Source organism: Syntrophobotulus glycolicus DSM 8271 (assembly GCF_000190635.1).
Lineage (GTDB): Bacteria > Bacillota > Desulfitobacteriia > Desulfitobacteriales > Syntrophobotulaceae > Syntrophobotulus > Syntrophobotulus glycolicus.
On the sequence record NC_015172.1, the window covers coordinates 3,047,636 to 3,162,978 of the forward strand.

Annotated in this window: 110 protein-coding genes, 1 other RNA gene, 2 pseudogenes, 1 riboswitch and 1 other annotated feature (2 of these 115 running past the window's edge); of the genes and pseudogenes, 22 read left to right on the top strand and 91 right to left on the bottom strand. The window is 48.4% G+C overall.

Features of this window, described 5'->3' with window-relative positions:
- The 20 genes from SGLY_RS15055 to clpP form a co-directional block, all read right to left on the bottom strand.
- Nucleotides 1-380, bottom strand: partial view of a flippase gene (locus SGLY_RS15055; protein ID WP_013626044.1) — the start only. It extends 1,042 nt beyond the left edge of the window; 380 of the gene's 1,422 nt are visible here — the first part of the coding sequence; its start codon is at nucleotides 378-380; its stop codon lies beyond the left edge, outside the window.
- Nucleotides 381-402: 22 nt separating this feature from the next.
- A complete protein-coding gene (locus SGLY_RS15060; RefSeq protein ID WP_242822958.1) occupies nucleotides 403-1,647 on the bottom strand; it encodes a glycosyltransferase in 1,245 nt (414 codons plus the stop codon).
- 1 nt (nucleotide 1,648) lies between these two features.
- Nucleotides 1,649-2,821: a glycosyltransferase family 4 protein gene (locus SGLY_RS15065; RefSeq protein WP_013626046.1), complete on the bottom strand. Its 1,173-nt coding sequence runs from the start codon at nucleotides 2,819-2,821 to the stop codon at nucleotides 1,649-1,651.
- Nucleotides 2,818-4,176, bottom strand: coding sequence for an O-antigen ligase family protein (locus SGLY_RS15070; RefSeq protein WP_013626047.1), 1,359 nt, complete (start codon nucleotides 4,174-4,176; stop codon nucleotides 2,818-2,820). Before SGLY_RS15070 ends, SGLY_RS15065 begins: the two co-directional genes overlap by 4 nt.
- Nucleotides 4,177-4,223: 47 nt before the next feature.
- Nucleotides 4,224-5,336, bottom strand: a complete 1,113-nt coding sequence (locus SGLY_RS15075; protein WP_013626048.1) for a DegT/DnrJ/EryC1/StrS family aminotransferase — start codon at nucleotides 5,334-5,336, stop codon at nucleotides 4,224-4,226.
- Nucleotides 5,337-5,416: 80 nt separating this feature from the next.
- Nucleotides 5,417-6,283 carry an N-acetyltransferase gene (locus tag SGLY_RS15080; protein WP_013626049.1) on the bottom strand — a complete coding sequence of 289 codons (867 nt, stop codon included), beginning with the start codon at nucleotides 6,281-6,283 and terminating at the stop codon, nucleotides 5,417-5,419.
- 240 nt (nucleotides 6,284-6,523) lie between these two features.
- Nucleotides 6,524-7,573, bottom strand: a complete 1,050-nt coding sequence (locus tag SGLY_RS15085; RefSeq protein ID WP_013626050.1) for a Gfo/Idh/MocA family protein — start codon at nucleotides 7,571-7,573, stop codon at nucleotides 6,524-6,526.
- Nucleotides 7,574-7,588: 15 nt separating this feature from the next.
- Nucleotides 7,589-8,944 carry a nucleotide sugar dehydrogenase gene (locus SGLY_RS15090; protein ID WP_013626051.1) on the bottom strand — a complete coding sequence of 452 codons (1,356 nt, stop codon included), beginning with the start codon at nucleotides 8,942-8,944 and terminating at the stop codon, nucleotides 7,589-7,591.
- 51 nt (nucleotides 8,945-8,995) lie between these two features.
- Nucleotides 8,996-10,804 carry a polysaccharide biosynthesis protein gene (locus tag SGLY_RS15095; protein WP_041444846.1) on the bottom strand — a complete coding sequence of 603 codons (1,809 nt, stop codon included), beginning with the start codon at nucleotides 10,802-10,804 and terminating at the stop codon, nucleotides 8,996-8,998.
- Between the two features lie 248 nt (nucleotides 10,805-11,052).
- Nucleotides 11,053-12,666: a cell wall-binding repeat-containing protein gene (locus SGLY_RS15105; RefSeq protein ID WP_013626053.1), complete on the bottom strand. Its 1,614-nt coding sequence runs from the start codon at nucleotides 12,664-12,666 to the stop codon at nucleotides 11,053-11,055.
- A gap of 232 nt (nucleotides 12,667-12,898) precedes the next feature.
- Entirely contained in the window at nucleotides 12,899-14,536 is a 1,638-nt protein-coding gene (locus SGLY_RS15110; protein ID WP_013626054.1) for a cell wall-binding repeat-containing protein, read from the bottom strand.
- Between the two features lie 149 nt (nucleotides 14,537-14,685).
- A complete protein-coding gene (locus SGLY_RS15115) occupies nucleotides 14,686-15,369 on the bottom strand; it encodes a hypothetical protein (RefSeq protein WP_013626055.1) in 684 nt (227 codons plus the stop codon).
- A 276-nt stretch (nucleotides 15,370-15,645) separates the two neighbouring features.
- Nucleotides 15,646-16,311, bottom strand: a complete 666-nt coding sequence (locus SGLY_RS15120; protein ID WP_013626056.1) for an SdpI family protein — start codon at nucleotides 16,309-16,311, stop codon at nucleotides 15,646-15,648.
- A gap of 9 nt (nucleotides 16,312-16,320) precedes the next feature.
- Nucleotides 16,321-16,602 (bottom strand): autorepressor SdpR family transcription factor, encoded by a 282-nt coding sequence (locus SGLY_RS15125; RefSeq protein ID WP_013626057.1) that lies wholly within the window; start codon nucleotides 16,600-16,602, stop codon nucleotides 16,321-16,323.
- Between the two features lie 1,183 nt (nucleotides 16,603-17,785).
- Nucleotides 17,786-19,762, bottom strand: coding sequence for a metallophosphoesterase (locus SGLY_RS15130; protein ID WP_013626058.1), 1,977 nt, complete (start codon nucleotides 19,760-19,762; stop codon nucleotides 17,786-17,788).
- A 164-nt stretch (nucleotides 19,763-19,926) separates the two neighbouring features.
- On the bottom strand, nucleotides 19,927-21,078 hold the full coding sequence (locus SGLY_RS15135) for a sensor histidine kinase (protein WP_242822959.1): 1,152 nt from the start codon (nucleotides 21,076-21,078) through the stop codon (nucleotides 19,927-19,929).
- 113 nt (nucleotides 21,079-21,191) lie between these two features.
- A complete protein-coding gene (locus tag SGLY_RS15140) occupies nucleotides 21,192-21,926 on the bottom strand; it encodes a LytR/AlgR family response regulator transcription factor (RefSeq protein ID WP_013626060.1) in 735 nt (244 codons plus the stop codon).
- 211 nt (nucleotides 21,927-22,137) lie between these two features.
- Nucleotides 22,138-22,872 carry a hypothetical protein gene (locus SGLY_RS15145; RefSeq protein ID WP_013626061.1) on the bottom strand — a complete coding sequence of 245 codons (735 nt, stop codon included), beginning with the start codon at nucleotides 22,870-22,872 and terminating at the stop codon, nucleotides 22,138-22,140.
- Between the two features lie 194 nt (nucleotides 22,873-23,066).
- Complete coding sequence (gene galU, locus SGLY_RS15150; protein WP_013626062.1) at nucleotides 23,067-23,972, bottom strand: UTP--glucose-1-phosphate uridylyltransferase GalU; 906 nt, start codon at nucleotides 23,970-23,972, stop codon at nucleotides 23,067-23,069.
- A 250-nt stretch (nucleotides 23,973-24,222) separates the two neighbouring features.
- Nucleotides 24,223-24,831, bottom strand: a complete 609-nt coding sequence (clpP, locus tag SGLY_RS15155) for an ATP-dependent Clp endopeptidase proteolytic subunit ClpP (RefSeq protein WP_013626063.1) — start codon at nucleotides 24,829-24,831, stop codon at nucleotides 24,223-24,225.
- 203 nt (nucleotides 24,832-25,034) lie between these two features.
- Between clpP and SGLY_RS18190 the strand changes: the two genes are divergently transcribed.
- From SGLY_RS18190 to SGLY_RS15170, 4 genes are all read left to right on the top strand, one after another.
- On the top strand, nucleotides 25,035-25,196 hold the full coding sequence (locus SGLY_RS18190; protein ID WP_013626064.1) for a hypothetical protein: 162 nt from the start codon (nucleotides 25,035-25,037) through the stop codon (nucleotides 25,194-25,196).
- 356 nt (nucleotides 25,197-25,552) lie between these two features.
- A complete protein-coding gene (locus tag SGLY_RS15160; protein WP_013626065.1) occupies nucleotides 25,553-27,241 on the top strand; it encodes an L-lactate permease in 1,689 nt (562 codons plus the stop codon).
- A 502-nt stretch (nucleotides 27,242-27,743) separates the two neighbouring features.
- Nucleotides 27,744-29,426 (top strand): L-lactate permease, encoded by a 1,683-nt coding sequence (locus SGLY_RS15165; RefSeq protein WP_013626066.1) that lies wholly within the window; start codon nucleotides 27,744-27,746, stop codon nucleotides 29,424-29,426.
- 182 nt (nucleotides 29,427-29,608) lie between these two features.
- Complete coding sequence (locus SGLY_RS15170) at nucleotides 29,609-30,355, top strand: hypothetical protein (RefSeq protein WP_013626067.1); 747 nt, start codon at nucleotides 29,609-29,611, stop codon at nucleotides 30,353-30,355.
- A gap of 315 nt (nucleotides 30,356-30,670) precedes the next feature.
- On the opposite strand, the gene SGLY_RS15175 is transcribed toward SGLY_RS15170, so the two are convergent.
- The 12 genes from SGLY_RS15175 to SGLY_RS15230 all read right to left on the bottom strand — a co-directional run bounded on the left by SGLY_RS15175 (nucleotide 30,671) and on the right by SGLY_RS15230 (nucleotide 40,539).
- Complete coding sequence (locus tag SGLY_RS15175; RefSeq protein WP_013626068.1) at nucleotides 30,671-31,624, bottom strand: acetyl-CoA carboxylase carboxyltransferase subunit alpha; 954 nt, start codon at nucleotides 31,622-31,624, stop codon at nucleotides 30,671-30,673.
- Nucleotides 31,625-31,645: 21 nt separating this feature from the next.
- The gene (gene accD / locus SGLY_RS15180; protein ID WP_013626069.1) at nucleotides 31,646-32,518 is read right to left on the bottom strand and encodes an acetyl-CoA carboxylase, carboxyltransferase subunit beta; all 873 of its coding nucleotides are present in this window, start codon (nucleotides 32,516-32,518) and stop codon (nucleotides 31,646-31,648) included.
- Nucleotides 32,519-32,559: 41 nt separating this feature from the next.
- Nucleotides 32,560-33,903, bottom strand: a complete 1,344-nt coding sequence (locus SGLY_RS15185; RefSeq protein WP_013626070.1) for an acetyl-CoA carboxylase biotin carboxylase subunit — start codon at nucleotides 33,901-33,903, stop codon at nucleotides 32,560-32,562.
- A 70-nt stretch (nucleotides 33,904-33,973) separates the two neighbouring features.
- A complete protein-coding gene (gene fabZ, locus SGLY_RS15190; protein ID WP_013626071.1) occupies nucleotides 33,974-34,399 on the bottom strand; it encodes a 3-hydroxyacyl-ACP dehydratase FabZ in 426 nt (141 codons plus the stop codon).
- A gap of 23 nt (nucleotides 34,400-34,422) precedes the next feature.
- On the bottom strand, nucleotides 34,423-34,884 hold the full coding sequence (gene accB, locus SGLY_RS15195) for an acetyl-CoA carboxylase biotin carboxyl carrier protein (protein WP_013626072.1): 462 nt from the start codon (nucleotides 34,882-34,884) through the stop codon (nucleotides 34,423-34,425).
- Entirely contained in the window at nucleotides 34,885-36,129 is a 1,245-nt protein-coding gene (gene fabF, locus SGLY_RS15200) for a beta-ketoacyl-ACP synthase II (protein WP_013626073.1), read from the bottom strand. It lies immediately after the preceding gene.
- A gap of 12 nt (nucleotides 36,130-36,141) precedes the next feature.
- Nucleotides 36,142-36,882: a 3-oxoacyl-[acyl-carrier-protein] reductase gene (gene fabG, locus SGLY_RS15205; protein WP_013626074.1), complete on the bottom strand. Its 741-nt coding sequence runs from the start codon at nucleotides 36,880-36,882 to the stop codon at nucleotides 36,142-36,144.
- Nucleotides 36,883-36,913: 31 nt separating this feature from the next.
- Complete coding sequence (gene fabD / locus SGLY_RS15210; RefSeq protein WP_013626075.1) at nucleotides 36,914-37,855, bottom strand: ACP S-malonyltransferase; 942 nt, start codon at nucleotides 37,853-37,855, stop codon at nucleotides 36,914-36,916.
- Nucleotides 37,856-37,857: 2 nt separating this feature from the next.
- Complete coding sequence (fabK, locus tag SGLY_RS15215; protein WP_013626076.1) at nucleotides 37,858-38,805, bottom strand: enoyl-[acyl-carrier-protein] reductase FabK; 948 nt, start codon at nucleotides 38,803-38,805, stop codon at nucleotides 37,858-37,860.
- Nucleotides 38,805-39,047, bottom strand: a complete 243-nt coding sequence (gene acpP, locus SGLY_RS15220) for an acyl carrier protein (protein WP_013626077.1) — start codon at nucleotides 39,045-39,047, stop codon at nucleotides 38,805-38,807. Before acpP ends, fabK begins: the two co-directional genes overlap by 1 nt.
- Nucleotides 39,048-39,080: 33 nt before the next feature.
- Nucleotides 39,081-40,058 carry a beta-ketoacyl-ACP synthase III gene (locus SGLY_RS15225; RefSeq protein ID WP_013626078.1) on the bottom strand — a complete coding sequence of 326 codons (978 nt, stop codon included), beginning with the start codon at nucleotides 40,056-40,058 and terminating at the stop codon, nucleotides 39,081-39,083.
- A gap of 37 nt (nucleotides 40,059-40,095) precedes the next feature.
- Nucleotides 40,096-40,539, bottom strand: coding sequence for a MarR family winged helix-turn-helix transcriptional regulator (locus SGLY_RS15230; RefSeq protein WP_013626079.1), 444 nt, complete (start codon nucleotides 40,537-40,539; stop codon nucleotides 40,096-40,098).
- A 363-nt stretch (nucleotides 40,540-40,902) separates the two neighbouring features.
- Here SGLY_RS15230 and SGLY_RS15235 point away from each other — a divergent pair, with 363 nt between their 5' ends.
- Nucleotides 40,903-42,885, top strand: coding sequence for an APC family permease (locus tag SGLY_RS15235; RefSeq protein ID WP_013626080.1), 1,983 nt, complete (start codon nucleotides 40,903-40,905; stop codon nucleotides 42,883-42,885).
- A gap of 33 nt (nucleotides 42,886-42,918) precedes the next feature.
- Here the strand turns inward: SGLY_RS15235 and SGLY_RS15240 are convergent, their stop codons facing one another.
- Entirely contained in the window at nucleotides 42,919-43,503 is a 585-nt protein-coding gene (locus tag SGLY_RS15240; RefSeq protein ID WP_013626081.1) for a hypothetical protein, read from the bottom strand.
- Nucleotides 43,504-43,645: 142 nt separating this feature from the next.
- Here SGLY_RS15240 and SGLY_RS15245 point away from each other — a divergent pair, with 142 nt between their 5' ends.
- Nucleotides 43,646-45,256 carry an L-lactate permease gene (locus SGLY_RS15245; RefSeq protein WP_013626082.1) on the top strand — a complete coding sequence of 537 codons (1,611 nt, stop codon included), beginning with the start codon at nucleotides 43,646-43,648 and terminating at the stop codon, nucleotides 45,254-45,256.
- Here SGLY_RS15245 and SGLY_RS15250 read toward each other — a convergent pair.
- From SGLY_RS15250 to SGLY_RS15280, 7 genes are all read right to left on the bottom strand, one after another.
- Nucleotides 45,253-45,882, bottom strand: a complete 630-nt coding sequence (locus tag SGLY_RS15250) for a cyclase family protein (RefSeq protein WP_013626083.1) — start codon at nucleotides 45,880-45,882, stop codon at nucleotides 45,253-45,255. The two genes, SGLY_RS15245 and SGLY_RS15250, sit on opposite strands and share 4 nt — an antisense overlap.
- A gap of 133 nt (nucleotides 45,883-46,015) precedes the next feature.
- A complete protein-coding gene (rbr, locus tag SGLY_RS15255) occupies nucleotides 46,016-46,552 on the bottom strand; it encodes a rubrerythrin (RefSeq protein WP_013626084.1) in 537 nt (178 codons plus the stop codon).
- Nucleotides 46,553-46,585: 33 nt separating this feature from the next.
- A complete protein-coding gene (locus tag SGLY_RS15260) occupies nucleotides 46,586-46,969 on the bottom strand; it encodes a desulfoferrodoxin (RefSeq protein WP_013626085.1) in 384 nt (127 codons plus the stop codon).
- On the bottom strand, nucleotides 46,944-48,128 hold the full coding sequence (locus tag SGLY_RS15265; RefSeq protein ID WP_013626086.1) for an FprA family A-type flavoprotein: 1,185 nt from the start codon (nucleotides 48,126-48,128) through the stop codon (nucleotides 46,944-46,946). Before SGLY_RS15265 ends, SGLY_RS15260 begins: the two co-directional genes overlap by 26 nt.
- Before the next feature lie 17 nt (nucleotides 48,129-48,145).
- Nucleotides 48,146-48,880 (bottom strand): rubredoxin, encoded by a 735-nt coding sequence (rd, locus tag SGLY_RS15270; protein WP_013626087.1) that lies wholly within the window; start codon nucleotides 48,878-48,880, stop codon nucleotides 48,146-48,148.
- Between the two features lie 171 nt (nucleotides 48,881-49,051).
- Complete coding sequence (locus tag SGLY_RS15275; protein ID WP_013626088.1) at nucleotides 49,052-49,321, bottom strand: CPF_0552 family protein; 270 nt, start codon at nucleotides 49,319-49,321, stop codon at nucleotides 49,052-49,054.
- 138 nt (nucleotides 49,322-49,459) lie between these two features.
- A complete protein-coding gene (locus SGLY_RS15280; RefSeq protein ID WP_013626089.1) occupies nucleotides 49,460-49,780 on the bottom strand; it encodes a carboxymuconolactone decarboxylase family protein in 321 nt (106 codons plus the stop codon).
- A 284-nt stretch (nucleotides 49,781-50,064) separates the two neighbouring features.
- On the opposite strand from SGLY_RS15280, the gene cshA reads away from it, so the two are divergent.
- Nucleotides 50,065-51,621 (top strand): degradosome RNA helicase CshA, encoded by a 1,557-nt coding sequence (gene cshA, locus SGLY_RS15285; protein ID WP_013626090.1) that lies wholly within the window; start codon nucleotides 50,065-50,067, stop codon nucleotides 51,619-51,621.
- Nucleotides 51,622-51,747: 126 nt separating this feature from the next.
- Here cshA and SGLY_RS15290 read toward each other — a convergent pair whose 3' ends face one another.
- Complete coding sequence (locus SGLY_RS15290) at nucleotides 51,748-52,623, bottom strand: LysR family transcriptional regulator (RefSeq protein WP_013626091.1); 876 nt, start codon at nucleotides 52,621-52,623, stop codon at nucleotides 51,748-51,750.
- 131 nt (nucleotides 52,624-52,754) lie between these two features.
- Here SGLY_RS15290 and SGLY_RS15295 point away from each other — a divergent pair, with 131 nt between their 5' ends.
- From SGLY_RS15295 to SGLY_RS15310, 4 genes are all read left to right on the top strand, one after another.
- Complete coding sequence (locus SGLY_RS15295) at nucleotides 52,755-53,957, top strand: CynX/NimT family MFS transporter (protein WP_013626092.1); 1,203 nt, start codon at nucleotides 52,755-52,757, stop codon at nucleotides 53,955-53,957.
- Between the two features lie 31 nt (nucleotides 53,958-53,988).
- Nucleotides 53,989-54,423 carry a universal stress protein gene (locus SGLY_RS15300; protein ID WP_013626093.1) on the top strand — a complete coding sequence of 145 codons (435 nt, stop codon included), beginning with the start codon at nucleotides 53,989-53,991 and terminating at the stop codon, nucleotides 54,421-54,423.
- Between the two features lie 8 nt (nucleotides 54,424-54,431).
- Nucleotides 54,432-54,674, top strand: coding sequence for a GHKL domain-containing protein (locus SGLY_RS15305; protein ID WP_041444852.1), 243 nt, complete (start codon nucleotides 54,432-54,434; stop codon nucleotides 54,672-54,674).
- 154 nt (nucleotides 54,675-54,828) lie between these two features.
- Nucleotides 54,829-55,062, top strand: coding sequence for a hypothetical protein (locus SGLY_RS15310; protein ID WP_013626094.1), 234 nt, complete (start codon nucleotides 54,829-54,831; stop codon nucleotides 55,060-55,062).
- Between the two features lie 170 nt (nucleotides 55,063-55,232).
- Here SGLY_RS15310 and SGLY_RS17965 read toward each other — a convergent pair whose 3' ends face one another.
- Entirely contained in the window at nucleotides 55,233-55,457 is a 225-nt protein-coding gene (locus tag SGLY_RS17965) for a hypothetical protein (protein WP_169312032.1), read from the bottom strand.
- A gap of 39 nt (nucleotides 55,458-55,496) precedes the next feature.
- Between SGLY_RS17965 and SGLY_RS15315 the strand changes: the two genes are divergently transcribed.
- Nucleotides 55,497-60,614, top strand: a complete 5,118-nt coding sequence (locus SGLY_RS15315) for an S-layer homology domain-containing protein (protein WP_148228152.1) — start codon at nucleotides 55,497-55,499, stop codon at nucleotides 60,612-60,614.
- A 16-nt stretch (nucleotides 60,615-60,630) separates the two neighbouring features.
- Nucleotides 60,631-60,722: riboswitch (cyclic di-GMP riboswitch) on the top strand.
- A gap of 117 nt (nucleotides 60,723-60,839) precedes the next feature.
- Here the strand turns inward: SGLY_RS15315 and SGLY_RS15320 are convergent.
- From SGLY_RS15320 to metA, 10 genes are all read right to left on the bottom strand, one after another.
- On the bottom strand, nucleotides 60,840-62,822 hold the full coding sequence (locus SGLY_RS15320) for an ABC transporter ATP-binding protein (RefSeq protein WP_013626096.1): 1,983 nt from the start codon (nucleotides 62,820-62,822) through the stop codon (nucleotides 60,840-60,842).
- Nucleotides 62,819-64,546 (bottom strand): ABC transporter ATP-binding protein, encoded by a 1,728-nt coding sequence (locus tag SGLY_RS15325; RefSeq protein WP_013626097.1) that lies wholly within the window; start codon nucleotides 64,544-64,546, stop codon nucleotides 62,819-62,821. Before SGLY_RS15325 ends, SGLY_RS15320 begins: the two co-directional genes overlap by 4 nt.
- Before the next feature lie 40 nt (nucleotides 64,547-64,586).
- On the bottom strand, nucleotides 64,587-65,042 hold the full coding sequence (locus SGLY_RS15330; protein WP_013626098.1) for a MarR family winged helix-turn-helix transcriptional regulator: 456 nt from the start codon (nucleotides 65,040-65,042) through the stop codon (nucleotides 64,587-64,589).
- 271 nt (nucleotides 65,043-65,313) lie between these two features.
- Nucleotides 65,314-65,718: a type II toxin-antitoxin system HicB family antitoxin gene (locus SGLY_RS15335; RefSeq protein ID WP_013626099.1), complete on the bottom strand. Its 405-nt coding sequence runs from the start codon at nucleotides 65,716-65,718 to the stop codon at nucleotides 65,314-65,316.
- A gap of 44 nt (nucleotides 65,719-65,762) precedes the next feature.
- Nucleotides 65,763-65,945, bottom strand: a complete 183-nt coding sequence (locus SGLY_RS15340; protein ID WP_013626100.1) for a type II toxin-antitoxin system HicA family toxin — start codon at nucleotides 65,943-65,945, stop codon at nucleotides 65,763-65,765.
- Between the two features lie 158 nt (nucleotides 65,946-66,103).
- A complete protein-coding gene (locus SGLY_RS15345) occupies nucleotides 66,104-66,799 on the bottom strand; it encodes an LrgB family protein (protein WP_013626101.1) in 696 nt (231 codons plus the stop codon).
- Complete coding sequence (locus tag SGLY_RS15350; protein WP_013626102.1) at nucleotides 66,799-67,236, bottom strand: CidA/LrgA family holin-like protein; 438 nt, start codon at nucleotides 67,234-67,236, stop codon at nucleotides 66,799-66,801. Before SGLY_RS15350 ends, SGLY_RS15345 begins: the two co-directional genes overlap by 1 nt.
- Nucleotides 67,237-67,658: 422 nt before the next feature.
- Nucleotides 67,659-68,231, bottom strand: a complete 573-nt coding sequence (locus tag SGLY_RS15355; protein WP_013626103.1) for a flavin reductase family protein — start codon at nucleotides 68,229-68,231, stop codon at nucleotides 67,659-67,661.
- A gap of 76 nt (nucleotides 68,232-68,307) precedes the next feature.
- Nucleotides 68,308-69,384, bottom strand: a complete 1,077-nt coding sequence (hydE, locus tag SGLY_RS15360) for a [FeFe] hydrogenase H-cluster radical SAM maturase HydE (protein ID WP_013626104.1) — start codon at nucleotides 69,382-69,384, stop codon at nucleotides 68,308-68,310.
- 18 nt (nucleotides 69,385-69,402) lie between these two features.
- Nucleotides 69,403-70,320, bottom strand: coding sequence for a homoserine O-acetyltransferase MetA (metA, locus tag SGLY_RS15365; protein WP_013626105.1), 918 nt, complete (start codon nucleotides 70,318-70,320; stop codon nucleotides 69,403-69,405).
- Nucleotides 70,321-70,432: 112 nt separating this feature from the next.
- Between metA and SGLY_RS15370 the strand changes: the two genes are divergently transcribed.
- Together SGLY_RS15370 and ssrS are read left to right on the top strand one after the other, a co-directional pair.
- On the top strand, nucleotides 70,433-71,434 hold the full coding sequence (locus tag SGLY_RS15370) for a hypothetical protein (RefSeq protein WP_013626106.1): 1,002 nt from the start codon (nucleotides 70,433-70,435) through the stop codon (nucleotides 71,432-71,434).
- A 27-nt stretch (nucleotides 71,435-71,461) separates the two neighbouring features.
- Nucleotides 71,462-71,642, top strand: a non-coding RNA gene (ssrS, locus tag SGLY_RS17680) — 6S RNA.
- 7 nt (nucleotides 71,643-71,649) lie between these two features.
- Here the strand turns inward: ssrS and SGLY_RS15375 are convergent.
- Nucleotides 71,650-72,201: a PaaI family thioesterase gene (locus tag SGLY_RS15375; protein ID WP_013626107.1), complete on the bottom strand. Its 552-nt coding sequence runs from the start codon at nucleotides 72,199-72,201 to the stop codon at nucleotides 71,650-71,652.
- Nucleotides 72,202-72,457: 256 nt separating this feature from the next.
- On the opposite strand from SGLY_RS15375, the gene SGLY_RS15380 reads away from it, so the two are divergent.
- The 4 genes from SGLY_RS15380 to SGLY_RS15395 all read left to right on the top strand — a co-directional run bounded on the left by SGLY_RS15380 (nucleotide 72,458) and on the right by SGLY_RS15395 (nucleotide 77,638).
- Nucleotides 72,458-73,426, top strand: coding sequence for a phosphodiester glycosidase family protein (locus tag SGLY_RS15380; RefSeq protein WP_013626108.1), 969 nt, complete (start codon nucleotides 72,458-72,460; stop codon nucleotides 73,424-73,426).
- A 9-nt stretch (nucleotides 73,427-73,435) separates the two neighbouring features.
- Nucleotides 73,436-74,419 (top strand): hypothetical protein, encoded by a 984-nt coding sequence (locus SGLY_RS15385; protein ID WP_013626109.1) that lies wholly within the window; start codon nucleotides 73,436-73,438, stop codon nucleotides 74,417-74,419.
- 221 nt (nucleotides 74,420-74,640) lie between these two features.
- Nucleotides 74,641-76,908, top strand: coding sequence for a HelD family protein (locus SGLY_RS15390; RefSeq protein ID WP_013626110.1), 2,268 nt, complete (start codon nucleotides 74,641-74,643; stop codon nucleotides 76,906-76,908).
- 49 nt (nucleotides 76,909-76,957) lie between these two features.
- The gene (locus tag SGLY_RS15395; protein WP_013626111.1) at nucleotides 76,958-77,638 is read left to right on the top strand and encodes a LysM peptidoglycan-binding domain-containing protein; all 681 of its coding nucleotides are present in this window, start codon (nucleotides 76,958-76,960) and stop codon (nucleotides 77,636-77,638) included.
- Here the strand turns inward: SGLY_RS15395 and SGLY_RS15400 are convergent.
- The 23 genes and pseudogenes from SGLY_RS15400 to SGLY_RS15505 form a co-directional block, all read right to left on the bottom strand.
- Nucleotides 77,614-77,859 carry a GIY-YIG nuclease family protein gene (locus tag SGLY_RS15400; RefSeq protein ID WP_013626112.1) on the bottom strand — a complete coding sequence of 82 codons (246 nt, stop codon included), beginning with the start codon at nucleotides 77,857-77,859 and terminating at the stop codon, nucleotides 77,614-77,616. The genes SGLY_RS15395 and SGLY_RS15400 overlap by 25 nt on opposite strands.
- 29 nt (nucleotides 77,860-77,888) lie before the next feature.
- A complete protein-coding gene (locus tag SGLY_RS15405) occupies nucleotides 77,889-79,091 on the bottom strand; it encodes a GGDEF domain-containing protein (protein WP_013626113.1) in 1,203 nt (400 codons plus the stop codon).
- Entirely contained in the window at nucleotides 79,079-79,513 is a 435-nt protein-coding gene (locus tag SGLY_RS15410; RefSeq protein ID WP_013626114.1) for an MOSC domain-containing protein, read from the bottom strand. The genes SGLY_RS15405 and SGLY_RS15410 overlap by 13 nt, the downstream gene beginning before the upstream one ends.
- 13 nt (nucleotides 79,514-79,526) lie before the next feature.
- Complete coding sequence (gene mobB, locus SGLY_RS15415) at nucleotides 79,527-80,024, bottom strand: molybdopterin-guanine dinucleotide biosynthesis protein B (RefSeq protein ID WP_013626115.1); 498 nt, start codon at nucleotides 80,022-80,024, stop codon at nucleotides 79,527-79,529.
- A gap of 28 nt (nucleotides 80,025-80,052) precedes the next feature.
- On the bottom strand, nucleotides 80,053-80,553 hold the full coding sequence (locus tag SGLY_RS15420; protein WP_013626116.1) for a MogA/MoaB family molybdenum cofactor biosynthesis protein: 501 nt from the start codon (nucleotides 80,551-80,553) through the stop codon (nucleotides 80,053-80,055).
- Nucleotides 80,554-80,571: 18 nt separating this feature from the next.
- Nucleotides 80,572-81,048 carry a cyclic pyranopterin monophosphate synthase MoaC gene (gene moaC, locus SGLY_RS15425; protein ID WP_013626117.1) on the bottom strand — a complete coding sequence of 159 codons (477 nt, stop codon included), beginning with the start codon at nucleotides 81,046-81,048 and terminating at the stop codon, nucleotides 80,572-80,574.
- A 6-nt stretch (nucleotides 81,049-81,054) separates the two neighbouring features.
- Entirely contained in the window at nucleotides 81,055-82,011 is a 957-nt protein-coding gene (gene moaA, locus SGLY_RS15430; RefSeq protein ID WP_013626118.1) for a GTP 3',8-cyclase MoaA, read from the bottom strand.
- A 34-nt stretch (nucleotides 82,012-82,045) separates the two neighbouring features.
- On the bottom strand, nucleotides 82,046-83,071 hold the full coding sequence (locus SGLY_RS15435) for a molybdopterin-binding protein (protein ID WP_013626119.1): 1,026 nt from the start codon (nucleotides 83,069-83,071) through the stop codon (nucleotides 82,046-82,048).
- A 69-nt stretch (nucleotides 83,072-83,140) separates the two neighbouring features.
- Nucleotides 83,141-84,358 (bottom strand): molybdopterin molybdotransferase MoeA, encoded by a 1,218-nt coding sequence (locus SGLY_RS15440; RefSeq protein ID WP_041445494.1) that lies wholly within the window; start codon nucleotides 84,356-84,358, stop codon nucleotides 83,141-83,143.
- 156 nt (nucleotides 84,359-84,514) lie between these two features.
- Complete coding sequence (locus tag SGLY_RS15445; RefSeq protein ID WP_013626121.1) at nucleotides 84,515-85,000, bottom strand: bifunctional (p)ppGpp synthetase/guanosine-3',5'-bis(diphosphate) 3'-pyrophosphohydrolase; 486 nt, start codon at nucleotides 84,998-85,000, stop codon at nucleotides 84,515-84,517.
- A gap of 142 nt (nucleotides 85,001-85,142) precedes the next feature.
- Entirely contained in the window at nucleotides 85,143-86,378 is a 1,236-nt protein-coding gene (locus SGLY_RS15450; RefSeq protein WP_013626122.1) for a phenylacetate--CoA ligase family protein, read from the bottom strand.
- A gap of 10 nt (nucleotides 86,379-86,388) precedes the next feature.
- Entirely contained in the window at nucleotides 86,389-87,027 is a 639-nt protein-coding gene (locus SGLY_RS15455) for an indolepyruvate oxidoreductase subunit beta (RefSeq protein WP_013626123.1), read from the bottom strand.
- The gene (gene iorA, locus SGLY_RS15460; RefSeq protein WP_013626124.1) at nucleotides 87,009-88,877 is read right to left on the bottom strand and encodes an indolepyruvate ferredoxin oxidoreductase subunit alpha; all 1,869 of its coding nucleotides are present in this window, start codon (nucleotides 88,875-88,877) and stop codon (nucleotides 87,009-87,011) included. Before iorA ends, SGLY_RS15455 begins: the two co-directional genes overlap by 19 nt.
- An 18-nt stretch (nucleotides 88,878-88,895) precedes the next feature.
- Nucleotides 88,896-89,675 (bottom strand): energy-coupling factor transporter transmembrane component T family protein, encoded by a 780-nt coding sequence (locus tag SGLY_RS15465; RefSeq protein WP_013626125.1) that lies wholly within the window; start codon nucleotides 89,673-89,675, stop codon nucleotides 88,896-88,898.
- Nucleotides 89,672-90,493 carry an energy-coupling factor ABC transporter ATP-binding protein gene (locus SGLY_RS15470; RefSeq protein ID WP_013626126.1) on the bottom strand — a complete coding sequence of 274 codons (822 nt, stop codon included), beginning with the start codon at nucleotides 90,491-90,493 and terminating at the stop codon, nucleotides 89,672-89,674. Before SGLY_RS15470 ends, SGLY_RS15465 begins: the two co-directional genes overlap by 4 nt.
- 3 nt (nucleotides 90,494-90,496) lie before the next feature.
- Complete coding sequence (locus SGLY_RS15475; protein WP_013626127.1) at nucleotides 90,497-91,345, bottom strand: energy-coupling factor ABC transporter ATP-binding protein; 849 nt, start codon at nucleotides 91,343-91,345, stop codon at nucleotides 90,497-90,499.
- 4 nt (nucleotides 91,346-91,349) lie between these two features.
- Nucleotides 91,350-91,919 (bottom strand): tryptophan transporter, encoded by a 570-nt coding sequence (locus SGLY_RS15480; protein ID WP_148228154.1) that lies wholly within the window; start codon nucleotides 91,917-91,919, stop codon nucleotides 91,350-91,352.
- Between the two features lie 72 nt (nucleotides 91,920-91,991).
- Nucleotides 91,992-92,271: a binding site (T-box leader), on the bottom strand.
- A gap of 156 nt (nucleotides 92,272-92,427) precedes the next feature.
- Entirely contained in the window at nucleotides 92,428-93,579 is a 1,152-nt protein-coding gene (locus SGLY_RS15485) for a glycerate kinase family protein (RefSeq protein ID WP_013626129.1), read from the bottom strand.
- A 109-nt stretch (nucleotides 93,580-93,688) separates the two neighbouring features.
- Nucleotides 93,689-94,582 carry a 2-hydroxy-3-oxopropionate reductase gene (gene garR / locus SGLY_RS15490; RefSeq protein ID WP_013626130.1) on the bottom strand — a complete coding sequence of 298 codons (894 nt, stop codon included), beginning with the start codon at nucleotides 94,580-94,582 and terminating at the stop codon, nucleotides 93,689-93,691.
- 86 nt (nucleotides 94,583-94,668) lie between these two features.
- Nucleotides 94,669-95,454, bottom strand: coding sequence for a hydroxypyruvate isomerase family protein (locus SGLY_RS15495; protein WP_013626131.1), 786 nt, complete (start codon nucleotides 95,452-95,454; stop codon nucleotides 94,669-94,671).
- Between the two features lie 192 nt (nucleotides 95,455-95,646).
- Complete coding sequence (locus SGLY_RS15500) at nucleotides 95,647-97,413, bottom strand: thiamine pyrophosphate-binding protein (RefSeq protein ID WP_013626132.1); 1,767 nt, start codon at nucleotides 97,411-97,413, stop codon at nucleotides 95,647-95,649.
- Nucleotides 97,414-97,874: 461 nt separating this feature from the next.
- A pseudogene (locus tag SGLY_RS18685) lies at nucleotides 97,875-97,958 on the bottom strand (HTH domain-containing protein); the annotation flags it as partial.
- Between the two features lie 79 nt (nucleotides 97,959-98,037).
- On the bottom strand, nucleotides 98,038-98,598 hold the full coding sequence (locus SGLY_RS15505) for a histidine phosphatase family protein (RefSeq protein WP_013626133.1): 561 nt from the start codon (nucleotides 98,596-98,598) through the stop codon (nucleotides 98,038-98,040).
- Nucleotides 98,599-98,841: 243 nt separating this feature from the next.
- Between SGLY_RS15505 and SGLY_RS15510 the strand changes: the two genes are divergently transcribed.
- The gene (locus SGLY_RS15510) at nucleotides 98,842-100,299 is read left to right on the top strand and encodes an MFS transporter (RefSeq protein ID WP_013626134.1); all 1,458 of its coding nucleotides are present in this window, start codon (nucleotides 98,842-98,844) and stop codon (nucleotides 100,297-100,299) included.
- Between the two features lie 140 nt (nucleotides 100,300-100,439).
- Here the strand turns inward: SGLY_RS15510 and SGLY_RS15515 are convergent, their stop codons facing one another.
- From SGLY_RS15515 to SGLY_RS17685, 10 genes and pseudogenes are all read right to left on the bottom strand, one after another.
- Entirely contained in the window at nucleotides 100,440-100,784 is a 345-nt protein-coding gene (locus SGLY_RS15515; protein WP_013626135.1) for a hypothetical protein, read from the bottom strand.
- 57 nt (nucleotides 100,785-100,841) lie between these two features.
- Nucleotides 100,842-101,606 carry a peptidoglycan recognition protein family protein gene (locus SGLY_RS15520; protein ID WP_013626136.1) on the bottom strand — a complete coding sequence of 255 codons (765 nt, stop codon included), beginning with the start codon at nucleotides 101,604-101,606 and terminating at the stop codon, nucleotides 100,842-100,844.
- A gap of 250 nt (nucleotides 101,607-101,856) precedes the next feature.
- Nucleotides 101,857-102,465, bottom strand: a complete 609-nt coding sequence (locus tag SGLY_RS15525) for an FmdE family protein (RefSeq protein ID WP_013626137.1) — start codon at nucleotides 102,463-102,465, stop codon at nucleotides 101,857-101,859.
- A gap of 20 nt (nucleotides 102,466-102,485) precedes the next feature.
- Complete coding sequence (locus tag SGLY_RS15530; RefSeq protein WP_013626138.1) at nucleotides 102,486-103,592, bottom strand: iron ABC transporter substrate-binding protein; 1,107 nt, start codon at nucleotides 103,590-103,592, stop codon at nucleotides 102,486-102,488.
- A 66-nt stretch (nucleotides 103,593-103,658) separates the two neighbouring features.
- Entirely contained in the window at nucleotides 103,659-104,411 is a 753-nt protein-coding gene (locus SGLY_RS15535; RefSeq protein WP_013626139.1) for an ABC transporter ATP-binding protein, read from the bottom strand.
- On the bottom strand, nucleotides 104,408-105,454 hold the full coding sequence (locus SGLY_RS15540) for a FecCD family ABC transporter permease (RefSeq protein WP_013626140.1): 1,047 nt from the start codon (nucleotides 105,452-105,454) through the stop codon (nucleotides 104,408-104,410). Before SGLY_RS15540 ends, SGLY_RS15535 begins: the two co-directional genes overlap by 4 nt.
- Before the next feature lie 3 nt (nucleotides 105,455-105,457).
- The gene (gene tsaA / locus SGLY_RS17970) at nucleotides 105,458-105,904 is read right to left on the bottom strand and encodes a tRNA (N6-threonylcarbamoyladenosine(37)-N6)-methyltransferase TrmO (RefSeq protein WP_013626141.1); all 447 of its coding nucleotides are present in this window, start codon (nucleotides 105,902-105,904) and stop codon (nucleotides 105,458-105,460) included.
- An 11-nt stretch (nucleotides 105,905-105,915) separates the two neighbouring features.
- Nucleotides 105,916-106,518: an ABC transporter ATP-binding protein gene (locus SGLY_RS15550; RefSeq protein WP_013626142.1), complete on the bottom strand. Its 603-nt coding sequence runs from the start codon at nucleotides 106,516-106,518 to the stop codon at nucleotides 105,916-105,918.
- Nucleotides 106,508-107,437: an oligopeptide/dipeptide ABC transporter ATP-binding protein gene (locus SGLY_RS15555; protein WP_013626143.1), complete on the bottom strand. Its 930-nt coding sequence runs from the start codon at nucleotides 107,435-107,437 to the stop codon at nucleotides 106,508-106,510. The genes SGLY_RS15550 and SGLY_RS15555 overlap by 11 nt, the downstream gene beginning before the upstream one ends.
- A gap of 26 nt (nucleotides 107,438-107,463) precedes the next feature.
- Nucleotides 107,464-107,721, bottom strand: a pseudogene (locus tag SGLY_RS17685) (ABC transporter permease); the annotation flags it as partial.
- A 285-nt stretch (nucleotides 107,722-108,006) separates the two neighbouring features.
- Here SGLY_RS17685 and SGLY_RS15565 point away from each other — a divergent pair.
- Nucleotides 108,007-109,071 (top strand): FUSC family protein, encoded by a 1,065-nt coding sequence (locus tag SGLY_RS15565; protein WP_013626144.1) that lies wholly within the window; start codon nucleotides 108,007-108,009, stop codon nucleotides 109,069-109,071.
- 102 nt (nucleotides 109,072-109,173) lie between these two features.
- Here the strand turns inward: SGLY_RS15565 and SGLY_RS15570 are convergent, their stop codons facing one another.
- A complete protein-coding gene (locus tag SGLY_RS15570) occupies nucleotides 109,174-109,806 on the bottom strand; it encodes a DedA family protein (protein WP_013626145.1) in 633 nt (210 codons plus the stop codon).
- A gap of 168 nt (nucleotides 109,807-109,974) precedes the next feature.
- Here SGLY_RS15570 and SGLY_RS15575 point away from each other — a divergent pair, with 168 nt between their 5' ends.
- Nucleotides 109,975-111,582: a Na/Pi cotransporter family protein gene (locus tag SGLY_RS15575; protein ID WP_013626146.1), complete on the top strand. Its 1,608-nt coding sequence runs from the start codon at nucleotides 109,975-109,977 to the stop codon at nucleotides 111,580-111,582.
- Nucleotides 111,583-111,632: 50 nt separating this feature from the next.
- Here the strand turns inward: SGLY_RS15575 and SGLY_RS15580 are convergent, their stop codons facing one another.
- Genes SGLY_RS15580 through queC form a run of 3 tightly spaced genes read right to left on the bottom strand, consistent with a single transcriptional unit; the run spans nucleotide 111,633 to nucleotide 113,309 of the window.
- Entirely contained in the window at nucleotides 111,633-112,229 is a 597-nt protein-coding gene (locus tag SGLY_RS15580; protein ID WP_169312033.1) for a 7-carboxy-7-deazaguanine synthase QueE, read from the bottom strand.
- Complete coding sequence (gene queD, locus SGLY_RS15585) at nucleotides 112,222-112,608, bottom strand: 6-carboxytetrahydropterin synthase QueD (RefSeq protein WP_013626148.1); 387 nt, start codon at nucleotides 112,606-112,608, stop codon at nucleotides 112,222-112,224. The genes SGLY_RS15580 and queD overlap by 8 nt, the downstream gene beginning before the upstream one ends.
- A 5-nt stretch (nucleotides 112,609-112,613) precedes the next feature.
- Nucleotides 112,614-113,309, bottom strand: a complete 696-nt coding sequence (gene queC, locus SGLY_RS15590; protein ID WP_013626149.1) for a 7-cyano-7-deazaguanine synthase QueC — start codon at nucleotides 113,307-113,309, stop codon at nucleotides 112,614-112,616.
- Nucleotides 113,310-113,579: 270 nt separating this feature from the next.
- Between queC and SGLY_RS15595 the strand changes: the two genes are divergently transcribed.
- A complete protein-coding gene (locus SGLY_RS15595) occupies nucleotides 113,580-114,359 on the top strand; it encodes a histidinol-phosphatase HisJ family protein (protein WP_013626150.1) in 780 nt (259 codons plus the stop codon).
- A gap of 14 nt (nucleotides 114,360-114,373) precedes the next feature.
- On the opposite strand, the gene cobA is transcribed toward SGLY_RS15595, so the two are convergent.
- Nucleotides 114,374-115,343: the 3' portion of a uroporphyrinogen-III C-methyltransferase gene (gene cobA, locus SGLY_RS15600; protein ID WP_013626151.1), read on the bottom strand. Its footprint extends 542 nt past the window's final position; only the last 970 of its 1,512 coding nucleotides appear in the window; its start codon lies beyond the right edge, outside the window — the gene reads right to left on this strand; the stop codon is at nucleotides 114,374-114,376.

Consider the following 115,343-nt stretch of genomic DNA (forward strand, 5'->3'; position numbering starts at 1 on the left):
TTAAGGGCGTTAAAGCCCACCGCCATCCCCAAAATCACGATCATCCACTTGGTATTGCCGGAATAGCCCGCCGGGATAAAGCCCAGCATCAGCAGATAAACGATGACGGCGATAAACGCCTTAAACAGGAGGGCATTGCCAAAATACTGAGGCAGAACCGCCGGGTCCCGGGAACCCTCCTGAACCATCAGCTGACTGATCCCCATCTCCGCGGCCAGAATAAATGTGGTCACATAGGCATAGGCAATGGAATAATCTCCAAAAGGACCCGGCCCCAAATAGCGGGTAACCCAGATCCCGACAATGGCGGCAATTGCTTTGGCGGCCAGACCGGATATCCCCAGGGCGGCCGCGTTTTTGGCGATCAGGCGGGTGTCCATGCCATGCATCCTTTCCTTTGCCTCAGGCAAAATCACGTTGATCGGAATTCAGAATCTCCTGGTACAGCCCGCAGGTCTGAAGGGCATTTTGTTCCCAGGTAAACTCCCTCCGGACCAGGGCGCGGCCCCGTTCCCCCATTTGCCGGGAGCTTTCCGGATGACTGAGCAGCAAATCAAGCGCTTCAGCCAGGGCCTTCGCATTGCGCGCCGGTACTGTGATTCCGACCTGTTCTCGTTCAATGATGGGGGCTATGCCTTCCCCTTTCGTGCCGATAACAGGCTTGCCGTGGGCCAGAGCCTCCAGATAGACCACGCCAAAGGCCTCATTCCAGCTGGGCATGAGAAAAAGATCGCTCCGGGCAATTTCTTTCATGGCTTCCGCGTGAGACAGGCTCCCCAAAAACAGAACATTCTTTTCCAGACCCAGCTCCCGGGCCTGTTTCTCCAGAACCTGTCTCTCCGCACCGTCTCCGACGATATGATAAAGCAGGCCGGGGTATTTGGGCAGCAGGACGGGCAGCGCTTCCAGAACATAGGCGTGCCCTTTGAACTTGCGCAAAAAGCCGACTGTGACCAGGACGGGGGCCTTTTCTCCCTCCCCCGCTCCGCCTTTTTCCGCCTTGTCCCGCTCTGCCCGGGTATCCTCAGCCAGCTCTTCCAGATTGACCCCATTATAGATCACCCGGTATTTGGTCAGGTCGTCGGCCCAATCATCCAGGCCGTAGTTGTGGCGGAGCTTGTCACTGACCAGAACCACCCGGTCCGCTAAAGCGAGAGTGGTCTTGAGGCTGCGCTCACAGCGGGGGCTCCTGTATAAGGTATGGGCAAAATCCTGGCCATGGATGGTCACAACGACAGGGATGCCGTACTTCTTTCCGAAATAGACTGCCGCCGCCCCGTCAGGATGGGCCACATGGGCGTGAATGATATCCGGTTTTTTCGTTTTGATCAGCCCGGCCAGAGTTCTTTTCATTCCCCGGATATAGGTTTTGGGATACCAGTCGAAAAAGTACCCCCGGGGAAATTCCAGCACCCTTGGATGGCGGACTTCTATCCCGTTGACGGTTTCGCGGCGGGGAATCCGGGCGTAATGGCCCCAACGCGGAAAAAACCGGAAAACCGCAGGCACATAAGGGGTAGGATGAACAACAGTCACCTCTGTCCCCCGGGCCGCAAGCGCTTCCGCCTGTTTCTGGACAAAGATTCCCCCCAGAGGGCTTGCAATTGTCGGATACATATGAGAAATCACCAAAACCCGCATATTCATCCTACTTTACCTTCGTATTCTTCCCAAGTATCCTGCTATACAACGCCAACAGCTTCTTTTCTTCGTTTTCCCAGCAATATTTCCTCCGAAAGGCCTCCCAGCCGTTTTGGGCGCAGGTCAGGGTTTCTTGCGGATGGCTGAGCAAAAAACAAATTTCCGCGGCCAAGGATACCGGATCTCCGGGATCCGCAAGACGGCCGCAGGAATTTTCCCGGAGAATATTTTCGATGTATCCGAAACGGGAGCCGACAACGGCCAAGCCGGAAGCCATATACTCAATCAGCTTGACCGGAATAGCCTTTTGGTAATTCAAGGTCGGGAGCAAAGGCACCAAAGCAATCCCGCCGGCTTGTAAAATCGCGGGCACCTCATTGTACAAAACCTTGCCCCGCAGTGTTATGCCGCCCCTCTCCAGCCAGGGGTCCAGGGGCAGGTAGCCGGGAGCCAGTCCCCCTGTGTCTACCGGCCCAACCATTTCGCAAACAGCCCGCGGGAATTTCTCTCTGACCAGGACCATTGCTTCTAAAATGACTTCAAGTCCCCGTTCCCTGTTGATGCCGCCCAAATAAAAAATACGGGGCAAGCCTCCTTCCGGCTGACCGGCGGGACGGGGAAAAGCAAACTGCTCCTTCAGCGGATAATTATAGAGGATCTCCCCTTCGGGATTATACGTTTTAAACAGCCTGTCCATGTGGCTGTTGACAGTGATGATTCCGGCGAATTTGCGGGCCGCTCTCTTCTCCATCCTGTCAAAAAGCCCCGCTGCCAGCGGTCTCAGCGGTTTGGGTATCCAATACCGGGTACGCAGGCTGTCGGCGAAATACTCATGGACATCATAGATCACAGGCTTTCGGAGATTTCTTTGCAGCTTAAGTCCGGTTTTGATTAAATCGGGATCATGGAAATGGTAAATATCCGCCTGCTCCTCCAGGGCGGCGCGGTAGATCTTTTTCAGGTTGAAAAATCTTTCCGCCCTGCTTTGAAAGGGAGGGACATAACGGACTCTGATCCCTTCCGTCAGCTCAGTACCCGGTCTGGCCGGGTCTTCCCTGCCCGGCGCCCCGGGAGCGATCAGGGTCACATCATAACCAGCCCTGTGCAGGGAGCGGGCCTCTTTATGAAAAATACGCGCATCATAAGGAGGATGCGCGGATGTCAAAATACAAACCTTCACTGTTCTTCCCTCGCCCCGTGATAAGCAAGCCCCATAACCGCCGCCAGAATCGTCATGAGCTGCAGGTTGTAGAAAATCCCGGCCATGAAATTATAAATCAAAACCGCCGGTAAAAGGACGACATAAGAAGCGGCCCATAAGGTTTTCCGGTCAAAGAGAACGGGAGACTTTTGTTTGCCGCTATTTCTGAACAATTGGGCGCTCCGGGAATTCTGCCGCAGCCTTTGCAGGGAAATCAGCAGGGGCTGCAGGAAGAACCACAGATAACAGGCCAGCCCCACAAAACCATAACGTCTGGTATAAAGGGCATATTCATTATCGACCAGAGTGGTCATCGTCGTTTTTTCCGTGCCCCAGCCCAGCACCGGGGACGCCCAAATCGTATGGGCGGCTGTCTCCCAGCGTGCCACATGGCCCTGGAAGGATGTACTGTTGGAAAAATCCATCCCTTCATAAACCCGGTTTAAAAAGGCATCGGAAGTAGAAATGATCAGGACAAGGGTCAGCAGGAGCAAGGCAAGCACTTTGAGCACGGTTTTCCGGTCATAGTGATGATGAAAAAGAGCCCAGCCGCTGGCCAGAGAAAATACCACGGCAATCCCGAACAGCGCCGTCCTGGAGATCGTCAGGTATTCCAGCCTGATCACAACACCAATGAGCGCAAAAAGCAGAACGGGGAACTTGCCGTTATGGTCGGCAAAATAATACCTGACCACAAGAAAGGACAAAATAATCACCGTAAAGGTCCCAAAAACATTGGGGTTGTCAAAGGAGCCCAAAGCCCGGGCCGGATTCCCATAGATCAGGGTATCCCAGTGGGCCTGGTTGAAATAAGGCGAAAGCCAGGTGTTTATCTGCAAAAGGTTGAAATGCTGTCCCCAGGCAAAAACGGTCAGAATCAGCACCCCGAAGACAACAGCCCTGTTGATATAGGCCGATTCCTCGTTTTTGATCTCAAGCGATATGGCCAGGGTGATAATCAGGAAATATTTGAAATACGTGATTAATTCCATCACGTCACGCAGGGCATATGTTCCGTCTTTGAAAAAGACACCGTATAAGTTGGATACCGTATAGGAAGCCACCAGCAGAACAAAGACGACATTTACGGCCCGCCCGGGTCTTCTCAGGCTGAAGGTCTCCTGTGCTCCCTGATTTCCTGTTTTTAATCTCCTCCCGGCGACAGCCAAAAGGTTGAGGGCGAAAGCAGCGAATAAAAACATTTCCTCCAAACGGATATTCGGCAAGGCCGGATGAAGGGATATGGACGGCAAAAGCATGGCCGATAAAATAACCAGGACAAATAACGCCATCCGCAAATCATTTTCTTTTGTTATTCCCGTACTCCAGAACATAGATTCCTCCAGACTGTGCTTAATCACTTTGAGGATCGCTTACTGCCTCAGCGGAGGGCCTCTTTCACCACCGCGGCTATTCTTTCCTGCTCTTCCCCGGTCAGCTCAGGGTAACAAGGGAGCGCCAGGGCCTGGGAACAGGCTTTCTCCGTAACAGGGAGGTCCCCCCGGCTGTAGCCGAGGTAAGCAAATGCTTTCTGCAGGTGCAATGGTACGGGATAGTACACCGCACTGCTGACACCGTTTTCATTCAGGGCCTTCATCAGCTCTTCCCGCCGGTCTGTTCTGATCACAAAAAGATGATAAACAGGCAGACAGTCCGGATCTTTACCGGGCAGGATCAGCTTCTCCTTTTGGACAAGGCCATCCAGAAGCTCCTCATAGTGTTGAGCCTTGGCCCTGCGCCCGGCATTCCACTGATCCAGATATTTCAGCTTTACTCTTAAGACAGCGGCCTGCAATTCATCCAGCCGGCTGTTATAACCGATCTGATCATGATAATATTTGGTCTTGGTGCCATGAAAGCGCAGCGTCCGGATTTTATCGGCAATATTGCCGCTGCCGGTTACCACCATGCCGCCGTCCCCATAACCGCCGAGGTTTTTGGTCGGGAAAAAGCTGAACGTTCCGATATCGCCTATCGTTCCGGCTTTTTGACCTTTATATTCGGCTCCGATCGCCTGAGCGCAATCCTCGATAATGGAAAGCCCGTATTGTTCGGCCAGATTCATGATTGTATCCATTTGGGCCATCTGGCCGAAGATGTGGACAGGGATGATCGCCTTGGTCCTGGTGGTTATTCTTTCTTCCAGTCTTTCGACATCGATATTTAAGGTGACAGGGTCGATTTCAGCAAAAACCGGGGTCGCGCCCACATTGGCTATCGCCTCGGCAGAAGCAAAAAAAGTAAAAGGAGTTGTGATGACCTCATCCCCCGGGCCTATCCGGCAGGCCTTGAGGGCCAAAACCAGAGCATCTGTTCCGTTCGCCACGGCGACAGCATGTTTGACTCCGCAGAAGGCAGCGATTTCATCCTCAAAAGCTTTCATTTGCGGTCCGAGAATATATTTGGCCGAGGACAATACCTCCATGACCGCCTGATCGATTTCTTCTTTAATGGTCAGGTACTGGGCTTTTAAATCAAGAAGCGGAATATGCATGATGTCAGAACTCCCTTTCTCCGTAAATCATGATTTCTGTGCTAAGTCTGAGCTGTATTCATCGTTTTCACGGGGCGAGCCTATTCCTCCAAAAGCTCGTCCGACGGCACTTCCCGGACAGGCCGCGCCGGAAATCCGATATGGATCTTGGCCCGCTCGGTATCTTTTGTCACCAGGGCCCCCGCCGCAATGAAGCTTTCTTCGGCGACCTCAATTCCCGGAAGCAGGATTGAGCCGCCCCCGATCCGGGCCCCTTTCCCAATCGTGGCCCCCTTGATCCTTTGGAAACGCTTTTCCGTTCTCCCCATATAGTTATCATTGGTGGTGGTCACCATCGGGGCAATAAATACCCTCTCGGCAATATCCATGTAGGCGGTGATATAAGAAGCGGTCTGAATCTTTGTATATTGGCCGATCGTAGTGTCATTTTCCACAACACTGCCGCTGCCGACCACGACTTTATTCCCGATCAGGCACTTTTCCCGGATCAGGGCCCTGTCCCCGACAAAAACCCCCTCCCCAAGCACAGTTCCCGCATAAAGGACTGTTGAACAGCCGATGATACAATCGGGGCCGAGCCGGAGCGGCTTCATTCCGGGCTGGTTTTTTACCGTACTGGTCGCGGCGGCTTTGGGCAATCTTCCTATTGTTGAATTTGAGCCCAGAAAACTGTTCCTGCCAATCACTGTTCCAGGTGCGATCACGGTATGGTCCCCGACCGTCACCCCTTGTTCCAGTCTGGCTCCTTCGCCGACCGTGACATAATTCCCCAGAACACACCCGGGACCGATTTGCGAACCCCCGGCGAGCACACAGCCCACTCCGAGTTTGGCGGAATCGCCCAGGCTGGCCTTTTTTTCAATGACGCAATAATGAGCAATCAGAACATGCTCCGCTATTTCCGCGCCGGAAGCCACGACTGCCGAAGCGGCAATATTTTCCGTCAATCAGGATACCCTCTTTCTTCAGCCGGATATGAAACGATCATCATGATGTATGATTCTTCCTTATGTATCGTTTACCGATTATTATATTTTACACCAAAAAGCAGTGAGAGAAAAATGATAAATTTAGCTTTAGCGTAAGTCAGCTAAAGCTAAAAAGATATAATGGTTATATCGGACCTTTTTCCCAATAATCTGCGGGAGAAAATACCAAACAGGAAAGCCTGCCGGGTGTTTCCGGGCTTATTCAACAAGGGGCAGTTTGACAGGCTGTCCTGTCTCCTGGCATTTGTAAATGGCCAAAATGATCTCCAGCGCTTTTCGGCCTTCTTCCCCCGGAACTGCCGGGACCGTGTCCGCGCGGACCGCTTCCATCATGTTCTCAATAATCTCGCGGTGGCCGAAACCATAAACTGACGGCGGATCTGTTTTCTGGGCAGCAAATATCCCGGCTTTCTCGTCCTCACTGCCGGGGAATTCCCAGGCCTCGATCCTGTTTACGGCGATCCCCCCGATAATGACCGAACCGCTTTCCCCAAAAATATTCAGGGTCTCTTCCAGATTTTTGGGGTAAATTGTACTCGCCGCCTCAATTATTCCGATCGACCCGTTGTTAAACTTGATTACCGCTCCGGCTACATCTTCCATTTCAATCGGACGCAAGGCCGTGCGTGTAAACCCAAATACTTCTTCCGCCGGACCCATCATCCACTGCAATAAATCGATGTTGTGGATAGACTGGTTCATCAGAACGCCGCCGTCCTGCAGTCTGGTCCCGCGCCAGGGAGCCTGTTGATAATACTCATCATTGCGGTTCCAGCGAACGGTAGCCTGAGCATGGGTCAGCATCCCGAAGCGCCCGTCTTCCAGGGCCGCCCGCAAGGTTTTGACGGACTGGTTAAAGCGGTTTTGATGGATCACCCCAAGCTTCACTCCCGCTTCCCGGCAGGCCTGGATCAGACGGTCCGCCGATTCCAGGGTCATCGCCATCGGTTTTTCCACCATAACATGTTTTCCGGCCCGGGCCGCGGCGATTCCGATTTCCGCATGCAGGTCACTGGGGGTCGCCACAGTGACAATATCAATATCCTCGCTCCTGAGCATTTCCTGATAATCCAAATATGGCCGGGCCTGATATTTGCGGGCAAACTCCTCCGCTCTCCCGGGAACAATATCACAGACCGCTGCCAGCTCGGCATCGGGAATGGCCAGAATGGACTCCGTATGCTTGGGCGCGATCCGGCCGCAGCCGATCACTCCGAACCTCAGGTTCTGATTTGTTTTATCCGGCATATTTAAAACTCCTTGTCATATCTTCACGATTTTTTCGCGGTGATCCCGCACATTCCTGGTCGCATTGCGGGTATCAACGATCAATTGAGACTGTGCCGCTACCCTGTCGTAATCAATCACGGTATGGTCCGTAGCGATCAGGATACAATCCGCTCCCCGCAGAGCTTCATCGGTCAGTTCTATGGAGTCTAAACGGACGGTACTGCCGCCATGCGCTTCAATATGAGGAATATAAGGGTCATGGTAGGAAATCAGAGCCCCTTCTTTACGCAGAAGCTCCATAATAATCAGGGCCGGTGATTCCCGGACATCCTCAATATCTTTTTTGTAGGCGACACCCAGCAGGAGGACTTTCGCCCCGTTCAGGCATTTCTTCTGCCGGTTGAGGGCCTGGATCACCTTGTCCGCCACATACCTTGACACCTCGACATTCAGCTCTCCGGCCAATTCGATAAAGCGGGTATGGAAACCGTACTCCCGCGCTTTCCAGGTCAGGTAAAACGGATCAATGGGAATACAATGCCCGCCGACTCCGGGACCGGGATAGAAGGTTTGAATGCCGAAAGGCTTGGTTCCGGCCGCCTCAACAATCTCCCAAACATCCAGGCCGATTTTATCGCAAAGCAGCATCATCTCATTGACCAGGGCAATATTGATCGCCCGGTAAGTATTTTCAAAAACCTTGGTCATTTCCGCGGCCGCCGCCGAGCTCACCGGCACGACATTCACGATGGTCTGGGCATAAAGGGCGCAGGCGATTTCCAGACAGTACGGTGTCACACCGCCCACAACCTTTGAGGTATTCTTGGTCGTGAACCGTTTATTGCCCGGATCAACCCGTTCCGGGGAGAACGCCAGAAAGAAATCCCGGCCGACTTTTAATCCTGTTTCTTCTAATATAGGCTGAATCACTTCTTCCGTAGTACCCGGGTAAGTGGTGCTTTCCAAAGTGACAATCTGCCCGGGCCGCAGGTATTTTGCGATCTGAGTGGCCGAGCTTTTCATATAGGAAATATCCGGATCACGGGTAATGGTTAAAGGTGTCGGGACACAAATAATCACGACATCACATTCAGCCAGTCTCGCGTAATCCGTAGTGGCGGAAAGCAAACCTTTTTCCGCAAGCATTTTCAGCTCTTCGTCTTTGACATCGCCGATATAGTTGTGACCGCCGTTCACATTTTTTACCTTTTGCTCGTCAATCTCAAAGCCCAGCACCTGAAAACCGACTTTGCCTTTTTCGACAGCAAGGGGTAACCCCACATAGCCCAAACCGATTACTCCTATTTTGGCCGTATGTTCTTCTATCTTTTTTTTCAGTTCCTTCGCTATGGTGTCTTGTTCTGTGATAACCTTTTTGACTTCCAACATAGAAGTGCCTCCCCTTATTCTTCGCTTTTTTTCTTCTGCCTTGCGTTCATCCTATTTTTCAAGCTCATTCTTACGGAAATCCGGGACTAAATTTCTGATCAGGGCTTCTGTTTCCTCTTTTTGCAGAAGGTTTCCGCGTTCGCTGATTTCTGTGACCACCTCATTGATTTGGCCGCTGGAAATATTATTGGGCCTGGCCACAAAAATCCTTTTGTTTTTGGTCGCCGTCGTCCCTTCCTCATCGGTCAGCAGCTCTTCAAAAAGCTTTTCGCCCGGCCTTGTTCCTGTTGTCACAATTTTGATATCTTTATCTACTTCCAGCCCGGACAATTTTATGAGGTCCCTGGCCAGGTCGATAATTTTCACAGGCTTGCCCATATCCAAAATAAAGATCTCTCCTCCTGAAGCCATGGCCCCTGCCTGAATGACCAGCTGACCGGCTTCCGGAATGGTCATGAAGTAACGGGTCATCCGTTCGTCGGTGACCGTAACCGGACCCCCGGCGAGAATCTGTTTCTTGAAAGTGGGAATGACGCTTCCCCTGCTTCCCAGTACATTGCCGAAACGCACGGCGACAAACTTGGTCTCTGATCTTTTGTCATAATCCTGAATGACCATTTCAGCTATTCTTTTGGAAGCTCCCATGATACTGGTCGGATTAACGGCTTTATCCGTGGAAATCAAAACGAAGGTTTTTACTCCGGTCTCAGCCGCCGCTTGCGCTAGATTATGGGTTCCGTAAATATTGTTTCTCAAAGCCTCTTCCGGATTATTCTCCATCAGGGGCACATGCTTATGAGCCGCGGCATGAAATACGACGGCAGGCTTGTACTTCTGAAATATTCTCCTGACCTTTTCCGCATCCTTGATGTCCAGAATCTCCGCACTGACAGGATATTTTTTCAATTCCTGTTCGATTTCAAAAATTGAGTTCTCACCGCGCCCGGCCAGGATCAATTTTTCCGGACCGAACCGCAGGATCTGCCGGCAAAGCTCTGAACCGATGGAACCGCCCGCTCCTGTGACCAGAATAACCTGGCCCTTAAGATAGCCCGCTACTTCTTCCAGATCAACAGAAACAGGGTCCCTGCCAAGCAGGTCTTCAACCTGAACATTACGGATGGCGCTGACATTCAGTTTGCCGCCGATAATATCATAAACTCCCGGCAAAATTTTGAGCGTTGCTTTCGTTCCCTTGCAGATTTCCACCAGTTCTCTGATTGTTTCCCCTGAAGCGGAGGGGATGGCGATAATAATTTCATCGACCTTGTACTTGCGAACCACCTCAGGAATCTCTTCGCGGGAGCCTAAAACAGGGAAACCCTGAAGCTGAAGGCTGATTTTACGCCGGCTGTCGTCAATGAAGCCGATCGGGTAACCCTCCTGAAATTCTCTGTTCTTCAGCTCTCGGAGCGCCAGCACACCGGCGTCTCCCGCTCCGATGATCAGAATCCGCTTCGGCTGCTCAGGGCCTGAGGAATGTTTGCTGTTCTCCTGGCGCAGGCGCTGGGTAAATCTGGCCCCTCCGACTAAAAAAATCGTCGTCAGCCAAAACAACAAAGACACGGTATAAGGCATCCGCTGCGGGGCTTGAAAAAATACGATCACAAAAGTGATGCCTACCCCGACCGTGACGGCATAGGTTATGGAAAGCAGTTCCCCGACACTGGCGTAACGCCAGATTGTTTTGTAAAGACCAAAAAAGTGAAACGCCGCCAAAATCGCAATTGTCGCAAATACGGCAGCATCAATATATGTAGAGTAATAATCCGTTGAAACGGAACTGTTTTCCTCAATCGCTAAGCGCAGGTAAAAGCTGCCGAAAAGCGCCAGGTTGATCAGAATCGCATCAAAAAACATCAAAAATACTGTTCGTTTAGGATGGGACACTTTTTTTCCGACCCTTCCAGGACAAGATTTATGCATAATATAAACCAGTTTACTACATTTTTTTACTTTTTACAATTCAAGGTTCACTCCCGCTGTCGGCCGTTCCTTCCCGCCGCCGGCCGGATTGCCCCCGGAAAGCACCAAGCCCTGTTTCCCAAAACAATGCTTGGGAAACAGGGCCTTGGCCGTATTGCAGAGAAACTTTTCATAGAAAACGGTTAAATACTCATTATCCCGAGATATTTTTTGGCGCTCAGGAGCGTCTCATTCGTGACAATCTCAAATCCGCCAAATACCTCAAAGGTTGTACTAATGGGCAGGGTTTTTAAAAAGCTCACGGTTTTTGCCGGCTCTTTTCCTTCCGTCAGCAGCAGCAACGGTGAATTCTGGTTGGCGGCTAAAGCCGCCCCGGCCAAAGCATCCGGGAAATTCTGTCCGGTCGCGATGTAAATTTTCGATGCTAACGGATAAAAACTGGCGGCAATCATGCTGGATGTCTCATAGCGGTTCGCTCCGGCAAACCGGATGATCTGATCGTCATTCAAATCCGCGTTCTGCTGTATTTCTTCCAGCACAGCGGAGGATATTGCCGATTCACCCCCGGCCAGATAGACGGTTTTCAGTTTTTTGTTTTGCAGTAAGGTTTTTGTCGCCTCAGGCAGGGAATCCTTAGCGGTCAAAACCAGCGGACAGCCTTGTCCTGCCGCCGCGGAGGCCAGGCTTAAGGCATCCGGGAAATCACTGCCGGTTGCGATGGCGATGCTTTCTGCTTCCGGGAAGCTTTCCGCAATCAGGGCCGCAGTGTCATAACGGTCCTGACCGGCAATTCTCCGGATATCTTCGGTCCAGGAAACCACTTTTTTGATTTCACTTTCCACCCCGCTGCCGAGAGCCCCCTCGCCCCCCAAAATAATGACGGTGAGCGGTTTGAGACGCTTCAGCTCTGCGGTCACTCTGGCGTCAAGCTCATCAGAGGCGGTCAAAAGAATCGGGGCATTTTCCTCTTTGGCTAAGGCGACTCCTGCCAAAGCATCGGGAAACTGATCGGAACGGGCAATAATGACACTTTCGCTTCCATGCGGCCAGCCCTCCTGGGCGATTTTCACGGCAGTCTCGATCCTGTCCGTCCCGGCAATCCTGTTTACTCCATCAATCGCCTCCATGGCCACTACCTTGACGCTTTGCGCATAGTGTACAGGCTGGGGAGTCGTCCAGGCGACCTTGGCTGACGGCACTGTTCCCGCCGGGATCAATGACGCGGGAACCGGGGTGATTGTCACAGGTTTGACCAGCCCATTCAGATAGTCTGAGGCAATGGTCCGGATCACTCTGTCCTGATAGGCAACCCTGCCCGCAGCGGCGGCATTGTTCGGGTTGTTCCTGGTATTCCAGCAATTATAGGCCCAAAGCGCAAAATACCAATTCTCCAGCTTATTGGGGTCTCCATCGCCGATTTGCGGAACTGCTTCATACTTTGATTTGAGAAGATCTGCTCCATATGCAATATTATAATCAATGTCGTTTTTCAGTTTGTTAATTGTGGCTGAGTTTAATCCGGAACTGTTTACCTGCATGATCCCCAGATTGGGTCCCGCTGACACAACATATCCGCTGCTGTTCCATTGTCTCCACTCCGACTCTTCATAAGCAACAGCTTTTAATATCGCGGCGGGAACATTCTTTTCTTTGGCAATACGGTCAAATTTGGCTGAAATCTCCTCCAGTGAAGGATTCCTGTTTGCTGCTTCCGCATTCTGAGTAAAGAACGGCAATATCATCGTGACTGCCAGGACAATAATCAGAGCGTTTAGCCGCAATCTCCGAAAATCCATAACTCACTCTCCCTTTTTAAAATTCATGAAACAAGGATATTACTCGATGCCAATCTTACTTTTTTTTCAAGTTGCCTGTTTGGGCAATGTTAATCCCCCGGCAAAAAGTAAGATCGGGCCAAAAGTAATATGGCCTATTTTATAGCAAAAAGGACCAAAGCACAACTCTTTGGTCCCTAAAACCGTTCGACTATTTTTTCCCAATCCGCTTAAACACCTGAAATTTAAAGGCTTAACCGTCCCTCATTTTTTTTTCGAGAAGGGTGACTAAACTGTCCGTAATGATCTCCTCATTACCAATTACTTTCAAATCGACATTTGGAGACAAGTTTTTCAGATAAGCTTCCAAAGCGGTATTTTCTCCCTTGCCTTCTGTCCGGACAATCAGGAGAGGCGCCTGTTTCGATGCCGCTAACGCTCCGGCCGCCAAAGGCGAACAAAAATCTATGCCGTCCGCAATGTAAAGCTCTTCCGCTTCCGGAAAGAAGCATTGAATGGTTTTCACGGATGTCTCATACCTGTCCTCGCCGCCTAATCTGATGATCTGTTTTTGGCTGATGCCGCTTTCTTCCGTGAGCTGATCGGTCAGGGCGGAAGAAATGACTCCTTCTCCTCCCGCTACATAGATCTTTTGATATGGTGAACTTTTGATCATTTTCAAAGTTTCATCGGGAAGAACATCTTTTTGCGTAAGTAAAATCGGAATATCCTTGGCCGCGGCTGCCGAAGCCATCGTCAGGGCATCCGGGAAGTTCATTCCGGTAGCAATGGCAATCTCGCCCGTACCGGGGATTTCAGCCGCAATCAGAGCCGCTGTTTCATACCTGTTTTTCCCTGCGATTCTCTCAATATCCTTCGTCCAGGAAGCGCCTTTCTTGATCTGCTTTTCGACGTCCGCACTGATCGCTCCCGTCCCGCCGAGAATAATAATCCTTTGGGGCCGCAGCTTATTCAGGACCTTTGAAACGGAATTCTCCAGCTCGGAAGGCGATGTGACCAGAATGGGGGCATTATATTTTTTTGCCAGGGTCACTCCGGCCAGCGCGTCGGGAAAATCGTCCGATCTGGCGATAATTACAGTTTCAGCTCCATCCGGCCAGCCTGTCAGGGCAACCTGGTTGACCGTGCCGATTCTGTCAAGCCCAGCTATCCGCATGGTATTGCCGCCGGACTCCTCACCCTGTGCCGGCTCCGGGGTCTCCCAGATCTCTGTATCAGAAGGCAATGTATCAATCGGGATCAGAGCGGGGTCAACCGGTGTAATGGCGACCGGTGTCACCAGCCCGGGAAAATAGTTCGTGGCGGCTTTTTTGATGATCATATCCTGATAGGAAACCTCCTGCCTGGCCGCCGCGTTATTGGGATTATTGCCTGTGCTCCAGCTGTTATAGGCCCAAATGGCGAAGTACCAGTTTTCCGGCTTGCTGCGGTCTCCATCCCCGATTTGGGGCTGTATCCGGAATTTCTCATTCAGAAGGTCCGCCCCCGCTGTGATATTATAATCAATATCATCCTTCAGTTCTTCGATCCTGTCCTGATCTGCCGATCTGAGACTGACTTGCATGATTCCGTAGCTTGGATTGGTCTCCGAGCCCCCGGTGACAACGTTGCCTTTGTCATCCCATTGCCTCCAGGTCGATTCGGCATAAGCAATCGTTTTTAAAATCACACTGGGAATATCCTTTTCTTCGGCAACTTTTTCCAGTTTGCGGGCAATTTCCGCCCTGGAAGGATTTTCCCGGATGGTGTCTTCTTCCTCTTCTTCTCCGTTATCCTGCGCAAAAGCAAAACTGGGCGTTAAAAGGATAACAACCAGGAAAACTGCCATGATTTGGCGCCATAGCGCTTTTGATCTGCTTTGATGTAACATTTCTACTCTCCTGACAAAAATAAGGCATTCTTTTTCCCATTCAGCTAAATTTTTCTTCCGGCTACAAATTCGCTGTTCTTGGAAAAAATCCTGCCTTGTTTGACATTATTGTCAGAAAAAGTAACAAAATAGACAAAACACTTTGGAAATCAGATAACCGTTTCTCCTGTAATCAGCCATTGAGCGTTGATCTTAACCAGATTTACCCGAAGCTCAATGAAATGGTTCTGTTCCGCTCCTACGGGTTGTTTTTCCGTCAAATGGTAATCTTTTACCGTATAACGGTATGAAGCAGTGAGTGTTGCGGAATTATTGTCCGCCGATTCAATTTTGACATGATCAAAAGATACTTTCGTCACATATAAACCGGTGCCTTTGGCGATATACTGTTCCGCCCTGGCACAATGCTTTTCCAGGATATCCCCTGTGTAGGCAGTGTTGATTTTTGAGCGGAATGTCGCGATATCCGGTGATTTCCAGGCTTCAAAAAGAATCCCCAAAGCCAGTTTATAATCGGAGATGATTTTTTCCTGTTCGGCCTGGGCCACATAGATCCCGGATTCTTGATTACCGGCGGTCTCCTGTTCAGTGCCGGGGGCCTTGTCTGTTTCTGTTTCTGTTTCTGTTTCTGTTTCTTTTTCTTTTTCTTTGTCTGTTTCCGTTCCCGCGGTACTCGGCGCTGTATAGCCGCTGTCAACCTTCATTGCGTTGGTTTTCGTACCGGTATTGTCGCCTGGCGGCTGATACAGTCCCCATATCATATGGCCTCCGGCCCCCAGCATTAATCCGAGCAGGAAACTCCCTGTCATTTTGATCCAATATGCTTTACGCATAAAATCACAATCCTCCCTTATCAAAACGGCATATATTTCCATTATTGCCAGGGAGGAATCATTTATACATTATTAAGGAAGAAATCGTTTATTCTTCATTCAAGGAGCGATCATTTATTTATCATTGACAAATCATTTATCCTCATTCAAGGAGCGATCATTTATTTATCATTGACAAATCATTTATCCTCATTCACGGAGCGATCTTTTATTTATCATTGACAAATCATTTATCCTCATTCACGGAGCGATCTTTTATCCTTCGTTCAGGAAGGATTATTCAGCCGTCTCATTTGATTTTCGATAAAGCAGGTATGAATAGGCCGTAGGGACGACGACAGCGATACTCAAGGCTCCGATCGTCACAATCGTTGACCAGGGGTGGGGCAGGAACCCCCCCGCGGCAACAGCCAAACCCCCGCCAACCCAATATGGGCCTGCCATTCTGTGAGTTTTATTCCAAACGTCTTCACTGGCTAATGTCCAAGGAGTCTTAATGCCGACAAAATAATTGGGTTTGATCTTACCGAAATAATTACCGAGAATGATGAACAAAAGTCCGATTCCGATTGTGACGCTTCCGGGCATATCACCCAGATAGCCGAGAGCGATCCCCAGAGACCCCAAATGGATGAGACAGAAATAAATCACCATGGCCATAGCCAAAAACCAATAGGTTTTATCCATCAGCGAATAGTTTTTTTTCTTCGGATCAATCTTCGGAAGGAAGAAAAACATGATGAACAGGACAATCATGATTGCCGGCATTAAAAATGCCCCCTGAAAAGCACTGCTCCAGCCATCAATCTCCCCTGCCATATTCCAGTGCTGGGGAACTCTGTCCGGGAGATGAGGATAGGCGATTAGGGCCAGGATAATATCCAGAAAAATAATCAGCGCCGAAACGATTTGATAAACTCTTTTTTTGTTCAGTGTTTCCATATTTATTTCTCACCCTTTCTGGTTTGAGGAATCAAAAAAATTGATCAGCATGTTCATCATGTCTTCAAATACTGAGATATTCAAGGAATAGACAATGCTTTGTCCCTGCCGCATATCGGTAATCAGATCGGCCTGCTTGAGAATATTCAGATGATGGGAAATACTGGGCTTGGAGATCCGGAACAGCTCAGCGATCTCTCCGGCTGACATGTCCTTCTCTTTCAGCAATTGAATAATTTTTCTTCTGTTGGGATCGGCCAAAGCTTTGAATGTATCATTCAGAGGTGACAAAACATTTCCCTCCGTCCATCCGGATAAGTTGAAGTGATTTGAATAAAATAGAATGAGATATGGAGATATGGCGATGTGAAGATATGGAGATTTTAGAAATTTAGACATGAAGAGGTTATGTGATTGTGCGATGTGAGATTTTAAGGTTTTAAGATTATAAGATTATAAGGTTTTAAGGTTTTAAGGTTTTAAGGTTTTAAGGTTTTAAGGTTTTAAAGATTTAAAGATTTAAAGATTTAAAGATTTAAAGATTTAAAGATTTAAAGATTTAATGGTTTAATGGTTTAATGGTTTAATGGTTTAATGGTTTAATGGTTAACTGTTCAGATGTTTAGATGTTTATCTAAACATCTAATTCTTATTATACGTTAATTTTTCCCGGTGTCAATTGCAAGAGTTCATAAAAAAGATATCCGAAAGGAGTTGTTCGGATATCTTCCATTCGGTTATCTTAATTCGGTTATCTCCCATTCGGGTGTCTCCCATTCGGATATCTTCAATTCGGGTGTCTCCAAATGGAAGCTTATCTTAATTTTTTATCTTTATTTACCTGACTTGACCGAATTCGTATAACTTTAACAGGGTGATCTCTTCTTGAGCAGCGACAAAGCAGTGTCGAGGATTTCCGGCAGCAACAAAAATGGCACAGATACTCTCCCCTGTGAGGATTCTATTACGTTTTGTGCAAAAATTTGATTAATGTTCAATTATTTTAGGTCAAAACCAGTTTTTTAGCCAATTCTGTGCAAAAATTTAACTTATGTGCGGATAACCGGTAATTATTTACTACATTACTTCGATTTTTGCACACTTTACTGCCAACCCGAAGAGGTTTTGCTTGTGCCGATTAAACTAAAACCAGCTTTTTTACAGACGGTTAGCTGTTTACAGATTTTTAGCGCATACATTTTTGCCTTTGTTCGAAAGAAAAATGTCCGTTTATCAACATTTCGTCAAGGTGTTTTGTCCAATTAGAGCAAAAGAATTGAACTGCGTCGAAATTTGCCCTCAGTCCGATTCATAGTCGGTGATGAATACGGCGGATTCTTAGATTTTATCGCAGAGTGGATTTACACTTAGAAGCGAAAACGGTATATCTTGAAGCTCCTTCAGGAGAAAACGCGGTGATACTTTTCCAGCTATCTCAGATTGCCGGTTGATTTCAAAACGACAGATCCGCGTTTTAATTGCCAAGCTTCTTCAGGGCATCAATAATGGGGAGCAGCCGGTCTGCTGCAACGCCTGCCAAGTCTGTGACAGGAATGTCAAACTCCCAATAATCCCCGGTTGCGTGGTTGTCACCGTCGCACCATACATTCAGCCTGCCTCCATCGCCAAAGTAAAATTGCGCCCCAAATTCGGGTGTATCCATGCTCTCCGCAAGCTTTTTATACGCCGCCGCTTTGAGCTCTTCGGGCAATTCACCGTCAACGACCGCAGGCGCAAAACCGAATTTTCGGTCAAGGATCAGTTGCCTCAGCGTACCCTTATCCTTTATGAAATCCCATAGATTGGCCGCATCCTGCTCGCCCGTAGTCAGGCTGAAGAGCTGTGTCCGTATGGAATTGACAGGATAAGCCGCGCCTGCGGCATAGGCGGTATTGTATGTCCTGATGCTCAGCAAATCCCCGCCTACCACCTCAAAAACAGGCCTAATATCGTAAGTGGTATCTTTTTCGGCAGAAGAAGTCGGCGCAAGGCAGAAGGTTTTTAATCCTTTATTGAGTTTTGCTTGTATCTCATCGTTCCCTAAACCGCCTACCTCCACATAACGGGCCTGTGTGGAAGCATCACCGTAGTTTGCAAGCGCTTTGGTATCGAAGGATGCCTTGGCGAAAGAACTTTCCGCAGCGGTGGGTTCCTCTTTTTCCTTGCCGACATTTGCGGTAATATCGGTCACGGAGCCGTCCTCCTCATACTGATACAGCCCGGCCGTGGTCTTTTCGCCGGTAGTGATGACAGCAAATGTGCGCTCGGCATCCGGATAGAGGGTGTTATGGTCAATCCATGTTCCTTCATTGATATAGTATTTTCCGTTATCCAGGCTGTGATATGCGGGTACATGCGTGTGACCGAACACAACCACATCCACGTTTTCCTCGGGGTTATTTAGATACTGTGCTTTTGCCTGGCTGAAAAAATACTCCCCGTCCAAGGTTCCGGCAACCGCCTCAAGAAAGCTGTTCGGGACCTTGACCTTGTTGATCGCTTGGCGCTCTGCCCATGTGCGCTGAATGTTTTTAAACAGCACCGGTGCGGATATCGTTCCGTCTGCCTGCTGTGCGGGATAGAAATCCAAATAGGTGTAGGCGTCGTTAAAGCCGGCGATGCGCATATCGAATATTTTTTTCTCAAGGCCTTCGTTGGGCGTCAGCCGTTCGGATACGCTTTTGAGGATCTGGTAATACATATATGCGCCGTATTGGTCTACATCAGATTTATCCGGTATATTCGTGATCACCGGCAAATTCCTTTCTACCTGCGGGCGGCCTTCGAGCACCCATGTCGCGCCATAGCGGGCATAGAAATAACCGGGGGGGAGGATGGTATCATCATTGCCGCACAGCTGTGCGTTGGTGACTGTATCCGGCGCGGAAAATACGTCATAGCGGTGGCCGTGCTCGATGGCGATCTCGTTTCTGTCGCCCGTGTAATAAAGGCCGAGACCGTCTGCATCCCAGGCCTGGACAATGTCCGGCACCGCTTCCTGCAAGATGTCAGCCGCCAGCGTCATATCATGGTTGCCGGGTATGTAAACCAGCTTGATCCCGCTTTTGATGATGTTGTTGAGCTCGTCGAAGACGGCTTGATTGGTGGTAATCGCGTCTTTGTAAAATTGTGCTGCATCCGTGTAGGCGGGATAATAGACCGGCAAAAACCAATCGTCCAGAAAATCACCGTTAATTACCAGCTCCCGCACATCTGTAGTGCTTTGCAAACGGCGCAAAAACTCAATAAAAAACGGACGGTTTTTGAGCGTTTCTGTATAGCGGTCATCAATGCCAAGGTGGATATCGCTCAAGATGACGATCTTATTTCGTGTGTTGCCTGCCTCCCACAAAGCCGTTGGACCGGTCTCGGTCGAGCATCCGGTAACGGACAGCGCCAAAGAAAGCACCATACAGGATGCCAGCAGGAAGGAGAGTATTCTTTTTCTCATGTTCATTTCCTCCAATCACTCCATTAATATTTTGTAAAGTTCCACCCTGAGCGTAACATGAGAAAGAGAAAAAAATGAGCCTTTCTACTTAAAAGACTCATTTTTCTACTTAATGTTCAAGGACAAGTGCAAAATTTCCGCTTGACAAAGGAAACCGTCTGTGCTCAGATCAGCAGCCGCACATTAAAAACGCCGTTCTCCACCTGATAGAGCAGCTCGCCGCCGTTTTCCCGCACAAAGGCCCGGATGCTCTCACCGCCCCAGCCATGTCCTTCCTCCCTGACGGTGGGATAGCCGTTTTCATCCAGCGGCACCTCGCCGGAATAAGGATTCTCCACCTCCAAAATGAGCTGGCCGGTGTAGACGGCGCGGACACGGAGCCGGCGCTCTGCTTGGGGATCGAGTTTTTCACAGGCGTGTATGGCATTTTCCATCAGGTTGGAAAGGACCATCGATAGAGCCAGCTCAGAAAAGGGCAGCTTTTCGGGGATATCCAGCCTGAGATCACAACAGATTCTCCGCCCCTCGGCCAAGGCGGCGTAGTAGCTTACGGCGGCGTTTACGGCAATATTCTCACAATAACGCACCGGCTTTTGGGGTAAAGCGGCAGTCTGCCGGCGAAGCAAAGCAGCGGCCTTGTCCACATCGCCATTTTGCATCAGCTCCAAAAGGGTGGCGTTCAGGTGACGCTGATCGTGCTGCACAACGCGCATTTGCCCTACCGCCTCATCCATCAGGGAAAGGCGCTGCTTCATTGTCTCGCCGGACAGCTCCAATAAGGCCTTATCCTGCTTCAGGCGGTATTGTGCGCCTACGCTTTTGAGGCCGATAAATACTGATCCATACCCCGCCAGTGTCACAAGGACGAGCCAAAGCAGCGGCACGGTTTGTATAGTAAGCGTCTGCACGATATCATCGCTGTTGAACATGAACCACGAAAAGGCCAAAAAAGCGCTGCCCGCCACATAGAAAAACACTGCCCAATGTTCCGCCGCCTGACGGTAGAGGGGCCGCAGCACCTTGCGAAACAGCAGAATAGCCGCCGTAAAAAGAATCAGCCGCCATAGGGTGTTCGCATATGCGGGGTGGGGCAGAGACCTTGAAAAAACAAAGCTGAGCACCAGCACGATAAAGCTTACGTTCATCACCGTGATGTAAGAGAACAGCCACTGCATGAAGCTGTCCCGAAAAAAGGGCCGCGCCGCAAAACACAGCAGCACGAACAATACCACATCGATCTTGGCAAGCAGGGTGAGGTTGCCGCTGCTATAGCAATAAACCGCCGTTGACAGATTCAGCGTAAGGATGGCGAGCATGACGAGATTTGTAACCTTTCGGCTGTATTTGGGCTGCAAAAGCGAGATGAAAAGCACCACGTTGGCGATGGCGGATACGATGCCGCGCAAGAAGTGCGCAAAAAACAGTTCCATTATTTTTCCTCCCTGCTCAAGCGGTAGTTCAAATAAGCATTGCGCACGGCGGCATACTGCCTGGCGGAAACAGGCACAAAGCCTCCCTCGCGCAAATAAAAGCCCTCGCGCGCCAGCTTTTCCACACGGCTCATATTGAGCACAAAGGAAACATGGGGCGAAAGAAAGCGCATATCGCGCAGGAGGGGCGCGATATGCCCGGCAAAGCCGCAAGTAAGGGTGGTCGTTTCCACCTGCTCGCCGCCGATCAGCGTATAGCGCGCAGCGCGGTTTTTATATTCGCAGCAGGAAATTTGGCCTGCGGACAAGGTGCGCAGGCCTTCCTTGACTTTCACAGTAACGGTAATTTCCTTGCCGAAATCCACCTTGGAAAGGGCCAGCTCCAGTAAGGAAAACAGAGCCTGCTTTTCTACAGGCTTGATCAGGTAATGCAGCGGGTTAACCGCATAGGCGTCCAGCGCGTAGCCCGGCTCGGTGGTGATGTAAACGATCTGGGCCTCCCGGCTGATCCGGCGGATGCTCTGCCCAAGCTCCAGCCCGCTGACCATAGGCATGACAATATCCAGCAGGTAAAGATGAAAACTCTCGGTTTCAATGGCGGTCAGTAATTGATCAGGATGGGAGAACTCTTTCTTTTCTGCTTCCAAGGTATGAGCGCCAAGGTATTCTGTTATATATTCATTGATAAGTTCCAGCTCTTTCGGCTGATCATCACAAATTGCAATCTTTAACATAAGCTATCCCTCTTTGTCTATTTATTATAGCAAAAGAGAGTATAAATTATCATCATTTTGTCTGTTTGCGTAAAATTGTGCAAACCGATTATTTCAGGTATTATACGTTAATTTTTTCGGTGTCAACCGCAGGAGTTCATAAAAAAGATATCCGAAAGGAGGTTATTCGGATATCTTCAAATGGAAGCTTATATTAATTTTTTCTTTCTTTTTATTCCGTGCGCTTGGTTGCGAAGGGAGTTGCTCCGTACACTTTGGAGCTCAGGTCGTCACGGAAAATATGGGTATCCAGATCATGAATTTCCTGGTGGAACTGCTCGATTCTAATCTTATCATTAGAATCAAAGGCATCGGCTCCACGGTTCAGCAGGTTGCGCATATAGGTATCAAGGGTAGCGGCCTGGGATAGCTTGGTTTCTTTTTCCATTTGTTTTTCCCAAAGGGTTTTATGGAATACGATATACTTTTTAATATCAGAATTATTCATCTGGGGCCCTGCTGTCGCCCCTCCCAGGTATCCGTCCGCGTACTGATGAAGGTTCCAGGCAATTCCGAATGCCAATGTTTTTGCGGCGTCGCTCAAAGCGTTTGGACCAAAATATCCCGCTACTGACGGCGCCGGATTGAGCAAGCTGATATCAGGTTCTGTGTATTTTTTATTCCCTTTCTGATCTGTTGGGGTGGAAGTGGATTTTTCAGGCTGAGCAGACGGAGGATTGTTTGCCTGCCCCTCTGTTGCACTGTCGGATGGTGATGTTGCTTCCTGTCCGCTTGCAGTGCTGTTAACCGGTGGTGTTTGAATAACCACCTCTTCTGATGGAACCATATTTACTTGTCCTCTTAAAACCTTCCACGCCGTCGGACCGTATATACCGCCAACTATAACCACCCCAGCAAGAGCAACAGCTCCAGTTAAGGACAGTATTTTTCTGCGGTCCAGTCTCATCATACTCCCCCCTGTTTAATTATTTCTCAATAAGCTTAGCAATAGCCCAGGGAAAAGCATGTCGTTTTGAAGAAGCCGCAAGGCCTATTTTCTTGTAAAGTCCTGTTTAATCCGTCACGATATCCCGGCCACTGATTAATGTCCTGAAAACTTGTCCTCTTTTCGTTTTAAACACCCATTGTTTGTCCATTTTTTCAGACAAGCCTGAGGCCTTTTTGCTGCTCATCGTACCGGTTGATAAGCTCTCTTAAATAGCCGATGACATTTTCTCCTATCTCATGATGCGCTAAGGCAAATTCGATTGTCGCCCTGACAAAACCAAATTTATCCCCGACATCGTATCGCTTGCCGATAAATTGATAAGCAAAAACCTCCTGAGTTTTGCTTAGCTCCAGCAGGGCATCTGTCAGCTGGATCTCTCCTCCCCTTCCCGGAGGAAGATCAGCCAGGCAGTCAAATATTTCCGGCTCAAGAATATATCTTCCCATGATCGCAAGAGGGGTTTTGGGGGCCTGGGCGGGACTTGGCTTTTCGATCATATTCTCGGCTTTAAACAGCCTCGCCGACACCTTGCTTCCTTCAATTACACCATACTTGGATACTTCCTCCACCGGTATTTCCTGTACACCGATCATATTCCCCTGCCATTTTTCATAATATTTGATCATTTGTTTCAGACAGGGGACTTCCGAAGAAATGACATCATCCCCCAACAGGACGGCAAAAGGTTCATGACCGATAAACTTGCGGGCACTGTAGATCGCATGGCCCAGCCCAAGGGCTTCTTTCTGGCGGACATAGTGAATATCAACCATATCGGCGATATCTTTCACCATATGCAGCAGGTTTTCTTTTTGGCCTTTTTCAAGAAATACTTCCAATTCTACAGACCTGTCAAAATGATCTTCGATCGCGCGCTTATTCCGGCCTGTTACGATAATGACATCCTCGATTCCGGATTGAACGGCTTCTTCAATAATATACTGAATGGTCGGTTTATCCACAATAGGCAGCATTTCTTTGGGCTGAGCCTTGGTGGCGGGAAGAAATCTGGTTCCCAAACCGGCTGCCGGGATTACCGCTTTTTTGATTACAGTCAAGGATTTTCCTCCTTATTCCTTTGATATTTGAGTCCGGATGCTTTGATGTTTGAGTCCGGATGCTTCAGGTTTCATTGATGATTTCGGCTGCTTAAACGTCATTGGTTTCCATCAATTATTATATGTAGGATTTTCTTGTTTATGAAAAAGACACGGAATTCTTTTCCGTGTCTTTTTCCTGCCGTTTTCATTTTCGGTTTATGATTTGGGGCTATTTTCTTGCGCCCTGTCTGTCTTTTTCGGATCTGCCCTATTTTTTCTTGGCCACCTGCTCCGACTTTTCCAGGATCTGGTCTACGAGGCCGTATTCTTTGGCTTCCTGAGCGGTTAAATAGCGGTCCCGGTCGGTATCCTGCTCGATTCTTTCTACCGGCTGACCGGTCATCTCTGCAAGCAGACGGTTCATTCTTTCTTTCACTCTCAAAATATGCTTGGCATGAATCTCAATTTCCGTAGCCTGACCGGACAATCCTCCCAGAAGAGGCTGGTGAATGAGGATTTCAGAATTGGGCAGAGCAGTACGTTTCCCCTTCGCCCCTGAAGCAAGCAAAAAAGCTCCCATACTGGCTGCCAGGCCGACACATATGGTATGGACATCCGCTCTGACATGCTGCATGGTGTCATAAATAGCCATACCGGCACTGATCGAACCTCCCGGGCTATTAATATAGAGAAAAATATCTTTTTCCGGATCTTCCGCATCAAGGAATAAAAGCTGGGCAACAATCAGATTGGCCATATAATCATCAACTTGGCCGCCCAGAAAAATAATCCTGTCCTTCAAAAGCCTGGAATAGATATCATAGGAACGCTCACCGCGGTTAGTCTGCTCAACTACCATAGGAACAAGATAACTCATGTGTATCCCCCCAACTTTTTATTATTCTGATCCCTAGTGGTATAAGTATATTACAATGGTCAATAAAGGTCAAATATTTTTAGCTATTCATTCCAATTTTTTATGTTCATATTTTTTTTTGTCCCGGAAAGAATAAGGTTAAACGTCAATGAACGTCACAGAAACAACTTTATATTGATCTATTGACGGAAAGGAGCTTTCTTATGCGGAAAATATCTTCTGATACCATGCACTATGTAGACGATCTGCGCAGAGAAATTAATAAGCTTTATGCCGCCCCTTTATCGACATTATTGGACGAGGAAACCTTTCACCGTGAACCATGTGCTGAAAATCATCATCCAGAAACCAAATTAGAAAAATAAAAGATCATTTTTCACGATCATTTTTATTTTTTTCATTTTTAATTTTAATTTATATTGTTTGAATTTTTAGAATAATTTAATTATTTAAATTGTCTAATTTATGAAAAAAAATTTAGTTAACATTTATGATGTTTATGTTATAATTATGTTAAAATTTTAAATTAATTGACATGCAATAGCTTAATTTAATGAAAATTCCTATTATTTGTCAATTAAGTATTCTGTTGCCGTGAGGGGGGATGAATAGGCGAGACATGTTCGATCATTAACTTTTTGTTCTCTCAGTTTCATGGTTCTTTTTTTTGTTGTTTTTTGTAATAATTTTAATTTTTTTTAAATGTGAGGAGGTCTTCCACTTGGGTCAGTATTTGCAAAACTATAACCCAACCGGCAATGTTGTTCTGTCAACTTTATTGGCAGCTCTTCCGATTCTTCTCTTCCTTTACCTTCTGGCCGTCCATCCGCATAAGACCAAGGACGGGCGCAAAGAGTACGGGATCTACGCTCCTTATGCAGCGATCATTTCCGCTTTAAGTGCGTTCGCACTTGTTCTTTTTGTCATGAAGATGCCCGTTCCTATGGCGATATCGGCATTCATATACGGAGCCGCCAAGGGCCTGTTCCCTATCGGCTGGATTATCTTCGCCGCGATCTTTCTTTATAATACAACGGTTATCTCCGGTAAATTCGCCGTACTTAAGGATTCTTTATCCGGCATCACCTCAGACCCCCGGCTGCAAGTCCTTCTGATCGGTTATTCTTTTGTCTGTTTTATGGAAGGCGCCGCCGGTTTTGGGACTCCGGTCGCTGTCTGTGGTTCTATTTTGGTAGGGATGGGCTTCAATCCAATGACTGCCGCCCTTGTCTGCCTGATCGGTAATGTCGCGCCCGCTCTCGGCGCTCTCGGCGTGCCGACCTTCACCCTCAGTGATGTTTCCGGTCTGCCTATTCTGGAGCTTACCCAGCAGTCCGGCCTGCAATTTATCTTTATGCCTATTGTTGTCGCCTTTTGGGTGGTCGGAGCCTATATCTTCAGAGAAAAAGGGAAATGGTCCGATCTTTGGGCGGTTGCCCCGGCAATTCTTGTTTCCAGCGGTACTTTCGCCATTGTCCAGCTGTTTACAGCCATGAAGGGCTGGTATATGATCATCGGTATGCTCGCCGGGATCGTGTCTATCCTCTGTACGATGGTCTTCCTGAAAATCTGGAAGCCGAAAAAAGGTTTTGGTCAGCAAAAAGCAGTCACTCCGGCGGCTCATCCGACCAAGGACATCGTGATGGCCTGGATGCCCTGGGTACTTCTGGGCATTTCCGTCACTCTCCTCAGTGTGCAAAGCATCAAAGATTCCCTGAACAGCATTTTTATCTGGAAGTATACCGTACCCAATCTGGACGGACTTTCTCTGGTCCAGCCTCCGATCGGGGACGGAAGCCTCCACGCTGTTTTCACCTGGGATATCCTGACAATGGGCGGCACGGGAATCATGGCCGCAGCCATAATCTCCGGTCTGCTTGTCCTCCGCCTTTCCGGCCAGCAATGGGCTAAGGCGTTCTCGGTAACAGGGAAGAAAATGAAGTCATCCCTTACTCTGCTGTGCTGTGTTCTCGGCTTCAGTACTCTGACCAGATTCGCCGGCACCGACGCGATTCTGGGCCTGGCCTTCACCAAGACAGGAGCCGCTTATCCTTTCTTTGCTCCTATGCTCGGTTGGATCGGTGTGTTTATCTCGGGTTCGGATACAGCAGCCAACAGTATGTTTGGCAACCTGCAGAACATCACCGCTCAGCAGCTTAATTTGAATCCTGTGCCGATTACCTCCTCTACGACTACCGGCGGGATCATTGGTAAAGTAATCAATGCCCAGTCCGTCGTTGTGGCGACCGCTGCCTGTTACGAGGACCAGAAGGAAGGAATGGCCGCCGTCGGACCGATTATCCGCGCCGGTATTCCGCACTCCGTGGCTTTGATTCTGATTTACTCGACCTGGCTCTGGTTCCAGTATTATTTCCTGTCAGGAATGTTGATTACTCTGCCAGGAAAATAATCCATTCATCATTGATTTGAATTTGATAAACTGATTACCGAATGCTGCCGTACGAGAACGTATTGTTCAAGTGCGGCAGTATTTTTTATCTCATCGTTAACCTGAAAATGATCACTCACCCGGGGCTTTTAAATTTTTTTTGAATTTTTTTACTTGCATAGTATTCGTTTATCATATAAAATTATCCCATAATTCAGAATATTAATTAATATTCTGAATTATACATATTGTTATTTTCGCGGAAATTGTAGGATTATGCACCGGCCCTTATTCCGTTGTGTCATGTTCTGTTCTCTCCAAAATTCTTATTCATATTGTCGGAATATTTCAATATATATAGATCGTGTCCTTGTTTCTTTCTTACAGACGGTATAGATTCAGTGTCCCAGACTACCGTCCAAACGAGTTAAGGAGGTGATGCCGGAATAAACTGAATAGGTTCTTTTGCCCTTATTTTTCTTTATTCGTCGGTAAGCTTTTCATTCGAGAGGAGGTCTTTATTTTGGGAGAATATATTCAGAACTATAATCCAACCGGCAGTGTTTTTCTGTCAACTTTTCTGGCGGCTCTTCCGCTGCTTCTCTTCCTTTACCTTCTGGCTGTCCATCCGCATAAGACCAAGGACGGGCGCAAAGAGTACGGGATCTATGCTCCTTATGCGGCGATGATTTCCGCCCTGGCCGTTTTTATCATTGTGATTGCCGTCATGAAAATGGAACCCGTTATGGCCATATCGGCATTCATATACGGGGCCGCCAAGGGCCTGTTCCCTATCGGCTGGATTATCTTCGCCGCGATTTTTCTTTATAATACAACGGTTATCTCCGGTAAATTCGCCGTTCTTAAAGATTCTTTATCCGGCATCACCTCAGACCCCCGGCTGCAAGTCCTTCTGATCGGTTTCTCTTTTGTGTGCTTCATGGAAGGCGCCGCCGGTTTTGGGACTCCGGTCGCTGTCTGCGGTTCTATTTTGGTGGGGATGGGCTTCAATCCGATGACTGCCGCCCTTGTCTGCCTGATCGGTAATGTCGCGCCCGCTCTCGGCGCTCTCGGCGTACCGACCTTCACCCTCAGTGATGTCTCCGGCCTGCCCATCTTCCAGCTCACCCAGCAGTCCGGCCTGCAATTTATCTTTATGCCTGTTCTCGTTGCCTTTTGGGTAGTCGGGGCCTATATCTTCAGAGAAAAAGGAAAATGGTCCGATCTCTGGGCGGTTTCCCCGGCAATTCTCGTTTCAGGGGGCACGTTCGCCGTTGTCCAGCTGTTTACAGCCATGAAGGGCTGGTATATGATCATCGGTATGCTCGCCGGGATCGTGTCTATCCTCTGTACGATGGTCTTCCTGAAAATCTGGAAGCCGAAAAAAGGTTTTGGTCAGCAAAAAGCAGTCGCTCCTACGGCCCATCCGGCCAAAGACATCGTGATGGCCTGGCTGCCCTGGATACTCTTGGGCATTTCCGTCACTCTTCTCAGTATTCAAAGCATCAAAACTTCTCTGAACAGCATTTTTATCTGGAAGTATACCGTACCCAATCTGGACGGACTTTCTCTGGTCCAGCCTCCGATCGGGGACGGAAGCCTCCACGCTGTTTTCACCTGGGATATCCTGACAATGGGCGGCACGGGAATCATGGCCGCAGCCATAGTCTCCGGTCTGCTTGTCCTCCGCCTTTCCGGCCAGCAATGGGTTAAGTCGTTCTCGGTAACAGCGAAGAAGATGAAGTCAACTCTGCTTGTCCTGTGTTTTGTTCTCGGCTTCAGTACCCTGACCAGGTTTGCCGGCACCGACGCGATTCTGGGCCTGGCCTTCACCAAGACAGGGGCCGCTTATCCTTTCTTTGCTCCTATGCTCGGCTGGCTGGGTGTGTTCATCTCAGGTTCGGATACGGCTGCCAACAGTATGTTTGGCAACCTGCAGAAAATCACCGCTCAGCAGCTTAATTTGAATCCTCTTCCGATTACCGCCGCCACGACTACCGGGGGGATTATTGGTAAAATTATTAACGCCCAGTCTGTCGTTGTGGCAACCGCCGCCTGTTATGAGGACCAGAAGGAAGGGATGGCTTCGGTCGGACCGATTATCCGCGCCGGTATTCCGCACTCCGTGGCCTTGATTCTGATTTACTCGACCTGGCTCTGGTTCCAGTATTATTTCCTGCCCTCAATGATGATTCCGATGCCTTAAGAATCCTTTCTTATCGTCTGTCTTCACGAAAAACCAGTTCCATGGGATGCTGCTGTACCAGGACCTTATTTGTTCAGGACAGCAGCATCTTTTTTTCATGTGGAAAGTACAGGCTATCTGTAGTATGATTCAGTTAGAGAAACTAAACAGCAGAGCTGTGGAGACGGTAAAGGAGATTGAGAATGGCAAAGAAACATCATTGGTATGTTTGGATATTTCTGATCTTTATCCTGATCACATGTCTGATCTATTCCATGCATTATCTAATTTTTCGTGATCCTGAACATTTGATCGACTACTTTATGATTCATCTGGGTTTTTTACCGATTCATGTCTTATTCATCGGTCTTTTCCTGGAAAAACTCATTGCTTACCGTGAAGAGAAATTGCAGAAAAAGAAAGAACATATGCTGATCAGCGCGTTTTACAGTGAGGCGGGCAATCAATTAATCCGGTTATTCTCCGGATATGTTCATGATATCGATCCGATACGCGAAAAGCTTAAGGTGACTGATCATTGGACAAAACAAGACTTTTCCATGTCGAAAAAGCTGATCGGCGATCACGAGCTGATTTTTCATTTAGATCCCGGGGAGAAGCTGGAGGAACTTCGCGCTTTCCTGTTGTCCAAGAAATCCTTTCTCTTCAACCTCCTGCAAAATCCCGCCATGGGATATGAATATTTTTCTCATTTACTTTTAGCCGTTTACCATCTTACCGAAGAATTCAGCTATCGAGACGATTTGAGCAGCTCCGGCCAGCCTGACCTTAACCATCTGGCTGTCGATATGAGGAGAGCTTATGTCTATTTGGCTCACCAGTGGTTCGAACAAATGGAATATCTTCAAAATGACTATCCTTACCTTTTCAGCCTGGCTTTGCGGATCAATCCTTTTGACCCGGAAGCTTCTGTTTACATTCAGAAATAGGTGACAGGTCATTTGCTCCGATCATATATTAAACGTAAACAGGGTCCAAAAAATTTCATGGTACATTTTACATTCCCGGCGTATTCTCGTCATAAAGGAGGCGGCAATCATGTACGCATATCCCCATTATTATGGCCTGGATATGATCATCGTCTTAATCCTGTTTATCATCGTGCTCACCGTTGAGGCATTATGCTGACATAAGGCCGGCAGGATTAACCCATACCAACCGATACGGAAAATCAAGAAAGAGGCGTTGTCCGCAATGGATGACGCCTCTCCTTATGCTATTGGCACCTATTCTTCTATTGGTACCTATTCTTCAAGGAACTTTCCTATTTTCCGATATTTTTCGTATCTTTTTTCTACCATCTGAGCGGTCTCTTCAGCCATGGCCCGGAATGGAACCTGCAATAGCTGTTCCTTTACAAGGTCTATCATGGCCTGAGGATCGTTTTGCGCCCCACCCGGCGGTTCGGGCAGAATACGGTCAATCACGCCCATTTCTTTTAAGTCCTGAGCAGTCATTTTTAAAAGGCTGACGGCTTCTTTAATCCGGTCCGGGGAACTGTCCTTCCAGAGAATACTGGAGAATCCTTCAGGTGAAACAACCGAATACACGGCATGCTCAAGCATCCAAATCTCATCGGCGACTGACATGGCCAAGGCCCCGCCGCTTCCCCCTTCTCCTAAAACAATGGAAATAACCGGCGTTTTCAGCAAAGCCATTTCCATCAGATTGCGGGCAATTGCCTCTCCCTGGCCTCTTTCTTCCGGTCCGATCCCCGGATTGGCTCCTTTGGTATCGATAAAGCAGATAACAGGCCGTTTGAACTTCTCGGCCTGTTTCATCAGCCTTAAAGCCTTGCGGTATCCTTCCGGATTGGGCATTCCGAAATTGCGTTTCACATTTTCTTTCATATTCCGTCCGCGCTGCTGCCCGATCACTGTTACAGGCAGATCACCTAATTTTGCTATGCCTCCGACAATGCAGGGATCATCACCAAAATACCTGTCGCCATGGAATTCGATAAAATAATCGAAAACCTTTTCGATATAGTCCAGTGAGGTAGGCCGTTCCAGCATCCGGGAAAGAGTAAATTTGTCTACCGGCGAAATGCTGCCATAGGCCTGGGCTTCTAATTCCAGGAGTTTAGCTTCAAGCTTCCCGATCTCGTCTGAAAAGTCGATCTGCTTTTCTTCGGCCATTTTTTCCAGTTCGCCGATTTTGTTTTTCAGTTCCCGAATATTTTTTTCTCCTTCGAGCATCTTTACACTCCTGAGCCTAAATTATTGATGCAGCCGGATAATCCGTGACAGTGTCGTCTTCATGGAATTTCTCGGCACGATCTTGTCTATGAAGCCATGCTCCAGCAGGAACTCCGCTTTTTGAAAGCCTTCAGGGAGCTGCTGCCGAATCGTCTGTTCAATGACCCTCTGTCCGGCAAACCCAATCAAAGCCCCGGGTTCGGCGAGAATAAGATCTCCCAGCATCGCAAAACTGGCTGTCACTCCTCCGGTAGTGGGATCAGTCAGTACGGAAATGTACAATCCTCCGTTTTGGCTGAACTTGGCAATAGCGGCAGAAGTTTTGGCCATCTGCATCAGGGAATAAATCCCTTCCTGCATCCTCGCTCCTCCTGATGCTGTAAATATGATTAACGGCAGTTTTTTGACACCGGCAAATTCGATTGCCCGCGTAATTTTTTCCCCTACGACAGAGCCCATACTGCCCATCAGAAATTTGCTGTCCATTACGGCGATCACCGTATTATTCCCATAAATCTTGCCATAACCGGTAATCACCGCCTCATGGATACCGGAATCATTTTGATAGGATAAAATTTTCTCTTCATAGCCCGGGAAATCGAGAGGATTCAATGTCGAAAGTCGGTCATTGATCTCGCGAAAGGTCCCGGTATCCATGATCAGCTCGATCCTGTCCGCGGCACTGAGGCGAAAATGCCGCCCGCAAACTGTACAGACTCCATTGCTTTTAAGCAGGTCCTTATTGTAAATTGTTGCGCCACAGTCCTGACATTTGATCCATAAACCATTCGGTATTGCCGGACCCTCATTTTGCGAGGCTTTCTCATCCGGTCTTAGAGCGTTTTGCTGCAGCACGATATATTTTGGTTTTCGAAAAACTTTATTAATTTTCAATGATTATTCCTCAAACTTTCAATACTGAATCATTTCAGCACTCAAAAATTAAATTCCTGAGACAGAAAAGAAGTATCAAAGTCACCTGACGCAAACCTGTCGTGGGATAATATTTCAAAAAGAAACTCAATATTATGATCTATTCCCTCCAGCACAAATTCATCCAGAGCACGCTTCATGATGCTTAAGGCATCCTGTCGGTCTTCGCCGTGCACAATCAGTTTAGCGATCATGGAATCATAATAAGGAGGGATCACATAGCCATTGTAAATTCCGCTGTCAACGCGTACTCCCTTTCCTCCGGGCCAAAGCATGATGTTCACCTTACCCGGGGAAGGCCGGAAATTCAAATTCGGATTTTCGGCATTAATACGGCACTCAATGGCATGCCCTTTAATTTTAACATTATTTTGAATTAGTGTCAGCTTTTTACCGGCGGCAATTTTGATTTGCTCTCTGATCAAATCTACTCCTGTGATAAGCTCTGTTACAGGGTGTTCAACCTGAATACGGGTGTTCATCTCCATAAAGTAGAATTGACCGTGGACGTCCAGCAGAAACTCAATCGTTCCGGCATTTTTATAGCCTACGGCTTTAGCGGCGTTAACCGCCGCGTCGCCCATCCGCTTGCGCAGATCCGCAGTCAGGGCCGCAGAAGGCGCTTCTTCAATGACTTTCTGATTTCTCCGCTGAATGGAACAATCTCTTTCCCCGAGGTGGATAACATTGCCATGATGATCAGCGAGAATCTGAAATTCGATATGCCTGGGCTTTTCAATGAACTTTTCGAGATACATCGAATCATCCCCAAAGTTAACCATCGCTTCAGTTTTGGCCGTTGCAAAAGCCTTTTGCAGATCCCCTTTTTCCCAAACGATGCGGATTCCTTTTCCTCCGCCCCCGGCTGAAGCCTTGAGCATCACCGGATATCCGATTCTATCCGCCTCCGCCTCAGCATGCTCATCATCATGCACAAGGCCTTCAGAACCAGGCACCACCGGTACTCCGGCCTTCATCATGGTCTGTCTGGCCCGGGATTTATTTCCCATCATCTCAATCGTCTCAAGGTCCGGTCCGATGAAAGTAATCCGGCACTCCTTGCACATCCCGGCAAATTTACTGTTTTCCGCCAGGAACCCATACCCCGGATGAATGGCTTCCGCTCCGGTCAGGACCGTGGCACTGATAATATTCGTCAAACTGAGATAGCTGTCCTGTGATCTGGCCGATCCAATACAGACGGCCTGATCGGCAAGTTCAACATGCAAAGAATTTCTGTCCGCCTCCGAATAAACGGCAACTGTTTCAATGCCCATTTCTCTGCATGCCCTGATTATTCTGACCGCGATCTCTCCCCGGTTCGCTATGAGAATCTTTTTAAACAAGACTTCACCTGCTTATCCCCAAAGTATAAATACTGATCCAAATTTAGAACACTTTTTACAATTACACGGTTTAGCCGATAAATACCTTTAGCTCAGCTTCCGCAGCCAGCTCACCGTTAACGGTAGCCACAGCCTTGCCGATACCTACCGGCCCCTTAAGCTTCACAAACTCTACTTCCAGTCTTATGACGTCGCCAGGGACAACTTTTCTTTTGAAACGGGCCTTGTCGATACCGGCAAAAAATGCGATTTTACCCCGGTATTTTTCCACGCTTAAGACGGCTACCGTGCCGGCCTGCGCCAAAGCCTCAATAATCAGGACCCCCGGCATAACCGGTTCCTGAGGGAAATGTCCCTGAAAAAAGTATTCATTCATTGTGACATTTTTATAGGCAACAACTTTTTTTCCTTCTTGAAGTTCCTCTACTCTGTCAATCAGGAGAAAAGGATACCTGTGCGGAATGATCTCCTGAATTTCCTTAATATCCAAACTCATAGCCGGCACCATCCTCTTTATGATCAAATACTTCTGGCCAAAAACAAGGGCTGACCATATTCTACCATTTCACCGTTGGTGATCAGGATTTCAACTATTTCCAGATCCTGTTCCGCCTCGATCTCGTTCATCAGTTTCATCGCCTCAATAATACACAGAGGGTCGCCTTTTTTCACCTTACTGTTTTCTTCAACAAAAGGCTCCGCCTCAGGGGAAGCCGCGGAATAAAAAGTCCCGACAATCGGGGAACTGACGGTAATCAGATCTTCCCTGTATTTTGCCGCAGGCTGAACAGGATCGGGCTCTTCAGCCTGAACCGCAGACGCAGCTGCCGGAACGCTGACAGGAACCTCCTGTTTACCGGCAGCTGTCAATTGCTTCTCCTTTTTCAGAAGGATTCTGGAGCCGTCCAGTTCAAGTTCCAGCCAGGTTAGGCTTGATTCGTCAAGCAATTTGACCAGTTCCTTAATCTCATTTAATTCCATTTACTTTCCCTCTGACCATTTTTTTAAAATGATTGTGCCATTGTGTCCGCCGAAACCAAGGGAGTTGGACAATGCGTATTCCACATTTGCTTTGCGGCCGAAATTTGGGACATAATCAAGATCACAATCTTCGTCCTTCACCTGGTACCCCACTGTCGGCGGCACAAAATCTTCCTCCAGAGCCTTGATACAGACGATTGCCTCAACCGCTCCGGCCGCACCGAGCAAATGCCCGATCATAGACTTCGTTGAACTGATCGGCACCTGATAAGCATGGTCTCCGAATATCTTCTTGATTGCTTCCGTTTCAAATTTATCGTTATAAGGTGTACTTGTTCCATGCGGATTAATATATGATATTTGTTCGGGGTTAATGCCTGCATCCTGCAAAGCAATCTTCATTGATCTGGCGGCCCCTTCCCCCTCAGGGGCCGGGGTCGTGATATGGTAAGCGTCGGAAGTCGCCCCATAACCTACGATTTCCGCATAGATTTTGGCCTTTCTGGCCAAGGCGCTGTCCAGGCTTTCCAAAACCAGAACCCCCGCACCTTCCCCCATGACAAAACCGTCCCTTTCCTTGTCAAAAGGAATCGAAGCTCTCTGTGGGTCTTCACTTGTACTGAGTGCCGTCATGGAGGAAAATCCTCCGACAGCTAAAGCCGTAATGGGCGCTTCGGTTCCACCGGCCAAAATATAGTCGGCATAACCATAACGGATCTTATGAAAAGCCTCCCCTATGGAATGGGTAGCGGTAGCACAGGCGGTAACCAGGCTTGTACATATGCCTTTGGCCTGATATCTGATGGAAATATTCCCTGCGGCCATATTGGTGATGACCATCGGGATGAAAAAGGGTGATATTTTATTTGGTCCCTTTTGAAACATTTTATAACATTGATCCTGAATGGTGATCAGTCCGCCAATCCCTGTACCGAAAATAACGCCGAATCTTTCATGATCGATATTCTCCAGGTCAATACCGGAATTTTTCACGGCCTCATCCGCGGCGCCCAGAGCCAGCTGACAGAATCTGTCCATCCTTTTGGCCTCTTTTTTGTCCAGATAGTCTTCCGGATTGAAATTCTTTACTTCAGCAGCCAATTTTACCTTTAGTTCGGCCGTGTCAAAGGCCGTAATCCTGTCTATTCCACATTTCCCTGACTTTACTCCGTCCCAGAAGCTCTCGCTATCGTTTCCCAGGGGTGTGATCGCTCCCATCCCCGTGATGACTACTCTTCTCTCCACCTTATTTCCTCCTTAAAAAGCCATTCCGCCGTCTACGCTGATTACTTGACCTGTGATGTATTCCCCGCCGGCCGACGCCAAAAAATGAACAGCATCGGCAACATTCTCCGGCGTCCCAAACTTCTTGAGCACGATGCTCTCTTTAATTGTCTCTTTAACCTTTTCTGCTAACACGGCAGTCATATCCGTATCGATGAAACCGGGCGCAACAGCGTTAACTGTAACTCCCCTGCTTCCCGCTTCTTTCGCTAAAGATTTGGTCAGTCCGATGATCCCTGCTTTGGCCGCCGCATAATTTACCTGACCGGCATTTCCGAGAAGCCCGACGACAGAAGTCATATTAATAATCCGTCCGCTTCTTTGCTTCAGCATAATCGGGACAGCAAATCGGCAGCAGTTAAAAATCCCTTTAAGATTGATCTCGATCACCTGGTCGAAATCTTCTTCACTCATTCTCATGATCAGGCCGTCTTTCGTCATTCCCGCATTATTTACAAGGACATCAACAGTCCCAAATTCCTCTTTGGCGCGGCTGATCAATGCTTCCGCTTCCTTCCATACCCCGATGTTTGCCTGAACGGCTATCGCTTTCACGCCAAGTGCCTGAACCTCGGTCATAAGGGAATTTGCTTTTTCTCCGCTGTTTCGATAATTAATGACAATATTGGCCCCTTCTCGCGCGAGCTTTAAGGCAACGGCCTTGCCTATTCCCCTGCTTGCACCCGTAATAACCGCTGTTTTTCCATTAAGCATTTTTTCCCTCCAGATTAATCATAGCATAAATTTACTCTTTACTATTGATATGTTTTACTGTTTCCTCCAAAGAGAGACGATCCTCAACATGAAAGAGCCTCAGCTTACGGTCAACCTTTTTGACGAAGCCCCGCAGCGCACTGCCCGGTCCAACCTCCACAAAGGTATCGACGCCATCCGCAATCATCCTTTTGATGCTGTCTTCCCAGCGCACCGGACTCATCACTTGTTTTTTCAAAAGTGGTTTAATCTCTATTATATCTCTTATATAGTCTCCTGTCACATTCGTCAGAACAGGCATGGTCAAAGGCTTTATTGTGATTTTCTCTAATTCCCGGGCCAATTTTTCAGCCGCGTCCTGAAGCATAGTTGTGTGAAAAGGACCGCTGACATCAAGGGGCAAGACTCTTTTGGCCCCCAGTTCCCGCGCTTTTGCCACAGCCAGGGCCAGGGCCTCATTTTCTCCGGCAATCACTGTCTGCCCGGGGCAATTATAATTAGCTACCTGGACAATACCCGCCGTCCTGCCGGCTAAACAGGCCTCTTCAACAAGCTCATTGTCTAAGCCGAGAATAGCGGCCATCCCTCCGGTACCCAAAGGAACCGCCTCCTGCATGAACTTTCCCCTCTGGCGGACCAGGCGCACCGTTTCTTCAAAACTCAGGGCACCTGCCGCAATCAATGCCGAATATTCACCCAGACTGAGCCCCGCGGCGACATCGGCCTTAATGCCGCTTTCCTCTAAAACCCGCCAGGCCGCAATGCTGACGGTCAGGATAGCGGGCTGAGTATTTTCCGTTTTATCCAGCTCTTCCTTGCTTCCTTCGAAGCACAGCTTGCTTAATGAGCCATCAAGCTGCCCGTCCGCAAGATCAAAGATCTCCCTGGCCGCTGCGAAATGCTGATAAAGATCCTGTCCCATCCCGACATATTGTGCTCCCTGACCGGCAAATAAATATGCGATTTTTCCCATGACTACCTCCACCTGATGCTGTTTACGGCTTCCAGCCTGGTCTGAGCCTGCTCAAACATTTCCTCGACAATCTCCCGGCAGGTCTGCTCGCTTGAAATCAGTCCGGCAATCTGTCCGGACATCACTGATCCATTTTCCACATCGCCCTCCCGAACTGCCTTGCGCAGAGCGCCAACCCCCAGAGCCTCCAGCTCCTCCCCGGAAGCACCGGCCTTTTCTCTCTCTTCATATTTCCTGGTCAGCTTATTGCGCAAAACGCGTACGGGGTGCCCTGTTGACCTGCCGGTTACTACCGTGTCGATATCACGGGCTTTGATCACCCTGTCTTTATAATTTTGATGGATGACGCATTCCCTGGCGACCAGGAATCTTGTGCCGACCTGGACCCCAACCGCGCCCAGCATGAAAGCGGCCGCGATGCCCCTGCCGTCGCCAATGCCTCCGGCCGCGATAACGGGAATGTCTACAGCGTCAACAACCTGCGGAACCAGAGCCATGGTCGTCAGCTCACCTACATGGCCCCCGGACTCTCCTCCTTCGGCAATTACGGCATCGGCCCCCTCTTTCTCCATTCTCCTGGCTAAAGCCACTGAAGGGATGACTGGGATAACGGTGATCCCGTATTCTTTCCACATCTTTATGTATTTGCCGGGGCTGCCCGCACCGGTCGTCACTACTTTAACTCCTTCATCACAGACCAGTCTGGCAACCTTTTCAGCATTTTCGCTGAGAAGCATAATATTTACGCCAAAGGGCTTTGACGTCAGCTCTTTTGTCTTTCTTATCTCTGCCTGAATATATTCTACCGGCGCATTGGCACCGGCAATAATGCCCAAGCCTCCGGCATTGGATACCGCGGAAGCCAGAGAGCTCTCCGATATCCAGGCCATTGCACCCTGGATGATCGGGTACTTTATTCCTAAATCTTGAAAGAAACTCAATTTATTCATCAATGACTCTCCTTCTCTTTTCTCTTCTCAAGATATTCGACCAGATCCCGGACAGTTTGGATGTCTTCCAAATCCTCTGTCGGAATCTCAACCGAAAACCGTTCTTCGAGTTCCAAAATGATTTCAAAAATATCCAGAGAGTCCACTTTCAAGTCGTTTTTGAAAGCGGACTTCAAGGTTATTTTTTGTTCCTCAATATTCATTTTATGGGCAGTCACCTGACGGACGATCTCAAATATCATGACAGCCTCCCGGGTTTATCGGATTCCTTAGTTTCATTTTGTCCATTCTATCAGCTGTGCTCCATAGGTTAATCCTGCGCCAAACCCCACCAAAATCAATTGATCTCCTTTGCTGAGCAATCCTCTTCCGGCTATTTCATCCAGGGCCAGAGGGATACTGGCACCTGAGGTGTTCCCACATTTGTCCAGGTTCATATAAAATTTATCCTTGCCGATACCTAATTTTTTGGCTGTAGCCTCGACAATACGGTTATTGGCCTGATGGGGAACGATATACTTCACCTCTTCAAGCGAGCAGCCTTCCTTATTCAGGACCTGTCTGATGCACTCAACCATAATTCGGACCGCGAATTTAAACACTTCTTTTCCGTTCATGGTTAAATAGGAAGGCGTTTGTCCGCCATGGTCCGGAATAAAGGCATTTTTTACAGGAACGGCATCACATCCTAAAAAATCCCCTCCGGTACCGTCCGCGCCGGTAAAGGATGAGCGTATCCCTTTTTCGCCTCTGCCTAAAACCGCCGCTCCCGCTCCATCCGCAAATAAAACACAGGTATTGCGGTCCTTCCAATCGATGATTTTCGACAGGACCTCGGCGCCAATCACTAAGGCATTTTCGCAAGCGCCTGTTTTGATCAGGCCGGCGGCAACATCCAGGGCATAAATAAAACCGGAACAGGCGGCGCTGATGTCAAAAGACATTGCTTTCCCGGCAGAGAGTTCTCTTTGCACGATACAGGCTGTAGAAGGAAAAAACTTATCCGGGGTAACTGTGGCCACAATGATCAGCCCAATCTCCTCAGCCTTGACTTCGGCATCCGCCAAAGCCTTCCGTGCTGCCTTGACTGCAAGTTCAGAAGTATTTTCACCGGTTGAAATCCTTCTTTCTCTGATCCCCGTCCTCTCCCTGATCCACTGGTCACTGGTGTCCACGATCTGCGAAAGCTCGTCATTATGAACGACTCTATCCGGAATATAGCTTCCGGTTCCTCTGATTTCCACATTATGCATTTTCCTGTTTCCTTTACATCGCTTATTTTCAACTGTTCTATTTGTATGTCTTGATGAAATGGTCATAAAGCTTTCTCAGGGAATCCAAGAGGATATTCTCCCTGTCGGGCAATCCTTTTGTTGTTTCCTTAACCATCTCCAAGTGAAATTTTTCATGAATCCGGTAAGCCAGCTTTCCTTTCTTGGTCAGCTGTATTTTGACCACCCGGCGGTCGTCTTCATCCCGCTTCCGTTCAACACAGCCCTTTTTGACCAGATTGTTGATTGCCGCAGTCAGTGTGCCTACCGTTACATTGAGATCGGCGGCCACTTCAGACATTGTTCTCGGCTTATACATTCCCATAGCTGCAATTGTATGAATCTCTGAAATAGACAAATTGCTGAAAGGGCCTTTTTTGATTTCGTATTCTTCTACGGCAAGAATATCGTTGAATGTCTTCAGTAAAAATTCACTTAAAACCAAATTTGCAGTCTGCTCCACGTTAACCACCCTTTTGGAAAGCCTTATCCAAATTTTACTCATTCTTAATTTGGTTGTCAAATAGTTTAATAATCAAAGTATATTGAGGGTTGCGGCGATTTCCCGCCCTGTTTCCTTTTTCTCCGAGCTTTGTGTAAATCTGATAAAATTGACCAAACTATAACTGTTATATTGGAATTTTCTTTTGATATTTTGTTGTTGCATTGTACCGGTACCATGAGTAGAATTAAACATATTATTTTCAATTGGTCAAAGAAGACCATGTATATGATGGCACCCCAAATCAGGGGAAACCGCGGTCATCGGAGAATACCAGGACAGGAAACGTCATATATAAGAAGGTAATCATTAAGGAGAGAAAAAATGGCACCTCGTGGGCAAGGTCTGTTATGGTTAAAGATGAGAACCGCTCTTTTCGGTTCGCCGCTGACTACGGAAAAGGTCGAACATACCCGTGTCGGACTCTTTGGAGGCATCCCCATTTTCGGAGCGGATATTATCTCTTCCCAGGGTTATGCTCCTGATGAGATTTTGCTGGTTCTCCTTTTGGCGGGCGCTGTCGGTTATTCTTATCTGATGAAGGTCTCTTTGGTCATCATTATTCTCCTGGCAAGTATTTTCATGGTTTACCGCAAGGCCATCAGCAAATACCCTCAAGGCGCCGGTTCCTATGTCATCGCCAAAAACAATCTCGGAGAAACGTTCGCTCTGGTGGCCGGAGCAAGTATGACCATTGATTATGTCCTGACTGTCGCGGTCAGCGTAAGCTCTTCTGTTGAAAATCTAACGGGAATCTTCCCTATTCTGGCTACCCACAAGATCCTGGCCTCATGTCTGATTATTTTTTTCCTGACTTGGCTTAACCTGCGCGGCTTAAAGGAATCCGCCAGGCTGTTTGCCTTACCTGTTTATCTCTATATGGCTTCCCTCGCTTTACTGGTCATTGTCGGCATTGCTGAAGTCCTGATGTATGGAGCCGATCCGGTGATTGTCGCCCAAAATATGCAAAAAACCTCCGAGTCGTCTATCGGCGGAATGACTTTGTTCCTGTTTGCCAGGGCTTTTGCCGGCGGAACAACCGCTCTGACCGGCTTTGAGGCTGTCGCCAGCGGTGTCTCGGCCTTCAAAGCCCCCAGTCAGAAAAGAGCCATCAATACTTTATTGACATTGGCGATCATCGTCGGCACCGCTTTGGCGGGGATATCTTACCTTGCCAGTGTTTATCATGTCATGCCTGCCACAGGGAATACTGTCTTAAATCAGCTCGGCCTCTTAGTATTCGGCAAAACCATTTTTTATTATGTGCTGATGGGCTGTGCCGCCTCCATCTTAATTATTGCCGCCAATACTCCTTTTGCCGGATTCCCCATTCTTCTCAATTTGATGGCCAGGGATACCTACGCTCCCCGATACTTTAAGAATTTAGGCGACCGCCTTGTTTTCAATACGGGAATCTGGACGTTAAGTCTCATTTCTATTCCTCTGATCATCTTCTTTAAAGGAAATACTCACAGTATGCTCCCCCTATACGCGATCGGCGTGCTGTTGTCCTTTTCATTTACGGGTTTCGGCATGGCGAAATTTGTTCTGAAGGATAAAAGGAAAGGCTGGCAGTCCGACTTTTCTATCTTCCTGTTTGGGGGAGTCCTGTCTTTTATTGTTTTCCTGGTCTTCATTGTGACGAAATTTACTCACGGGGCCTGGCTTGTCCTGATTATCATTCCTTTTCTTGTCACGGTATTTTATACGATTTCCCGTGTCTACAAAAATGAGATCAAAGATCTTTCTGTGACTGAGGAAGCTCTGGAGGATTTTCACCGGCATGTCAAAAGGCTGAGAAAAAGAAGAGGAAATACCCCTCTTTCGGAATACCGCAATAAGATCATTATCCCGGTCTATGATCTTAATCTGATTGTCCTCAAGGCGATGCGCTATGCTTATGCTTTGACACCCCAGGTCTGCGCCGTCCATATCGCTTCCGATCCGGACCGTTTGGAAAAAGTCAAACGGCATTGGTCGGAAAGCGGGATAGAAATCCACCTGGAAATCGTACCTTCTCCTTACCGTTCTACAGTTCATGATTTCCTGGCCTATGTCGATCAAGTGGAGAGCGAAAAGAAATTTGAAACAATTACTGTCGTCATCCCAGAATATGTCCCCGAGAAATTACGCTACCAGTTCCTGCATAATCAGACAGGCCAGTTGATCAAATTGCTGCTGCTTCTGCACAAGGATATCTTTGTCACCAGCATCCCTTATCATTCCGGTGACGACAGCAGCGACTTCAAGCCGGATCCCCAACCTGGCCGGAAAAATGACCTGCTCAACCCATCATTGACAAAGTAGGCCAATGAGCGCGGGCAAGAGTTTCTTTTCCTGTTATTTGGTGAATAAGGAAATCAGCAGTGACAGGGCAAAAAGCGTAAAGATGCTTTCCACTGCCAGTAAAACCTGGGTTCCCGTTCTTGCCGGGGAAATGCCCAGGGAATCACCGACCGAGATATCTCCGATACTCAATGCCAAAAAGGACAGGTATTGAGTAATCTTTTTTTTCCCGATAGTTCCCTCAAAGCTTTGCCGGTCAAGGGAGTAGACCAGATTAAACACTGAACCGAAAAAGAAAATGGTGATAAAAATCGGCAGACTGATGGAAAGCAGCTCTTTCTTTAGATGCTCAAAGTCCCTGATCTTTTCATCGTCGTCTCCCAAAAGATTCAGGATATAAAAACCTGTTCCCAACGCCGCAATGAGCGCATAAATATCCACTAAGGCCAGGGTCCTGCCTGAGAGGCGATGATCCCCGCATCCGTAAAATCCAAATCCTGTGACAAAAGCCGCCACCCCCCCAAAAATCGCCGGATATAAGATCACATAGTTTTTCTTCCCGGTCCCGGCAGGGATATTTTCATTTTGCCGGACAGGATAGCTTTGCCAGTTTTGCTGGTTTGATTGCACAAGAAACATTTGTCCCTCCGTACCTTTACTTTTCTACATCTTATTCCACTAAGCTTCCGCTGTTGCATTTCGGGCCTGGTCTTTATTTTTTCTTCGATCTGAGGTAGAATCGATTTAGAATTTTTATGTAGAATGGAAGGACGGTAGAAAGATGTTCTCACTGCTTGTTACTTTATTGCCTATCGCGGTCATCTTAGTGATGTTAATTGTGTTTAAAAAACCGGCTGACATCAGTGGTATTGTGGGCTGGCTGGCTGTGTCCCTGGTCGCTTTTTTCTTTTTTCAGACTTCGGGGGAAGTCCTGCTGCGCTCTACGGCTTCCGGACTGATTAAATCTTTTTCTGTATCTTTAATTGTCGCTACCTCTCTCTTACAAATGGCTTATATGGAGAAAACCGGTGCTTTAAAAAGGATCATTATCTTTATTAAAACACTGGCCACTGAAAATAAAGCGGTTCAGATCATGATGATCAATATCGGCTTCGGCACTTTGATGGTCGCCGTCGGAGCGACCCCTGTCTCTCTCCTTCCGCCGATTCTCCTGGCCATGGGTTATTCTACATATGTTGCCATTGCTCTGCCCGCTATTGGTTATGATTCTTTATGCACCTACGCTCTGCTTGGCGCGCCCATCGTCGTCTTCGTTGATGTGGCCAATGGGTTCCTCGGCAAGGGGCATGAAATCACTTTGTCTCAGGCCGGAAGTATTTTCTTTTTGTTCCTGCCGATTGTCTCTACCCTTATTGGCCTGTGCATGCTCTGGATCGTGGGAAGGGGACCGGCCATCAAAGCCGGTTTGGCCCCTTGTCTCATTTCAGGGGCGGTGATCGGCATCGTGTCCTATTTCACAAACCATTATGATAACCTGGTTGTTTTGACCGGTGTCTTATCCGGGCTTGCCGTCATTCTGGCCATGGTCCTTTACCTCCTGTTTACCGGCAGAAAGGTCATCAACAAAAGTGTTCTCACTCCCGAGGAAGTGGACTATGCCCGGACTCATCCATTATGGAAAGCCCTGATGCCCTGGGCTCTTTTGATTGTCCTAATTTTAGCTTTAAACCTCCCGCAGCAATCCTTTGAATACTTATATAAAACCATGACCATGAGCATCAGCGGTCTCAGCGCCGATGGAAGGCCCATTCCCACAAGATTCCTCTGGAATGCCTATACCTGGATTTTTGTCAGCACCCTCTTGTCTATCCCCTTTATCAGGCCCAGTATGCCCCAGATCAAGGAATCTCTTCAAACGTGGTGGAAACGTGCTCCCCGTCCTGTTTTCTCGGCAGCTATCTTTTTTGCGATCGGGGAGGTCATGAACATGTCCGGGTATAATATGGCCTACAATGCCAATCAAGCCGCTCCTCAATTTCTGACCTCCAGCATGGTCAAGGTTCTGGCGGATTTCTCAGCTCATGCTTTCCACAATGCCTATGGAGCTGTCGTCAGCTTTATTGGGCTTTTCGGAGGCTTTATCACCGGAAGCGAGGCTTCGACAATTGCCATGTTTGCCAAATACACCATGACTACCGCTTCCAACTTAAACTGGGGACTCAAGGGACTGATCATCGCTACCGCGGGCCTGGCTTTTGGCGGCGGGCTTGCCAGTGTGATTTCTCCGGCCAAGCTGCAAAACGCGGCCGCCTCTATCGATAAGCTCGGGGAAGAAAATCAGGTCATCCGTATTGCCTTTATTTTTTCTTTGATTCTAACCACAGTGACCTCCCTGGCCGTTGTCGGGCTGCTCTATATCCATGGCATCTAATATACGGCAACGGCCCTGACCGGGCAGGCATCCGCTCCCTCAATATTCAGAGGCAGACAATACAGAGTAAATACAGGCTTTTTCAACTGATCGAAATTCGTCATATTCTCAATAATGACGATTTCTTTTTCTAATAAAGCACGATGCACCGGAAGCCCCTGATCGGACATTTGGTCAACACTCGGGGAATCAATCCCGATCCCCTTCAGTTCAAAAGAAGACAGCCAATCGGCAGCTTCCCTGCTGAAATAAGGGGGATCCCCATAATACTGTGCGCTCCCCCAATGCCTGCTCCAGCCGGTATTGACCAGCATAAAATCGCAATCTCTGAGAGCGTTTTCATAAGGGGCAAGCTCCTCAATCTCAATCCTTCCCGAATCAATCAACGTAATCATAATCGCTTGCCCGATATATTTTTTGACAGGATACTTTTCCAGAGAATAGCCGTCCTGAAAGACATGTTTGGGCACATCAAGGTGAGTTCCGGTATGGCTGTTGAGCAAAAACCGTTTTTCATGATATCCGCAATGTTCCATATCGGCGACGATCTCTATCTTTGGCTGCTCTTCTCCTGGAAAAACAGGCATATCTTCTCTGATCGGATGAGATAAATCAACGACTTCCATATCATCACTTTCCTTTCCATTCGTTCCTTTCTTTGATCAAACGGTTTCCCCTATCGTGAAAAGCAGAAAAAAAGAGAGTGTCTCAAACTTTGGTCTTTGGGACACCCTCTTTTTCTGTTCCTCGATGAAAATTTTAGTATGACTGCGACCTTATCTCAAAATAGGCCTGAGGGTGGTCACATACTGGACATTTTCCGGGCGCTTCCGCCCCTTCGTGGATATGTCCGCAGTTGCGGCAGATCCAGACAACTTCATTGTCCTTGGCAAAGACTTTCCCCTGCTCGATATTGGCCAAAAGCTTTCTGTATCTTTCCTCGTGCTCTTTCTCGATCTTAGCCACTCCGTCAAACAACTCGGCCAGATCATGAAAGCCTTCTTCCCTGGCTTCTTTGGCCATTCTGGGGTACATGTCGGCCCATTCTCCATGTTCACCGGAAGCCGCCGATTTCAGATTTTCGATCGCGCCGCTGATTCCCGCCAGTTTTTTAAACCATATTTTGGCGTGTTCTTTTTCATTATCCGCAGTTTCAGTAAATAGCGCGGCGATTTGTTCATATCCTTCTTTTTTGGCGGCAGAAGCAAAATAAGTGTATTTATTCCGGGCCTGAGATTCCCCGGCAAAAGCCTCCCAAAGATTTTTTTCCGTTTTCGTTCCTTTTAAATCGGCCATAATGTCCTCCCTGTTTGTTTTGATCTAAAAAAATTATTCATTGGTTTTCCAAAGTCCATGAATATTGCAATATTCCCTGACTTCCAGGATATCCTCCTGTTTAACGGGGAACCATGCTTCCGGTTTGAGCCCGGGAGCGAGTTCGGCCCTGTAAACTTTATCTGCTGTCAACACTTCAATAAATTGAATAAAATGTTTTTCTTCCATCGGGTGTTCCACACTTCCAACCTGCACCCGGATTCCGTTCTCGGCAGCCTCGATAACCGGAACATGCTTTTCTTTACTGGCATCGACCGTATTTCCCACAAGCAGCTCCATCGGCTGCCCGCAGCAAACCAGGGCCGGCGCCCCGGGATGAACAACCTCAATCACATTGCCGCAAATATTGCATTTATAAATTTGTCTTAATTTGGTCATTTAATATTCCCTCCAATTTTAAGGCTGCCTCTTGCAGTTGGGCTTTTTCCGGGATAAATTGAATTCTGACATTTTCCAGCAGTTCAAAATGACACTCTTTGAGAATCCCTTCAATAATCCCCACACTTTGCCCGCCCCACCCATAAGAGCCGAAGGCGACTCCGATCCTGTTTTTCGGGGCCAGCCCTTTCATATAGGTGAGAAATGCCGATACTTTCGGCATGATCCCGTTATTCAGGGTTGGCGAGCCGACACAGACATATTTTGACATCAGAACCTCCGGCATAATGTCGGAAATGTCATTTTCCGTTACCCTCATCAGCTTTGCCGGGATACCCGCGTTTTCAAAGGCATTTTGGACAGCATAAGCAATCTTTTCCGTGGAGCCCCACATCGTATCATAGACAATGACAGCCTTTTCTTCCGTTTGACCGGAGGCCCATTTTTCATATTCCCTGAGGATTTCCGGAATATGTGTCCGCCAGACTAAACCATGGCTGGGTGCGATAATCTCAATGGCTATATCCCGAAGGGCTTCCAGCGCCTTGCCGACCTGGGCTCCATAAGGCAGGACAATATTCGCATAATACCTCGCCGCTTCTTCAATGATGATGTCGCAAGGCAGCTCTTCATCAAATCTTTGGGTTGAAGCAATATGCTGTCCAAAGGCATCATTAGAAAACAGGATCTTGTCCTCCGGACAGTAGGTGACCATGTTGTCCGGCCAATGAACCATCGGAGTATGAACAAAAGCCAGGCTTTTCCGGCCCAAATTGATGGTCTCCCCGGACTTCATGACCCGGAAATTCCAATCTGGTCTGTAATGCGCTTTCAAGCCCTTTTCCCCATTAACGGAAGTAAAAACCACGGCCTGGGGACAAATCTCCATAAGCTTGGGCAATGCCCCGGAGTGGTCCATTTCCACATGGTTTGACACGACATAATCAATTTTGGACGGATCAACAATCGCGGAAATTCGTTCAATCATTTCCTCAAACATATAATGTTTTACCGTGTCAATCAGGGTTATTTTTTCATCCACAATCAGATAGGCGTTATAGGTCATCCCGCGCGGAGTGAGATAACCATGAAAGGTGCGAATATTCCAGTCAATCCCGCCTACCCAGTAGACATTATCTTTTACTTGAATCGGTTTCATTTTTTCTCTCCTTAAAATCAGTCGACCGGCTGAAATTGACTCTTATCAACTCCGCAAACCGGGCATACCCAATCATCCGGCAAAGCCTCAAAGGCGGTGCCGGGTTCAATCCCTGAATCAGGATCGCCTTTCTCGGGATCATAGATATAAGAACAAACCGGACATTCATATTTCTGCATGGTTGGACCCTCCTTGATTAAATTTTCTTTTTTTATTGACTCTGCTTTTTCAGCTTGCTCCGACCGGCTGCTTTTTGCGGCGGGGCTGGCCGGCGCGGCTGTCCCTCTTTTTAATTGCTGGTAAAATCCATAAGTCATAGGCTCTTCATCCGAATAGACCTCAGTATTCATCACCTGACCGTAAAACACGGTGTGGGTACTCAGCTCCGTACTCTGAATCACTTCGGCTTCCAGATATCCGATACTGTTACTGGTTAGGAGCGGCGAGCCGGTCTGCCCTGGCTTAAAAGCAACTTCCCCGAACTTATCCAGATTTCTGCCGGATTTAAAGCCGAAATGTCCGATCATCTCCAGCGGGGTGGAAACAGGCAGGATATTCACGGCAAATACTTTACTGTTCTGAATGTACTCATGGGTGAGGTTCTCTTTATTAATACTTATGGCTACAATCAAGGGCGCGGATGTGATCTGGAAGACCGTGTTCGCGATCTGCGCGTTAATCCTGCCTTCTTTCAGGGACGAAATGACATACAAGCCGTAAGTTAAGCGGCGGAATATTTTTGAATCCGTAATTCACTCCTCCTTCCCGATTCCTGTCTAAAATTCGTTTAATCTTATTTGATAAATTAGACTAATTTTGAAAAATTCCTTTTTAATTTTGATTTAAATATAAAATTATTTTTAATTAAAGTAAATAGCCTGCAGGTAATCCGGCTATTCTTGCAGGCTGTTTGTGTACCTTGATCAGAATCCGACATCAACGATTTTCGCGTTTACTCCCTCAATGCTGTTCAGTTCCTTCAAAAATACTTCAAGTTCTTCAGAATCCCCGGCAACCTGGAGTACAATCAAACCATTGGGCGAGCATGCTTCCCCCGCCACAGCCTCGATATGTTCATGCAGACCAAGTCTTACTTTGATCAGGCAGCCATATTGAGTCAGTAAATTTTGAACTTTAGCGGCGTTTTTGACGCGGTGATTCACTCCGACAACCATAATTTTCAAGTTTGACATAGTATTTCCCCCATTCATCATCTTTACTCAAAAAGAAATTTTACCTTTAAGCAAGCCAGGCGGATTTGGCAATATAGTTTCGGCAAAAGAAAACAAGAATCCTGCTCAAAACCTTTCGTTCCTCATCTTCTTCACAAATTAATTTTCAGACAGCGATGATTTACCGGGAAAGGCCGCGGCTGAGACCCCAAGAATAGAATTCCCAAAAGCAAAATAGGCAATACGCAAAGCTTCGGCAATCTCTTCATCTTTTGCTCCGATTGCCCGCAGCTGCCCCGCTACGCTGGAAACACCGGGAACTGACCCATGCGCCGCGTCCAAAGCTAAAGCGATCAGCAGCTTGGTTTTATTGTCCAGGGCTCCCGGCGCCATAGACGATGAGAATACTTTTTCAATCGCTTCGGCAAAGGCTGGGTCATTCTTTTCCAAATGTGCCAAAAAAGGAGGTAAAGCCATCATCAATCACCCCTAACCATTCATTTGATTTCTGCCAACAATTAAAATTATTCGGATCTATCTGTATTGTACAGGAATCTGTTCAACTTCTCCAGAATTTTTCCTATTTTATTGCCCGGAGCCGGACTTGACATTTCAGGCCTAACATTTATAATAAATTAGTAAGTCGAGCTAGCTGCTAATAAGGAAATCCGCAAACCTCCTTAGCTTTATGTCAGGGAGGTCTTAATATTTTTTCTCAAGTTCATCATCATGAGGATAATTGTTTTTAAAAGGAGAAATTTTTTATGTCAACATTTTTTGACATGGGCCTAAGCAATTTTATTATTAAAGCCACCGCCGATATGGGTTTCGAGGAGGCTACCCCTATCCAGGAAAAAACGATTCCGGTTGCTATGGCCGGACGTGATATTATTGGCCAGGCCCAGACCGGAACAGGCAAAACAGCCGCCTTCGCTATTCCGATGATCGAGAATCTGGAGCGGCATGCCGAAGGCATCGGCGGACTTGTCGTCACCCCTACCCGGGAGCTGGCGGTCCAGGTCGCCGAAGAAATCAATAAGATCGGCCAATTTAAAGGCATCCACGCTCAGCCGATTTACGGGGGACAGGATATCAACAGGCAGATCCGGGCCCTGAGAAACAGGCCTCAGATTATCGTCGGCACTCCCGGCCGCCTTATGGACCATATGCGCCGCCATACCATACGCTTAGACCATGTTTCCATGGCCGTTCTTGATGAAGCGGATGAAATGCTGAGCATGGGTTTCATTGAGGATATTGAGAGCATCCTGGGCGAAATTCAACATAAACACCAAACTCTGCTGTTCTCTGCCACGATGCCCCAATCCATTCTCAATTTGTCCAAGCGTTTCATGCTTGAACCTGAATTCATCAGTATCAAAGCGAAGGAAGTTACCGTTCCCAATACCGAACAATACTATGTTGAACTGCCTGAAAGACAGAAATTTGATGTACTCTGCCGTTTGCTGGACATTCAGTCCCCTGATCTTGCTATCGTATTCGGCCGGACCAAAAGACGGGTGGATGAGCTCTATGAAGCCTTAAATAAGAGGGGCTATTCTGCCGAGGGCATCCACGGGGATTTAACTCAGCTGAGAAGAGACAGTGTCTTAAGACATTTTAAAGAAGGAGTCACCGACATCCTTGTGGCGACGGATGTCGCCGCCAGGGGCCTTGATATCAGCGGTGTAACCCATATCTATAATTTTGATATTCCTCAGGACCCCGAAAGCTATGTCCACAGAATAGGCCGGACGGGACGAGCCGGAAAAACCGGTCTGGCCGTGACTTTTGTGACGCCGCGGGAACTCAACCATTTGAGATTGATTGAACAGGTTACCAAAAGAAGGATTGTCCGCAAGCCGATGCCGACCATTCACGAAGTCCTCGAAGGTCAGCAGCGTCTGGCCGTTGACCTGCTGATGAAGGCCAGCGAAGATCCTGAAAGCCGCCGTTATACGGAGCTGGCTGATGAGCTTCTTGCTTCCAATGACTCCACAGCCCTTCTTGCCGCCGCTTTAAAGCTCTTAACCAAGGAGCCGAATACGACCCCGGTCAGCTTGACTGAAGAAGCTCCTGTTTATTCCCGGACCCCCAGATATGAAAAATCAAGACAGCCCAGCCATTATCAACGCAACAGGCGCAACCGGCAAACAGACGGCAGACCGGAAAGCAGGCCCGATTACAGGAAAAATTACAGGCCGGACAACAGGGCAAATAACCGATCCGATTATCGAAAGGATACCAGAACATCGTTCGGAACAGAAAGCAGACCGGACTATAGAGCCGAAAACAGAACCGGCTTCAGATCCGATAACTAGCCAGGATTCATTTATGCTGGCAATAGCTGTCTAACCGGAAAACGGCTGGGCAAAATCGTTAGTTCCTGAGAAATAACCGCCGCCTTGAGCAGGGGCGGTTATTTTTTTGCTTCCATATCAAACCAACTACGTGTAGTACCGGACCACATATTCCCTGAATTTAAGGGCGGCTTTAGATAAATAGCGTTTTTCATTCCAGGCGAGGAAAAGGGTATTGCGGTATGTCAGTTCTTTATTTTTGACAAAAGTCAGCGGAAAAGCGGCCGCTTGACTGGACGGTTCCGGAAGGAAGGAGATCCCCAGCCCGGCATGAACCAAATTTCTTATCGCGCCGATTTCATCGCATTCACACACGACTTTCGGGAAAAATCCCGCCTTCTCAAACAGTTCATCACAGCGTTTCCGAATGCTGTGTCCTTCTTTCAGCAGCACAAAGGATTCAGGGGCCAGATCGGAGAGGGAAACCGTCCGGCAGCCGCCGAAGGGATGCCCAGGCGGGGCGGCCAGCAGCAGCTCTTCCGAAAGCAGGGCGACACTGGCGATATCAGGGCCTTGAACGGTCTGATTGATAAAGCCGAAGTCAACCTCTCCCGCCGTCAGGAGCTGCAGCTTGGTCTTGTCCTCCGATAACTGCCTGATCCGAAAACGCATGGAAGGATGCCTGCTGACAAAAGAACCGATCATTTTACTGAAATCCTCATCCAGGAAAGTTGTGGCAATAGACAGTATGCCGTACTCCATTCCCGCTAAATCCGCAAGCTCCTGCCGTCCTTCCCCCAGCGCGGCAAGCGCGGTATCCACTCTGCGGAGAAACGCTCTCCCATACGGATTAAGGACAATACGGCGGTTCTGCCTGTCGAATAAGGGTACGCCCAAATCCTCTTCCAGGCGGGCAATGGTTACACTGAGGGCGGGCTGAGCAATCTGCAGCTCGCGGGCCGCTTTGGTCATATGTTCGGTCCGGGCAACAACCTGAAAATATTTGAGCTGCAACAGGTCCATAGATATCTCCTTGGCGATTGATATAAAATTGATTATAGGTATATATTATAATATGTATTTTTATTTATCAATTTTTGCCCTCATAATTGAGCTGTAATAATCCAGGATAGCGAAGGAGAAGAATAGGTACCATGAACACAAAAAGAGCCGTACTCATCGCAGGAATTATACTTGTTTCCTTTTGTTTAAGAACCCCTCTGACCGCCGTAGGTCCTCTGGTCAGTTTAATCCGGGCCGATCTCGGCATTTCAAACGGGCTGGCCGGTTTCCTGACGACATTGCCTTTACTTGTCTTTGCTGCTTTTTCAGCAGTTTCATCCAAGTTAGGCGGCAAAATCGGCAATGAACGCAGCATCCTGATCGGGCTGCTGATCTTAATCGCCGGTGTGCTGCTGCGCTCCGCGGGAGGGACTGGCGCTTTACTGGCCGGAACATTTTTTATCGGGCTGGGAATTGTGGCTGGTAATGTGCTCATCCCCAGCATCATCAAACAGAACTTTCCGGATAATGTTGGGATCGTCACGAGTGCTTACAGTGTTTCAATGTTTATTTCAGGCGGACTTGCTTCCGGAATCAGTATCCCTCTGGCCAGCAGCTTGCATCTGGGATGGCGCTATACGCTGGATACTTCCGCCGGGCTGATCCTGATCGCCCTCCTGATTTGGCTGCCGCAGCTCCGCAAACATCACCATTCTGCTGTTTCACGAGAAGCGGATTCTCCGGCTGCATCCATTTGGCGCTCCTCTCTGGCCTGGAAAGTTTCCCTTTTCCTGGGACTGCAGTCTTTCCTTTTTTATTGTGTGGTTGCCTGGCTTCCGGCCATCCTCCAGGGTTATGGGATAAGTACGGCGACAGCAGGCTGGATGCTGACCTTTTATCAAATCTGTGCCATCCCCGCCAGCTTTATTGCTCCCGTATTCGCCGACCGCTACAGCGATCAGCGCGGTATCACCGCCATCGTTTGTCTGATCTATTTATCCGGAATGCTGATCTTCCTTTTTGGCGGAGGCTTTTCACTGTTGGTGCTGGGGATTGCTTTGATCGCCACCGGCTCCGGGGCCAGCATCAGCCTGGCCTTCACCTTTATCGGCCTGCGCACGACCAGCGGCAGGCAGGCTTCCGAGCTGTCCGGCATGTCCCAGTCGGTCGGTTATCTGCTGGCAGCCGCCGGCCCCGCGTTGCTCGGCTTCTTGTTTGACCGCTTCCAGACCTGGACCCCCTCCATGATTTTATGGGTAGCCGCCACTGCGCTCCTTCTTTATTTTGGGATTTGCGCGGGCAAAGACCGCTATGTTTTTACCAAGGAGCAAAGTGATTTATTAAAGGAAGAATAAGAGAACAAAAGAGGAAAAGAGGTTGGAAAAAATGATTGCTTTAAAAAAAATTGTCGTCGCCTATGACAGTTCGGAACACAGCAAAAAAGCATTGGATTGGGCGATTCATATGGCACAGCTCAGCCAGGCGACAGTCGACGTCGTCATGGTTCTGGTTCCTTCCGCCATCAGTATGCGTTCCGCCGGAGCCTACGCGTCTCCTGAAGTAAGAGAGGAAGCCGAAGAGGAAATCGAAATCAATCTTTCAGAAGTGCGTACGATCTGTGAAGGGAAAGGGGTTCATGTCACGACCCACTCTCTCTTCGGCAACGCGGTCAATGAGATTTTGCTTCACGCGGCTTCCTGTAAGGCTGATCTGCTTATCTGCGGTACCAGGGGACTGGGCAGCTTTGCGGGATTATTGCTGGGCAGTGTGGCCCGTACCCTGGTCACTCATGCCGAAGTCCCCGTAATGGTCATTAAATAATAAAAAAGGTGATCTGCCAGCAAGGGGAGCGCCGGCTCCGTGTCCGCGCCGTCTACACCGGTCAGCTCATTTTGGAGGTGGAGAATCCTTATTCCGGGGAGGTGCCGCTGGATGAAAACGTCTATCCCACCGTCCGGGAGGAAGGACATGGCTGGGGCGGTGAACGTATCCGGGCCTTTGTGCGGGAAAACGGCGGCGAGCTGCTCTATCGGGTGGAGAACGGTATTTTTAATGTGCGGTTGCTGATCTAATCATATCCGGCTTCCTTTGTCAAGAGGAAATATTGCACTTATCTTTGAACATTAAGTAGAAAAACAAGTCTTTTAAGTAAAAATTGGTCGCTTCCTTTTGTTTTGTGCTATCCTGCCTTCAGGAAATCACGAAGCAGAAGGGAGCGATTTTTTTATGAGCGAAACAACCCGGCGCAAGGAAGATCAGGCCCTTCCAGCCCCCAATCCGGATGGCAATGTCTGGCCAAGACAATCCTGCCCGGCCTTTACCCCACGTAGCAGTGCGGCGGAGAAAACCTGTTGGTACTGCGTCTACGCGGATTTTCACCTGGACAAGCCCCGCGCTTTGGACGTGGGCGTGTGCTATTATCCCAAAAAACAATTGAAACAGGGGGGAACGAAGGAATGAAAAAACGATTATTAAGCGTCGCGCTGGCACTGTGCATGGTCGTAACCCTGCTGCCGGTTTCGGCTATGGCGGAGGAAACGGGCGCATTAGGTAAAAGCGGTGAAATCACCAGCTTTGAGCCGCTTGCAGAAACAGAAAAGGCGGTGGCACTTGGCACCTTGCTGGAAAATTTAGAATTGCCCCAGACACTGACCGCCACGGTGCGGACAGCAAAACTCGTGCAGGATTCCGAAAGTTCGGCACCTGCGGACAATTCTGATACCCAGGACGGCGGTACCGTTTCTGACAACGGCGGCACCACCCCCGCAGCGGAAGATTCTGACCATCAGCTTGCCGGCACACCGTCCGACGCGCAGGAGCCGTCTGCCGACGGTGATCATGACGAGCCGATTCAAGTGCAAGCTGCCACCGGCTCTGAATGGGAAGAAAACACCGTGGAAATTCCTGTGACATGGGCTTCTGCTGATTACGACATGGACACCAAGGGCAGCTATGTATTCACACCGGTAATTGAAGGCTATACGGTCAGCGCCGACCTGCCGGAAATTACTGTGACGGTGGGCTCTATGGCGCTGAGTGCGCTGAGTGCAACGATCGCACTCAGCAGCACAGACCTCTGGGTGGGCGGAACGCAGGTGACCGCCACAGGTGCTGTAAGCGGCTCGGGCATTGAGGGAACCGTCACCTACGACGCTGACCAGAATATTCTGACCCTCAACGGTGCAACCATTACAAGCGCGTATACAGATGGTTCCAATAATAAGTATGGCATTTACACCACGGGCTCCCTTTCCATTGTGCTGTCGGGCACGAACACCATTACTGCGCAGGATAACGGCAGCGATGGGAAAACCTACGTTATTTATACGGGGGGCAGCCTTGCCATTAGCGGCAGTGGCACACTCGCCGCCAACGGCGGTACCGGCACCGCCAGCTACGGCATATACGCCGCCGCCGTCAGCGTTGAAGAAAGCGCCGAGGTAACCGCCACCGGCGGCGAGGCCAGCACCAGCTGCGGCATATACGCTACCGCCGTCAGCGTTGAAGAAAGCGCCGTAGTAACCGCCACCGGCGGCGAGGCCACCGGCAGCTACGGCATAGACGCTACCACCGTCAGCATTAAAGAAAACGCCAGGGTAACCGCCACCGGCGGCTACGGCAGCAGCAAAAGCTACGGCATCTATAGCGCTAACACCGTTGCCATCAGCGGCGCCGCCAATGTAAAGGCCACCAGCGGCACCGGCGCCAGTAGCGGCATCAGCGACGTCTACGGCATATTCGTCCGTACCGGAAACCTTACCATTGAGGACAGTGCCATATTCGAAGCCACCGGCAACAACAGTAACCGTGACAGTTGCGGCATAGTCGTCGTTACCGGCGATATCATCATCAGCGGAGGCACAGTAACTGCCGAGAGCCTCGCTGCCGCCTCCATAAGCTACGGCATATACGTCAATACCGGCAGTATCACCATCAGCGAAGCCACAGTAACCGCCAAGGGCGGCACTGCCTCCACAAGCCACGGCATATACGCCGGTAACGGCAGTATCACCATCAGCGGAGCCACAGTAACCGCCGAGGGCGGCACTGCCTCCGCAAGCAAAGGCATAACCGCCTTTATCCAAAGTATCACCATCAGCCGCAGCGAGGTAACTGCCAAGGGCGGCACTGTTGCAATGAGTAAGGTGCCCAGCTATGCAGGCGTGCAGGTTTCGGCTGGCACTCTTATAGACGGCAGCAATGCCGCCACGGTAAAATTGACAAGCAGCAACATTACCAGTTTAAAATATATTAAGATTGAGCCAAAGGCAAGCGGCGCCGAGCAATTCGACCTTGCCGCCGGCGGCACCTACTACTTTGACCTATCGGGAGAAACGGGCAACATCGGCACGGTGAACACTGCCCTGCCGGACACAACTCTGCACTATGTGCCCTTTACCTACGTGGGTACGGTGACTGCGTACAGACTTGAAAGCAGCAGCAATGGCGACACGGGCGCATCAGCGGCAGCAACCGCAAGCGACCGCAGTCTGTTTGTGGGGGATTATAATATTGGCAACAACATCAGTTGGGATACCTTGAGTACGAACGGCCTCATCTTTGGCAAAACCTTTGATGGAAACTACAAGCTGCGCGCCTTGAGCGCAGGCAGCAGTGAAGTGGACAGTAAAGGCTCTCCGGCCACCAACGAGTGGGATCAGATTTTGGATAAAGCAAATTCAACCGACAATACAACAGGCTGGATCAAAAATTGGAGTGCCCAATACTCTTGGGGGCAGGATACTTCTGAAACTGTTTCATTATACCGCGCTATGCGGGGGTTCTCCGGCGCGCGCACTTGGAGTTTTAACATGAGTACCGATCCGAACTACGCCTTCCGTCCCGCCCTTGAGGTACTGGAGCCTGACACACTGGGCGATGACGGACTGAAAGCCGTCACACTGAACCTCAACGGTGGCACACTGAAGGGCGATACGGCGAACATTAAAATCATCTGTGCGGGCAATAGCTTCAAAGCGCCAAGCGGCGAAGGGCTGACAGCACCCGAGGGCAAGACCTTTACCAACTGGAAGGATACGAACAGTACAACAACCTACGCTGCGGGTGTAGCTGTGCCCAAAACCGTGACCGGGTTAACTGCACAGTGGGAGGTATCCATTACGGAGATACCCGTACCAACCGCAAACACCGGCCTGAAATGGACGGGAAGTGTTCTGACCGGCGTGAACGCAGGAATCGGCTATACCCTGAGCGGAGATTATCAGAAAACAGAGGTTGGTGATTACACCGCCACGGCAACACCGCAATCCGGCTATGCGTGGAACGATAGCACGGCCACACCCCAAAGCATTCCATGGAGCATCGCAAAGGCTGACGGCCCCGCCGCTCCTACCACGCTTTCCGGCGTTGCGCCAAGCAGTGCGGGCGGTACGGACGGCAAAATCACCGGCACAACCGCCGCTATGGAATATGCCGATAATGCCGGCTTTAGCAATGCTCAGGATTGCACCGCAACTGAAACCACAAGCCTTTCCGCAGGAACCTACTTCGTTCGTGTAAAAGCCACCGCTACCCATGAGGCAGGCGTATACACCACTGTGACGGTTGCGGCAGGCGTTACGAAGATAGCCGTACCCGCCGCAAACACCGGCCTGCAATGGACGGGAAGTGTTCTGAGCGGCGTGAGCGCAGGAACCGGCTATACCCTGGGCGGAACTTTTGAGGCAACAGCGGTAGGCGATTACACCGCCACCGCAACGCCGCAATCCGGCTATGCGTGGAATGATAGCACGACCACAGCCACGAACATCTCATGGAGCATCGCAAAGGCTGACGGCCCCGCCGCTCCTACCGGGCTTTCCGGCGTTGCGACAAGCAGTGCAGGCGGCACGGACGGCAAAATCACCGGCACAAGCGCCGCTATGGAATATGCCGATAATACCGGCTTTACCAATGCGCAGGATTGCACCGCAACTGAAACCACAAGCCTTTCCGAAGGAACCTACTACGTGCGTGTAAAAACCACCGCTACCCATGAGGCAGGCGCATACGCCACTGTGACGGTTGCTCCTGACCCGGACATTGCAACCGTTGCGGCGGCGAAAACCGCCGCGCAGAACGCAGGCTACGCCAATATGACCCAGGCGGCGGCAACGAATGAGGACGCGATTAAAACGGCACTGAAAAACACTGCGGAAACGGCAGTGGGTAACAGCGCTATTACAGTCACCATAACTAAGGTCAGCTACACCCCGCCGACAGTGGGAACTGCCGCAAAACCCAGCGGTACAAACGGCAGCTATACCTTTACCGTTACGGTATCCAAGGGCGGACAAAGCGAAACAACAGAGCAGAAAATCATCGCCATCACAGCGACGCGTTATACAAGAGGAACCGGCGGCGGCTCGGGCGGCGGCTCCTATACACCTGTACAATCCACAAAGCCTACTGAGCCTGTCAGCGGCAGCACGGAAAACAAAGCCGCGGTTGACAATAACGGCAACGCTAATGTCAGCCTTACCGATAAAAACATTACCGATGCGCTTGCGGACGCAAAGGCTGTCGCGGCAAAAAAAGGTGTGAACGCGGGCGATATTACAGCGGCGATTCATGTCACGACAGGCGGCAAGGACGCAAGCACCGTGACGGTCAATTTGCCCAAAACGACACAGGAGCAGGTCATTGGTAATAAGATTGCCAGCGTTCAGCTGGTTATTGACCGCCCCGATCTTACCCTCGGAATCAACCTTGCGGCGGTAACGGAAATGAATGGGCAGGCAAAGGCTGACGTACAGCTTTCCGCCACCCGCATGGACAATGCAAAGTTGTCCGGCGACGCAAAGACCGCCATCGGCAACCGGCCAACCTTTGATTTCAAGGCGGCTTATGGCAACGGCAAATCCGTGACCAATTTCGGCAAGGGCAGAGTCAGTGTGGAGATTCCCTATACCCTGCAAGAGGGCGAGGCAGCGGGCAACGTTTGTGCCGTGTATGTGGACGCAAATGGCAAAGTGACCTATCTCACCGATTCCAGCTATGATGCAAAGCGCGGAACGGTCGTGTTTTCCACCGGCCATTTCTCCACTTATGGCATAGCCTACAAGGCCGGCTTTAACTTTACCGACATTAATGGGCATTGGGCGGAGGAAGATATTCTCTTTTCTGCAAACCGGGGTATTCTGGCCGGCACCGGCACCACAACATTTTCCCCCAATGCTCCTATGACACGGGGGATGTTTGTTACAGCACTCGGACGTTTGGCAAATGCCGACATCAGCGCTTACAAGAAATCCAGCTTCAGTGATGTGAAAACCGACTCCTACTATATGGGCTATATCGAATGGAGCGTGAAGAATAATATTCTGGTTGGTATCGGCGGCGGCAAGTTTGATCCGGACGGCCTTATAACCCGTAAGCAGATGGCGGTTATGATGGACAGGTACGCCACGGTTATCGGATTCAAGCTGCCGGAGGTTCACACACAGAACACCTTTGCCGATAACGCCAAAATTGGCGCGTGGGCGGCTCCTTCCGTGAAGCGCATTCAGATGGCGGGTATCCTCCAAGGCAAAAACAATAACTTTTACGACCCGCAGGGAACGGCTGCCCGTGCCGAGGCTTCGGCAGTGCTGCGGCGCTTTGTTGAATTGATGATTTTCAGCGACACTGCCCAGGGCTGGGTAAAAAATGATTCCGGCCAGTGGATGTTTTTTAAAGAGGGAAAAGCCCTTACCGGATGGCAGACTGTGGAAGGCAAGGTCTACTGCTTTGACAGCAGCGGGGGTGCCTTCGCAAGCGGCTGGACGCAGAACGCCAAAGGCGAATGGTTCTTCCTGTCATCAGACGGCAGTGCCGTAACGGGATGGAAAGATATTAAAACAAATGGAGATTTGAAAAGCTATTATTTTGATACCTATGGTGTCATGATTGTTGGAAAATGGCTTCAGATCGACGGCAAGTGGTATTACTTCAATGCCGATGGCTCTCTTGCCAAGAGTACCAAAATAGATGGTTATGAAGTTGATGAAAACGGTGTAAGAAAAACAAAGTAACCAAAACAACAGAATATATTGCCAAGGGCAAACCCGGTGAAAGCCGGGGGCGCAAAGCTACAGGGTCTAAGGCGTTTGATAAAACGCTACGATAGCCTGGCTGCCAAAAACCGCGTAGGGCCTGCCCTCTCCAAACAGAGGGCAAGGCCCTACGCTCACTTTTTGTCCCCCTTTGACGGTTTTTGATGGATTATTTGGATATCGGGATACCGACTTTCGCTTTTTTCAGACGACCGCTTTTTGTGTGAACTGGCTGTTGTAAAGCTCGAAATAAAACCCTTTCCGCGCAAGCAATTCCTGATGATTTCCCTGCTCGATGATGGCTCCGTGATTCATGACCAGGATTGTTTTTGCTTCTTTGATGGTGGACAGGCGATGGGCGATAATAAAGCTTGTTCGGCCTTCCATCAAATTGGTCATGGCCTTTTGAATGAGAACTTCGGTCCTTGTATCGACACTGCTTGTCGCTTCGTCAAGAATCAAAATCGCCGGATCGGCCAGAATCGCCCTGGCTATGGTCAAAAGCTGTTTTTGTCCCTGGGAAATATTTGTGGCCTCTTCATTCAGTATGGTCTCATAGCCGTCAGGCAGGGTCCGGATAAAATGATCGGCATGGGCAGCCTTTGCGGCCCGGACAATATCTTTCATTGACGCCCCTTCCCGGCCATAAGCGATATTTTCTCTGATCGTGCCGTTGAAAAGCCAGGTATCCTGAAGGACCATCCCAAACATGCCTCTTAAGGCCTTTCGCTGAATATCCCGAATGTCCACCCCGTCTATTTTAATCGCCCCGCCATTCATTTCGTAAAAACGCAGCAGCAAATTTACCATGGTTGTTTTTCCCGCTCCTGTCGGCCCCACAATGGCAATCGAATCCCCCTTTTGGACCTTAAGGCTGATGTCTTCGATCAATGGTTCATTGTCCAGATATCTGAAATTGACCCTTTCAAATTCGACTTCACCCCGGGGAGACTGCAATACTCCGGCCGCCGGACCGTCAGGAATCTCCTCCTGCTCATCCAGCACCTCAAAAACGCGTTCGGCACAAGCGATGGTTGACTGAATAATATTGGCGATATTGGCGGTCTGTATGATGGGCATAGTAAAAGAGCGGGAATATGAGATGAAGGCCGTAATATCTCCCAGATTAAGCCTGTTTTTTGCCACCCAGATGCCACCGATCACACAAATCAGGACATAACCAAGGTTACTGACAAAATTCATGAGCGGAAACATGATTCCGGAGACAAACTGGGCTTTCCATCCGGCATCGTAAAGTCCCTCATTAATCTGATTGAACTTTTCCACAGATTGTCTTTCATGACCAAATGCTTTCACGATCTTGTGTCCGGTATACATTTCTTCCACATGCCCGCTCAGCTCTCCGATTTCCTTTTGCTGGGCCGCAAAATACTTTTGCGATTTTTTGGCGACAAAGGCGGTTGATCCTACATAGAGCGGAAGGGTGACTAAAACGATCACGGTTAAGAGCGGGCTGATGCTCAGCATCATCACAATAAACCCGATGATTTGCAGTATCGATGTGATCAGCTGGGTCAAGCTTTGCTGCAAGGTAGAAGATATGGTATCAATATCGTTCGTCACCCGGCTGAGAATTTCTCCATGTGTTTTGGAATCAAAGTATTTCAATGGTAATCTAGCCAGCTTGTCGTCGACATCCCGCCTCATTTCAAATACTGTTTTCTGAGCGACTCCGGACATCACGTACTGCATCACAAAGGTGAATAAAGCGCTGAGAACATACACTCCAAGCAAAATAAGAAGGATATATCCGATATAGGAAAAATCAACCTTTCCTCCCGTTTCTTGAATCACCCTGTTCAGGTACTCTAGTTTATCCGGCGAAAGGTGGGCCTGAGCCATCGAAATGCCCGGGTCTCCGGAAGCTGCCTGGCTCAAAGCGATTTTGGCCACTACACCGTCAGTCAGCTTGTTAATGGCTTTGGCGCTTATTTTCGGGGCCACTATAGTGAACGTCGTACTGAACAAAGCAAAGATCAGAACAGTGATGATATTGATTTTATAAGGTCTAAAATAGCGGATAAGCCGTTTCAGCGTACCTTTAAAATTATTGGCTTTTTCAACGGGTCTGCCCAAGGCCTCGTCCGGACCTTTTGGGCCCGTGCCTCCTGTTTTTCCGCTCCGCGAGTTAAATCGCGTCCTTTGTTCATTGTGTTTCCCGCTCATGCGATCTCCTCCCCTGACAGTTGCGAAGATACAATCTCCCGATAAACCTCACAGCTTGTTAACAGGTCCTGATGTGTTCCTGTTCCGGCAATGCTTCCGTTATCCAAAACAATAATCTGATCAGCATCCATCACCGTCCCGATGCGCTGAGCCACAATCAATACTGTTGATTGCAGGGTTTCTTTTTTTAGTGCTTCTCTCAGCTCGGCATCAGTTTTAAAATCCAAAGCGGAAAAGCTGTCGTCAAAAATATAGATCTCCGGTCTGCGTACAAGGGCCCGGGCAATGGAAAGCCTTTGTTTCTGCCCTCCGGACAGGTTTGTTCCTCCTTGGGCAATCAAAGTCTCGAAGCCATCCTTCATCTCCGCGATAAACCCGGCGGCCCGGGCCACTTCCGCAGCTTCCCTGATTTCTTCCCCGGAAGCGTCAGGTTTCCCGTAACGGATATTATCGGCAATGGTGCCTGAAAAAAGTACGGCCTTCTGGGGAACGAGTCCGATCTTTTCACGCAGCTCTCCCTGAGAGATTTCTCTGACATCAAGACCGTCAACAAGCACACTGCCGCTGTCGACATCATAGAAACGCGGAATGAGATTAACCAGAGAGGATTTCCCCGAACCCGTTCCCCCGATAATCGCCGTGACCTCTCCGGGTTTAGCCGTGAAAGAAATGTCGTTCAGGGCCGGCTGCTCAGCTCCGTGATAGCTGAAGGTGACATTTTTGAACTCCACTAAGCCTCGCAATTCCCGGACGGTCTTTGGCTGTCTGGGGTCCTCAATGTCCGGACGGCTGTTCAAAATCTCATTGATTCTTGCGGCCGAAGCCTGGGCACGCGGGACCATAATAAACATCATTGAAAACATCAGCATGGAAAACATGATTTGCATGGCATATTGAGTAAAGGCGACCAATGCCCCTAAATCCATCCTGCCCTGATCAATGCGAATACTGCCGTACCAGAGGATTGCTATTGTCGTCAGATTCATGATCAGCATCAAGGTCGGCATCAGAAAAGCCATAATGCGGTTCACTTTAATATAATTATTGGTCAGATCCAGACTGGCTTCAGCAAATCTGGCCCCTTCATGCTCCATGCGGTTGAAGGCCCGGATGACCCTGATCCCTGTCAATTTTTCCCTTAATACCAGATTAACTTTGTCAATCTTGACTTGAACAGCTTTAAACAGGGGCATTGCCTTACGGGCGACAAGGAAAATGGTCAGGGCAAGAACCGGCAGGGCAATGCCCAAAACCCCCGTCAGGGCCTTGTCCTTGGAATAGGCCAGGAGGATTCCTCCTATGGCCATTAAAGGCGAACTCACCATCATTCTCATAATCATAAACGTCACTTGCTGGATCTGGGTGATGTCATTTGTGGTTCTCGTGATTAAAGTGGCCGTGCCGATCCGGTCAAACTCATGGAGAGAGAAACCCTCCACTCTGGCAAATACTTTATCGCGAATGATCCGGCCCAGGCCTACAGACGCCTTTGCTGATAAAAAGGTGGATATTACGGCACATACGGCGCCCCCCGCAGCAATTAGAAGCATGATTCCTCCTGTTTTCAGGATAAAATCCGTATCCCCTTTCATCACTCCGCTGTTCACAATATCCGCCATGAGGGTCGGCAAATACAAATCTGAAGTTGTCTGCAGGAAAATCAGGACCAGTGAAACCACGATATAAAGGGTATATGGTTTCAACAATTTATACAGTTTCAGCATCTGTTTTCATCTCCTATCTTTTCATGTCCGGTCAGCTTGTTCAACCGTCGTCCAGGTCCGAGTGCATAAGCCGCTTCAGGATGTTCAGCCCGTTCATGATCTGGTCGATCTCTTCGGGTGTCGCTTTGCTCAATAAGCTCTTCATTGTCCCTTCAGTCTTCAGGTGAAAGTCACGATGGATCTCCTCCATCCTTGGAGATAGGCTGACATAAACCACCCTTTTATCCTCTTCGCTTCTTGACCGTTCCACGAGACCTTGTTTTTCCAGCCTGTCAATGATCCCGGATACCGTTCCATCCGTTAGATTCAGTTTTTGGCTTAATTCGCTGATTTTCATTTTGCAGCCGTTTCGGGATAAAATACCGATCAGAATCCCCTGCGGCATCGTCATCGTCATCCCCATATTTTCGAACCTTCTGCCTATACTTTGTTTTAACATGCCGTTGACCTCACGAAACAATCCGGCAATTTCCAGGACTTTTTCCGTACTTTCCATTGATCTTCCTCCCTCATTACTTCAAGCCTATGTAAACAGCAGGTTCAGGATCATATACAAATAAGCTCCTCGGAATCAATATCTTCTCCGGCAAAAATATTTCTGATGTAAATATTTTGCCTTAGAATATTTTGCATGAAAATATTTCGCATGCAAAATATATTATTCCTTTGAGCTTATCTTGTCAATTTATAAATTTTTCCTGCATTCAACAAAGACACCGTCTATCGTCCTACTAAAACGGTGTCTTGTGTAATATGATCCCTTTAAATTAATTAGATTTTGCCTTGATTCCAAGATGTTCCTTTAAGCCTTCCTGCAGAATGGCTGAGAAATTGACTCCCGCTTTTTCTGCCTGGACATTTAGCCAGCTCGGGATAGAAAGTGTCTTCTTTACCGCCCGATGATCATTGATGCGTCGATATTCGGCCGTATCAGCATCAATCAAATTAACAAACCCATGATCAGTCCGGATATCAAACAAAGAGCTGGCGGGGGGAATTTGCTCTTTATTGTTTTCCGCATCGCACAGCCACATTGATAAAGCGTCTCGCCCCATTTCGATCGCATGAGGAACTGAATCACCGCAGGTTACACACCCAGGCAAGTCAGGGAACTGAATGCAATATCCGCCCTCTGGTTCTGGTGTAAAAGTTGCCGGATAAACATATTTCATTTTGGATTCTCCTTTCGGTCTGGTCAGCCTTAAAAACGCGAAATTTATTTCAACCCCGCCGCTCTAAGGATTTGATGTAACGTACCAGGTGGAATGTCCTTCTTATGTCTCGGTATCGGAATCCTTACGCCCGGGTGGTTAGGGTTTATCGCTAAATGGTGTCTGGTTCCTTCTGTGATTTTCCATCCGTTATTCTTAAGCAATCGAAGGATTTCCTTCTCAGTCATTTATTGCCCCTCCCTTTGAATCATTATACACGTAATATGACGTAATGTTAAATAGAAATTATGTAATGATACGTATTTTTTAGAACCCAAAGGTCTTTTTGTTTTAAAAACAGCATTTTTTTGCTGCTCTGCTTATTGCTCTGATGGTTGTGATCAAATTAAAACAACTTTAAGAATAAAGGGCAGAGCAACGGAGCCAAGACGACTGTGATCAGACCCGTGAAAATCATAGAAAGGCTGGCAATTGTCCCTTCCAGAAAACCCATTCCAAATGCGGTGAACGTCCCGCAGGCATGGGCGCTGGTTCCCAGCAGCACTCCTTTGGATACCGGCGAGTGAAGGTGCAGGAGCCGGATGGTCAAAGGCCCGATCAGCAGGCCCGCCAATCCGGTGATAATAACAAAAACAGCAGTAAGGGCAGGCATTCCGCCTATGTTTTGGGAAACAACAATGGCAATGGGTGTGGTTATGGAACGGGGTTCTAAACTTTCAATAATCTGAGGTTTAAAATTGACCAGTATTCCCAGCATGACAGAAATCAGCAGAGAAAAAACCACGCCGACCAGGACGCTGAATCCGATTTCCGCAAAATATTTTTTTAATGTTTTGTAATGTTTATGCAAAGGCAATGCAAAAGCAACGATTGACGGCTGGAGCAATACGGTCAACCATTTTCCGCCGGAGATATAGCTTGTGTATGAAGTTTGCGATATTGACAGGAAAAGCACCAGAGCTATGGGAACGATGAACAACGGTGAAAAAAAGACCAGGTGAAAACGCCTGTACAAGGCCTTGGAGGCATAATAGAAAAAAACAGTCAGAATAAAGCTTTCCAGTCCTCTCAATGTCATCATCACATTTTTCCTCTTTTCATTCTGCTTTGCATCAATAATTTTTTTACTTTGTGATGCATCATCAATTCTGCTGTAAGCCCACTGCTGATCATCACCGTTATTGTGCCGATCAGGATAATGAAAAACAAGTCAATCCCGATTTTTTGCAGGATGTCCTGGTACTGGATAACGGCCACAACGGACGGGATAAAAAACAAAATCAATTCGGTAAGCAGCCAATTTCCTCCAATCATTACCCATTTGCAGGGAACGATATTGAAGTGCAGGAGAAGAAACAGCAGAGCCAGCCCAATCAAGCTGCCGGGAAAATCCAAATGAAACAAATGCGCCAAATCATTTCCGGCCAATACAAAGAGGTAGAGAACCGCTATTTGAATGATTCCAATCATGATTTCTTTCATTCTATGACTTGTTGTCCCTGACCAAAGCGCCTTCATCCGTTCGATCTCTCCCATCTTTATGTCAATCATCACTAAATATTCAGATACTGTAATTGACTCAGGTTGTTTTTTCTATTATATGCCGTTTTTATTTTAAGTTCAATTAAATTATTTAATTTAAATATTAAATATATATTAAAAAATTAAAGATAAATGCAAATTATCAATAATTTACTGAAAATGATTAAAATATGTTTTACATTATTAAAAATTATCGGAACTTATTCAACTGTCTTATTTGTTGAAAAATTCTAACGATAGAACATTATTATTTTTTTAATTTTTCCTGTTCAGCGGCACAACAAAGAGACCGGCCCTGATCACAGATCAGAAACCGGCCTTACGTTTTTCAATACCATATATCGTTTTCAGATATTGATTACAGTTCAAGCATTGAATCATTCAGCGGTCGCAAGAATTTACTTTTTGAATTTCAGCCCGCTTGTATAGGCTTTCCCAAGGATTTCGCCTACCCCATAATACGTGCTTTCACCGGGAGAGTATAAAAGGGGACTGATTTTTCTCATTTCCGGTTTTCCATTTTCGCCCAGGACATCTTCTTCAGCTTTGACATCAACGACCCGGCCGATAAACTGAATATGTTGTCCTAACTCAACGGTTTGCAAAAGCTTGCACTCCAGAATAAGCGGAAACTCTCCCACATAGGGCGCGTCCACCAGCTCGCTTCTGACCGGGGTCAGCCCGGCAGCCTCAAACTTATCCACTTCTTTGCCTGAGGCAATCCCGAAAAAATCAACTGCTTCCAGATAAGATGCCGAAGGAATACTTACCGTAAAGGCTTCTCTCTCCAGAATACTCTGATATGAATGCCTTGATTTTCTCAAGGAGACTGTTACTGCCGGCGGATCAGAGCAGCACACTCCGGCCCAGGCGGCCGTCATCCCGTTCGCCTTGCCGTTTTGATCATAGGAACCAATGATCCAGGCCGGAGTAGGATAAGCAAAAGTATTTGACCCGATTGACTTCTTCATGTTCACACTCCTTACTGTTTATCGTTTTTTTATGCCATTCTTTGATCACTATATGAGGAAAACTCTGTCAATAAAACTAGTTGCATCCAATCATTTTATCGGGGCTGATTTTTTCCGGAATAAATCTGACATTATCCCCTCTTCCCAAATCAACAATAGAACCGGTGGAATTGATTCTCCGTTCAATGCAGGAACGGCAATGGGCAGGCTCGTCTCCTGTACAAATTTTATTTTCATAGAGATCATATTTTTCTCTGAACAGAGTCGGAGTCAAATTGGGCATAACAACATTTGCTCCGGCCATAAGGGCCTGTTCCCTTCCGGTTGGACTGAGGGTGCCTAAGGCAGTAGTTGCCGGAATTAATGCTTCCGGGACCAACAGACGGGAAAAGGCGACCAAAACCAGGGTATCTTCAACCGTACCGCCCTTTTCTTCTTTTAACGGTGTTTCACTATGAGGAATAAACGGACCGATCCCGATCATTTCAGGCTGAAATTCCTTGAGAAAAAGCAGGTCCTCGGCCAAATGCTCTTCTTTTTGTCCGGGCAGGCCAACCATGAACCCGGCCCCGACCTGATAGCCGATTTGTTTTAACTTCCGAAGAATTCCCATGCGGTCGTCATAGCTCATTCCGGGATGCAGCTTTTCATAGAGCTCCCGTGACGCTGTCTCATGCCTCAGCAGGAAACGGTCCGCCCCGGCCTTGTACAGGGCGTCGTAGGTAGCGATATCCCTTTCGCCAATTGACAAGGTCACAGCGGCATCGGGAAAAAGCTGTTTGATCCTGGTCACCAAGCCAACCAGGATTTCCTTCGTATACCACATGTCCTCTCCGCTTTGCAGAACGAATGTCCGATAACCGAGGTTATACCCATCCTGACAGCATTCGAGAATCTCACTTTCGCTCAGACGGTATCTCTCCGCATTGGCATTCATCCCCCGAATGCCGCAATAAAGGCAATTCCGCCGGCAGTAATTGGAAATCTCGATCAGCCCCCGCATGAAAACCCGGTTACCGTAATACCTGGTCCTGGTTTTGAGGGCCAGGTCGAAAAGCTTTTCTTTTTTCTCCGCGGTCATATTCTTCAACAGCCGGACAATCTCTTCCTTTGTCAGGGAATTGGTTTCATCAAGCTTTTGCAGCAGGTCCATCCTTTCCACCTCTTTTCCTTAAAGTTCATTCAGATTATACGGTGTTTCCTGATACAGATAATAATTGAGCCAGTTCATAAAGAGCAGGTTGGCATGTCCCCGCCAATTGACGACCGGCTGCTTTCGGGGATCATTGCCGGGAAAATAATTTTCAGGTACTTGCACATCCAGTCCCTTCGTCACATCCCTTTCATATTCCTTTTTCAGCGTAAAAGGGTCATACTCAGGATGCCCGGTGACAAAAACCTGACGCCCGTCCTTTTTGGCGATCAGGAATATTCCGGCTTTTTCAGAAGCGGCAAGAATTTCCAGATCGTGATTCTTTTTGATATCCTCAGCCTTTACTTCAGTATACCTGGAATGCGGAGCAAAAAATTCGTCGTCAAATCCTCTTAGAAATTTATTGTTATTCTTATTCACCAAATGGTGCTGATATATTCCGGAGAGCTTTTTTTCCAAGGGGTATTTTTGAATTCCGTAGTGATAATACAATCCTGCCTGGGCACCCCAACAAATATGCATGGTGGAAAAAACATTGCGCTTGCTCCATTCCATAATTTCCTTCAGCTCTTCCCAATAGTCCACCTCTTCAAATTCCAGGTTTTCTACCGGGGCTCCCGTAATAATCAGCCCGTCATACTTCTGGTCTTTGATATTTTCAATACCTGTATAAAAGCGGTCAAGATGCTCGGCCGGAGTGTTGGCCGATTCATGAGTGACCGTATTCAGCAGGGTAATATCGACCTGTAACGGACTATTTCCCAAAAGTCTTAAATACTGGGCTTCCGTAACAAGCTTAGTGGGCATAATATTCAATATCGCAATACGCAAGGGACGAATATCCTGATGGGTGGCCCTGTCCTCATCCATCAGGAAAATATTTTCTTTTTCCAAGATGGCCCTTGCCGGAAGATCATCAGGTATTTTTACCGGCATTTACTTTCACTCCTTGATCAGAACTGTTCTATAAAATATATCATATTTCTAGGGATCAGGGTAGTTTATAAAAAGAGATCAGGCTATAATTTATTGCAAGGGGTGAGGAAAGATGAATCCGTATTCCGGTGAAGAAAACAGCCCTGCAAGAAAAAGCAAAAGAAAAAAATTTATCACGGCAGGTATCCTTGGATTTGCCCTGGCTGTAACAGCGCTGCTTTATACTTATCCTCCCGCGGTTGACCAGATGAACTCCTGGCTCCGGCAATTCAATATCCCTTTCAGGATCGAGCCGTCCGGTCTGCTGATCGGCCGCGGCCTTATCTCAAACAACGGACAGGGAACTCTCCCCCAAATCAACTATCCCCTGTCTCAACAAGCATCTCCCGAAATTACGGTTCACTCCGGGGATATCTTTGTTCAACAGTCCGCTCTTGACAAGGTCTGCTCCCTTATCCAAAAATATTCCCTCTCAACATTAAAAAATTATGCGGGGATCACTCCCCAGGGGGATGTTCATCTCGTTCTTTTTTCGTCGGAAGCGACTTACCGCAATGCCCTCTCCCAGGCCAAGGTCGACCCGGAGGTTCTTGATTCTATTTTAGCGGTAACCAGCGGGCTTACCGTCGGTGATACGGTATGGATCCCCCTCTATCGTCTCAATGACGACATCGATCTCACCAATGACCTGAGCCATGAATTGTTTCATGCTTTTTCCAATATTGAAGGTTACGGCCTTGATCTTCCTGTCTGGGTGAGTGAGGGGATGGCTTGGCGGATTGCCCTTCTTTCCCAGGATATGATCAGTACCGAACAAACCGATTACACCATGAGCTATTATGAAGAAGGTGTTTATGAAGCGGCCAGATCAGGGAAACTCCTTCCTTTAACCGCTACGGATACTGAATTGCTTTCGGCGGGCTACAATGTTCAGTATCAGTATTTTTTAGCCGTTAATGAATTAATTCATACGCATGGTCAGGATACCTTTCTGAATTTTATGCGCAATGTCAAAAAAAGCAATTCCGATCAACAGTTTTCCTCTTCTTTTCAGGAGACCTTTCAAGCCTTTCAGGACAGGTTTACGGCTTCTTTGGAGAAATTTGCCTATTGATTAAGCATTAAAAAATGCTATAATAACATCAACCCACCTCGTTTGTAGGATAATCTAGGTTTTGATCCAACTAATGAAAAGGGAACCTTAAGTGACTTCAGGAGTACGGCAAGCCTTCTCAGGATGGAAGCCGGAAACTGTCGGCCTGGTGCCCACCTGCATGTGCAGGGTCATAAAACTTAGAGTCTTACGGCCAGGCGGGATTATTTCTATCATTACCCAAGGCGCAGGCATGTTTTCATGTCTGTTTTTTGCTCATATTCGATTTCCCGAGGATCATTTTCGGAAATATTGACCTGCCACTCCATCCTGTCTTCACTGTCTTCCTGGAATGAAGGCATCTTATCCAGCGGAACTTTGAGATATTTTGCTGTCGCCGATGCGGCTACTTCGCCGTTTGCCAGAATAATCTCTCCGGTTCCTTCGAAGGTTCTGCTTTTTTCCCGGGTGATCCGCCCGATTACGATTAATTTTTGCCCCAGCGGTACATGTTTTTTATATTTTAAATTTAATTCTACCGTATAACCGAGCATATCTCTGTCCGTCACCATGATGGCCCTGCCGATTGTCTCATCAAGAATCGCCGCGGATATTCCACCGTGTGCAATTCCCGGATAGCTTTGGTGCTCTTCCCTGGGCGTAAAAATCCCGGCGAGCTCTCCGTTGTCCAGCTCATAAAATGAAGCTTTGAGGCCAAAATCATTCTTCACACCACAAACCAGGCACATTCTGCTGTTTTCTTGTTTTCTGAGAACCTTATGCTTCATCACTTTACCTCCGTCAGATTTATCCCCATTCTTATCCTTTTCCAAAGAAATTACAAGGTTTATTTTTACATGATTAAACAGTATTTTACAAAAAACTTGAAAGAACCTTAATCTTTGTATATATTATATAAGGAAAAATATCCTCGATCCGGGAATAAGGCTCCAACCTGATCTTGCTTTTTTGTTTTTTCCACTCTAATATCTTTTTGTCAAACAACTTTCCTTTACCTGAATACAATTATGGGGGTCATGAGAATTGAAAATTGCCAAGGAATTACTCTTTTTTTCCTTATTCCAATTGCTCTTTTGTTCACTTTTAGGCTTCGTTCTGATCATTTACGGTCCTTTTGCCAATATCCGCAGCACCTTTATCACAACTGCCATGACGACCATGCATAACCAGCACCTGGCGACAATCTTTTTTAAACAGGAGCAGGTCGATCAAATCTTAAAGGACACCCAGTTTATTGTGTCGGAAAAAGAGAATACCAGTGATGTTTCCGCAACGAATACCGGAAATAGTATCACAGTTACCGAAGTTGGAGGTAAGTTCAAAGGTTATCTGATGACGATCGACAATCCGGCCCGTGTTAAGGTTGGATCGGGAGAGATTGGCAAAAACGGCCTCATCCTGAGTCAACTCGTAAAGAAATATAATGCCGTAGGCGGGGTCAATGCCGGGGGCTTCAGTGATTTTGCCGGGGCCGGCACAGGTGGGATACCTGATGGAATATGCATAGAAAACTATCAGATAACCTACATTGAAGATTACCTGGCGAAACCTAGCCCTTCAACCGGTAAGTATCCTAAAATGCGAGTTATTGGCTTTAATTCAGATAATATCTTAGTCATCGGAACCTTTGATCTCAATGAAATAAAAGCCGAAGGCTTGCGTGACGCCGTCAGTTTTGGTCCTCCCCTTATCGTCAACGGCAAGCCGATGATCACAAGAGGGGACGGAGGAGCGGGCATTCAGCCCAGAACCGCCATCGGCCAGAAAAAAGACGGAACGGTATTACTGCTTGTTATTGACGGACGCCAGCTGACTACTCTCGGCGCCAGCTACAGAGATTTACAGGATATTTTGCTCGAACACGGGGCATACAACGCCGCCAATCTGGATGGTGGTTCGTCAACCACCATGTATTATAATGGAAGTGTGATCAATCAACCTTGGGATATGTTCGGTGAACGCGCTCTTGCTTCAGCGTTCATCGTCGAATAGGAGAATGACATGTCAAATTTTTTTAAAAGGATTATCCTGTATCTTTCCATCGGGGTCATTCTGACCATGATTCCCCTCTACTATATGAACAACATCCTATTCTCAAGCGCCTCTCCCACAAGCACGGCGGATCAGGAGAATAAGGTCTCCTACAAATTGAAGAGCAGCCTTCCCGCGGCGGCTGCCCACCCCTATTTTCTCTACGATCACCAGCATATTTCTTATGTCGAAAACGGTATCCTGAATATTAAGGACTTGAGCTCAGACGCGGTTGTCAAGCAGCTTCAGGAAGACGACCCCATCATTTATGCCTTTCCTCTCAATGACCGGAATATCATCATCTATTTCACTTATGATGATTCCCAAATAGACATTAAGAATTACAACTTTGATAAGGACGAGAAGGCAGATCAGCTTTCCATCAACGTGAAAAACGTAAGCAAGATCAAGCATGCCAAATATTCCAGTTTGACTAACCTGCTCTATCTTGATGTGGAAACCAGTGTGAACAATAAAACTTCAGACAAGATATACAAGGTAACCATCATGAAGAACCTTTACCCTTTCGCGAACAATGATAATATTGTCGCCATGGAGCTCCTTTCCAACAAGGATCTGCTTATCTATCAGGATGAATTAGGAAATGTGATGATCAACGGCCAGGCTTTCCGCCACGAGAACTATACCAAATTTAAGCTTCTGGGAATTGACGGCAGTGATACTGTTTATCTGGCTCCTGTCAATAACCCCTTAGAGGTGATTATGTTAAAGGACGACAATGTTCTCGGCTCAAAGCAGCTTACCGATGTCAACTATATTTCGACACTGAGTCAGGGAGATCATGTCTACCTCATCTACAAAAATCATGTCCTCGACCTGGTCAGCGGCTCTGATTATCCCATTGACGAAGACATACAGGTGCTTGATCTGTATAACGGCTATCTCTTTTATGAAACAGCCGACCGGCAGTTAAAAGCAGAAAAATTAAGTTAAACGGCCTGCTCAATACAATCAAATCAGCTTCAAAGCTCATTTTCTCATCGCTACCCGAGGAAGCCTCTGCGGCTTCTTTTCCTTTCTTCCGGAGCAGTAATTTCTGATCGATTTGAGTATACTCTATATTATGGTCCCCCTTTGATCAGAACAGGAAATCAAAAGTATCGTGCTGTCACCTTATTGTCGCATGACTCCATGCTTTTAAAAGGATGAGTGTAATGTCTGAATATGAAAAGACCCTTCAGGAAGAAACGGTTTACCTGACCCAAACAATCGACCTGATCAACAAAGTGATTGCTCATGAAACCGGGGAATTGCTGGAGAGCCGCCGCAAACAGTTTCTGACCTCCCGGCGTGAAATGTGGGAGGATACAAATCCGTCCTCTCCGGATTTTGACCGGATCATTGAAACCAGCCAATATCTTGCAGCCATTAATCAGGATACCTTAGGGTATCTTCACACAACGAAACGTCTGGACCGTTATCAACGCTTGATCTCTTCCCCTTATTTCGGCCGTGTCGATTTTACCGAAGACGACTACCCGGAGCGGGAAAGGCTTTATATCGGTTATTGCAGCATCATCGATCCCGACACCCGCGAAGTCTGTGTTTACGATTGGCGGGCCCCTGTTTCCAGCCTGTTTTACAGCGGGGAATCGTCCCGTGCCGCCTACTCCTCCCCTGCCGGTCAGATCCTGGGAACGATTCACTTAAAAAGACAATTCAAGATTGTCGATTCCAAGCTTAAATACTATTTTGACAGTGCTGTCCGCATCACTGACGAAATCCTCCAGGAGGTGCTCAGCCGTACCTCTTCCTCTAAGATGCGCACGATTGTTGAAACCATCCAAAGGGAGCAGGACCTGATCATCCGCGATACAGATTCCGGCTTGCTGCTGGTCCAGGGAATGGCCGGAAGCGGGAAAACCTCCGTTGCCCTACATCGAATTGCGTTTTTGCTTTATGAAGGCTTGATGTCAAAGCTGAGCTCTGAACATGTCCTGATCATTTCCCCCAATGAGTTGTTCAGCAGTTATATTTATGGCGTATTGCCGGAGCTCGGGGAAGAAAATGTCACTCAATTGACTTTCGACGAAATCAGTTCAACTCTTTTGTCTGAGGACATCGCTTTGGAGACCAGAAACGAACAGCTGGAAGCCCTGCTTCTCGGAAAACCGTCCGGAACCCTTTTTCGGCGGGAAGGGGCCTGTTTTAAAGGATCAAAATCCTTTCATACCATCCTGAACAGGCTGCTTAGACATTATGCTCATCAGGTTATTCCTTTTCAGGATGTCTCCTTTGAAAGCAAAGTCCTTGAAAAGCGCGAAATCCTCAAAAGCCGTTTCCTGCATAATCCCACCGCTATCCCTATGGCGAAACAGCTTCTTAAATTAGAAAAAACCATCCTGGAAGAGATTCATCCTTTGCGCAAAAAGAGGCTGGGCAAATTGATGAATATTGTAGAGCGGAGTGAAGGACATGAGTTGGAAATCAAGACCTTCAGCAGGTATCTTTCCCTTATTGAGGCTAAACAATTTGTCAGAAGGCTTCATCAATTTACCCGTATCCACTATCTGGAAATCTATAGACTCTTATTCCGGCAGGAAGGCCTGCTGCGGTTTCTGGCCCAGGGCCTTGAACTGCCGGAGAACATAAACGGAATCATCGCGGAAACGAATGCCGCTCTGACTGCGGGCCAAGCGTATTATGAAGACTGTGCCCCTCTGCTCTACTTGAAAACAAGAGTAGAAGGCATCCGGTCTTACTCAAGGATCAGGCACGCGGTCATTGACGAGGCCCAGGACTATTCGCCGCTGCAATATGAAGTCTTTAACCTTCTCTTTCCGAACGCCCGCTTTACCGTCCTTGGGGATGTCAACCAGTCCCTGGAAAAAAATATTGACGACACTCTTTATGACCAGATCTCCTCAATTCTCCGCAAGCCTAAAACAAGCAAAGTACTTTTAAGCACCGGGTACAGGTCGACAAAAGAGATCAATGCTTTCGCCCGGGAAATTCTCGGCAAGGATGAACAGTTCTCTCTCTTTGACCGCTGCGGCGAGCAGCCTTCAATCAGGCCCGCAGCAAACACCGGGGAAAAAACCCGGGCAATTATCCTGGATATCCGGGATTATGTGAGCAAAGGATTATCCGTGGCTGTTCTCTGTAAAACAATGCGTGACGCCGAAAAAGCCTATTCCCAGTTAAACGAAATTTCCGGAATAAGGCTGATTGGGCCCCAAGAAGAAGAACTGGGCACAGGGCCGCTGATTCTCCCCTCCTATCTCGCTAAAGGCCTGGAGTTCGACGCCGTAATCATTTACAATGCGGACAAAGAAACTTATCAGAGCGAGACTGACCGCCAAATCTTATATGTTGCCTGTACAAGAGCTCTGCATATTCTCAGAGTCTATTATACCGGAGAAGGAAGCCCTTTCCTGCCTCCGCATTCGGCCGGGGGATTTTCGTCCTTCCGGGACCTCTAGTAATTGTTTATCCTCTCCTGTAATAAACATACAGAAAGGGGGTAAAAAAATGAACTATACCGTGCAATCCGGTGATACCATGAACTCTATTTCTCAACGGTACAATTTAGATCTCGACCAGTTAATTGCCGCCAATCCGCACATCAGCAATCCCCATGAAATCCATCCGGGGCAGGAAATCATTGTTCCCTCTTCGGGGAGCCATTCCCGGCATCATCAATACAGGCTTTCCGAACCTTATCCTGAAATCAAAGTGATGGGCGAGAACTTGCACTACGCGGCTCTCCTCCATGAAGATTTTGCCGGAAAGGTCAGTGAAGTCACAGCGGTTATGCAATATACTCATCATCAGCTTGAGCTGGATATGATGCCCGGTCTGCAGGAAGCCGCCGAGCTTTTGGAGGGCATCAGCATCGTGGAGATGAAGCACCTTGAAATGCTGGGAAAAACCATCATCCTGCTGGGAGGAGCACCTCAATACAACAGCAATTTTCAGCTCTGGACCCCTTTGTATGTTTCCTATTGCGACTTTAATCCCGTCCTCCAGATTCAAGAGGATATCCAGGGTGAGTTGGATGCGATTGCCCAATACCATCATCACATCCGGATGATTGATGATCCGTTTATTCAAGCCCTGCTTGCCAGAATCATCAAGGATGAGGAAGATCATGTCAGACGTTTGACGATCCAGCTCAATAAGCTTGGTCAATGGCACTGTCCAAAAAGGTGAAGCTTGTCTTTTCTGGTTAATTTTTTGATGGAATATTCTCTGCTCATCGCTTCCTCTTTTGTCGGAAATTCTTCAACATGCCTCAGTCTCACCGGAAGCCTTGACTTCGTATACTTGGCCCCTTGCCCGGAGTTGTGCCTGGATATCCTTTTCTCAACATCTTTGGTCCACCCGGTATAAATTGTTCCGTCCCGGCATTCAACCATATAAACATAAAACAATACAACCACCTTGAGCTTTCTGCTTTTGTTTAATTGTTGTCCCCATTTTGATCATTCAGGCTCCTGAAATGGGAGACAATATTTTTCCCCCGCTCCTTGGATTTGTACAATCCGACATCGGCGGCAACAAGCAAATCCCTGACTATTTCGCCATCCTCAGGAAAATGTGCTACTCCTACAGATACCGTTATCCCGGCTTCACTGTCCTCGACCTTTTTCCGAAAACGCTCTGCGGTACAGAGTCCTTCCGCAAGCTTGGTATGGGGCAGGACAATGATGAACTCGTCCCCTCCGTAGCGGCCGATGTGGTCTATGGTCCTACTGTTGTCTTTGGCAATCCCGGCAACCAATTTCAGATACATATCCCCTGCCAGGTGACCTTTGGTGTCATTAATTTTTTTAAAGTCGTCAATATCGAAAAGGAGAACGGTAAAACCATTTTTCTTTTCCCCTTCCGTTAAAGAACGGATGATATTTGTGATCGCCTGTTTATTGAGAATTCCGGTCAGGGAATCGGTCTGAGCCAAATTGATGAGATGCTCATTATGGCGTTCGATCTCAATAACCCTTTTCTGCACTTCAAATTTGACCGTCCTGTCCACATCAAGCAGCTTTTTTTCCGCTTCTTCTAATCTGATGAGCACCGGCCGGTAGATTTTCTGCCAAAAAGTATACATAAACAAAAAAAACGCGGCAAAAATGAGCACAGCTTCCGCTTCAGGGAAATGTGCTCCCAGAAACAGCCCAAACAATTGGCCTGCGCCCAGCAAAGAAAACCCCACGGAAAGTGTGGTCTCTTTTTGGTGAAAAATTTTAGCAAAAATCAGGATATTGCCTACGGCCAAGAATCCGGTAAAACCCGCGAGCAAAAAAAGAGTCCAAGAATAGCCGGAAATGCTCTGAAGGCAGAAGACCGCAAACGGCGAAAGCAGAGCAAGAGAAAGGACTATTCTCAATGTGCTTCCATATTGTCCGCTCTTCTTCCAATACAATCCCAGCGGGAAAAACAAAAATAAGATCAGCAATGCTAAGTGATGCATCTGGAAAATAAAGAATTGCTCGCCCTGGAAAAGAGAAACCACGCCGGTCAGCAGGGGAACGGCAAAAACAACACTCATTATCCTCCAGATGGACTTTTCTTTTTCAATGCCTAAAGAGAACACTAAATTTACGAAAGACATCCCGGAGATCATGAGGGCAAAGGCTAAATTCAGAGGACTCAATGCGAACATCTTATGATTTCATCTCCCGCTTTTACCCATCCCGATCTGATCACCCTGGCAAATATTCCTTCCCGCGGCATCACACAATCGCCAACCAGGTCCTTGATCACACATCCCTGGTGGCATTCTTTGCCGATCTGGGTCACCTCCAGTATGGTTTCTCCTATTTTCAATGTTTCTCCTAGGGGCAGCTCATACAATAGGATTCCTTCTGTCGTCAGATTTTCGGCAAAAATGCCCATCCTGCTGTCCGAACCTTTGAGAATAGTCTTATTGATACTCTCCACACCCAAAAGACTGATCTGTCTGTGCCAGGCTCCCGCGTGGGCATCCTCTTCCAGCCCGTGACCGGCAATCAAATATCCCCGGTCAAGCGGCTGCTTGGGCGTACCTTTTTCCCTGCTTCTGTTTACCGCAACGATTTTGGCCATACTAAATTCCCCATTACTTCAAAAACTTCTCAATTAACATATCGGCAACTTGAACACAGTCCTCCAATGCAAAGACCGGGACTGAAACTGAAAGCTCCCGAACATCGGTAACTACGGCGAGCAGATCCTTTTCCGCCGATACAATTTCTGTCCCTTTGGCCTTCCGGACAATTTCAACCTTTGGTTTTGCCGACTTTTTATATCCTTCAACCAAAATGATATCCACATCTTCAATCATTTCAGTAAGCTGATCCAAGTCTTTCTTGCTGTCTGTCTGCTGAATCAGCGCATATTTATCCGGCCCGATAATCCCCACCGCCTTCGCCCCGGCCTTCGTGAACCTCCAGGTATCCTTACCGGGGATATCCATCTCAAAGCCATGGGTATCGCTCTTTACCGTTCCCACACGGTACCCTCTGCCGCAAAATTGTGCAATCAGCTTTTCCAGGAAAACTGTTTTCCCTGTGCCTGAGTTTTTCGATACGATACATACAACCGGAATATTATCCATGCTGACCTTCCTCTACCCATCCACTCTTTCAATCGTCCTGATTTTCAGCGCAATCTCCTGTCTCACCGCGCAAAATCTGAACCCCATGCTCCAACGCCGGTAAGACAACGTCCAGACATTCGCGTACGGCTTTGGGGCTTCCAGGCAGATTTACGATGATCGTCCCGCCCCTGATCCCGGATACTGCTCTGGACAGCATGGCTCTGGGCGTGATCTTGAGACTTTCGAAGAGGATAGCCTGCACAAGCCCGGGAGCAAGTCTTTCCACCACATCGAGCGTAGCCTCCGGAGTGACGTCTCTTGGCGCGAACCCCGTACCGCCTGTGGTGAATACAACATCAATATTCAAATCGTCGGCATACTCGATCAGCTTTTGGGCTATCTTCTTCCGTTCATCCGGAATAATAGAACAGGCCGCTGTTTCCCAGCCCCTGTTTTGCATGATCTCTTTGATCAGGGGCCCGCTCTGATCTTCTCTTTCGCCGGAGGCCCCCCTGTCGCTTACTGTAAGAATTCCCACCCGGATCATCTGTTTGCACCGCCTTTCTCAGCTTGAGAGATATTCCCCGCTTTTCCCGCCGGATTTGCTCAGAAGCCTGATTTCTCCGATGACCATGTTCTTGCTTGCCGCTTTGCACATATCATAAACAGTCAGAGCGGCAACCGAGACAGCTGTCAGAGCTTCCATTTCCACTCCTGTCTGTCCGCAAGTTTTCACCTCGGCCCGGATCACAATCTTGCTTTCCCGTTCATTGACGGAAAATGACAGATCAATACCGGCAAGCAGGAGGGGATGACACATCGGGATCAGCTCGGAGGCTTTTTTGGCGGCCATGATCCCGGCGATCTGGGCCGCTGCCAGGACATCCCCTTTGGCCAGGGCACGGTCGCGGACCAAGGCCAGCACATCGGGCTCCATCCGTACCTCCCCCTCAGCCGCCGCTACCCTGGAAGTTACGGCTTTGCCGCCCACATCAACCATCTTGGCCCGGCCTTCGGCATTAAAATGCGTAAGTTTGTCCACCTGCTTTTATCCCCCTATCTGGTTCATATTCCGCTTCCCTGGAACAAAGCCTGTTTTCTCAGCGGCGTGATTTTCGGGCTTAGTATAGATCCCTTTCATCAAGAGATTTTTCAGATTCCCGAGATCAGCATTTTTTAAGTCTATTTCCCTGTCTGAATGCAGACAGGGTTTCAGCTTGCCGTCGGATGTTACCCGAATTCTGTTACAGGCCCCGCAAAAATGACTGCTGATCGGGCTGATCAGACCGATCCTCCCTCTGCCTTGAGGGAACCTGTACATTTTGACTACACTGCCATGTTCCTTTCCCGGTAATGGGACCAGTTCCGGAATTTGCCGTAAGACTTCTTTATTGGAGAGATATTTTGCCAAATCCCAGCGGTAAACCTCACCTAAGGGCATCAGCTCAATAAAACGGATCTCCATTTCTTCTGTGAGGGCAAGCCGGGCAAAATCGGCAATCTCCTCGTCGTTAAAACCCTGAATTAACACGACATTGAGCTTGATCGGGGAAAAGCCCTCCGCTTTTGCCGCCTGAATCCCCTCCAGAACATCCGCCAGATTGCCTCCCCTGGTAATCCTGCGGTATTTCTCCTGATTGAGGCTATCCAGACTGATATTGATTCTTTGGAGTCCGGCCTTGCGCAAATTCCGCGCATTTTCCCCGAGCAGGGTTCCATTGGTCGTCAGGCCCAGATCCTCCAGGCCCTTGATTCGCGAGAGCCTGGTTATTAATTGCAGGATTCCTTTGCGGACCAAGGGCTCCCCTCCGGTAAGCCTGATTTTGCGGATTCCAATCTCAACCGCCGCTTTGGAGATATTCTCGATCTCCTCCAAGCTCAGAATATCTTCATGGGCCTTCTTTTTTATCCCTGCCTCAGGCCTACAGTATTTACACCTTAAATTACACAAATCTGTCACCGATATTCTCAGGTAATCGATGTTTCTCCCATAAGCATCAATCATGTCAACCGCGCTCCATCCTGAACATCTCTCTGTTTCACCTGCCCCTGCCAAAATAGCAGTTGGGATAACTGCAGGAAGCACACCCGTTACAGAGCCCGCCTTCACCCATGATCACAAAATCTTCTCTGGTCATTTTTTCGCCGCTGAATATCCTCGGCAGTACAATGTCCAAGAGCGAAGTCCTGCTGAAAATCGCTCCTCCGGGGACTCCGGCCAGGGCAGTATTACCCAGATAGGCCAGCATAAACATGTTCCCCGGCTGAACAGGCGTACCATAGGTGACGACCTCCGCCCCCGAGTCTCTGATCGCTACCGGAGTCAAATCGTCAGGGTCGACCGACATGCCGCCGGTCAGGATGATCAGGTCCGCCCCGGCCTTCAGGAGCTCTTTGATGCTCCGGCTGATCAGGCCGGTATCATCGGGACAATAGGCTTTGCCGATAAGGTCGGCCTCATAATCGGCCAATTTTTCCTCCAGCAAAGGCCCGAACTTATCCTCGATCAGGCCTTCATAGACTTCATTGCCCGTAATCACCAGCCCTGCCTTAAGCTGCCGGTAGGGCTTCACTTCAAAAACAGGTCCTTCTGTCCTGCAAAGCTCTTCCAGTGCCAGAATGCTCTTTTCTTTTATCACCAGAGGAATGATCCGGGCGCCGGCCAGCTTGTCTCCCTGCTTCACGATAAAATAGTCCGGCCTGGCGGCGATCGTTATGTTTTCCATAGAATTAATCCTTTTTAACAAGGAACGGTCGATTCTCAATAATCCCTTGGCCATGGACTTCAGCATAGTCTTGCCTTCACGCGGCTGCTCAAACTCCGTGTTTGGTCCCATTATTGCCCGGGCAATACGCACCGCGGCCTCATCCTCATGGATTTCCCCGGCATTTTCCTCCCAGACGAAAATATGCTCCTTGCCGGCTTTCCGCAATTCGGCGATGTCCTCATTTCTGATCCTGTGTCCGCGGGGATATAACACCCCTTTGAATTGTCCGGGAACGATCCTGGTGATATCGTGGCATAGTTCCATTCCCACCGCATCTTCTACACGAACTTTTTTCATTTTTGGCCCTCCGAATATCCAAGCAACCGGGTAAAATCATGTCTGCGATTTTACCTGATCATCAATTGATTATTTTAATAACAGGGCTTCCAGTTTCTCTCCCGCTTTAAGCGGCCCGCTTCCGGCGGGGATCTCGGCCAGCAGATCACACTCAATCAAAGAGCTCAGCACATCATTGCCCTGCCCTCCTGTAAACTCCATTAAGGCCGTTCCCTTCTCCCAAACCAGCCGGCCCCGCAAATACCTCCGGCGGGGGCTGTTCTTGCGGAAATCTTCTTTAAGAAGGACTTCAATCCGCTGCCAAAGGTATTCGGCTCTGCCGGCAAGCTTCTTGATCAAAGGACTTGCCAGCAGCTGAAAAACCACCATGCCCGCCGCGGGGTTACCCGAAAGACCCAGGATGAGCTTTCCATCCTTGAGCGCCGCCAGGGTCGGCGATCCGGGCTTCATATCGATCCGCCAGAATAGAACTTCCGCCCCTGCCAAGCGTACCGCATCCTGCACCACATCATAATCGCCGACAGATACCCCTCCTGTCGTCATCACCACATCCGCCTCAGCCAGTCCTCTTTTCATCAGCACGGCAACCTCCTCAGCCTTATCCCCGGCCGTACCGATGACCAGCGGCTCTCCCCCCAGTTCGGAAATATAGGCCGCCAGGCTGTAGCTGTTGCTGTTGCGGATCTTGCCTTTTTCCAGCTCTTCTCCCAAATCCTGAAGTTCCTCACCTGTGCTTACGACAGCAACCCTCGGTCTTCTGAAAACGCTGATCTCACTGATCCCCAGGGCCGCCAGAAGACCGATCAGGGGCGGGTTGACGACCGAGCCTTTACGGGCGACAATCTGACCTTTCATGACATCTTCTCCTGCCCGGACAATATTCTGGCCGGAACGGAAAGCCTGAAAAAGAGATACCGTATTCCCTTTTTCCAAAGTCTCTTCATATTTGACCACTGCATCCGCTCCCTCAGGTATGGGTGCCCCGGTCATTACTTTTATTGTTTTTCCCGCGGAAACAGCTTTGGAAGGCGTATACCCCGCAGGGACCTCTTCAATGACCTCCAGGATTAACGGATTATCTTCACCTGCCCGGAGTGTGTCTGCGGCCCTGAAGGCATAGCCATCCAGAGGAGAACGGTCAAATTGGGGAATATCCTCCCCCGCCCGGATATCCTCATCAAGGACTCTCCCCAAAGAATCGGGCAGCGCAACCCTCTCCTGGCCGCCGGCCGGACAATTCCCCAGCAGGAACTGCAACGCTTTCTCTGCCGAAACATTTGTTTCCATAAAACCTCCGTATTTCCGCGCACTCTCAACGGTAAGAACAGAAAATCCCCGCCCTTTGCAAGACAAGGATAAAAACATACCGAAGTAAGCACCGATCAAATTAACCCGGACCTTGTATGCCATGGAACCGCTCTTTATCCTATGGTCCGGAGATCTTCATTTATTCTGGGCTTTTTCCTCTTCTTTCTTTTCGCTTTCCCCCTGAGTATCCTTAGCAAGGATCGCTTCTAGCTGATTATAAGCATTAATATATTTTTCCAGTCTCTTGATGTCTTTCTCGGATAAGCTTGCGCTTTTATTGATGATCGCAATATTGTCTTTGATATCCGCAAGCTTAATCCTGATAATATCTTCCTTATGTAAAGCAATCCTGTCGATATAATCCTCATAACTCATTTCTTTAGGCTTGGTTAAGCTTTCGATCCCTTTGACCACTTTTTTGGAAAATCCGTAGTCATACAATTCTTCCGGCAGGCAATCGGTATGTTCAAGAACATCGTGCAGAAGGGCAATGATCTTTTTCTCCGGAGTATCCATCGCGAGCATCACTCTCAGAGAATGAAAAATGTAAGGCTCCCCTCCCCTGTTTTTTTCGCCTTTGTGCATCCTGCTGGCAAAAATAAGCGCCTTCTCAATTCTCAAGTGAATCACTCCTATCCCCTTGGTTATTGAATGATACAGTTTTACCCGTTATTCTATTATATCATAATTTTCGGACATTTTTAGCCCAACCTGAAACTCAGCCAGGGGAATAGAAACGCCCTGCGCTCAGCCTTCCCGCCGTTCAGTCCTTCCTGTTATCCAAAACCCGCTTTGTTTTCTTTTCACTTCTCGGCAATTGACCGATTTCCAGAATTTCTACGTCTGCCTGAATCCCGATTTTCCGTTTAAAGGCCGACCTGACCACATTCTGAACCATGCCTTGATCACTGCCGCTTTCGCTTTCGAGGCGCAGGATCACTCTGTCCCGGCCTTTCTCATGGTTAATTTCCAACTGGTATTCACTGCTTGCTTCGGGAATTGTCCGCAGGAATTCATCAATCTGGGCCGGGAAGATGTTGACCCCCTTGACCTTGACCATATCATCCGAGCGCCCAATCATGATGTCATGACGGGGATACGGGCTTCCGCACGGGCATTGACCGGGGATTAATCTGGTGATATCCCTGGTCCGGAAACGGACTAAGGGAGCGGCCTCTTTTCTTAAGGTCGTAATGACCAGTTCCCCATACTGTCCGTGGGGCAAAATCCTGCCGGTCTCCGGATCAATGACCTCAAAATAAAGAAAATCGTCCCAGTAATGAAGCCCGCTATGCTGTCCGCAATCGATCGAAATCCCCGGTCCGTAAATCTCTGTCAGACCGTAGATGTCAAATACCTCAATATTCAATTCTCGGCTGATTCTGCCGCGCATCTTGGCGCTCCACCGTTCCGAGCCGAAAATCCCCCTGCGCAGGCGAATCTGATCCCCGATCCCTCTTTTGGCCACTTCTTCGGCGATCAAAAGAGCATAAGAAGATGTCGCCGTCAAAACCGTAGTCTTCAAGTCCATCATGATCTGCAGCTGTTTGTCCGTATTGCCGGGGCCTGTGGGAACAGCCATCGCTCCCAGGAGTTCGGCGCCTGCCTGAAACCCGATGCCCGCAGTCCAAAGACCATATCCGGGTGTGATTTGAACGCGGTCCGATTGGGTTACCCCCGCAAATTCATAGCATCTCTTCATCATTTCCGCCCAATCAGCCACATCCTGAGCTGAGTAAGGAATCACAACAGGGATCCCTGTCGTCCCCGAGGAAGAATGGATTCTGACCACCTTCTCCTCCGGTACGGCCCGGAGCCCCAGCGGATATGCCTCTCTCAGCTCTTCCTTCGTTGTGAAGGGGATCCCTTCAAAGTCTTCCGCAGTTCTGATCTCCTGACTCCGAACCCCGTGTTTTTGAAATTTATCCCGATAAAAGGGACTATCCTTTTCCACCCGCTCAATTAATTTCCGAAGCGCAGAAAATGTTTGCTCATCCATTCTTTTCCCCTCAGTTCATCCGCTTATATTCATAGCCTCCGGCTAAAGCTTTCAAATTCAATTCCACATACTTGCCGGGCAGATGGCTTTTGATACACTCTTCCACCGTTTCAATGCTGAACGGCAGCCATCCCGCCCCTAAAGCCACTCCCAGAAGCACCGTATTCAACGCTTTGGAAGATCCCGCTTCCGCCGCGATTTTATCCCCATCCACAAATACCGTGTCCGGAACATGAAAAGTAATATAAGAATACAACTTTTCCAGCTCCGCACCTGAACAAGGATATGAAGAAAAAGCCGAACGGATCAAGCGGGTATTGACGATGCATTTTCCGTCCTTCGCCAGCAATAGGATGTTCTTACCGGTCTCAACCGGCTCAAAACCAATGAGCAGGTCGGCCTTACCCGCGGGAATGATCGCTGATCCGCTGCGATCACCGATACGGACATGGCTGGTGACTGCTCCCCCTCTTTGAGCCATCCCAATGGTTTCCGCCGTTCTGGCCAGGTATCCGGAATTCATCGCGGCCGAGGCCAAAAGCCTGGACGCGAGGACGGTCCCCTGACCTCCTACACCCGTGATCAAGACATTGAACCTCTCTTCAGCAGACCGCCCGTCTGTTTTCATTCTTAATTCCTGTTTTGGCATGAACCTTCCTCCCCGCGCTCTGTCCTGACTTTTATGGCCCGCAAAGCACATATTTGTGCACAAAGCCCGCAGCCCGCACATATGGCCTGATCAATCGCAATCCCTTCCTGATCCTGCACAAGTGCCGGACAGCCTGTTTCCCGCAGACATTTTCCGCAGGTTGTACAAACCTTGCGGTCTACCTCCACAATCCAGCGGTCTTTGACCATTGCTATACATGGTGAGCGATAAACCACAGCGGAAGGACCGGCATACTGTACAGCCTCTTTGGCTGCCGCAAGCGCTTGCGGCAAATCCAGAGGATCGGCGGTGAACACCGCTTCCATCCCGCAGGCTTTCAGCAGGGCGGGAATATCTATCCGGAAGGACGAGCCTTTCATCATCGTTTTTCCCAGGCCGGGATGGGGCTGATGCCCGGTCATGGCCGTGGTACTGTTGTCGAGGACAATAACCGTGATATCCGCCCGGTTGTATACCGCATTGATCACTCCCGTCAGACCGGAATGAAAAAAGGTGGAGTCCCCAATAAAGGCAACATGTTTTTTATCCGGCTGAATGTGATAGAGGCCCTGGGCTATCGTGATTCCCGCCCCCATGCATAAACAGGTGTCAACAGCGTCTAACGGTTTGGTATTGCCCAGAGTATAACAGCCAATATCCCCTGTAAAAACCGTATCTGTTCTGTTCACTGCTTTGGTCACGGCATAAAAGGAAGCCCTGTGCGGACAGCCGGCACATAAAACGGGAGGCCTGCCTGGAAAAGAAATTGCCGGACTACCGGCCCTTTCAGCAGTCCGGTGATTGATCCCCGTCTGATCCGGTTGGCCGGCTTTTGCCGTCAGCTCCTCCAAGGCTTTCTTGATGATTTCATAGCTTAATTCTCCGGCCACAGGCAAATGACCGCTTTTTTTGCCGAATAAAGCCGGCCTCCTGTCCAGAGCGGCAGAGGCCTTCAATATCGCTTCCTCAAGAACACCGTCCAGTTCTTCAACCGCGATCACCGTATCCAGACCGGCCATAAATTCCAGGGCGATTGCTTCAGGAAACGGATAAGGGGTCCCTATTTTCAGGACTTTCATTTCCAAATCCAGGTCTGCTATTACCTCGGCAACAAGATTGTAAGAATTCCCCCCGGTAATCACTCCCGTCGTACCGCTCCCAGAAAGGTGATTAAATGGGAAGTGGGCAAAATCTCCGGCTAATTTCAGCTGGACTTCCTCAATATAAAGATGTTTGCGGTAAGCAAGAGGCGGAAAAATGACCCATTCCGGGCCTTTGACAAACCCCCCGGGATGATGCTTTACCCTGGCAGCCATCAAATCATCCGGAACCTCCAAAACCGCGCAGGCATGGCAAACTCTGGTGGCAAGCCTGAGGATTACCGGCATCTTAATTTCCTCAGAAAGCCGGAAGGCTTCCTGTACCATCAAGAAGCCCTCTTCCGGTGTCGAAGGATCAAAGACAGGCAGGTTGGCAAACTTGCCGTAATGCCTGGTATCCTGTTCCGTCTGGGAGGAAATCGGCCCGGGGTCATCGGCAACGGCAATGACCAGCCCTCCGTTTACGCCGACATAGGACAGGCTCATCAACGGGTCTGAGGCGACATTCAAGCCCACCTGCTTCATCGTCACCAATACTCTGCCTCCGGCATAAGAGGCTCCGGCTCCGACTTCCATCGCCACCTTTTCATTGACCGACCACTCAACATAAATGTCCCCGGTATTCAACCGGGCTATCGTTTCCAGTATCTCTGTCGATGGAGTGCCCGGATAACCGGATACCAGATTGACTCCGGCCATAATGGCGCCTATCCCCACCGCTTCATTGCCCATGAGCAAGTTCTTAGACATCAGATCCTCCTGCATCGATCAAACAAATTTATTCCCAACCATTGCCCCAATCAGAACAAAAGTCAGTATGACGGCAGCATAATCCCCGGGCCCCGGCTTTATCACTCTGTAATTTGTCCGGTTTGCCCGGCTGAAACCCCTGATCTCCATGGAGACCGCTCTTGTTTGCACCCGCCGTACAGCCATGACCAGAAGGGGAACAGCCAGTGAAGCAATGATTGGAATTTTTTTAAATATATTTTTGGTGTCACTGTCATAACCGCGGGCCGTCTGGGCTTTCATAATTCTCTGCATCTCGCTCAGATAGGCCGGTATAAACTGAATTGCGGTCAAAAACATAAAAACATAGCTATACGGAAGCTTAAGGTTCCCGGTCAGCGTGGAAGCCAAATCGGACATTCGTGTCGTCATCATCAGAAGGGGAATCGTGGAAACCGTGATCACCATCCGTAAGGCCATAATCGCCGATAACCGCAAGCCTTCATCTGTAATCCGGCCGATCCCGGCAAACGGAAGGACATAAAAAAGGGTATTGCCTTCCGTGACAAAAAACACCTGACAAATGATTAGTATAACAGAAAGAATCAAAAGACCAAACAATACCCTGGTCATTCTGGAGAAAAGGCCGGAAAAAGCGGCCGCGGCGACAACTGCGCCCAGCGCGGAAAGCAGAAAAGGGATATTATTCTCCATAAAGCAGACGACCAAAGCCGCCAGTGTCAAAAATATTTTGGTTAATGGGTGCAGTCTGTGCAAAAATGAATTCCCCGGAACATAATCAGTAAAAATATCAATCACACCCCCAGCTTCTTCCGCATCGCTTCAAATAATTCTTCAACAGACCAGCCTTGAATATCCAGGCCCCTCTCCTTTAAGAAATGAGCCAATTGAAAAATTCCCGGCGACAAGAGTCCGGCCTCCTCCAGGATTTCCCCGTTTCTGAGAACAGAATGCACCGGGCCGTCGGCCAGAATACTGCCTGCTTTAAGCACCAGCACTCTCCGGGCGTATTTCAAGACCATATTCATATCATGAGTAATCATGATAATTGTTGTTCCCTGCCGGTTGCACCGGTCGATAATCTCCATAATCTCCCGGCTTTCACTGAAATCCAACCCTGTCGTCGGCTCATCCAGAATCATAATTTCCGGATTCATTGCCAGGACCGAAGCAAAGGCCAGCCTCTGTCTGTCTCCCCTGCTCAGCGCAAAGGGATTTTCCTCCAGCTTGTCACTCAAGCCTACTGTCCGGGCCACCGACTTTGCTTTTTTCTCAGCCTCGGCCGGGGACAGCCCGGAGTTCTTCGGACCTGCCATGATTTCCTGAATAACGGTGATATTAAAAATCTGGTGGTCAGGATTCTGAAATAAAAATCCAATATGCTTGGCCATCATGCTGGTACGGGTCACAGCCGGATCCAAGCCTGTCACGGAAACCTTGCCCCGTTCCGGTTTGAGCAAGCCGTTAAGATGCTGGATCAAAGAGGATTTTCCGGCCCCATTATGCCCGACCAGGGCAATGAACTCCCCGGACTCAATCTTAAAGCTGATCTTATTCAGGATTTTCTTGCCGTCAGCTACGGTGAAATCCAATCCTTCAACATTGATTACACCCATTGATTATCTCCCTTTATCCAAGATCTCAGCAAGAATACCGCACGCTTCCTCCTCAGAAACAGGTATGGAAGAATGATGGACTCCGACCCTCTTCAATAGGAAAAACAGCCGGGCGGCGGGCGGAACCTGCAAGCCGATTTCTTCTAAAATGTCCTGCTTCTCCAGAACATCCCTGCTGCCGCCTTCCAGGACAACAGAACCTTTATCCATAATCGCCAGCCTGTCACAGAACCTGAACAGGAGGTCCAGCTTTTGTTCAATGACCACGATCGTCATCCCATGTTTACGGTTTAAAGAAGTCAAAACATGAAATAATTCCAAAGAAGCCTGGGGATCCAATTCCGAGGTCGGTTCATCCATGATCAGAAGCTGCGGCCTCAAGGCCAATGCCGAAGCAATCGCGACACGCTGCTTTTGCCCTCCGGAAAGGCTCCAGATATTTGCCTGCCGCAGGTTGGAAATCCCTACCGCAGCCAGGCTTTCCGCGATCCTGACGTCCATCTCCTCTTTAGAAAAGCTCAGATTTTCCATACCAAAAACGATCTCATCTTCAACAACAGAGCTGACCAGCTGTGATTCCACATCCTGAAAAACACTCCCGGTCACAGAGCAAAGCTGATCAACCGGTGTTTCCATGATGTTCTTCCCGGCAATATAGATCTGGCCGCTAAAATCCCCTTCAATCAGGCGGGGAACGGCTCCGTTCAGGCACATGGCAAATGTCGACTTACCGGCCCCGGCAGGACCGGCGATTCCATAAAACTGTCCTTTTTCCACCTTCAGCCTGAGGCCGTCCAGCGCTTTTCCGGCAGAGCCCTGATAGGAAAAGGAAAGATCTTGCACATCGATCATCGGTCTATTTACCTGCCTCTTTAACGGAAGTTGTCTTTTTCCCCAAAGCAGCCATGATCGGTTCGTAAATCAACTGAGCGATAACCGCGTTGGCCAGGGCGGTCGTCAAGATTACCGTTAATAATCCCAGAAAGGCGGGGTTCTTTGCTGTCGCCACAAACAAAACAGCAAATTTCAAAATGCTGACATAGGTCAGGCCACTGGCCATCGTACCCAGCAAAGTGACGATAAAGGGCTTAAACGTGATCCGTCCTCTATTGAGCCCGGACAATCCCCTGACCAGGAAATAGGTTACGACAGCTCCGACCGGCTCACTGATAAAGTTAATATAGGGAATCATGGATTTCGTCGTGAAATGGCAAATAGCGGCGGCGACAATCCCGATTCCCAGCGCCTGTGCAAGGCTGGGCCGGACGATCAAAATAGCCAGAACGTACATACAAATCACAAAATTGGGGGTGATTCCAAAAATAGGCGGGCAGAAAACTCTAAGCACCGCGCCTGCGGCCAGGAGCGCCCCTACCAGAACAATATCGGTCGCAGAGAGGGTTTTCTTCATTGTTGTCGGCATCATCCATCGTTCCTTTCAGAATATAAATTTCATCAGTCCTAAAAAAATTAATGCAAAAAAAGCCACATCGCCAATTACTGGGGCGATATAGCTCGCGGTGCCACCCATTTCGGAAATCAAGCTTATCCGCTAAGCAGATTTCCCTCCTTCAAGGTACGCAACTCCGGCTCACACCGTTGTATCAATACCCTTCCCTGATAACGCCGGGACAGACGGCACAGGCTACTTGGGTCAACCCCTTTCACCCTGCTCCTCACAGAACCATTCACCGGATTCCTTTGTACCGGACCTTACACCGACCGCCGGCTCGCTTGACAAGTTTCCGCCAGTTACTTTTTCTGTTCATCGGATTTTACACTAAAATTTATCTCTATCATAGAGGGTCCTTATTGTTCTGTCAATACATTAATTTTTGGATAAAGAAACCGGAACACGCCCGTGAATAGAATGTGTTCCGGTTTTTTATTCCGGGCAATTGATAGCATATTCTCAAACGATATCCTCATCCAAATCAGAGTGATCTCATCTTAGCTCCGGCTGCCATCAGGCGTATGGCCATTTCCGCCGCCCTCACCGTAAGTTCCCGGCCCTCGGCCATCGCTTCATCCAGTGACATGGGACGGTTGACAATGGGGATAATGGCATTTAAGCCGTACTGATACAGGTCTTCCGCACCTTCCCCCACCGAACCGACTATGGCGATAACGGGCTTGCCTTGCTTTTGACCCCGGCTTGCCACTCCCATGGGCACTTTGCCGAAAGCAGACTGGGCATCCATCCTGCCTTCACCTGTGATAATCAGGTCTGCTTCCTCGGCCATCCGGTCAAATTCGATCGTTTCCAGGATTGCCTCGGTTCCTGACTTCAAAACCGCCCCGGTAAAAGCCATCAGCCCTCCGCCCAGTCCTCCGGCCGCGCCGGCCCCGGGAACATCTTTGATCTCTGTTCCGTTCTGCCGCTTAATGACTTCGGCCAGGTGACCGAGGCAACTGTCGAGATGGACCACCATTTCCGGAGTCGCCCCTTTTTGCGGACCATAGACAGCCGAGGCCCCTCTTGGGCCGCATAACGGATTGTCCACATCACACATGACGGTAATCTCCAGGTCACGAATCCTCTGATCTGCTCCGGAAAAATCGATCCGGTGCAAGGACAGCAGAGATCCTCCGCCCTCCGGGAGCTCCCGCTCGTTTTGATCGAGGAACCTGATTCCCAAGGCTCTGGCCATACCGGTCCCACCGTCATTAGTGGCGCTTCCGCCTATCCCGATCAGGATTCTGCGAATCCCGCGGTCCAGGGCGAGGGCGTATTTGATCAACTCCCCTGTTCCCCGGGTGGTGGTGATCAAGGGATTCCTCTTCTCCTTTGGAACAAGGGGCAGCCCGGAAGCCGCAGCCATTTCCATAACCGCGATTCCGCCTTGGATAATCCCAATTTTCGCTTGCACAGGATCACCTAAAGGGCCTGTTACCGTGTAAGTCAGATACTCGCCTTCACAGGCAATAACCATGGCCTCAACAGTACCTTCACCGCCATCGGCGATCGGAATGATCCTGACAGCAGCCTCGGGAATAACGTTTTTGATCCCGCCGGTTATTGCCTGGCCGACTTCCAAGCTGCTCAGACTTCCCTTAAATGAATCAGAAGCGATCAGTACTTTCATTCCTCAGCCCTCCAGGTAATCGAATGTCAACCCTATTCCTCTTCGTTTTATCCGAATTTTGCGGTTTCACTTCATTTTGCTTTGGGAAATCTATCCTGCCGGACGAAATTTAATTTTGTTTCCTGATCTCAACGTTGGCAAGCTTTTCATAGTAGAGAGCAAGGCCGCCATGGTCCTTGTCGCCGTGGCCGTCAACCTTGAGAGCCTGCATCATTTCCATTACTGAAGCGGAGAGCGGAAGAGGCACCCCTACTTCGTGACCGGTTTCCATAATATTGTTCAGATCCTTAATGTGCAGATTGATCCGGAAGCCCGGGTCAAATTTTCTGGCCATAACCAGCGGAGCTTTGGCATCGAGAACAGTGCTGCCGGCCAGTCCTCCTCTGATCGCCTGATAAACACTGTCCGGATCAACACCTGCTTTGGTCGCCAGGGTCAGAGCTTCGGACATCGCCGCGATGTTGACGGCAACAATGATCTGGTTGGCCAGCTTGGTCACATTGCCCGCACCGATATCGCCGCAAAGGACTGCGGAAGCACCCATGCATTTTAAGATCGGCAAGCTTTCGTCAAAGTCAGCCTGGGAACCCCCCACCATAATAGACAGGGTCCCGTCAATCGCCTTGGGCTCCCCGCCGCTGACGGGAGCATCAATGAACCGTATTCCCTGAGCAGCGAGTTTTTCACCGATTTCCCTGCTGACCAGCGGGGCAATAGAGCTCATATCGATAACAATGGAGCCTTTTTTCGCTCCTTCAAGCACTCCGTTTGCTCCAAGCACAACTTCCTTCACATGAGGTGAATTGGGCAGCATGGTGATAATGACCTCTGATTTCTCGGCGACCTCTTTGGAGGATGAAGCTGCCTGGGCCCCGGCCTGTACAACCTCTTCGACAACCTTTCCGTTATGATCAAAAACAACCAGCTCGTAACCTGCTTTGAGCAAATTCTTGCTCATGGGTTTACCCATAATGCCTAATCCAATAAAACCGATTTTTTTCACTGAGATATCCCCCTTAAGTTAATATAGATTGTTTTGTTGATGCGTATTTTGTTTTCAGATTATGTTTTGAGGCTGTATTGTCATCATTACAGCTTGTAACCGTAACTGCCCACCCAAGAAAGGGAATCCACAGTATCACCGGTTGGCTTGTATTCCATACCGATATACCCTTCATAGCCTTTTTGAGCAAGTGTTTCAAAAATCTCTTTGATTTTAATACTTCCCGTACCGGGCTGGTTACGTCCGGGATTGTCGGCAACCTGAACATGCCCGATTTTACTCAGGTATTTCTCAATGATTTCATCATGGTTCTCTTCTTCCTTATCCGCATGATAGATATCATATTGCAGGTAAATATTCGGTTCCTTGGCCAGCTCGATCACTTCCATGCCATGCTTGGTGGTATTAATCGTAAAACCGGGCATATCAATATGATTGATCGGCTCCACCATCAAATCAAGACCGGCTTTTTGAAATTCCCTGGCGGCATAAGCCAAATTATCGGCAATGTTGGTCAGAACCTCTTCTCTGCTGTAATTGCCCTTGACCATACCGCAAAGACAGTTGACTTTTTTGGTTCCCAGAATCCCGGCTGCTTCGACTGCTTTTCCTACGGAAGCCGTAAACTCCGCTTTTCTGTCCGGATCGGCTGCAAGCCCCCTGTCGCCGCCGGCCCAGTCGCCGGCAGGCAGGTTGAACAGAACCAGCTTAAGATTGTTCTTTTCCAGCTCTTCTTTCACCTGCGCAATGTCGAAATCATAAGGAAACATAAACTCGACATTTTTGAATCCGGCTTTGGCAGCCGCGGCAAACCTTTCCATAAAAGGATGCTCGTTAAAGAGGAAATTCAGGTTAGCGCTAAATTGTGGCATTTTTTTATAAACCCCCTAAATGATTATTTTCTCCTCAAAGAGAGGTAAGTCCTGCTTTCATCAATATCATTATATTTTTCTCCCGGAACGAAGACAAGCCCTTTACCAAAACTTTACACCGTTGTGTCAAAAAGAGCATCACGGATGGCCTGGCGTCAGCAGGCCGCCCGTGATTCTGCCTTGGATACCGGCTTAGAAAACTTCTTGAACACCGCCGATTGTGCCATCGGTCGAAACCGAACACATCGCCTGCGGATCAACCAGCAGCTCAATCAGATATGGTCTGCCGGAAGTAAAGGCTCTGTCCAGCGCTTCCCCAATTTTGTTGGGGTCCTGCACCTGCTCCGCGCCCAGACCAAATCCTTTCGCTACCGTCACAAAATCAATCCCCCGGTAATCCCCATTATTGCAATACTGCAGGTCTGTGGAAATCCAGCGTTTATCGAAAAACATATTTTGCTGCTGGCGGATCAGCCCCAACAGAGAATTGTTCAACAGGAAGACCACGATAGGAATATTGTGTTTAGCCGCTGTCGCCAAATCCCCGATCGACATCCCCAGACTGCCGTCCCCCAGGAGGTTGACACACTGTTTTTCCGGATAGGCCAGTTTTGCCGCCATCGCAGCCCCCAGCCCCCAGCCCATGTTGCCGGCGCGGCCGGTAATCAGGTAGCTTTTAGGCTCATAGGCCTCAAAGATCTGGGAAGAAAGAATCTGGCTGATTCCACAGTCGTGAGTCACTACCGCATCCCTGTCCAGATACTTTCTCAGCTCGGCAATCGCTCTTTGCGGCTTCATCGGGTACATGTCAAAATCAGTTCTGCGGGCATAGGCCTGTTTTTCTTCAGCCCTTTCTTTGATCTTCCATTTAAACGAAGTGCCCTGATCGCCGGTCCCCTGTTTGATCTCTTTGACCAACTCTGTCATAAAATTCTTCACATCGGCATGGATATTCAGATCAGCCTGAACAGATTTATTGAATCCCTCACTGTCAATATTGACCTGGATGAACCGGCGCTCTTTCGTAAACAAGCTCAGATTACCGGTCGTCCGGTCTGAGAAACGCCCCCCCAGATTGATCACCAGATCCGACTCCAGCAAGGTCTTATTGCCGTACGGAGAATTACAGATCGTTCCCACCATCCCCGCATAAAGAGCATGATCATTGGGAAAGCAGTCTTTGCCCATTAAGGTGGCAACCACGGGCACATTCAGGAGTTCAGCCAATTCTCTGAGCTCTTGATGAGCATTGCTCAGGTTTACTCCGCCGCCGACCATGATCACAGGCTTTTGGGCCTGCCTGATCATGGAAAGAGCGGACTGCACAGCCTGAGGCTCAACGGGCGGAGCTGACGGAATGTCTTCCTCGTCGTTCAGCCATTTTTCCAGATCAATACTCAGAACAGTCTTCTGGACATCGAGCGGCAGATCGAGCAGGACGGGACCCCTTTTGCCGGTCGTCGCCTTATTCCAGGCCTCTTTGATGATAAAAGGCATCTCAAAAGCCTGATCAACGAGATAAGCCGCTTTCGTCACAGGCTTAGCCATTTCTACTATAGGCGCTTCCTGGAAAGCGTCTTTGCCGATCAAAGCAACCGGGACCTGACCGGTTATGGCCAGCATCGGGGTCGCATCACCGTAGGCTCCGTACAGCCCAGTCAGGAAATTGGTTGCCCCCGGCCCGGAAGTGGCCGCACAGACAGCCATCTTCCCCGTCGCCCTGTAGTATCCGTCCGCCATAAACGCGGCCATTTGTTCATGCCTCACATTTATAGAGCGAATCGCCCCCTGCTCCCTTACCGCATCGTAAAAAGGCAGGATGGCCGCTCCCGGAATCCCAAAGAGATGTTCTACCCCCTTATGCTGCAAAAATCTGGCGAGCAGCTCAGCACAGGTGATTGTTGTCGCTCCTTCTTCATTAGCTGTTTTCTTTTCTTCTTTTTCTCCCCACAAAGCCATAACAAAACCTCCTTCGTTTCATATTGCAAAACATTGTTTCATAATTTCTTGTTTTTTATCTCAGCTAATGGCTTAGCTGATCTCTTCGGGATTTTTCATTCTTTTGTTTGTGTTTCGTCCAGGCACACTTTTTCTTATCTTCTTGTTTGTTTTATATCTTGAAACATCGTTTCATATAATTCTGATTTTTTTAAGCTGTTTCCAGCTAAATGATTGAAAAAGTATGATGGCTCTCCCATGATTTTTCTCTTTGTCCCTCGCTCCTTTATCGTTTCATTATCCGAAACTACGTTTCATTATTTTCAGTGTCTGAAAATATCATAATGCATCAAATACACGTTGTCAATAACAATTTTCCGCGTGATCTAAAAAAGGCGTGTGCTCTAAAAAATAAGCGAAACAATGAGAAAACGTTCCAAAGATCACAGGTCAAGCTGAGCGCCTTGGCCCGGCCAGTGTTTTCAGCCCTTGGGATCTGAAGGATTGGGGGTTTTAAACAGGTAATGCAGCATCATACTTGCTGTTGCCAGCTTATATTTTTTCTCTGATGATGCTTTTAGGGTTTCTCGTTTTTATATTATTCATGTCTTTGCTCCTCACATCGTTTATTCGGGCAAAGCCTCCTTAAGTAAGAATACAGAGCTCGGACCAAAGTTTGTTGTGAAAATCAATTTTGACACAGGTTCCGACATCAGGAATATAGAAGGCCTGATGAAAATAATAATACAGCAATGCGCCGATCACTCCCCCGTGGGTGACAATCAAAGCATTATCCTGCTGATAGGGCTGAAGAAAACCGGTTACCCTGTTCATACATTCAAGCAATGTCTCCCCATGGGGAGGAGCATATTGGTATGGGTCCTCCAGCCAGAGCTTCTGGTATTCTTCATCACAGGCCTTGATTTCATCAAAGGTCAGGCCCTCCCAGGAGCCAAAGTTCAATTCTCTGATCTGTTTGCTGACCACGAGCTTCAGCTTTTTTCCCTGCGCTACCTCTTCGGCGATCATCCGGCATCTTTGCAGATCGCTGGAGATTACCACAGCGAGATTTTCCAGGCCCCTGAGATAATCGATCATTTTTTCTTTCTGGACAAGCCCTTTTTCCGACAGCTCAATATCGTTCCATCCCTGGTACCTGCGCTGGAGGTTCCAGATGGTTTGAGGATGACGCACTAAATACCACATCTTTTTTCCCTCCTCATCAGATTTACCCATCAATCATAATGAATTGCGCGGGATTTATCAATATTATGGTCAGATTCATTTCTTCCCGCAGATCATTTCCTTCAATATTACTGCTTTATTCCCACTTTCCTTTTCATCTTATGCTATGGTCCATGATCGTGAGAAGGAGTAAAAAACATTTACTATGTCAATAATTTGATATCTGTTATAATTTCATTATTAATCGTAAAAGGAGTACTGCCTATGGACCAGCCACGAACAACACCAAACCCTTCGGCACCTGTTGAACCGCCTTTAAGCAAGAGACAGCGCAGCATTATCCTCTTCGCAGTGGCTGCCGGCACCTTTATGGCCCCTCTGGATTCCAGTGTGGTAAATATCGCCTTGCCAAGCATTGCCGCCCATTTTCAGGAATCGATGTCTACCGTGCAATGGGTAATCCTGGCCTACCTCCTGATCATCAGCAGCCTGTTATTGGCTTACGGACGTCTTGGCGACCTGTACGGCCATAAGAAAATCTATATGGCGGGCTTTGTTATTTTTACCCTCGGCTCGCTTTTTTGCGGGATAAGCTTTTCTGTCCACGCTTTGATTTTCTTCCGGGCTTTACAGGCGATCGGGGCCGGGATGCTGATGTCTATGGGTCCCGCTATTATTACAAATACCTCCCTGCCTCAGGAACGGGGCAAGTCCTTAGGGATTATCGCCATCTCCGTGTCGGTCGCCTTAAGTGTGGGGCCGGTGCTCGGCGGTTTCCTCACCGCTCAATTTGGCTGGCAAAGTATTTTTCTGATCAATATTCCTGTCGGGATAGCCGCCCTGGTCTTCAGCCACCTGGTCATCCCCAATTTAGACAGACGGCAGGCTCAGCCCTTCGATGCCAAAGGGGCTTTGCTGCTGTTCATCGCCTTGATCAGCATCTTATTCCCCTTAAACTATGCCGATAACCTGGGCTGGGCCAGCCCCGTGATCTGGGGCCTGCTGCTGGCCGGAATCATCCTTCTGGTCCTTTTTGTCCTTCTGGAAAAGAAAATCCCTTCGCCCATGATCGATCTCAGCCTGTTTACAAACCGTCTCTTTACCATGGGAAATCTTTCGGCCTTACTCAACTACATGGCCTTATTTTCCGTCACCTGGATCATGCCCTTTTACCTGCAGGAAATTAAGCATCTTTCCCCTTCCGCCGCGGGCCTGATGCTTATCCCCATGCCCTTGACCACGATGATTATCGCCCCCTTGAGCGGAAGCCTTTCCGATAAATTCGATACCCGCTATATCAGCTCTCTGGGCATGGGGGTAACCGCCATCGGCCTCTTTCTGCTCAGCAGGCTGGAGGCGGATTCCTCCACGATGTCCCTGATCCTTTCCTTCATGATCGTCGGATTGGGCTCCGGCATGTTCCAGGCCCCCAATAACAGCGCGGTTATGGGGACAGTAGCCCCCAACCGCCGGGGGATTGCCTCCAGTATGCTCGCCATGATGCGCAATATCGGCATGTCCTTTGGGGTGGCCATTTCCGGTGCTGTCTTTGCCCATACCTTAGCCTATCTCAACACCTCGTATTTTCGCAAGGGACTCTCCGGTGCGGAACTGACTGTACAGTCCTTTATCGGGGCCCTGCATATTACCTTTATTGTGGGGGCCTGTTTTGCCGCAGCAGCGATTTTCACTTCGTTTGTACGTGGTCCGTTAAGACCGTAAGCTACTTAAATAACAAAAACAGGGAGCGCCGGATCCTACTTCAAGTAGCAAACGGCGCTCCCTGTTTTTGACTGCCTCAACTGCTTTACGCTATTATTTCATTCTTTTGAACCAAGTAGCCTTTGTACAGGCGCTTTTTTTCACTGAATATTTGTTGTCCTGTCTGACCCTATGTCATATAGATATTTCTTTGCTTCCCGATAGAGGCTCTCGGCAATGATCTCAAACATCCGACAGGAAATAAAAATACGGACACTTGCCGGCAGTAAAGAGTAGCCTTTTTCGACAACAAAGCTAAATTTTTCCCCGCCATTTTGCAGGGCCAGGGTTTCAGCTTCTTTTTCTACCCTGAGCATTAAGGACAAAATGATTTGAACCGCTTGCTTTTTGCCTGTGATCGCAGTATAAGCAATAAAAAGAATCACAATAAATACAATGCCCACAAATTCTTTTAGATAGGGCAATAACTGCAATAATATTTCCATGGTTATTTTTCCTTCCCAGTATCTGAATGCTTCTTTGTTCCCCGCTTCCTTCGGAAATTACTTGTTCCCGCAAATATCCAATACTTTACGGCAGGTTTCATAGCGGTTTGATCCCGAAATCAAAATTGCACTGGAGACAGGTTTGTCAGACCCGCCGACGACATAAATATTTTCTGCCCCCTGAACTGTATCGTCTGTCAGCTGGTCCAGCAGAACAACCGGGGCTTTTAAATAATCAGCCAGGTACCCTGCCGCTCTTTCATCAGCGCCACGATTTGTAATGATAAGGTTTTTCATTTTCGCCACTCCTTTTTGCTTGATCAATTCCGTGATCTTACGATCAATCGCTTCCAGCAGGCTATCCCATGTCTCTCCAAACCTTTCCAAATACTGCATAGGATCGGTATGATTTGTCTCTTTATACATCAAAGAAATGCCACGGTGACTGTAGATGTTATTTTGGGCACTCCAGCCATATCTCACACAAGCGTCCGCCACCAGCCAGACTGTACGCTTCCAAACCTGAAGAAACTTTTCTATGCTGTTATCCGAAGGCTCACACATTTCCACCGATAGATACCTGCTGTTGGCTGCGGGTCCCGCATGCCAGGCCTGTTCGTTTTCGGGAACGGTCTGAATGATCTCCTGCCAATCTACAAAATAATGGGCCGACGCCTGGCGGTTGCCCGAGTTAAAATAGTCATGCTCATTTTGCGCTGTCGCTCCGGGAGTGTCTGTGGAATGGATAACAAATCCCTGCGGGCTCAATGCTTTATAGGAACGGTTATAGGAGATATCCATTTTTTTGACGGTATAATCCATAAACGGCACTTCCTTTTTGGGAGATACTATTATTTTATGCAGCCATCATCGTACTGATTGTATATACCAGATAAAAAAACCCGCAAGCAGCAGGAAAACTGTTGATGCCGTCCATTTGATCATCGTCAGGATTCCCTGGACGGCATTTTCTTCCCTGTTTCACCGCAAGATCAAAATTCAGAAAAGCTGCCCTGGGATTTTATGCTCAGGGCAGCTTCGTTTCCGATCAGATCGCTTTTTCACTTTTCAATTACCAACCTCGTGTATAACCGCAGTAACAATCCCCACACACAATTTGCCCGTCAACAAGTCTTGCCTTGGCTTCGGCAAAAGGCTCATGGCATTTTGCGCAAACAACCGTTTTGAACAGGCGGGCCTTTTCAATTACCGGCATAGGCACTTCATACAGATTAAACAAGCTCTCTGGCGGGGAATTCAAAAAATCGGCCGTTCTTTTTTTCTGAATGGTTTGCCACCTGGCCAGCTCTTCTTCACTTGCGCTGTGACTGACAATTTTCTGCCGAAGCTCGCTGAATGCCTTATCCTCTGCCATAGCGTCCGGCTTCATGATTACACGGACGGCTTTATTGTCTTTGCGGTTGGCAAGAGTCAGAGCCTGTTTGCCCGCATCTTTATAGATGAGGTTGCCTTTGCCCAATGTACATCCTGTCACAACTTGGACCGCGTCAACCCCGCAGGCATCCGTTTCCACTATGGCGAAAAGTTCTTCGTCTTCCGCTCTGGTCACACCCAGGGCCCTCATCGCCAGCAAGGATTCTTGATAACCGATTGCCAGTCCCATACATTCATGTCCATGAAATTCAATGCTCATTTCCCATTTTGATTTTGGTCTGCACATATTTTATCCTCCCAAAAATATTACTGCAGGGTCAGCTTCTTAAACCCGCCGAAATCCTCTGCCATCCGGGCATAAAGTTTTTCGCCCACAAAGGTCTGGTAAAGCTCGTCCGCCTTCTTCTCCGGCTCGATATCCTTGAATTGTTCCGGATAAAGCACTTTCCCGATATAATAAGCATCGGCAATCGCGGTTTCAATATTTGTCGTGTAATAATTATAGGGCATTTGAGAATAGACTTCGCCGTTTTTTACCGCGGCAAGGCTCTGGTAAAACTGAGGATTCTTTCGATAATCCTCTTGAACCATTGCGAAACCTGCTAGGTCCAGAAAAATTTTATCCGGATTCCAAGCGATCAGTTTTTCTTTATCCACCATGAATGATCCGCTTTTCCCTGCTTCATCCGCAACATTTTTGGCATGGACAGCTTCAAACAAGGAGTATTTGCCCTGGGTGCTTTCAATCCCATGGGTCCCTCTGGCTCCCAGTCCCCCAACATATGCTGTCGGTCTTTCGCTGTCAGGAATATTCTTGGTCCGCTCATCCAGATCCCCTCTGCATTTTTCGATATAGGCCGTCAGGTCCCGCGCTTTCTGCTCCTGGCCGCAAATTCGGCCGATCAGCTGCAGGGATTTGCTCACATCCTGATCAAATGCAGATGCTTTGCCATAGCTGACGGCCACCACCGGAATCCCTGTTTTGGCCTGTAAGGCATCGACTGCGGCTTGATCCGTTGTATAAGTGTCAAAGATCACATCCGGTTTAACCGCCAGGAGCTTTTCGGGATCAGGAGCATTGTTCGGTCCCCCCGGCCCGATCACAGGCAGCTCGGCCAGCGAGGGGTAAGCAAGGTAATACGCCCTTCCTGTCGGGCTGTCTTTTTCCATTTGTTCAATACCGACCAATTTACTGTCGCCATTAATATAACAATACAATCTTAAGGCCCCAGGTCCGATCGCGACCACCTTTTCTACCGGCGCGGTCAACTCAACCTGTCTGCCGAGCAGATCTTCAACTGTCATTTGACTCGTTGCGGCACTTTCAGTCCTGTTATGATTACTGCAGCCGTTGAGCATCAAGGTGACGAGCAGGAATAGGGCAAGCAGGGAAACGGCTGATTTCCTCCTCATTTTGTTTCTCCTTCCTGAATTCAGATTTTCCGGGAAATTTTCCTCTTCATCTGTGATTTCCATTGCTTACAATGGAACAACCACCGGCCTGTCTTGATATTTCCTGATGACCACCGGGACAGAATAAACGTTTTCAATATTTTCCGGGGTCATGACCTCCAGACCGCCTATCGCAAAGATTTTCCCTTCTTTAAGCAAAAGAAACTTATTGGCAAAGCGCAAGGCCAAGTTCAGATCATGCATTGTTACGATTGCCGCAATCTGTTGCTTCTTTACCACTGTTTTTATGATATTGATGACCTCAAGCTGATTCTTCAGATCAAGGTTGCTGGTAGGCTCGTCAAGCATAAGCAGATCAGGCTCCTGCGCCAAAGCTCTGGCTATCCATACCTTTTGGACCTCACCTCCGCTCAATTCATCAAGATACCTTAAAGCATAGTCCCCGAGCTCCAATGTATTGAGGACCCGCCGGGTAATTTCCAGATCCCCGGGACTGACATCCCATTTAATATAGGGTTTTCTGCCCATCAATACCGTATCAAAAACTGTACATCTTGTCCCTTCCTGTTTTTGGGCGACATAACCGACCCTCTTCGCCAATTCAACACGGCTTAAATGGGAAATCTCATCTTGATGAATGCAGACTGCACCGCCCCGCGGTTTTAAGACACGGTTAAGACATTTCAGCAAGGTGGACTTCCCTACCCCGTTCGTCCCCAATACCGCCAGACAATCGCCCTGATCAACGGAAAAATCAATATCCTGAAATACGAAATGACTGGGATATCGAAATTCCAATCCCCGTACATGCAAAATCATGTTGTCCGGTACCCCCTTGCCAAAAGATAGAGGAACAACGGTGCGCCCATAAAAGAAGTAATTGCGCCTACAGGCAAAACTATGGGGGAGATCATTGTCCTGGCCAGAGTATCCGATGCCAAAAGGAGTATCGCGCCCAAAAAAGTTGCTGCCGGGATCAAAAAACGGTGATCAGCGCCAACGATTCTCCGCATGATTTGCGGGGCGACCAGACCGATAAATCCGATAATGCCTAGAAAGGATACTGCTACAGCAGCGATCAGACAGGAAACAAACATTCCCTCCATGCGTACTCTTTCCACATTGACCCCTAATCCCTTGGCTGTTTCTTCTCCGCTGTTTATGGCATTGTAATCCCATCTCCGGAACATAAAGTAAGTAACCCCTATCCCTACCAGAAACGCCATGATGGAGACTTCCCGCCAGGAAGCCCTCCCCAGGTCGCCAAAGGTCCAGAAAACTACCGCCGCGACCTGGACATCCTGGGCAAAATACTGAATGAGAATCGTACCTGCCGTAAAAAGGGAGCCCAAGGCCACCCCGGCCAAAACCATAGCCTCAGGTGTAAATCCCCTCAGTTTGGATAAAAGCAGGATAATCAAGGTAGCCGCCATTGCGCATAGAAAAGCCGAAATTGTCACGATATAGGGATTATTAATCATTACGGCATCGGCATTCGTGCTCTGAATGCTTCCTGCGCCAAAACTAATAATCGCCATATTGGCTCCGAAAGCCGCCGCATTGGATATGCCCAAAGTGGAGGGAGAAGCCAGGGGGTTGCGCAGGTTATTCTGCATCACACAGCCTGCCGCAGCTAAGCCTGCACCCGCGATCATCCCGGCCAATACCCTGGGCAGACGAATGTTCCAGATCACAACATCAGATACACTGCTTCCTTTTCCTAAAATCGTCATGATTACCTGATACGGGTTCAACTCTGCCGATCCGGCATTGATTGCCAGCAAGGCCAATATGACCATTGACCCTGCCAGCAACAGAATGATCGCTTTTTTCCTGCCCGTATATTTTTGATAGCTATCCATACCTCATGCTTGGCCTTTCCTCTGCTTTTCCGGTATCCAGCCGATTTTCGCCCCCTCAATACTGTCTATCTCACTGGAATACGGTTTGATATCCAGCAAGAAGCTGCCGTCAATGGCATCAACCCCGCGTACCAATAAAGTGCTGCCTTTTCTTTGCACCAAATCAGCTGCACAAAAGGCTATCGGATTGGGCCTGGCCGGTGAACGGCAGGCAAAAACCCCCTTCACTTCCGGTCCAAAGGGTGTTGTCGTCTGTAAAAGATCCCTTTTGGAAAGATGTCCCCAGTAAAGAACAATGAGATGGGTTGCTTTTTCAATTCCTTGCAGTCCATCTATGTACTCAGAAAAGATTTCTATTTCTGATACGGCTTCAGACAAGCGCCCCTGACGCGGCGCATCTTTAGTTTCCTGATATGGACTGTGAATGATCCCGATCGGTTTAAGCTCCATAAGCCCTCCTGTCATTTTGCTTCCAGATCAATGATTCTTGTACATATCCGCTCGGCAAGCGCCTGGTTATGGGTGACCACCAGCAAGCCAAGCTTTCTTTCCTGAACCGCTCGCAAAAGATAGGTCCAGATCTGGGCCTGGGTGATCACATCCAGCATGGTGCTTATTTCATCGGCGATCAAAAATTTGGTCTTCGCCCCAAGGGCCCTGGCTATACAGAAACGCTGAAGCTCCCCTCCGGATAATTCATTGGGCCAGCGCTGCAGCCATTCTTCCTCGATTCCCATGGATTTCAGCAATTCCTGATCCACAGAACAGCCTTCAAATAAGGTATCCTTTAACTTCCATCTGGGATTGACCGCTTTTTCCGGATGCTGGTAGATCAGTTGCACCGGACAATATCCCTTCTTTGGCAAGGGCCTGCCCTCAAGCAAAATCTCTCCTGCCGCCGGACTTGCATATCCCGCCAGCAATTTAACTAAAGTACTTTTCCCATAACCGCTCGGAGCAATCAGACCAACTCTCTCCTCCTGCTCCATCTGGAAATGAAAATTCTTTAAAATCCACGGGCCTTTGCCGTAGCGAAAGCTGATGTTTCTGGCTTCAAGTCGCATGACAGCACCTCACCGTCCCACCGCGCAGCTCCTGAAAAGCAACCGGACGATTGCACTCCTCAGTCTTGATCTGACAGCGGGCAGCGAAAACACATCCCGATACTTTCCGTCCCGCATAGGGCTGAGACCCCGGTATCGCTTGAAAGCCATTTTGGGGCAAAGCATTCCATAACGCTTTGCTGTAAGGGTGCCTGAGGGCCTCCCTCCCTTGGATAAAATCAGCGACGGGTGCGACCTCCACCGTCGTCCCTCCATAAAATACCGCTATCCGGTCCGCAACCCGGCAGGCCAGATCAAGCTCATGCGTTATCAGCATGACAGACCGCCCTTCATCCGCCAAAGCCCGTAAATGGCGCATGGTTTCTTCCGCTACGGCCGGATGCAGTCCGGGGGTCGGTTCATCGGCGATAATCAGACCTGCTGCACCGATCACTGCCGTTGCCACCAGGACCCGCCTGGCCATCCCCCCTGACAATTGAAAAGGATACATCTCTTCCGTTTCCGAACCCAGCTGATATTTCTCAAATACTCTGCGCTGGGCTTCCGCGCTCCCGTTTGTCCCCCGGACTTGGGCCCCGATCTTCATCAAAGGGTCCAAATAAGTAACGGATTGAGGAACAAGAACCAGTTCTCTGCCGCGCAGCTTTTCCTGGCGGGAACTTGTTAATTCCCGGCCCCGGTATTTCAGGGAACCGCTTACCCTGGCGTTCGAGGGCAAAATACCCAAAATGGCGTGAGCCAGCAGGCTTTTGCCGGAACCGCTGGAACCGACAATCGCCAGGATTTCTCCTGCCTGAATTTGAATACTCAAGCTGGAGATCACCTCCAGTTCTCTTTGCCGGAGACCTTTTTCATATTGTCTGAAACTGACGGCCAGATTTTCTATTTCCAGAATCGGCGGTGTCCCGTCCTTAACCATTATCCTGTCCCCCTTTGCTTATCCCTTTATTCATGGGCCCGGTGAGGATCAATCAGCAGCCTGAGGTTTTCCCCCAGGACATCAAATAACAAGACCAGTAAGAGTAAAGCCAGCCCCGGGAAGAAAGCCAGCCACCACATGCCCATCGACAGATATTTCATCGATTCCGACAAAATCACCCCGATCGCCGGCATCTGGACAGGCAGGCCAAAGCCCAAAAAGGTGATTGCGGCTTCATGCAAAATTGCGTGGGGAAATAACAGAATCAGCCCGACGGCAAATTGGATAATTTGTTTGCTGCAGCCATTGTTAAAATATCAAATCAAGCACATTCCCACAATCCTGACGGGGGGGATAAAAACTAACGAGGTTCCCTGGCCTATAGACTGATCAGGCCTTTTGTCTTAAAATGAACTTGTTAAATAAAATTTAAAAAAAATACATTATTTTTAACCAAAACCATATTGCTAAACCTTTTCATAACTAGTTAAAATAAGTATCAGGCAACCGTTAAACCTACCCGGTTTAAATCTGGTTTCAATTATAGAAACAATGAGTGAGGGATAATCATGTTCATTGGCGCACGCATTATTAAAACAGGCTTGGCAATTACCTTGACCATATTCATCTGTAAGTATTTGCATGTTGAAGCTGTTCTTTTTGCTACGGCCACTGCCGCTGTGAATATGCAGCCGACGGTAAACAAATCTATCCGAAACGCCTGGGAGCAGGTCGCCGTCCATGTGATCGGAATCATCATTGCCGTAGGCTTCGGCCTGACTTTAGGCACAGGTCCTTTTATCATCGGTCTGGCCGTTATTGTCATGCTGACCATAACAACCAGTCTCAAGCTGGCCCAAAATCTGGACTTAGGCGCTCTGGCCGTTATCTTGATTCTGGAATCCTCGCCCGACCATTTTCTGGCCGATGTTCAACTGCACGCTTCCGCTATTTTTATCGGCTTGGGTGTTGCTCTGCTTGTGAACAGGATTCTTGCTCCCCCCAAATTCAAGAAACAGCTTAACGAGGAACTTTACACCATTTTCCAGGAGACTTCTATTTATTTTTTAGGCAGTCTGAATTCTTTTGTCAATTCCCATTCCCTTGAATCCTATACTTTACGCGAGCCTGTGGAACTAAAAGCAAAATTGGAAAGAGTGATGCAAACCTATGAGCATGCCAGAGAAGAATTTACGGAAAAAGATAATCCCTTATTCTTCGAGCGGATGCTGGAAGTAAACAGGGGCTTTATTGAACGGGGGATGAGCATTAACGAAATGACCTGTCAGCGGGTCAAAAGAAGACTGGCTCCCGATTCCCCACTCCAGATCCGGGAAGTAAGCCCGGAATTCACTCAGGTGCTCCACGCGCTTTCCGTCGGGGAAACCAGATTGGCCCAGCTTGTGCGGGATATGGTCAACGGCATGCGGGAAGGGCTTTATTTTGGTTCCTATGAGGATTGCGACGAATATTGGATGATGTTTGATCAGGCGCTTGACGAGTGGCAAACTACGGTCAAGGGGGTCTTCTATTTAAGAGCTTTGATGGAGATATCCGTGGTTGCGACCGAGATGCGCTGGGCCCACCGGAGAATGCGGAGCTTGCATGAAATCAGAAGCAATCACAAAGCCTAGTTTGGGCAAAGGGTCTCTGAAGTATTTTTAGCGATAAATATAACCAGTTGAGCTTGATCGCTCAGCTGGTTGTCCTTTTGTTCCCTATAACGGGTATTCCTATTATTTTTTGACAGAATGATCTTTTTTTATGGTATACTGCTTAACAATAACTATCATGATGATAAGAGCAATCCCACCTATCACGATATACTCAAACTTATGGAATATGGGCCGAATGATGGTGGCGTAATTCTGCCCAAACTTAAATCCCAGATAAATCAGGAGAGCATTCCAGGGAATCATACCGATGAAGGAAAAAATCAAAAACTTTTTAAAATCCAGTTTTGCGATACCGGCAGGCAGGGAAATAAATGTTCTGATCACCGGCAGGAGTCTGCCGAAAAATACTGCGGACGCACCATATTTTAAAAAGGTTTTTTCAGCCAAGTGGAAATGCTTCAGGGAAACAAAGAAGTACTTTCCATAGTTCAGGATGAACGGTCTTCCTCCATAATAGCCGATCAGATACGCGATGATCGATCCCACCATACTTCCAACTGCGGCAGCAATATTTACCCCCAGCAGAGAAATCCCCCGTCCTCCCAGAACCATGTTCCCTCCCAGGGGAAGGACAATCTCACTCGGAAGGGGTATGCAGGCGCTTTCCAGCATCATCCCTAAAGCAACACCCATATATCCCAATGAATTGATGATCGCTACAATCTGTCTCACAATCTCCTCAAATAAGACCATAATGTTCTCCCTTATCTTTTTATTGATTCATGGTTCTCAAATGGTTGATTCTGAATAAGCTTTAAATCAGTCCATTTGATTCTACCTTTGATTGAGCCTCAACGTCAAGAGAACCTTTCCAATAAATTCTATTTAGTTTATACTGCTGATGGCAAGGGAGGGATTCGGATGACAATTACCCTAAATATGGTTGCTCAGCTTTTGGGAGGACTTGGTCTATTTTTCTACGGAGTCAATACTCTGGCGGACGGACTTCAAAAATTGGCCGCCAATAAATTAAGAAATATCCTTGAGTCCTTAACCCGCAATTCCTTTTCAGCGGCCATATTTGGTACGGCCATGACCATAGTCCTGCAAAGCAGTGCCGCTTCCACCGTAATGGTCGTCGAGTTTGTCAACTCGGGCTTATTGTCGCTTACCCAGGCTCTGGGGATTTCTTTGGGTTCTTCTTTAGGGACATATGTTCTGATTAAATTGATTTCATTTCCGTTCATTGATTTTGCTTTAATCCTGATTTTTATTGGGTTTATTTCGTTTTTGATCATGAAGAGTGTTAAAGCCAGAAGAGCCGGTCAGTCTTTAATCGGGTTCGGTTGTGTTTTTATTGGCATGAGCTTTATGTCCGGCGCTTTCTCCCCCTTAAAAAATATGCCCGGAGTCTATAGCTTTCTTCATCATTTCGGCTCAATTCCTATCCTGGGCATCTTGGCCGGGCTTGTTCTGACCGCTTTAATGCAAAGCAGCTCCGCCTTTCTGGCCGTAATGATTTCTTTGGCCAATAACGGGCTTCTTTCCATTCAAGCGATCATTGCGCTGGTTATGGGCGCGCATATCGGAGGCACGATGACCACTCTCCTTTCCTCTTTGGGAACAGAGAAGGTCGACGCTTTGCGGGTTGCTTTAGCCAACAGTCTTTACCGGATCATCGCGGCAGTCCTGCTCATGCCCTTTTCTGCTGAATTCGCGCGCTTTATTCAATGGACCACTCCTGATTTAGCTGGAGAAGTGGCCAATGCCTACCTCTTCTCGACCCTTTTCATCGTGATCTTATTCCTGCCGTTTAATCATATTCTGGCCAGAGTGCTGATCAGATTTGTCCGCAGCGCGAAAAGGGAAGCGAAAGAAATCAGACTGAAATACATGACCAAGGCTTCCCTGGAAATTCCGACGATTGCCCTGAATCAGGCCGGTCAGGAAATCAGGTGGCAAGGGCAAAAAATCCTTGAGCACATGTATGAGCTGCTTCCCCGTACGATCTCCACCGGAGATCCCCGCTGGATAACTGAGATTGAGGAAACAGAGAAAGAAATTGATCAATATTATATGCTCATCGCCAAATACCTGGCATCCCTCTTTAATCAAAGCATGACTCAGGACCAAATCGTCCGCACCCATAATTACCAGCTTATCGCCAAAGAATGGGAATATCTGGCCGACCGGATTATCGTGATGGCCAGATTTATTCAGAAACTGTATTCTGACGGAACGGTGATTCCTCCCGAAGACTTGGAAAGATTTCACCATCTTTATTCCACTGTGTCAAAGAATTTCCTTGATTTGCTGCTCCTGCTGGATACCAGAGACCATACCCTGCTGTCCCGGATCACATCGGTTCACGATGAAATTACCGAGTTGTATAAAACCCTTCAGATTGGTACGGTATGTGATCATGAAGAAGACTTTACCTCTGAGAAAAACATCATGTTGGACCTTTACAACTTGTTATTCAGAATCAGCGAGCACCTGAAAAATATCGCCACAATGATCAATGACTGATGGGACGATCAAAACTGCGGAACCTTCCGAGGGCGCACGGCGGGGACTTTTCAGCGAACCCCGATCAGTTTGTGCAATTGCAGGGTGAGCCGGCAAAAAGGGTATTGAGCTACTATGCTCAGGGCTTTTTTGATCATTTCGGACCGGACATTTTCAGGAGAAAGAAAAATATTCGGACATGAGTTGAACTCAAGCTGAGCGAGAATATCCGCTGAAAAATCTTCATCTACCACAAACTTATATTCATTTGCTTTACTTTTGATTGAAGGCTGGACAAGATATCCGCTTTCTTTTTTGGGAGATACGGTAATCCATGCCTCTTGAGGATAGGACTCTTTCCATGGCTGGGTCCCGTTTGTTTCAATATGGACCTTCTTTCCGGCAGCCTTCAAGCTCTCAAGCAATGCTGTCAGGTCGTGCAATAACGGTTCCCCGCCTGTGAGGATAACCCGTTCAGAGTGAACCGCGGCCAAAATCTCATCCGCGGTCATTTTCTCCGGCTTCCCCTCCCAAGTCCCTTTGCTGTCACACCACGCGCATCTCAGATTGCATTGCTGTAAACGGACAAAGCTAGCGGCCGCTCCCGTCCAGTAACCTTCTCCCTGAATACTGTCAAAAATCTCGTGAACAGGGTACTCCTTACTCACCAATATCACCTTCATGAATTTCCACATAAGATGTGGGTGTTTCATAGAGCCGGATAAATTTAACGGGAATATTGGCCGCCAGTAAGGTCTTCATCATCCAGAGAGCGATATTTTCCGAAGTAGGCCTGAACGATACAAGCTCATTGATATACTGATGGTCCAGCTTATCGATTATTTTTTCTTTTATTGCCTGCTTCAATTTGACAAAATCCCACACCATGCCGTCATCGGCCGCTCCGGCCTCATTTTTCACCGGTCCATAAATACCGACCTGGAGCTTATAGGTATGCCCGTGGAGATTTTGGCATAGGCCCTGATAGCCCTCCAGCCTGTGAGCGGCATCAAATGTAAATTCTTTTACTATTGTTGCTTTCGCCATAAAATTTACCTCTGTTCATATTCAATGGGGTCTCGTATATTGTTTTCCTGAAAAGCCTGCAGCCTGCCGACACAGGTTGAGCAGACACCACAGGCTTTTTCCTGTCCATTATAACAGCTCCAGGTTAGTTCAAAAGGAGCATTGACCGTGATCCCCAGCGCTACAATATCCTTTTTGGTCAGCCATTGCAGAGGGGTCACCAGACGAACCTTCAGATAAGAGCCGATATAAATGGCGCTGGCCATCGAGCCGTTGAATTCCGGAGTACAGTCCGGATACGCCCAGTTCCGGGCATCCTCGGCATGAGCCCCGTAGAATATGGTATCGGCCTCTTTTACCAGAGCCACAGTGGTCGCCACAGACAGAAAGTTGGCATTGCGGAAGGGCACATAGGTCGGAGAAATTCCATAGGCCTGGCTCAATTCTTCATAAGTCATTTCCGGATTTGGTTTATCGGGATCAACCAGAGTAGAACCGGCTCCCCGGAAAATGTCGGGCAAACTTTCGGTGTAATGCTCCGGTATTCCCAAGTGTTCACAGACTGCTTCGGCTGACTTAATCTCCCTGGCATGCTTCTGTCCATAGAAAAGAGTCAGGGCAATGACATTCTCCGCGCCAAATTCACGGCATGCCAGAACCGCGCATATTGTACTGTCCAGCCCTCCGCTCAGGAGGACGACTGCTTTGCGTTTTTTTTCCATAAAACGAAATATCCCTCTTTACTGTATTTTGCCTAAGGGTTCTCAATGATTTCATCTTATCATAAATAAAAGTATATTCTCAAGTTTCAGCCGAAACTACTCTTAACCTGTATTTTACCTTAAACAAAAGAAACCTTATAATAAAAGGTTTATCTTTGTTTTAGAACATGGCACAAGACAATTAGAAATATTTGCAAAATGGGAGTATAATACATTTATAAACTTGCTTTTATCTTAGACGGGAAAGCAAACTACTGAGAGGTAACGATCATGTTTGATACTCATGTGCACACCAGATTTTCACCGGATTCAAATTTAAAAATAGGAGAGCTTATCCAAAAAAGCAAGGATGAGAAATTAGGCATCATCATTACAGACCATTATGAGTTTGGTTCCGGGAAGGACTGTTTCCGTTTTAATGAGAAGGACTACTTTGACACTCTGCTCCCTCTTCGCCATGAAAGGCTCCTGACAGGTGTAGAGATCGGCTTAAATACTCTTCAACCGGAAAATTTGCTTGCTTTTCTGCAAAAGCATTCTTTCGATTATGTCCTCGGCTCAATCCACACGATTAATGATCAAGCCCTGGATCAGCATTTTTTTTCCACCCACACGAAACAAGAAGCCTATGAAAAATACTTGAAACACGCCCTGTTCTGTTTGCAGGCTGTACCCTCGATTAATAGCTTCGCCCACTTTGATTTTATCAGCCGCTATGCCCCCTATCCTGACCCGGCGATGGAATACCGCCAGTTTTCCGATTTGCTGGATGAAATTTTTAAGCTTTTGGCTGAACGGGAAACAGCTTTGGAGATCAATCTCCGGTACAGCCATCCTCAATACTTTTCAGAATATCAAAAGTTTTATCAAAGGTTCAAAGAGCTTGGGGGAAAGTATGTGACCATTGGCTCCGATGCTCATTCACCCGGGCAAATAGGCCGAAACCTGAAGACCGGCTATGAGCTCGCGGCATATTGTTCTTTATCGCCGGTATATTTCAAGGAGCGCTCCCCCCAGTTTGTTCACTCTGCTCAATGCTGTGCCCGCTAGATAAACGGAACGGATTAAGCCGGTCCCTGAATCATGGCTTTCACCAGGCCTTCAACTGTATACTCCTTGGCCTCAGAAAAAACAGGCAGCCCCATTTCTTGCAAGGCGGCGCTGGTCACAGGGCCAATTGAACATAGCTTTACCTTGGACAGCAAATCTTTCTTGCCGTCCAATAAGCGGAGAAAATGAGATACGGTTGAAGGGCTGGTAAATGTCACCCCGTCTATCTCCTTATTTTCCAGCAGATCCCGCAGCCGGTCTTTATCCGCCTCTCCCGGAACCGTTCTATAGACAGGCACATCCCAGACATCCGCGCCTGAAGCTGCCAAGGCTTGCGGCAGCAGGCCCGACGCCTCCTGCGCTCTTGCCAGGAGAACACGCTCCCCCGGGATGAGCTTACCGGCCAGGCCTTCGGCTATTTTTTCATTTCTGAATTCTTCGGGGACAAAAGAAACAGATAATCCCCTTTTGGTCAGGGCTGCTTGAGTCACCGGGCCAATAGCCGCGATTTTCACTCCGGCAAGCTCCCGGATATCTTTCCCCCGGCGCCCCAGTTCAGCAAAAAAGGCTTCTACCCCGTTTACACTGGTAAAGATGAGCCAGGACAAGCTGTCCAGATTTTCCATTGCCCTGAGTAAAAGCTGAGAATCCGCAGGCTCGGTAATCTTGATTACCGGAAATTCCAGAGCTTCCCCCCCCAGCTCTTCAATGGCTTGGGACAAGCCGGCGGCCTGATGGCTTGCTCTGGTCACAATGATTGTTTGTCCGAACAAGGGTCTGCGTTCAAGCCAGTTCAGTTTTTCTCTTAAAGAGACAACTTCTCCAACCACAATAACTGCCGGGTTCTCCAGCCTTTTCGCCCGGGCTATGGAAGCAATGCCGCCAAGCTCGCCGGATATGACGCGCTGTTTGGAATATGTTCCCCACTCAATGATTCCTACGGGTGTTTTTGCTGAGCGCCCATGCTCCAAAAGCTTCCCGCAA

Excerpts from the sequence above, each read along its gene's own strand:
- SGLY_RS15435 (WP_013626119.1), bottom strand. The coding sequence starts at position 83,071 with ATGAAAAAAGTTCGTGTAGAAGATGCGGTGGGAATGGAACTATGCCAC.
- SGLY_RS15240 (WP_013626081.1), bottom strand. The coding sequence starts at position 43,503 with ATGTTTCTTGTGCAATCAAACCAGCAAAACTGGCAAAGCTATCCTGTC.
- fabZ (WP_013626071.1), bottom strand. The coding sequence starts at position 34,399 with ATGAGTTTGGATATTAAGGAAATTCAGGAGATCATTCCGCACAGGTAT.
- SGLY_RS15275 (WP_013626088.1), bottom strand. The coding sequence starts at position 49,321 with ATGTCAAACTTGAAAATTATGGTTGTCGGAGTGAATCACCGCGTCAAA.
- SGLY_RS15570 (WP_013626145.1), bottom strand. The coding sequence starts at position 109,806 with ATGGTCTTATTTGAGGAGATTGTGAGACAGATTGTAGCGATCATCAAT.
- rbr (WP_013626084.1), bottom strand. The coding sequence starts at position 46,552 with ATGGCCGATTTAAAAGGAACGAAAACGGAAAAAAATCTTTGGGAGGCT.
- SGLY_RS15245 (WP_013626082.1), top strand. The coding sequence starts at position 43,646 with ATGTTCTCACTGCTTGTTACTTTATTGCCTATCGCGGTCATCTTAGTG.
- SGLY_RS15345 (WP_013626101.1), bottom strand. The coding sequence starts at position 66,799 with ATGATGACATTGAGAGGACTGGAAAGCTTTATTCTGACTGTTTTTTTC.
- SGLY_RS15505 (WP_013626133.1), bottom strand. The coding sequence starts at position 98,598 with ATGTGGTATTTAGTGCGTCATCCTCAAACCATCTGGAACCTCCAGCGC.
- SGLY_RS15095 (WP_041444846.1), bottom strand. The coding sequence starts at position 10,804 with ATGTTTTTTGATGCGATTCTGATCAACCTGGCGCTTTTCGGCAGCTTT.
- SGLY_RS15140 (WP_013626060.1), bottom strand. The coding sequence starts at position 21,926 with ATGTTAAAGATTGCAATTTGTGATGATCAGCCGAAAGAGCTGGAACTT.
- SGLY_RS15470 (WP_013626126.1), bottom strand. The coding sequence starts at position 90,493 with ATGGGTGTAATCAATGTTGAAGGATTGGATTTCACCGTAGCTGACGGC.
- SGLY_RS15390 (WP_013626110.1), top strand. The coding sequence starts at position 74,641 with ATGTCTGAATATGAAAAGACCCTTCAGGAAGAAACGGTTTACCTGACC.
- SGLY_RS15280 (WP_013626089.1), bottom strand. The coding sequence starts at position 49,780 with ATGATGGCTTTACCTCCTTTTTTGGCACATTTGGAAAAGAATGACCCA.
- SGLY_RS15455 (WP_013626123.1), bottom strand. The coding sequence starts at position 87,027 with ATGCCAAAACAGGAATTAAGAATGAAAACAGACGGGCGGTCTGCTGAA.
- SGLY_RS15295 (WP_013626092.1), top strand. The coding sequence starts at position 52,755 with ATGAACACAAAAAGAGCCGTACTCATCGCAGGAATTATACTTGTTTCC.
- SGLY_RS15565 (WP_013626144.1), top strand. The coding sequence starts at position 108,007 with ATGTTCATTGGCGCACGCATTATTAAAACAGGCTTGGCAATTACCTTG.
- tsaA (WP_013626141.1), bottom strand. The coding sequence starts at position 105,904 with ATGGAGCTTAAACCGATCGGGATCATTCACAGTCCATATCAGGAAACT.
- SGLY_RS15145 (WP_013626061.1), bottom strand. The coding sequence starts at position 22,872 with ATGAGACTGGACCGCAGAAAAATACTGTCCTTAACTGGAGCTGTTGCT.
- SGLY_RS15120 (WP_013626056.1), bottom strand. The coding sequence starts at position 16,311 with ATGGAAACACTGAACAAAAAAAGAGTTTATCAAATCGTTTCGGCGCTG.
- SGLY_RS15450 (WP_013626122.1), bottom strand. The coding sequence starts at position 86,378 with ATGGATGAGCAAACATTTTCTGCGCTTCGGAAATTAATTGAGCGGGTG.
- SGLY_RS15320 (WP_013626096.1), bottom strand. The coding sequence starts at position 62,822 with ATGAGCGGGAAACACAATGAACAAAGGACGCGATTTAACTCGCGGAGC.
- SGLY_RS15310 (WP_013626094.1), top strand. The coding sequence starts at position 54,829 with ATGAGCGAAACAACCCGGCGCAAGGAAGATCAGGCCCTTCCAGCCCCC.
- SGLY_RS15325 (WP_013626097.1), bottom strand. The coding sequence starts at position 64,546 with ATGCTGAAACTGTATAAATTGTTGAAACCATATACCCTTTATATCGTG.
- SGLY_RS15515 (WP_013626135.1), bottom strand. The coding sequence starts at position 100,784 with ATGGAAATATTATTGCAGTTATTGCCCTATCTAAAAGAATTTGTGGGC.
- SGLY_RS15575 (WP_013626146.1), top strand. The coding sequence starts at position 109,975 with ATGACAATTACCCTAAATATGGTTGCTCAGCTTTTGGGAGGACTTGGT.
- SGLY_RS15480 (WP_148228154.1), bottom strand. The coding sequence starts at position 91,919 with ATGATGCCGACAACAATGAAGAAAACCCTCTCTGCGACCGATATTGTT.
- queC (WP_013626149.1), bottom strand. The coding sequence starts at position 113,309 with ATGGAAAAAAAACGCAAAGCAGTCGTCCTCCTGAGCGGAGGGCTGGAC.
- SGLY_RS15485 (WP_013626129.1), bottom strand. The coding sequence starts at position 93,579 with ATGAAAGTACTGATCGCTTCTGATTCATTTAAGGGAAGTCTGAGCAGC.
- SGLY_RS15130 (WP_013626058.1), bottom strand. The coding sequence starts at position 19,762 with ATGAGAAAAAGAATACTCTCCTTCCTGCTGGCATCCTGTATGGTGCTT.
- SGLY_RS15420 (WP_013626116.1), bottom strand. The coding sequence starts at position 80,553 with ATGATCCGGGTGGGAATTCTTACAGTAAGCGACAGGGGGGCCTCCGGC.
- SGLY_RS15525 (WP_013626137.1), bottom strand. The coding sequence starts at position 102,465 with ATGTGCAGACCAAAATCAAAATGGGAAATGAGCATTGAATTTCATGGA.
- SGLY_RS15535 (WP_013626139.1), bottom strand. The coding sequence starts at position 104,411 with ATGATTTTGCATGTACGGGGATTGGAATTTCGATATCCCAGTCATTTC.
- SGLY_RS15385 (WP_013626109.1), top strand. The coding sequence starts at position 73,436 with ATGTCAAATTTTTTTAAAAGGATTATCCTGTATCTTTCCATCGGGGTC.
- fabK (WP_013626076.1), bottom strand. The coding sequence starts at position 38,805 with ATGAATAAATTGAGTTTCTTTCAAGATTTAGGAATAAAGTACCCGATC.
- SGLY_RS15440 (WP_041445494.1), bottom strand. The coding sequence starts at position 84,358 with ATGGAAACAAATGTTTCGGCAGAGAAAGCGTTGCAGTTCCTGCTGGGG.
- SGLY_RS15550 (WP_013626142.1), bottom strand. The coding sequence starts at position 106,518 with ATGCGACTTGAAGCCAGAAACATCAGCTTTCGCTACGGCAAAGGCCCG.
- SGLY_RS15290 (WP_013626091.1), bottom strand. The coding sequence starts at position 52,623 with ATGGACCTGTTGCAGCTCAAATATTTTCAGGTTGTTGCCCGGACCGAA.
- SGLY_RS15520 (WP_013626136.1), bottom strand. The coding sequence starts at position 101,606 with ATGGATTATACCGTCAAAAAAATGGATATCTCCTATAACCGTTCCTAT.
- SGLY_RS15340 (WP_013626100.1), bottom strand. The coding sequence starts at position 65,945 with ATGACTGAGAAGGAAATCCTTCGATTGCTTAAGAATAACGGATGGAAA.
- SGLY_RS15510 (WP_013626134.1), top strand. The coding sequence starts at position 98,842 with ATGGACCAGCCACGAACAACACCAAACCCTTCGGCACCTGTTGAACCG.
- SGLY_RS15135 (WP_242822959.1), bottom strand. The coding sequence starts at position 21,078 with ATGCTCGCCATCCTTACGCTGAATCTGTCAACGGCGGTTTATTGCTAT.
- SGLY_RS15090 (WP_013626051.1), bottom strand. The coding sequence starts at position 8,944 with ATGTTGGAAGTCAAAAAGGTTATCACAGAACAAGACACCATAGCGAAG.
- SGLY_RS15335 (WP_013626099.1), bottom strand. The coding sequence starts at position 65,718 with ATGAAATATGTTTATCCGGCAACTTTTACACCAGAACCAGAGGGCGGA.
- SGLY_RS15370 (WP_013626106.1), top strand. The coding sequence starts at position 70,433 with ATGAATCCGTATTCCGGTGAAGAAAACAGCCCTGCAAGAAAAAGCAAA.
- mobB (WP_013626115.1), bottom strand. The coding sequence starts at position 80,024 with ATGGATAATATTCCGGTTGTATGTATCGTATCGAAAAACTCAGGCACA.
- fabG (WP_013626074.1), bottom strand. The coding sequence starts at position 36,882 with ATGCTTAATGGAAAAACAGCGGTTATTACGGGTGCAAGCAGGGGAATA.
- SGLY_RS15060 (WP_242822958.1), bottom strand. The coding sequence starts at position 1,647 with ATGAATATGCGGGTTTTGGTGATTTCTCATATGTATCCGACAATTGCA.
- clpP (WP_013626063.1), bottom strand. The coding sequence starts at position 24,831 with ATGAGTTATCTTGTTCCTATGGTAGTTGAGCAGACTAACCGCGGTGAG.
- SGLY_RS15070 (WP_013626047.1), bottom strand. The coding sequence starts at position 4,176 with ATGTTCTGGAGTACGGGAATAACAAAAGAAAATGATTTGCGGATGGCG.
- SGLY_RS15530 (WP_013626138.1), bottom strand. The coding sequence starts at position 103,592 with ATGAGGAGGAAATCAGCCGTTTCCCTGCTTGCCCTATTCCTGCTCGTC.
- SGLY_RS15540 (WP_013626140.1), bottom strand. The coding sequence starts at position 105,454 with ATGGATAGCTATCAAAAATATACGGGCAGGAAAAAAGCGATCATTCTG.
- SGLY_RS18190 (WP_013626064.1), top strand. The coding sequence starts at position 25,035 with ATGCGGAAAATATCTTCTGATACCATGCACTATGTAGACGATCTGCGC.
- SGLY_RS15410 (WP_013626114.1), bottom strand. The coding sequence starts at position 79,513 with ATGGCCAAAATCGTTGCGGTAAACAGAAGCAGGGAAAAAGGTACGCCC.
- SGLY_RS15595 (WP_013626150.1), top strand. The coding sequence starts at position 113,580 with ATGTTTGATACTCATGTGCACACCAGATTTTCACCGGATTCAAATTTA.
- moaA (WP_013626118.1), bottom strand. The coding sequence starts at position 82,011 with ATGATTGATGCTTATGGGAGAAACATCGATTACCTGAGAATATCGGTG.
- SGLY_RS15115 (WP_013626055.1), bottom strand. The coding sequence starts at position 15,369 with ATGCGTAAAGCATATTGGATCAAAATGACAGGGAGTTTCCTGCTCGGA.
- SGLY_RS15260 (WP_013626085.1), bottom strand. The coding sequence starts at position 46,969 with ATGACCAAATTAAGACAAATTTATAAATGCAATATTTGCGGCAATGTG.
- SGLY_RS15475 (WP_013626127.1), bottom strand. The coding sequence starts at position 91,345 with ATGATCGATGTGCAAGATCTTTCCTTTTCCTATCAGGGCTCTGCCGGA.
- SGLY_RS15350 (WP_013626102.1), bottom strand. The coding sequence starts at position 67,236 with ATGAAGGCGCTTTGGTCAGGGACAACAAGTCATAGAATGAAAGAAATC.
- SGLY_RS15170 (WP_013626067.1), top strand. The coding sequence starts at position 29,609 with ATGGCAAAGAAACATCATTGGTATGTTTGGATATTTCTGATCTTTATC.
- SGLY_RS15265 (WP_013626086.1), bottom strand. The coding sequence starts at position 48,128 with ATGAAACCGATTCAAGTAAAAGATAATGTCTACTGGGTAGGCGGGATT.
- SGLY_RS15105 (WP_013626053.1), bottom strand. The coding sequence starts at position 12,666 with ATGGATTTTCGGAGATTGCGGCTAAACGCTCTGATTATTGTCCTGGCA.
- SGLY_RS15395 (WP_013626111.1), top strand. The coding sequence starts at position 76,958 with ATGAACTATACCGTGCAATCCGGTGATACCATGAACTCTATTTCTCAA.
- SGLY_RS15225 (WP_013626078.1), bottom strand. The coding sequence starts at position 40,058 with ATGCATAATGTGGAAATCAGAGGAACCGGAAGCTATATTCCGGATAGA.
- metA (WP_013626105.1), bottom strand. The coding sequence starts at position 70,320 with ATGCCGGTAAAAATACCTGATGATCTTCCGGCAAGGGCCATCTTGGAA.
- cshA (WP_013626090.1), top strand. The coding sequence starts at position 50,065 with ATGTCAACATTTTTTGACATGGGCCTAAGCAATTTTATTATTAAAGCC.
- hydE (WP_013626104.1), bottom strand. The coding sequence starts at position 69,384 with ATGGACCTGCTGCAAAAGCTTGATGAAACCAATTCCCTGACAAAGGAA.
- SGLY_RS15330 (WP_013626098.1), bottom strand. The coding sequence starts at position 65,042 with ATGGAAAGTACGGAAAAAGTCCTGGAAATTGCCGGATTGTTTCGTGAG.
- SGLY_RS15500 (WP_013626132.1), bottom strand. The coding sequence starts at position 97,413 with ATGGCTTTGTGGGGAGAAAAAGAAGAAAAGAAAACAGCTAATGAAGAA.
- iorA (WP_013626124.1), bottom strand. The coding sequence starts at position 88,877 with ATGTCTAAGAACTTGCTCATGGGCAATGAAGCGGTGGGGATAGGCGCC.
- SGLY_RS15300 (WP_013626093.1), top strand. The coding sequence starts at position 53,989 with ATGATTGCTTTAAAAAAAATTGTCGTCGCCTATGACAGTTCGGAACAC.
- fabD (WP_013626075.1), bottom strand. The coding sequence starts at position 37,855 with ATGGGAAAAATCGCATATTTATTTGCCGGTCAGGGAGCACAATATGTC.
- SGLY_RS15495 (WP_013626131.1), bottom strand. The coding sequence starts at position 95,454 with ATGCCACAATTTAGCGCTAACCTGAATTTCCTCTTTAACGAGCATCCT.
- accB (WP_013626072.1), bottom strand. The coding sequence starts at position 34,884 with ATGGAATTAAATGAGATTAAGGAACTGGTCAAATTGCTTGACGAATCA.
- SGLY_RS15355 (WP_013626103.1), bottom strand. The coding sequence starts at position 68,231 with ATGAAGAAGTCAATCGGGTCAAATACTTTTGCTTATCCTACTCCGGCC.
- SGLY_RS15235 (WP_013626080.1), top strand. The coding sequence starts at position 40,903 with ATGGCACCTCGTGGGCAAGGTCTGTTATGGTTAAAGATGAGAACCGCT.
- SGLY_RS15175 (WP_013626068.1), bottom strand. The coding sequence starts at position 31,624 with ATGCTCGAAGGAGAAAAAAATATTCGGGAACTGAAAAACAAAATCGGC.
- SGLY_RS15110 (WP_013626054.1), bottom strand. The coding sequence starts at position 14,536 with ATGTTACATCAAAGCAGATCAAAAGCGCTATGGCGCCAAATCATGGCA.
- SGLY_RS15075 (WP_013626048.1), bottom strand. The coding sequence starts at position 5,336 with ATGCATATTCCGCTTCTTGATTTAAAAGCCCAGTACCTGACCATTAAA.
- SGLY_RS15085 (WP_013626050.1), bottom strand. The coding sequence starts at position 7,573 with ATGCCGGATAAAACAAATCAGAACCTGAGGTTCGGAGTGATCGGCTGC.
- queD (WP_013626148.1), bottom strand. The coding sequence starts at position 112,608 with ATGGCGAAAGCAACAATAGTAAAAGAATTTACATTTGATGCCGCTCAC.
- SGLY_RS15250 (WP_013626083.1), bottom strand. The coding sequence starts at position 45,882 with ATGGAAGTCGTTGATTTATCTCATCCGATCAGAGAAGATATGCCTGTT.
- SGLY_RS15555 (WP_013626143.1), bottom strand. The coding sequence starts at position 107,437 with ATGGTTAAGGACGGGACACCGCCGATTCTGGAAATAGAAAATCTGGCC.
- SGLY_RS15375 (WP_013626107.1), bottom strand. The coding sequence starts at position 72,201 with ATGAAGCATAAGGTTCTCAGAAAACAAGAAAACAGCAGAATGTGCCTG.
- acpP (WP_013626077.1), bottom strand. The coding sequence starts at position 39,047 with ATGATATTTGAGATCGTCCGTCAGGTGACTGCCCATAAAATGAATATT.
- SGLY_RS15405 (WP_013626113.1), bottom strand. The coding sequence starts at position 79,091 with ATGTTCGCATTGAGTCCTCTGAATTTAGCCTTTGCCCTCATGATCTCC.